Source organism: Paraglaciecola mesophila KMM 241, from assembly GCF_000315015.1.
Taxonomy (GTDB): domain Bacteria; phylum Pseudomonadota; class Gammaproteobacteria; order Enterobacterales; family Alteromonadaceae; genus Paraglaciecola; species Paraglaciecola mesophila.
The window spans coordinates 1-115,343 of the sequence record NZ_BAEP01000060.1; the positions used below are offsets into that span (position 1 = coordinate 1).

Below are 115,343 nucleotides of genomic sequence, written 5' to 3' on the forward strand. Positions count from 1 at the left end.
AAAAATCAACTGTAGCCACAATCACATTTCAAAGCTGGTTAACGTAGTAGACGGCTAGGTGTCATACTTCCCTGTAGCTGAGTCCAGCCCGACATCCATGTCGGTCGTTCAAACGGCTGGAGCGGTGCTCCAGAAAGCTCCGTTTTCACCCATCCATTGGGCTATCTCCAGTGCAGCATCCATGTCGGTCGTTCAAACGGCTGGAGCAGTACTCCAGAGAGCCCCGCTTTCACCCCCATGCGATAATTGGCATGCGAGAAGGCAGCGTTGCAATAACGGTGTGGCGCGTTAGTGGTTTAAAACTAAGCGTGTTTTTAGCAGATCGTAACTCAATGAAAATCTCTTGAGTGGATGGCTAGTTCGTCTATTAAGTGGCTTAGGTCTTCTAACCTTCCGGCGATGATATGGGTTACGCCGCCGTCTCCTCTTTCTAATATACCGCTGACCTTTAGTATTTGCGCTTTTAAGTAGGCTTGCTTTTGAGCGCGCGCCGTTGCTTGCCAAACGATCACGTTACTATTGCCTGTATCATCTTCAAGAGTGATAAAGGTAACGCCTGATGCAGTACCTGGACTCTGTCTTCCTTTTACTAAACCAACGACCTTAATCACGGATTTATGCGTAATAGTGTCTAGTTGTGCTGCAGGCGTATAATGACCTAACAAGTTAGCTTCGCTTAGTAAGCGTATTGGGTGTGAATGTAAGCTCATACCAGTGGTTCGATAGTCTTCTAATAATGCGCTGAATTCACTAGGTTGTTCAGGGTTAAAAGCATTGTCCATGGTCAGTTGTTTAAATAAGGGGAGATCGCTTTGAGAGTCCATGAGTGACCACTTGGCCGTGTAACGATTGTCACTAAGACTGCTAAAGGCATTAGCGCTGGCCAATGCTTCTAACGATGCCCTAGTTAGGCCTGTCTCTTTAAGTTGAGCCAATTCGCTATAGCCCTGGGGTGGCCGTGAATCAACAAATTCTTCAATTTCTCTGCGTGATAAGCCTTTAATTAATCGAAAGCCTAAACGAAGAGCAAGTTGGTTGTCTGCTGTTTCTATAATGTGATCATAATACGAGGCATTGATGCACACAGTCAAAACTTCAATGTGATGACGCTTAGCATCTTGAATCAGCTGATCAGGTGTATAAAAACCCATTGGCCAACTATTCAGCAGACCACAGTAAAAACTTTCTGGGTAATAATATTTTAGCCAAGAGGATACATAAGCAAGTACTGAAAAAGAGGCGGAATGTGATTCAGGGAATCCATATTCACCAAAGCCGCATATTTGCTTGTATAGCTGTTCAGCGAACTGAACTTTGTAACCTCTCGCCAGCATGCCTTTAATGAGCTTGTCTTTAAATTTAATTAACTCACCGGTTTTCTTCCAACTGGCCATTGCTCTGCGCAGTTGATCTGCTTCGCCCCCACTAAAGCCTGCTGCAACCATAGCAATCTTTATTACTTGTTCCTGAAATATGGGGACGCCCATAGTGCGAGACAGCACTGACTCTACTTCTTTAGAGGGGTACTCAACAGGCTCTAAGCCGTCGCGACGTTTTAGAAAAGGATGCACCATATCGCCTTGAATTGGTCCAGGTCTGACAATAGCTATCTGAATGACTAAATCGTAAAAGCATTTAGGGCGTAAGCGGGGCAGCATGGTCATTTGCGCGCGGGATTCAATCTGAAATACCCCAACGGTATCTGCTTTTTGTATCATGGCGTAAACATCAGGATCACTAGGCAGCCGGGTAATATCGGCAATTGAAATCGTTTTATTATGATGCTGCCTAATTAAATCAAAAGTTTTTCGTATGGCGGTTAACATACCCAGTGCCAGTACATCTACTTTAAGTAGTCCTAAGCTTTCTAAGTCATCTTTGTCCCACTGGATGACACTACGTTCAGCCATAGAGGCATTTTCAATAGGCACGAGTTGATAAAGTGGGTTGGCTGAGATCACAAAGCCCCCAACATGTTGGGATAAGTGACGGGGAAAGCCTTTAATTTCATTTACTAGGTGAATGAAATGCTTACCTTTGCCAGAGCTTGGGTCTAACCCGAGCTCTGAGATTTGTGCTTGCCAGTTAAGTGCTTTATCTCGCCGATTAATATTTTTTATAAAAAAGTCGAGTTGAGACTCATGAATACCTAGTGCTTTTCCTACATCGCGGATCGCACTTTTTTGACGATATGAGATCACTGTGGCTGCAATTGCGGTTCGCTCTCGGCCATACTTTTTGTAAATATATTGAATGACTTCTTCTCGTCTTTCGTGTTCGAAATCAACATCAATATCCGGTGGTTCATTTCGTTCCTTTGAGATAAAACGCTCGAATAAAACAGAGATTTGTCTTGGGTCGACGGCGGTAATTTCTAAACAATAACAGACCACAGAATTAGCTGCAGACCCTCTGCCTTGATACAAAATATGCTGAGCTTTAGCGTACTGAACAATGTCTGAAATGGTTAAAAAGAAAAATTCATATTTCAATGCTTCGATGAGTTTAAGCTCTTTTGCAATAATGCGTCTTATTGCAAAACTGACCCCTTCGGGGAATCGAATTGACATGCCTCTTTTAACCAAATCGCGCAGATGCGATGTGGGAGTTGCCCCCTTCGGGATAAGCTCAGCAGGATATTGATAACTCAGCTCACTTAAATCAAATGTGCATAAATTTGCAATGCTGGCGCTTTCAGCCAGCCACTTCGCTGGATACAGTCTTTTTAGCTTGCTAATAGGCCTTAGGCTACGCTCGGCGTTTTGTGGGATTTTTTCTACTGAATGTTCGATATTATTAACTTTGTGTATTGAATTTAATACACAAAGTAGTTCGTAGCGTTCGGGTGAATGCATGAGAACACCCCCACAAGCGGTAATTGGAATATTGAATTCCTCGCTAAGCGCTTCACAATGAGCCTGATATAGATGTTCGTCTGAAAGTAAATGGCGCTGGTAGCCAAGCCACAAACGAGTAGGGTAATTCTTGTTTAACCATTCAGCCCAGTGTTTATCAGACGCTAGATCTCCACTAGGAAGCCAAATGGCTAAGCAGTGTTTAGTGGTTTTTAGATCCCATAAATCAAGTTGGTATTTACCTTTTTCTGCGCGGCGCCGAGCGTTGGTTATAATTCGACAGAGCTCAGAATAAGCTCGGTGGTTTGGGCATAGTAAGACTAGGGTTAGTTCAGCATTAAAATGGAATAAGCTGCCCACAATTAGTTTTACCTTAAGATCTTTACTTTTTATTTCGGAGTAAGCGCGTACTATTCCTGCAACGCTACATTCGTCAGTGATAGCAAGTGCTTGATAACCCAAATAGTCAGCTTGATAAATAAGCTCACTTGGGTATGATGCTGCTTGTAAAAAACTAAAATTACTTTGACAAAACAGTTCAGCATATCGGGTGTTTCCAAATGGCATAGCTAGCTGAATATGCCCTGTAAAAACCATTTATTATCGGGTGTTTTAAATACCCAAAACCATTGTCCTTGCTCACTGGTTGCGATGAAATAATCTCGCACAACAGGGTGATGATCCCACCAACCTGTGCTGATACGTTCAGGGCCATGCACGATCGAAACATGCTGAGTAAGCAAGCTAGGCTCAGGTAGTAAGAAACTTGGCCGTAGTGGGGGGCGGTAAATAGGGTTTTGCTCGTTTACGGTTAATGCGCAACAATACTGAGATGCTCGTTCTGGTCGATAGTCGTTAACGGTCATGGGGCTAAAAAGCGCATCGTCACCTAACTTAGCTTGTAGTAACGAAATAAGCTGTAGTCGAGAAATTGCCCCTTGCTTACCCAAGAATAAATCATGCTTATCTGGGCTACGTACAAAGGTGTTTTTCACGTTTAATTGCAGGGCAACGATAGGGGCATTCAATATTAGGTTATCTAACTTTAAAGCGAGCAACCCTAACCAATCTTTAGCACGGTATTCACCCTGTTGGGCTCCCACTACAAATTCGATATTTTCTTTGTCTCGCTGATACAAGGTAATGCTTAATTCTTGAGTCAATTCATCTCTTAATAGTAAGAAATTTTCTAAATTTGAAAGTACCTTATGCATTGGCTGAAGTAATAAATCGCTGCGTTCAATCTCATACAAAAGCTCAATGTATTGTTCAAAGCGTTGTGCAGGATGAAAGAAGTCGACCGGATGTTTAAAGTCTCCTCTTAATTGCCCTAAGTAAGTGATGACCTGAGTATCGAAACGTTTATGTAAATCGCTAAAGGGAATAGCAAGTAATTGTTCAACCGTGCTCACGCCTACACTATTGAGTTTAGTAATGTCTTTTTGAGATAACTCGGTAAAGGTTAAATCGACTTGTTTGAGTGCCTGTTCCATTAATTTGGGATCGTCAGTAATGTGGTCCCATTTTTTAAGAGCAAGTAATTTAGCGGCTAATGGCGAACTTCCTGTGGCAAAATTAAACTCGACGTTTAAAGGCGCTAGCTGTGTTTGTATTATATTCCACAACTGCAGTAAGCCGCCGTATAAGCGCAGCATATTGTCTACTCGAAGCAGTAACCCTTGCTCACTGAAAAAACAAATATCACAAACCACCATGTATAAGCGATGTGCGATCATACTCAACTGCTGCTTTTCAATCTCTGGGTTGAATGGCACAACTTGTAACCCCCCATGTAAAGCAGCCGCTGTGCCTAAACTCATATAAGGCTTGATACCAGTAAATCTAGCAGCTTGATTAAGCTGAACGATGCCGTGTTGCATATCAAGGATGACCACAGGTGTCTCAACGCCATCTTGAGCTGGCTCTAACTGCTCGTTAGGGCGCGCTTTAGAGGGGCCTAGTGTGTGGTAAGAGTCGAGCTGCAAATTAGGAAAATGCAGATAAAGCCATAAAGGTTGCATGCAGTCTTATTAGCCTGTGAGGCTATGGATCCTAGGTAGAGGAACAATATTAGATGACTTTGGTTGCCGTGTTAGTGATGGCCAAGCTTGAGCCATATTCACAGTAAATGGCTGGCCGTGGCTTCCCCCTTTACGTTTGGTCACTGTGACCTGTATCCCTTCTGGACAAGGAGCTAATTCTAGGGCTAGTGCAACTGGAAGAGAAAACGATGTAGGTTGCTGCTGACGCATAACAACACTCAATGCTTCCCCAGTTTCAGCTGCAAACTGTAAACGTTTCGCTTGATGTACTTCTAACCCTTGATGCCACAAAAACACGCCCTCGCAACAACCACTTTTTAAGCACTGCTCTGTTGACCACAGCGCCTCTTTTGCATTTTTAGGTTCGATAATCAAAATACGCGATAGCTCAAAGCCCATTTTGACCAACATGGGCGCATTCAATCGTGCCGGAGCCCCAATAAAAACGAGTAATTTTTGACTATTTTGTTGGCGTAATACAAAACTAGGCAGCAATAGTCGCAATTCACCGATGCCAATTGGGCTACTGATATCTACGACGCCTTGTTCAGGTAAACCTCCTTCTAGATAAGCATCAAGACTATCAAAACCGCTAGACAAGGTTTTGTGAGCACCACTCACTTGGCTTGCTTGCCAAAGTAATCGCTTGTTTTTAAGTTGATCGATTGTTGAGTTCATACGCCACCTTTGCTGTATATAAATACAGTATATGAAACATGACAAGATATGCAAGGTTTTGCCGTGAAGCACAGCTACAAGATCGTAAACTCGATTGATTTTTAAAACGTTTATTTTTTGCGAAGGGGAAATACCAAGCAGCATTAACAAGTATTCACTTATTAACCTGAATTAGTATTATAGGCGTAATTGACTTGGGGTTGAGCCTGTCCAGCGTTTAACGGCGCGCCTGAAATTGGGCACATCAGAGAAGTCCATTAGGTGCGCTGTGTCTTCGTTATTCAGTTTTTTCACTTGTAGTAAATGAATAGCTTGCTGCATACCTAACTCATCTTGCAGTTGCTGGAAGCGTATCTTGTAAAGCTTTAGCTTACGTTTTAGCGTCGCTGGACTCATACCAAAGGCGTTAGCTGTATCTTGTAGGGTTTGCTGACGATGATGACGCAGATGGTTTCTGACGGCTTCGATAAAACCAAGTCGTGTTGACTGGTTCTGTTTTAATTGCTGAATAGCGTGCCACTTAAGGCTTTGACTTTGTTGTAAAAAAGGCGCATTTAGCCAAGGTAAATCAACGCGAATACGCAATAACGGTTGAGAGAAGTTAAGTCTATAACCTAGGTTCTCTTCATATTCCTGTATATGCCTTGGTCTGGCAAAGGGAAAGTCAAAATGAAAGGGCACTCTACGATCAAGCAAGAGGCGAGTGCCGGCCACCAGTGCGGTAAAATAACTTTCGGTAATAAATTGCCATTGAGCAGCACACCCTAAAGCATCGTTGAATACCAGGTGCAGCTGTTGATTATCCCGGTAGGTATAAGCGTGCATAAAGGGGCAAATCTGCAACCGAAAGACCTGCAATAAACGCAAAGCATCTTTTAAATCACGACTGTGTAGCAAGGCATTGGAAATATGCCCATAATTACTGGGGAATATTCGTCGGCCAAGCAAAAACGAACAATCATGGCTGTCTACCTGAGATTGAACGTTGGCCATTAACCCTAGTAATTGGGCTGGGCTTAGTAGAGCGCGTCCTGATTTAATATCTTGATAGAAAATTTTTGTGCCTCGTAACAAGCGTTCTTTATTCGCCCCTCGGCTGATTGCCAAGTCCATTAAACTTGCCGCAAGCTGATGGGCAGGTAAGCATTTGTCCTCTAGGCTGAGGTATCGTGGGCGACATGCTGTCACTTGCTGCGTCATTTACGCATGCTGCTTAGAGTCATCAAGGCGTCGATTAACCCGACTGATAATACTGTCAACCGCGTCCCCGGTTCGAGCTGCTTCAGTGGCAATCGTCATAGAGTGGAAAATCGGTGATGCTTGTTCATAAGGCTTAAAAGCAAGATGAGAGATAGCTTGGCGAATATCCTGTGCGAGCTCATTGGCAAGTGTTAAGTCGGTACCTGGCAACAATAAAATAAATCGATCACCAGCATAACGACATGCCAAGTCCGTAGTGCGTAGGTTCATTAAAATCAGCTCTGATATTTCACGCAATAACCTGTCACCTTCTTGAGGGCCAAATTGACGGTTAAAACGGTCAAAATTATCAATATCTAACATCATGATCGAAAAAGGGCTGTCGTCTTTAGTACGCAGTTGCATGTCTATTTGCCCGCGCATATAGTCGGCGCGGTACAGTTGGGTAATAAAATCAATTTGCCCATGCTCACGGGTATTCGCTTCACGGCGACATAGCTGACGGTTTAACGCAAGTTGTTCTTGATGCCAATGCCACAGTGCGTAGCTCATGATCAGCATGCCGATACCTGCGGGGATAGATTCAATCAAACTCAGCCCAGCGGCGGCTGCTTGGTAATGCACAAACTCATCAAATAAATCCAGCAAGGCAGAAAACATAAAGCAGCTTAAACCCAGTACTAAGCCTGTCGTCACACGCCCTGGTGGGCGGCTAATTAAAATAAAAAACAACCAGAACAGTGAGAGCAACGCGATACTGCCTTCGCCTAAAATATCTAGCCAGCTGATCTCTTGCCAGTCTTTCAATTGCCCCAAACCAAAGCTCAAGCTTACTGATAGCGAAAGGCATGCCGCAATGAGCGACACCAAATTCTGGTGACGACTTAATAAAGATATATTCATAGTGGGTTTCTCAAACAACAAAACCTGATCCTGACATAAAGCATTAATACTAAAGAGGTCATATTGGCTCAGCTAAGTGACAGTTGAATGAACTTTCACACATTATAATTACGTGAAAATAGCGCCTAGCAAGCGTATTTACGTGAACGGTGAGGGGTCAAATAGGCTCAATTACCAGCAAATTAACCTCGAATATGCGCCTAAGTCGCTGAAATGGCGGTAAGACAGCCAAGGTGTTCATGAAACTGTCATACGTCCTGACTAGTTTGACGGGCAATTAATCAGCTATATCACTGACACCATTAAATCGAGGAAACAGGATGCCAATCAAAAAGTCGACTCTCACTATAGCGTGCATGAGTGCGTTACTCAGTTTATCGGCCGTAGCCCAAGAAGCGGGGAAGCTACAAGGTTTGTTAACAGATAGCAGTCAAACAAGCTATTTCTCTGGCGCGCAAATCACAGTAAAAGAATTGGGTTTGAGCACGGTATCTAGGCGTGATGGCTCATTTCGTTTTACCAATCTACCTGAAGGGCAATATACCCTAGAGATAACATACTTAGGTGCTGATACGCTTGAGGTCCCTATTGAGATTAAGTCTGGTGAGATCTTAGCGAAAGACTTTGTACTAGTAGGGAAACGCGCAGATTTAGAAAATATTATCGTCTATGGCCAACGAGCGGGACAAGCAAGCGCACTAAATCAACAGCGCAGTGCTGATAGCATTAAATCGATAGTTTCTTCAGATGCCATTGGTCAATTTCCTGATCAAAACGCCGCAGAAGCCTTACAACGTTTACCTGGTTTGTCTATCGAACGTGACCAAGGCGAAGGGCGCTACGTGGGAATACGAGGTATTGACCCTAACTTAAATAATGTAACGATTAATGGTTTAAACGTACCTTCTCCGGATGGTGGCGCACGCTCGGTTGCGCTGGACGTTATACCATCTGAACTCATTCAAACCTTGGAAGTATCAAAGTCCGTCACCCCAGACATGGATGGAGATGCCATCGGCGGGTCCGTTGAAGTTAAAAGCCTAAGTGCGTTTGATAAAAAAGGCACAAGTGCCAGTGTCACCGCTCAGGTCAGTCACAACGATTTACGTGATGAGGTCAGCCCTAAGTTATCTGGCAGCGTGACAAATGTGTTTAATGACACATTTGGGGTGGCCGCCGCGCTATCTTATTACGATCGTGATTTTGGTTCTGACAACATAGAGTCCAATGGTGACGACGAGATAGAGCAGCGTTATTACAGTATCAACCGTGAAAGATTGGGCGCGGCAGTTAATTTTGATTACCGTCCTGATTTTAACAATCAATATTACTTGCGTACTTTATACAGCCGATTTGCTGATGATGAATATCGTTTAGCAAACACCTTTACCTTCGATGATGATGACTCTGAAGTAGAGCGTGGGAGTAAAGACAGATACGAAGAGCAAAGTATTTTGTCATTAACGGCAGGCGCCGAACATCAACTTAATGATTGGTTAATTGAATATCAACTAGGTTACTCGAAAGCAGATGAAGATGAGCCGAGCTCTTTGTACTACACCTTTGTAGGCGAAGAAATGGATATATCTTCAGATATGCAGGGAAAGATACCGACTATCGTGCAAGATGCCTCAGTGATGGAGCTATCAAACTATGAGCTTGATGAAATAGAGCTTAGCCAAAACGAAGCACAAGACACAGAAAGTAGTTTCAAGTTTGACGTCACTCGCTCTCTAGAAGTAAGCGGACACAGCGCCGAAATTAAATTCGGTGGAAAATACCGGGATAGAGAAAAGACCAATGATGCCATTGTTTCTCTTTATGATGGAGACTTTGACGGCGTTGACCCTAGCCAATTTGAAGCGGCAGCGCCAGATTGGGGGCTAGGGGACTTCGGGCCAGGTTTACATAAGGGCGCTATGCGCGACTACTTCAACCAAGAAGAAGATGCGCTTGAATTAGCAGAGTTAGATTCTGAGGTCGAATCAAACGGCGCTACCTATAGTAATGAAGAAGATATTCTAGCCGTCTATTTAATGGGTAAAATTGACATTAATGACCTGCGCATTGTGGCTGGTTTGCGCTACGAAGACACTGACTTTAGTACGTCAGGTATGCGAGTTGAACTCATTGAGAATGAAGAAACCGATGTTGAAGAAGTCGTAAATACTCTTTGGAAAAGTGCTCGAAGCTACAATCATCTACTGCCAAGTTTAAATGCGCGATACGAGTTTAGTGACAAATTAGTCGCACGCTTTGCGTATACCCAAACTATTTCTCGCCCGAAATTCGAAGATGTAGCTGCGTATCAAATTATTGAAACTAAAACAGAAGAAGACGATGGAGTCTTCGTGACTGAGCGCGAAGCTGAAGCGGGTAACCCAGAGTTACTGCCTTATGAGTCAGAGAACATTGACTTATCTATCGAGTATTACCCAGGCGACATAGGGGTGCTATCGGCAGGTTATTTCCACAAGAGTATTGATAATTTCATTATTATCGCAGACGTGGCAGGAACAGAAGGTTGGGAAGGGTACGAAGAAGTCACCCAAGCCATAAACGGCGATACCGCAACCGTAGATGGCATTGAACTATCTTGGGTCAAAGGCTTCAACAATGGCTTTTTAATCTCAGCTAATGGGACAATAACCGACTCTGAAGCAGAAACCTTGTTAGATGGTGAGCTTTATAAAACCTCTTTACCTAATCAATCAGACAGAATAGGCAACCTTACGTTGGGATATGAAAATAACCAAATGAGCTTGCGCTTAACCATGTCATACAAAAGCGAAAACCTTGAAGAGATTGATGGTGACTTGATTCGCATGGAAGACAGCCATCAGCAAATAGACTTTAGCGCTAAGTACTTTATCAATGAGAGTATGCACGTCTACTTTAACGCCATTAATATCAATGATGAGCCTTATTATAATTACTTTGATACCCCTAGTGTAAATGCGCAGTATGAAGAATATGGCCGTACCCTAGAGCTAGGTTTTAACTGGACTCTGTAAATAGTGTACCGAGCACTTAGCTAAGTAAGTGCTCAAACTCAATCTTCTAAATAACCGCCAAATAGGCGGTTTGGGAGTTAATTCATGTTCTTAAATAGATGTAATGCGATAGTGTGCGGCTTGCTGTGCGTATTGAGTTCATTGGCTTTAGCACAAGGCGGACCGCAGGTTTACGACGAAGCCCATTACCAACAGCATCACATTAGGCAATTGCAGGAAACCCCAGAAGGGCTTGATTTCTTGGTGCTAGGTGATTGGGGGCGAAATGGTCACTATCAGCAAAGGCAAGTCGCTATGTGGATGGATGTGGCCATGCAGCAACTTGATGGTGATTTTATTGTCACCACAGGCGATAACTTCTATTCAAACGGGGTTGCGTCGATTCATGACCCCTATTGGCAAAGCTCATTTGAACACATATACCAAGGGCCTCATTTATTTGAAGATTGGTACGCAATATTGGGAAATCATGATTACCGAGGTAATTGGCAAGCGCAAATTGACTACACGCATGTTAGTCGGCGCTGGCAAATGCCTGCACAATATTATGCCAAAAGCATTGCGCTAGAAGATGGTGCTTCCGTGCTGATGGTATTTCTGGATACCAACCCACTCAACCCTGAGTACCAGCACGAAGCTAAATATGCCGCTACTCAGCAACAAGATGCTAGCAAACAGCTGGCTTGGTTGAAGCATCAACTTGCTAACTCAAACGCCACCTGGAAGGTGGTTATCGGTCATCACCCATTGTACTCCAGTGGCAAGCGCTATGGGAAAACTAGCGGTATTCGAGGTGCGTTAGAGCCTATTCTTGAAGGTCATCAAGTTGATGCCTACTTTGCTGGACATGAGCATGATTTACAGCACAACCAACCAGAGGGCACCCGCGTTGCGCATTTTGTATCAGGTGCCGGGTCAGAAGTGCGCCCTGTTGCCCAGCGCGAATTTACCAAATTCGCCATTTCACAAGCAGGCTTTGCCACGGTGGGAATAGACAAAGCGCACATGAATGTGCGCTTCATTAGCGCCGACGGGAAGCTGCTTTATCAGTATCAAATTAAAAAGGACAATTCGTGAGAAACATTTTTTTATGGGCAAGTTTGCCCCTTGTGTTAAGTGCTTGCCAAATGGCACCTATTGACAGCGCAAAGACTCAAGAGCCTTCAGGCACCTCTTTTTACACCATGCAGGTAAGCCCGCAGTCTTTTAGTGAAAATGCCGCTGTATCTGGCAAAGTAGTGTTACCTATTACACACGACAAGCAACAATATTGGTTAATGACAAGCGAGCAGAAAGGCTTACTGTTAACCGATAAAAACGGAGTCACATTAGCTCAATACCCAGGTAATTTTGAGGCACTTGACCGGCGCGCTGATATTGTTATCGCAAATAAAAAGTGGGATATGCTAGCCACTGTCGACAATGAAAGCGGCGCTGCGTTACTCATAGGCTTAGATTGGCAAAATCAGGCATTTAAGCTGCTAACGACTATTACTCACAACTCAAGTATTGAGGCGTTATGCTTACAGACACTGCCTCATCAACCCGATTCAACGCCCAATGTCGCCGTCATAATTGCAGATGATCAGGGTAAGCTTACCCAACGCATAATGGTTGATGGTCAGTATAAAAGCCTAAGCAATGTTTTGTTGCGCGAGTTTGTCGGCGTACCACAAGTGAAAGACTGCGCAGTGGATGACGCAAGCCAATCTTTATACCTAGCGGAAGAAAACATCGGTATATGGCGTTACGCCGCTGAGCCTGAAGCCGAACTTGTGCGCGAGCTTGTGGCTGTTTCAGGTGTGCATGGTCAGTTAAAAGGTGAAGTGACCTCTGTTGACACCTTAACCGATGGACGCTTGCTGGTGGCCACCCCTGAGCAGCACGGAGTTTGGTATATCGACCCAAAGCAAGTTAATGAAGCACAATTGATCGCACTAAAAGGTACATTAGGGGTTGAAAGTGTTCATGGGTTAAGCACCAAGCAAGGCCTACTGGTAGGGCTATTTGATGATGGAACAGGTGTGTATCAACAGGCTGTTTTACCTATCACAGAAGCTATTCAAGGGCCCGTTAGCCCTCGCTTTAACGCCGTGTTGGCAACGGTGCAAACCGAAGCGGTAGCAACGTCAGGCGATGCCGCTGACGATCCAGCCATTTGGCACAATGCTCAAGCTCCTGAGCTGTCACGTATTCTTGGTACCAATAAAAAACGCGGCTTGAACGTTTACAGTTTAAAGGGGGAGTTGTTGCAAAGTTTGGCGGTAGGTCGTGTGAATAATGTAGATGTTCGTCATGGTTTTACGCTGGCTGGCAAAACATTCGACATTGCCGCTGCGAGCAACCGAAGCAAGCGCAGTATTAGTTTATTTGCTATCGAACCACACTCGGGTGAGGTGTCGTATCTACAAGATGTTGCCACTGATCTGAATGATGTGTATGGCTTATGTATGGCACAGGTAAATAACCAATATTATGTCTTTATTAACGATACAGATGGGCATTTTGAGCAGTACCAACTTGAGGGTAAAGGCAGCCAAATTAAAGGCAAGCTTGTACGGCAATTTAAGGTTGCCAGTCAACCAGAAGGGTGCGTGGTAGATGATGAGTATGCTCAGCTTTACTTCGGGGAAGAAGCCAAAGGAATTTGGCAAGTGGATGCAACAGTGAGCAAAGCGTTACCGAGACTGATCGCGCCCCTAAACGACGATTTTGTGGCAGATGTTGAGGGTATGGGGATTTATCACCTAGATCAAAAGCGCTATTTGGTTGCATCTAGTCAAGGAAACAATAGTTATGGGGTTTTTGCCTTAGATGATCGTAATCGTTATTTAGGTAGCTTTACTATCGACATGAATCTGCCCGCTAATATTGATGGCGTATCAGAAACTGACGGCCTTGAAATCAGCTCACTAAGCTTTGGTGATGCCTTTCCTAACGGTTTAATGGTGGCGCAAGATGGGCGCAACGTTATGCCAAGTCTTAATCAAAATTTTAAGCTGGTGGATGCAACGCAAATTGCTCAAATCATTCGTAATTGGTTGTAAAAGGCTGCTTGAAACTCGCCTATGCCACAGCTTGAAAATCTGTTGTGAAGGGGCATAATTGGCTCTTCATTCCTCATAAGTGAACCCAGATGCAATATTGGTTATTCAAGACAGAGCCCGATGCCTTTAGTATCGATGATTTAGCCGCAAGACCGAATCAAACCGAGCACTGGGATGGTATCCGTAATTATCAAGCGCGCAACTTTTTACGTGATCAAGTGAAGCAAGGCGATAAGGTCTTTATTTATCACTCTAGCTGCAAAGACGTTGGCATCGCAGGACTAGCTGAAGTGGTAAAAGAAGCTTACCCTGATCACACCCAATTCGATCCTGAAAGCCACTACTATGACCCTAAATCAAGCCCTGACAACCCTCGCTGGGTCATGGTAGATGTTAAGTTTGTCGAGAAATTCCCCGCTATTTTGCCGCTTAAAAAAATCAAAAGTATGCCCGAGATAAGCGAAGTCGGCTTAGTGAAAAAAGGCCATCGATTGTCTATCATGCCAGTGAATGAGCATGAGTTTTCAGCGTTATTAGCTGCTGCGAAAGCTTAGAGTTTCGCCTTAGATGTTGCTAACGCACAAATGACGCTCTTTTGGTCTTTGTTTGGCCAGGTACAATAGCGCAACAAAGGCTACGCTAGCGATTTTCCTCAATAAACGTATTAATATTCTGCTCTAAAATCGATAAGGGCACTGATCCGTAGGCGAGTACTGCATCGTGAAAGGCGCGTAAGTCGAATTTATCGCCTAATGCGTCTTCGGCTTTTTTACGTAGGCGTTTAATGGTTAATTCACCAATTTTGTATGACAAGGCTTGGGCTGGCCATGATATGTATCGGTCCACTTCTGTGGTGACGTTATGCCCTGACAAAGCAGTGTTTTCCAGCATGTAGTCAATGGCTTGTTGGCGAGACCAACCTTGCATATGCATACCTGTATCGACCACTAAACGACACGCGCGCCACATTTCGTAGCTTAAACGACCGAACTCTTCATAAGGAGTGGTGTAAATTCCCGCTTCTTTACCCAAATATTCAGAATACAAGCCCCAGCCCTCACCAAAAGCTGAAATATAGGTATAGCGCCGTACAGGGGGCAAGTCTTGCATTTCACTTGCCAGCGATATTTGCAAATGATGTCCAGGTACGGCTTCATGCAAAGTAAGCGCGGGCAGGGCATACAAGGGGCGCTTATCAAGTGCATAGGTGTTTACCCAGTAGTAACCAGGTTGATCGTCCCTTGTGGGGGCAATATAACGCCCAGTGGTGTATTTAGGGGCGATATTATCAGGCACAGGCGCCACACCGTAAGGCACGCGTGGCAAAGTGTAAAATAACTGGGGAAGCGCGGCATCAATACGTTTAGCTATATATGACGCGCGCATTAAAAGCTCATCTGCACTGTCGGCATAAAATTCGGGGGAGGTGCGCAAGTACTGAATAAACTGATTAATGTCACCGTTAAAATTAAGGGTGTCTAATACGCTCTGCATTTCACTGCGAATGCGCTTCACCTCTTGCAAACCGGTTTGATGAATATCGGCTACATCTAGGCTGGTACTGGTGTAGTAATCGCTACGGTTTTGATAAAACTCAGCTCCGTTTTGCCATGTTTTGGCGGCAATATCTTGTTTTGCATTGGGGATGTATTCATCCACTAAAAAGCTATAAAAGCTTTGATAGGCAGGTAATACACTTTGGTTAATGGCGGTTTCACCTTGCGTGAATAAGCTAGCCTGAACTGCTGAACTAAAACTTGATTCGGCAAGGCGTTTAAACGGGGCGAAAAATTGGCTGTCATGCAGGTCTTCGGTAATGAATTTTTTAATAGTGTCGTCAAACCCAACAAGCACAGATTTTGGCTGCACGCGGCCAGTTTCAATACCTTTTTTCATCCAAGCAATTTGTTGGGCGAAATAGCGAGGAAATTGGTTTAAGCGAGCTAGATAGTTTTGATAATCTTGCTCGGTTTTAAACGGAGCTGAGGCCGGTAAAAATGCCAACGAGCTGTAAAAACCTGACTCGGACGTAATAGGCATGTAATGGGCGTTGAAGCGATATAAATCGATGTCGTTTTGCAGCTCACGCATCTGCATCAATTTATTGATTTTTTGCTGGTGGTTTAAGCCGCTATCGTTCACAGCCTTTAAGCGAGCTAAAAACTGCTGGTTTCGCTGTTCTTGAGCCTGTAAAGCCTCGGGGGAGAGATCTTTTAGTTTGTCGTTATAGCGATTGTTCTGATAACGGGTGGCTTTTATTGGGTCAACCGACAACTGGTACTGCCAAATTTGCTCTAGCAAAGCGCTTAATTTACGTGACTGTGAAGGTTCGCTTGCTCCGAAGGCTTGAAAGCAAAAACTCAACATTACTGCCGCTAGCAACAAACTGCGCTTGTACATAGTGATCCCTCGTTGTCATTTGGGTTATTAGTCGCGTATAGGTCGCGAATAGAAGGTTATTTTTTCGGAGTATAAATTGGGCTTGGGAAAGCCGTTACCTTATCAGATAGCTCGCTGATTTTAGCCGTACCTTGTTTTTTTACCTCATCGATACGTAAAACATTATGCATCGGGATATACGTGGTGGTGACATCGGCAAACTCATCTTTGAGTTTTTCATGGCTTGGGTCAACGACAACGCTGGTGTGGCTGTCCCACACAAAATCACCAATTTCGATAAAACCAAATAAGCTGCCCTGACATAATTCGCGCACGTATAGTTCGTAGCGTACGCCATTGGCGATAAATTGAATTCTAAAGAGTGAAGTATTTTTCGACATAGTTTTGGTTATTACTGCGTAAAGTGTAGATAATTTAAAATGTGCTGCAGTCTACCCAGTCCTTGGCTTTTCGCCAAGTACTAGAAATTACACTGAAAGCCAATGTAACCAAGAAAAGCACAAGTGAGCTGATAAAACCCATCATTGGCCGTACTTGATTTTGTTTGCCATTGGCTTTGCCGTACAATTTAGCGAACAACAGAGTCTCAGCTATTTTAGCCACAAGTCTTGCGAACACCTGCTTTGCTCGTCAATCTGTTGATAAAATAATATAAACGCACCGATAGAAAGGAACAATAATGCGCCAAATCATGTATTTAGGCATGCTTTCAGCTGGGCTTATGCTTGCTGGTTGCCAATCAGCAAATCAAAATGCAATCCAAGATGCCCCCGTCAAACAAAGTGTCCATGCTGATGCAGAACGAATTAAATCTCACTTACGTTTTTTATCTGATGACTTATTAGAAGGCCGTGATACTGGCTCTCGTGGTCATGAAATTGCTTCTTTGTACATTGCCTCAGAATTAGAAGGCTATGGCCTTAAACCTGCTGGCGATGACGGCAGTTTTTTACAACGCGCCCCTTTTCGCCAAGCATCACTTGATCAATCTTCACCCTCACTCGTGCTTGAAACCGCTAAAGGTAAGCTAGATTTAGCTTATCCTAAACAATACATCACTAGCGCAAGCCCAGTCAGTGAATTGGCCAGTGTCAAAGGACAATTGGTCTTTGCTGGGTACGGTATAGTTGCCCCAGAGCTTGAACATGATGATTACGCTGACTTAGACGTAAAAGGCAAAGTTGTGGTGGTACTTTCTGGTAAACCGGCTTCTTTCCCCAGTGAAGAAGGTGCGCATTTTGGTTCAACCAATGAGAAGAAACGCCACGCTGCAGAGCACGGCGCCATTGGTTACGTGACTATTACCACACCTACTGCTGAGAAGGTGCGACCTTATCAAAACCTTCTTAATTATATTCACACGCCGACTGTACGCTGGTTAGACAAAAGCGGCCAGCCAGCCAATGTTTATCCTTCACTTAAAAACAGTGCTTATTTAAGTAAAGAAGCAGCTGAATTATTGTTTGCCAATGCAGATATGAATTTAGAGCAGATTTATCAGTTACTCGAGGAAGACGAGTCACCTAAAGGCTTCTCTTTGCCGGTAAGTATTGATTTCAGTAAGCGTAGCGCACACAAGACTATTAGTAGTCCTAATGTTGCGGCTATATTGGAAGGCTCAGATCCAACACTGAAGAATGAATATATTGTGTATTCAGCCCACTCAGATCACATCGGGATCGCCAAAACAGTTAAGAAAGACAAGATCAACAATGGCGCCATGGACAACGCAACAGGTACTTCTGTGTTACTTGAAACAGCCCGCTTGTTTAGCCAACTGCCTGAGCGCCCTAAGCGTTCAATTTTATTTGTTGCGGTCACAGCAGAAGAAAAGGGCTTACTTGGCTCGGATTACTTCGCACAAAACCCAACCGTGGCAAAGGACGCCATGGTGGCGAACGTTAATTTAGACATGCCCATTTTAACTTACGAGTTTAACGACGTCATTGCCTTTGGTGCGGATCATAGTGATTTGAAGGAGTCAGTGAGTCTGGCAGCACAAAAAATTGGTTTAACCCTAAGCCCAGATCCGTGGCCTGAGCAGGCATTGTTTACCCGTTCTGATCACTACAGCTTTGTTAAGCAAGGTGTACCTTCAGTGTTTTTAGTACCTGGACTGCAATCAGCCGACCCAGCAGTTGATGGCAGTAAGAAATTCGGTGAATTTTTAGCAACTAATTACCACAAGCCAGGGGATGACTTTAATCAACCCTTTAACTGGAAGGCGGCAACTAAATTCGCTGAAGTGAATTATCATATCGGCCTCACCTTGGCTAACCAAGCTAAGCGATCTAGTTGGAATGAAGGTGACTTCTTCGGTGATACGTTTTCTAAATAGCAGCGTATAAGGCGCAATTGCCTTATTCACCAAAAACCAATGAGTGCAAGATTACCTAACTTGCACTCATTTTATGTCGTCATAAATATGCCTACAAAAGGTAAGGAAACAACCTTACTCATTCAATTTATAATAAAAAAATCAGGGAGCTAACATGAGACTATCTATCATCGCCCTTTCGCTTGCCGCTGCATCTTTGAATTTTGCTGCATTGAACGTACAAGCCCGTCAGAATAATGAATCCACCACACATACAGTCGACACCGCGCAAACGGAATCACAACGATTAGCCGACTTTTTTGCTAATAACTTTAAACAGCGACTGCATCGCTCACCGCAGTTTCAGAGCTATTTAGGTTACAAGTGGGATTACGACAAGTGGAACAACATCAGTGAAACATTCATTGAACAAAGCAGCGAACTTGCCAAGAAGCAGCTAAACACGTTAAACAGTTTCGATGAAAGTCAGTTAAGCTCCGCAGAGAAAATCAGCTTAGCGCTAAATAAAGTGTCCTTAGAGCGCCAATTAGCTAATGATGAGTTTCGTCATCACACCTACATCATGGATCAGTTTAGTGCTTACCACACTATGGTCCCCAGCTTCTTGATTAATGTACACAGAGTGACCAATACGGAAGACGCTCTAGCTTACATTAGTCGTTTGCAAAGGGTAAAAACCCTGTTTTCGCAAGTCATTGACCAGCTACGTATTCGACAAAAAATGGGCGTATTTCCACCAAAATGGTCATACGATCAGATGCTACAAGCATCAAAAAATGTGATTACCGGAGCCCCATTTGATAGTAGCGACAGCGCATCAAGTATCTGGCAGGACTTTCAAGACAAAGCCAGCAAGTTAGAGATAACCGACAGCGAACGTAAGACCTTGCTTAATGATGCTAAAAACGCCCTTCTGACGTCCGTTAAGCCTGCGTATAAAGCACTCATTAGCGAGTTGGAAGTGCAGCGAGAGTTAACCCCTGAGGGTGATGGTGTATGGCGCTTGCCTAACGGCGACAAGTGGTACGAAAACCGCCTTGCATGGTTTACTACCACTGATTTAACCGCCGATGAAGTGCACAACATTGGCTTACAAAATGTTGAGCGTATTCATCAAGATATGCGCAGCATCATGAAAAAAGTAAAGTTTGACGGCAGTTTGAATGAATTTTTCGAATTTATGCGCAGCGATAAACAATTCTACTACGCCAATACGGACGAAGGTCGTGATGCTTATTTACTTGAAGCGAAAGCGCTTATCGACACCATGCGTGACAAACTACCTGAGTACTTTAGCTTAATTCCACAGGCTGAGATGGTCGTTAAACGTGTTGAGCCGTTTCGTGAAAAGTCAGCGGGCAAAGCGTTTTACCAAAGCCCTGCGAAAGATGGCTCTCGCCCAGGTATTTACTACGCAAACCTATATGACATGAATGACATGCCTACCTATCAAATGGAAGCCTTGGCCTACCATGAAGGTATACCTGGTCATCATATGCAGCGAGCGATCGCTCAAGAGCTTGAGGGTATTCCTGAGTTTCAAAAGTACAGTTCATTTACTGCCTATACCGAAGGGTGGGGCCTGTATACTGAGGAGCTAGCCAAAGATATGGGATTTTATCAAGATCCATACTCTGACTTTGGTCGCTTGGCGATGGAGCTATGGCGTGCTTGTCGATTAGTGGTTGATACCGGTATTCACAGTAAAAAGTGGAGCCGTGAGCAAGCAATTAACTATCTCATCGAAAATACACCAAACCCAAAAAATGACTCGGTTAAAGCGATTGAGCGTTACATTGCTATGCCGGGCCAAGCGACGGCATATATGATTGGTAAGTTGAAGATCATGGAATTGCGTGCTTGGTCGCAAGCAGAACTGGGTGAGCAATTTGATATCCGTGGCTTTCATGCCCAAGTGCTAAAAGACGGCCCTGTGCCACTAAATATTCTTGAACAGAAAGTCAAAGCTTGGGTAGCGGATGTACAGCAGTCTGCGAATAAAGCGGGTTAGGTACTAACTGGAGTTGGCGTAAATCATTGAAAGTATATGTAATAGTAAAAAGCCCGTTGAGTTGTTACTCAACGGGCTTTTTTATGTGCAAATTTTAACGTAGCTAGTTCAAAAAGAACTGGGTGCTAATTAGTTGCCATTGGTCGTTGAAGCCTTCTGTTGGGCGACGGGTAAATTTACTGCGAATAAATAGATTAATGCGCCCGTCTACATAACAAATAAGGAAATTCGCAATTATGGCCTCTTCAGCGGGCAGTGATTTACCTTCACGTAATTTTCTTTCTCTGAGAACTTGTTTTAACTGGGTTTCTAAACGTTCAAATAATTGGGCTATTCGTTCACGCAATCGGTCTTGCTCGCCCATTAAAGCGTCACCGTTTAAGATGCGCGTAATCCCCGGGTTTTTCTCCGCAAAGCCAAGTATGAGGCGCAGAATGAGTTGGCAGCGAGTCGTGGAGTCTTTTTCTTCATTAATAATTTTATTAATACGCGAAAAAAGTGTTTCTTCAATAAACTCTATTAAGCCCTCAAACATGCGGGCCTTGCTGGGAAAGTGACGGTACAGCGCGGCTTCTGACACGCCAACATGAGCAGCTAATTTAGCGGTAGTGATCCGCTGGCCTGGGTTGGTTTGCAGCATACTGGCAAGTGCTTGTAATATTTGCGCACGGCGATTTATCTTTTTTGCTATAGCCATTTTCTATCCTAAAGTGACCTCTGTGTGCGTTATTACCTAACGAGCTTTATCCCTAGTGTGGTTTATATTGTTTTTAATGCGTGACGCTGAGCAACTAAGGTCATTAGCGAAATTGCCAACTGACTCTTATCGGCAACGCCAAGGTTTTTTCCACCATTATTCCAATAAACATTGAGTGCGTTTTGCTCGCTATTGAAGCCTAAACCGGCTTGGGATACGTCGTTTGCGGCAATCATATCGAGCTTTTTGCGTTTCAGTTTGTCTTGTGCGTAATGAGCCACGTCTTGTGTTTCAGCGGCGAAGCCAACCGTGAAAGGAGGTTGAGCTAAATGGGCAACATCACTAAGGATATCAGGGTTTCTAGTAAAAGTAAGTGTTAACTCCGTATCGGACTTCTTAATTTTCTGCTCAATTTTTTGCTGTGGTTTGTAATCTGCTACGGCGGCGCAACCGATGAATATGTCGCAATTTAGCTGCATACTATCTGACTGCGTGCCACTAACCTTGGGGTTAATCACGGCTGTCATAACGGCTTTGTGCATTTGCTCTGCGCTGACCACATCAATTACATCAACACCTGCTGGGCGCGGTAAATTTACCGGCCCTGATACCAAGGTGACTCTAGCACCTAAAGCAACAGCCGCTTTCGCTAACGCGTAGCCCATTTTACCTGAGCTGTGATTGCTAATGAAGCGCACGGGATCAATTTCTTCCCGTGTTGGCCCTGCTGTAATCACAATATGCCTGTTGGCGAGCAAGGGCTCTATTGGACTTTGGGCTAACATGCTGGCGATATCGACCGGCTCTAACATTCGGCCCAAGCCAACATCGCCGCAAGCTTGCTCACCTGGAGCAGGACCTAGAATAGTGACACCTCTTTGTTGTAATACGCCTAGGTTTGCCTGTGTCGCTTTGGCATGCCACATCTGCTGATTCATTGCAGGTGCGATGTAAATGGGCGCGCTGGTGGCCAAGCACAAAGTCGATAATAAATCATCCGCCAAACCGTGAGCTAATTTGGCCATAAAGTTTGCTGTGGTTGGCGCAATGAGCACTTTATCAGCCCATTTCGCCAGCTCTATGTGGCCCATAGCGGCTTCCGCGTTGCGATCCAATAGGTCATCACCTACAGGGTTACCTGAGACCGCCTGTAAAGCCAGCGGGCTTACAAACTCTGCGGCCGATGCACTCAACACGCAGCGCACCTGTGCGCCAAGCGCAGTGAGCTTTCTGACTAAATCTGGGGCTTTATAGGCTGCTATACCGCCTGTTATACCAAGTAGGATCTTCTGTTGGGCTAATTGCATAGGGATCATTTTGCTATCTTACTCATTTTATACGGCCATTATTGGCTGGAATAGACCGCTTTTGCTAGGCTTAATTTCCACTTAATTTCTATTTCGTACCGGTAGTAGGCGCAAAAAAGAAACGTTTAATAAGACAGGGACGCATGAAAATAACCCAATGGCCTGCCCATGAAAGACCAAGAGAAAAGCTGCTCACCCGAGGGCCCGATGCCTTGTCTGATGCGGAGCTATTGGCAATATTTCTGCGAACGGGCATTAAGGGCTCAAGTGCCGTTGACTTGGCGCGCAACCTTCTTAATACCTTTGGCTCGTTGCGTGGTTTAATCAGTGCGAGTCAGCAAGATTTCTGTTTAGCCAAAGGGCTAGGTGAAGCGAAATTTGTGCAATTGCAAGCATCCATCGAGTTAAGTCAGCGTTTTTTTGCCGAGCAATTGCAACGTGAAACCGTGTTTAACAGTGCTCAACAAACCAAGCACTTTTTGATCGCCCAATTGCGTGACGAGCCCAATGAGGTGTTTGGCATGCTGCTGCTAGACAGTCAGCACCAATTGATCAAATTTCGCAAAATGTTCTTCGGCACCATCGATAGCGCATCGGTTTACCCTCGTGTGTTAGTGAAGCAGGCGCTAGAAGATAACGCTGCTGCAGTGATATTGACTCACAATCATCCTTCAGGCATAGCTGAGCCAAGCCAAGCCGATGAGCACATCACCGCGAGGATTATCAGCGCTATGAGCTTATTAGACATTAAAGTGCTTGATCACCTTGTGGTTGGGGACGGTGTTGCAGTTTCATTCGCTGAGCGAGGTTTGATTTAACCGTAGCTTGACGACTCGGCCTTGAGGCTCGCTAACTACCACAAAAGTGTCACGTGTTGGTCATGTCATTGTCAAATAAACGAGATTAGATAACGGCATTACTCCTAATGTCTAAATCGGTCTCATTATGAAAATATCTGTTATTTTTACCACCTACAATTCTCCCGTTTGGCTTGAAAAGGTATTGTGGGGCTTTCATTATCAAACGGATAAAAATTTTGAGCTGATCATCGCAGATGATGGTTCAACGTCGGATACGAAAGCCTGTATCGAGCGCTTCGCCCACACCTCAGACATGGACATTAAACATGTTTGGCAAAAAGACGAAGGCTTTCAAAAGTCGCGCATAATGAATAAAGCGCTGGTTGCTAGCACGTGTGATTATGTGCTGTTTACCGATGGCGATTGTATTCCTAGGCGAGATTTTGTTGCTGTGCACAAGGCCCATGCCCGACCAGGTAAATTTCTTTCGGGAGGTTATTTTAAACTTCCCATGCCCACTAGTGATTTAATTAATCAGCAACATATTGCCTCAGGCCAGGCGTTTGAGCGAAGTTGGCTGGTGGAAAATGGCGTTAAACGTAACCGCAAATTGGGGAAATTAACCACCTTGCAATGGAAGCGCAGGGTGCTAAATTCGGTCACACCGGCTAAACCAACCTGGAATGGGCACAATGCTTCTGGCTGGCGCGATGATATTTTTGCGGTAAACGGTTTTGATGAGAGAATGCAGTACGGTGGGCAAGACAGGGAGTTAGGCGAGCGCTTGTTTAATCGTGGCGTGAGAGGCATTCAAATTCGCTATTCTGCAGCCTGCCTGCATTTAGAGCATGATCATAGCTATGTTACACCTAACATGATTGCTAGAAATAAAGCTATTCGAGCGACCACAAAATCAAATAAATTAACCCGTACCGCTTATGGCATTATAAAAGACTAGGGTTTTTATCAGTTAATCGTTGAATTAAATAGCTGTTTGCTGTATAAAATGCGCCCTCTTGTTGATAGCTAAAGCTGGCACGCGTATTTGCATGCTTGTCAGAGCTAAATATTTTTAGAATTGTTTGGAGACAAATACGATGTCCAAAGTATGTATAGTGACAGGCAAGCGTCCAGCGGTAGGTAACAACCGTTCACACGCTAAAAACTCGACTCGTCGTCGTTTTTTGCCAAATCTACAAACCCACCGTTTTTGGGTTGAAAGCGAAAACCGTTTCGTTAAATTGCGTTTATCTGCTAAAGGTATGCGTATTATTGATAAGAAAGGTATTGATTCAGTATTAACTGATATCCGTGCCAATGGCGTAAAAATTTAAGGAACACAGATTATGCGTGATAAAATCAAGTTAGTGTCTTCTGCTGGTACCGGTTTTTACTACACCACAGATAAAAACAAACGTAACATGCCTGGCAAAATGGAGATCAAAAAGTTTGATCCTAAAGTACGTCAGCACGTTTTGTTTAAAGAAGCCAAAATTAAGTAATTAATACTTGTTTTGTCTCCCGAAAGACCCGGCGTATGTCGGGTTTTTTGCGTTTTACTTTCTCTCGTAAACCTACCAAATAGACTGTTTTCTGTTGTGCATTACATGACATAATCAGTCAATGCATTCGTTACTTTACTCTATCTCACGATGATCCGATTGACGTCCCGCGCATGGAATAATGTATTGATTATTTCGATGTTGCTGCTGATTTTGATGTTTAACCTCACTGGAAATCTGTTTTCCGGCAGTGGCGTTAAAGATGAACCTATTGATAAGCTTGTCCCCACTGACGCAATGCTCACGAGCATTGTCACCCATGCCTATACCCTCGAGCGAGTAGGCAGAGGATGGCGCTTTTTGCGGGCTCTCAAAGACGGCAATAATGACGACCTTGCAGACAACGATGATGGGGGCGAGCGTACAGCGAACAAGAACACCGAAACTAGCGACAATGAAATAGACAATCAGGAACTCACAGACAACGTCTTTGCATGGCAAGAAGCCTTGCTTGAGCCTATAGGTGAGGCGACGCTAGCGGGCGCGACTCAGGTCAATGTTTGGTTAGCGGGAGAAAGCGCCCCCCGTCACTATCTGTTTTTTCAAGTCGGTGCTGACATGCTGGTGCAATACCCAGCACAAGGCGCTCAACTTTATAAAGTAACCAACAAAACATGGTCTGAGCTTTTTTTTGAGGAAAGCTTTTAACAAGTGTTTTTTTAACCAATACCTTTTAACGGACACACCCCATGCCTGAATTACCCGAAGTTGAAGTGAGCCGTTTAGGCATTAGCCCGCACTTAATTGGTCAGCATATTGAGCAGATCATTGTGCGCCATAAACAATTACGTTGGTTGGTGCCTGATGACGTGCATTTAGCTGAGGGGCACAAGGTGAATCACGTGCGTCGCCGTGCCAAGTACCTATTTATTGATACCGATGTAGGTAGCATTATTTTGCATTTGGGTATGTCGGGTAAATTACGGATTGTGAACAGTGAAACACCGGTTATTAAACATGATCATGTCGATATCGTATTGACCAACGGCGTGTGCTTACGTTTTAACGACGCTCGCCGCTTTGGTGCTTGCCTTTGGCAAAGCGTCAATGACCCCGAAATCGGTATGATAGCTGCTCTTGGGCCTGAGCCATTGACATCTGACTTTGATGGGCAACGCTTATATGATCTTTCTCGCACCAAGAGCGTGCCAGTAAAAAACTTTATCATGGACAACAAAGTCGTGGTGGGTGTGGGGAATATCTACGCCAACGAGTCTTTATTTATTGCTGGTATCGACCCACGCAAAGCAGCTAAAAAAGTCAGTAAAAAAAGTTACTTAGAGTTAGGTGACATCATTAAGCAGGTACTCGCAAAAGCGATAGAGCAGGGCGGTACAACCTTAAAAGACTTTACCCAAGCGGATGGTAACCCAGGTTATTTTGCACAGCACTTGCGCGTGTATGGACGTAAAGGTCAAGCGTGCGAAGTCTGCGACAGCGAAATTCAGTCGGTGACCCTAGGGCAGCGCAATACCTTCTTTTGTGAGCAGTGCCAAAAATAGCCACACGATTTTGAATAAAAACCAAGAGCACCAAAAGGCTTAAAGCATGCTCGCCCGTCTCTAGTGCTTGCGGGCGTCACGCGCCTTTACCACTTCCAGTAACTTAGCTTCTTACGCATTTTGATGCTTCGTATTAGATTGAACGGCTTATTTTTCAACTTAGGCGGGTTATCAAGCATGTCTTGTGTGGCATCTAATATGCGAGCACTTGACTGACCATCCGTGTAAGGGTGAGTTTGGGCTGCATAGTCGTCCAGTTTATCCATCAACTCAGGCGGCCTAGTTAACGCGTATTCTATGCTTTGTTCAATTTTTTCAGCATCGGTCACATTAATAAAGTGCGGCTTAGGATGCTCGTTTTTCATGGTCACCACAGGTTTGTTCAGCATTAAAAACTCAACCAACATAGATGAATTATCCCCAAGCATTAAGTCGGCCTCGAGCATTAATGGCATGGCATTATCGGTTTCGATAAAGGTTAAATTCTCATGTTGAGCAGCTTTATAGGCATCCACCGTACTTTGCGCCATTTTAGGATGGAAGGTCACTAACCAACGCCATTTAGTATCTTGAGATAAGCGCTTAATGGTTGGCAGAAGTGCTTCTGCTTGAGACATTCGAGGGGAAAACGTGGATGAAAATAACACCACGGGGCGCTCGTCCTTTTGAGCTGTTGTGCTAGTTGCAGCGCCTTTATCAGTAACCATTGAATGATCAAAAAACGGGTCCATTTTACAAAACCCTGTTTCGACTACTTTGAAGAACTGATGCTTTTGCTCGAGTAACTTGAACGTGTCGGTCATTGACGGCCCATGCGTACAATACAAATCAAAACAATCTCGAATAATAAACGAATAGTTCAAGCCGTCTTTTTTACGAGTTTTAAAACCAATAAAGCCATGACGAACACAGACTTTCAAGCCAGGGATAAATGACGGGATCATATTACCAGGAACAAATACGGCGATAGGGTGAAAATCAATTACGGCCTGAACATCAGGTAATTGCGTTTCTTGGGTCTGAAAATAAGCTCTGTTGACGTTGTTACCTTCTACAAACCAAGCGACGGTATCGCCTCTTCGTTGAATTTCGTCCTGCAAGGGGCGCAGTATTTGAAATGCATAGTTTTCGGAGATGTAAAAAAGGAAATGTTTTGCCATGGTCTCTCAACTGCATTGTTAGTGACGCGCTTAGAGGGTAAGCGCGCAATGGTATATTACTTTGTTGTACTCGCTTTGTTTGATGCAACAAAAGCGAGTATAGGTTATTGCTGAAGTTTTTCTTTTAGTGCCGCTTGAACCGCTGGGTGGCAGAATTGATCGACTTTGCCACGGTGCAGCGCGACCTCTTTGACCAACGTTGATGATATAAAAGAGTTCTCTTCGGCAGGGGTTAAGAAAATACTTTCCAAATTAGGGTTTAATCGACGGTTCATGTTAGCTAACTGAAATTCATACTCGAAGTCTGATACTGCACGTAAACCGCGGATCAATACCGTAGCCCCTTGGCTATCAGCAAAATCTGCGAGCAAACCTTCAAAGCCGATGACCTCAACGTTGGGAAGGTGCTCTGTCACTTCTTTAATCAGGTCAACACGCTCCTGTAAGCTAAACAAAGGTTTTTTGCTAGGGTTTGCGGCAATGCCGACAATGACATGTGCAAACATGTTGGCTGCGCGCTCAATTAAATCTGCATGGCCATTTGTGATGGGATCAAATGTGCCCGGATAGACAGCTTTTGTGTGCATGTAGTTATACCTTATCAATGTGGCCGCGTATGCCGCCTTGTTAAATGCTTACCAGCGGTAAAATGCACTTACTCGTTTAAATTGTTCGCCAAAACGATCTTCACCTACATCAAAATCAATACCCCAGAAACCGTATTGTGTCGCGTAACTATAACGCACAGTTAATTCCTTGAATGCTTGTTCCGTGTTTGAGTTCATGTCGCTATCTGCACTTCTGAATGTAATATCAACAACCTGATCAGACGCAAATTTCCAATTCATATTAATGGAATGCGTTGTCTTTTGAACCAGTTCTTGGGGAGCAAAAATATCGCCCGCCCAATGACCAAGTGATAAGCCTTCATTGGTGTAACCTGCGGTGTAAAAACCGGATTGGTAGAAAAGCTCGTCTAAGCGAGTGAATTCATATCGCAAAGACAGGTTGTTAGTTACCATAGGGAAATAGACCCCAAAAGCAAGGGCTTTGTCATCTGCTTCTTGGCCGTCGGCTTCAGGAGCGTGGTCAAAGGCAATCTCGCCATAAAGGGATACAGGAAAGGCGAAGGGTAAATTAATCTTACTGGAAATTGCCGTTTTCTGATCGCTTGCTAATGCTTGAGGATAAAGCTCAGGTGTTTTGTCTTCACCTGAAGGGCTAAATAAATCTTGGAAAGCATCACCGACACTCAAGTTGTTATTCGCTCCAGCATATTTCAGGGTGCGGCTATAGCCTATGGTCCATGCTTCAACAGGGGATATACTCAAGTGAAAGCCCAATAAATTGGGTTCACCACTGAACAATTCACCTTGTTGGCTAACACCTAACGTATCTTCAAGCTTCGAATAAAACAGCTCATATCGGATACCCCAATCTGTGATGGGGGTGGCGTTACTAACAGTAACAGACAGGCTTGGCTCGGCGTTGGTACTACTTAATAACGCTGAATCTTGCATTGGTGATAACCAGTGTTCCCGGTAACCCGCCTCGATTTGTGCATACTCGTAACCAAAGGCGACATGGGTGTTGTACAACATGGCATCTTCGCCATCAGCATATAAGGCACCGCCTGCTACATAGGCATAAGGTGAGATAAAAGCCACGCCAGAAGCAGAGACTTGGTAGCTGGAGTCGCGTCTGATGCCTCTTTGATTCGGCAAAGGGCTGTTTTCATCATCACCAGCAGATATAGATGCGCTCACATGGGTTAACGCTAACGTATCTTTAAATCGCGCCAAATAAGCGTCAACCGAGCGATATAGTTCAGGAAAGCGTGTGGTTATCAGTTTGTTGCGGCGCATAACATCAACCGCTTTGTATGGCTTAGTGAGTGGTGCGCCAGGCGTCAGTGCCATAACTTTTTCTATCTGAGATTCTATTTCAGGTGAAATTTGTAGCGGAAGGTAGGGGGAAAGCCCTTTTGCCCATGCTTGTGACGCGACGAGCAAACAGCCGATTAACCAATAACGTGACATTGTATTATTTCATTCCAAAACGGCAGTTGACAAAAAATCGAGTGTAACAATTCAAGATTAAATTGTATTGTGCTTTGTAATGAGTATTCACCAGATCAATCAGTGATCTCGGCACTGGTTGCCTCCATTAGGCTGGCTCACCATAGGCGGACAGTAAAGTTTGCCAATTTTGCTCACTAAAATGGAAGGTTTTTTGTTTGGCTTGCTCTTTATGCAATGAGCGCAAGAGTCGGTCTAAGTTGGCTTTTTTCCAATTATTGCTAGCATGTATGGCACATTTATCAAAATCGATAAGCCAAATTTTACCAGCACCATCGAGCATAACATTGTGAATGTTTAAGTCGTGATGATATACATTGTTATCATGAAATTGGCGAATGCAGCTGCCAATGGCTTGCCAAGTGGCTTGTGGTTGCGGCGCCTCACATAAATGGCTAAACATATCTTGGCTATTGGGTATGCGCTTGATAATGATGTCGCCTCGGTACATCACATTGTGCCGTGTTACTTGTGCTGCGACAGGCTCAGGGACGGGCAAACCAAGATTGTGCATCTGTGCTAGAAGAGTAAACTCGCGCCATGCTCTGGTGCGTGACAGACCTCTAAAAAGATAGCTGTCTTCAATCAACTTGCCGATTAAGCCACCGCGTCGATAATGGCGCAAAACATATTCGTTATTTTTATGTCTAAAAAAGTACGTTGTGCCGCGACCGGCAGCACTGCCGGTTAATTGCTGTTTCAATTGCCAGTAGTGACCATCAAATATATGCAAATCAGGGGCTGCGAATATTTCAGCATCAAATATAATGGTGCTGCGATCTTTAGATGTTTGCTGAATGTTTGGCATTTAACACGAGGTGGTTGCAAAATTTGGCTTAGTGTATACCCGTATCGCTGATGAATGCGAGCCTCTACGCCCATGGCTCGCGCTAAATGTGTAACGATTGATTCTGAATAAATGCATAACAATTAATTTTAAATAAGTGAGTACCCATTAACTATGGAACATGATGTGACGAAAACCATTAAACAAGATGAAGTTGAGTTGATTCTGGGAAATTCGAATTCAAATTTTTCGGGTGTGACTTCAACCATGTTGCAGGTCATGTCTTATCAGCAAAAGTTGATTAACTTGCGTGTAATGGGTAAGCATTTTTTACCTGATCAGAGCCAAGCTATGACATTCTGGCAAGTGGTGAAGATGTGTCGTAAACCGCTGAGCAATGGTAAGTACCGGGTTTTTCATGCTCGCCGTGTAGATGAAATGATCCAAGCTGTGCTTTTGAAATATGTATTCGGTGCCAAAATAAAAATGGTCTTCAGTTCAGCTGCTCAGCGCTTTCGTTCAGGCTCTACCTTATGGTTAACCCGCAAAATGGACGCTGTGGTGGCCATCAGTCAATCATCAGCAAAGTATTTGGCCGAGCCACCCGATGCGATTATTCCTCATGGTATTCAAATTGAAAACTTCGCCCCAGCCCCCAACAAAGAGCAAGCCTGGAAGGATTTAGGCTATGGTGGAAAATACGGTATCGGCATTTTAGGCCGTGTGCGCAAACAAAAAGGTGTTCATCTGTTCGTCAATGCGTGCATTGACGTGCTGCCTAAATATCCAGATTATACAGCGGTTGTGGTGGGCGCTATCTCATCTAGTCATCAAGAGTTTGTTGATGAATTAAAAGCGAAAATCGATAAAGCAGGTTTGAGCGAGCGTATTATCTTTACTGGTGAGCTACCGTTTGAGCGTATTCCTCCAATTTTCAGTGCCTTGTCTATGGTATCTGCGTTGAGCGACAATGAAGGCTTTGGTTTAACCGTACTTGAAGCTATGAGTTGCAGCGCTGCAGTGTTAGCAACGCAAGCAGGCGCGTGGGAAGAGATCATTCGCGAAGACATAGATGGCCACGTAGTGCCTGTGAATGATTTACCCGCGGTAACAGCAAAAATGGATTCACTATTATCAGATCCAGAAGAATTAAAACAAAAAGGCTTGGCTGGCCGTGAACGGGTGTTAGCTCATTATACGGTAGAGCGCGAAGCGAAAGCCTTGGTCGATTTATTTAGAGGGTTGCAATAGCACTCATTAGTGATTGCCCTGAGCAAACCCTAACGCGTGCAATGTGGCGCTAACAGCGCCACTGTTTTCCTGTAAAACCTGTTTTCCTGCTTTCCCAGCACGCTTACGTAATGGCCCATCCTCTAACCATTGCGTGACTTTTTGGCTTATTTGTTCTGGGGTATTGGCTTCAAATAACGCGCCAGTGTCACTAAGGACTTGGCATATCGCTGGATTGTTATACCGGTGCTCTCCCATCAATATGGGGACTTCAAAGGCTGCAGGCTCAAGGGCGTTATGCCCGCCTCTATCTGCAATACTACCCCCTACAAAGGCAATTGTTGCAAGAGCATATAGGGCTTGCAGTTTACCCATTTCATCGACTAACAAGACTTGGGTGTCTGTATCACAAGGCTTTTCATCAGTGGTTCGCAGACTGCGTAAGCTACTTGATTTGCATATTTGATAGACGTCGTCAAAACGTTGGGGATGGCGAGGGACAATAATAAGCAGTGCGTCAGAAATTTGTTGTAATACTATTTTGTGAGCCTTAAGCAGTATGTCTTCTTCTGGTGCGTGAGAGCTACCCGCGACAATAATCGGCCGACTTGCAATATTGAACGTCTGAGAAAATTCCTTTGCCTGCTGGTAGGCTTCAGGACGAGCGGGCTGTTCAAACTTAATATTATTTGTCAGTACCAATGTTTGCTCAGGAGCATGGAGTTGCTGGTAGTTGTGGTAGTCGCGCTCACCTTGGGCACAAACTTTATGTAATTTATGCAGCATGGGGCTAAAAAGAGGCGATATTTTGGTATATGTGCGCATAGAGCTGTCAGTCATACGTGCATTAATCACCGAGACGGGAATATTCAGGCGCCAGCATTGGTCGATCATATTCGGCCAAAGCTCCACCTCTGTGATGATGACGTGAGTGGGCGCTGCTTGCTTAAGTATACGGCGCATCATCCATGGAATATCGACAGGCAAATAGCAATGAGTGATGGAGTCGTTAAATAAGTCGGTGGCTTGCTTTGCGCCAGTTGCCGTAGTGGTAGTGATAGTGACAGATATCTCAGGTTGAAATTGGCGAATTCTTTTAATGACATTGGCAGCGGCAACCACCTCACCTACTGACACACAATGAAAGAGTAACCCGCCTGCTTTTGCCGTGCGTATATTTACACCAAAGCGTTGGATCCGAGCCCAAGGCGCGGTAGGTTTTTTCATCAGGTATTGATAACAAAAATGTAGAAACACAAAGGGTAACAAAATATACAGCAGCAAGGTGTATCCCCACAGGCTGTAATTTTCTTTTGCTTTAGGAGTGAAAGTGGACTTCATCATATCGCCATCAAATAGATTCAGCAGGTATTTTAACAGTATTTCGTTGATTTTCGACTAAGCTTGAGACCATTAGAGCCCTCGCAATACATTGAATCGGATAAAAAATTTCCTGTAATAAAATGCGATAACAAGTAATACTTAAGCCATACAGTATCAAGAAGACAAGGAGTTGTGCTCCCAATTGTTTTTCGTCGCACAAAAAATGGTATTTAATTAGGAGTGTTTTTTGCTAAATATCCACCGCATAGGTTTTCGCCTTATGCTCGCTCTAGTGATGCTATTTGGCGTAAATTACGCCTACGCTGAGCAATCCCAATTGCGTGTTATCGTAAATGATAACGTCAAGGTGAATTCCTTGAGCGAGAGCAGTGTGCGTTGGATTTTTTCGATGCGCCAAACCACTTGGGAAGACGGAAGCGCGATTAAAGTCTATGTTCTTCATCAGCAAGACCCAGCCCACCAAAATTTTTGTAAAGATGTCCTCAGCATGTTTCCTTATCAACTTGAACGAACGTGGAATAAGTTGGCTTATTCAGGTTTAGGAGAAAAACCCACTTTGGTCAGAGATAGCCAAGAGATGATTGATATGGTGAGTCAAGAGCCCGGCGCAATCGGATACGTACTTTCAACATCGCTGCCGCCCAACCTGCATGTATTGCAAATTAGCAAGGAGGGCTAATATGACCAAATTTCTCGTAGTGTATCTTCTTTGTACTTTTAGCTTTTTCCTAGCGAACTTAAGTCACGCAGGGGAATTCGTTTGGCACGGGTTCGGTGCCCAAGGTGTCATTCAATCCAGCGATAGTAACTATATAAATGAAAGCGGTGACGTGTCGTTTAGTCTAACTGAGGTGGGTCTTAATACGTCGTATCGGATCAATCAAAAACTACGGGTCTCGGCGCAGGGTATTTATATTAATGATGGCAATCGCTTTAACGAAGGGCTGCGATTAGATTACTTATTTTTGGATTATCAATTACTCAGCACGCCAAGTTGGAATGTTAATGCTCATTTAGGACGATATAAGAACTATCACTGGTTATATTCTGCCACGCGTGATGTACCCCATACCATGCCAACTATTGTATTGCCTCAGTCCTCGTATTTTGATGCATTTCGTGACGCATCACTAGGCAGTGATGGTATTTCACTTATCGCTCAACATCACAACGAACTGGGTGAGTTGGACATGCGTTGGAGTTACGGCAATACGTCAGTAAACCAAGAGCAAACTGAAAATTTAATGTCCGAATTTGCCACCGGTGAGTTAGAGCATGATTTTGACACGCAATTCAGCCTCTCTTTTAGTCCGCTTAGCTCGGGCGTAGCAATGGGGGTCAGCATGCTAAGAACAGATTTTAGCTACGACGCTGGTAACAATGATGTATTCATTGATGGTAAAGCGAAGTTGTTTCGGCTGATGCTAAATTTAACCTATAGTGCTGAATTTTGGGATATTAACGCCGAAGCGATGCGGGAACGAACAGATTTTATAGGGCTTTTATCTAACGGCGGCATCAAAGATACTGTCGCTGAAGGGGGATATGTTCAAGGGCGGCTATTTCTTACCCCTCAAGTCACTCTATTGGCAAGAATTGATATGTTTGATGCGGATAAGGACGATCGCCATGGTCGGCTATTACAGCAGAATTCAGGGGGAGCGGTACCAGATTACTTCGCTTATCGAGATCAAATTACATTTGGCGCTTCATGGGATTTCCATGCGAACTGGCGAGTACGCGCTGAATTTCACAAAGTAAAAGGTCGTGCACGCTTAGCGCCTGTTTTTATTCCCGATACGGTGACAAATGATTCTGAATATTGGGACATTTGGGCGCTGCAAGTTATTTACTGGTTTTAAGCATGCGAATTTTTGTCAGTTTGCCGTGGAAAATCATGTGTCTATTGATTGGTTTTTTACTCATTGCTAGCGTGTTGTTGACCTTTATCTGGATTGATAAAAACAATCAGGATTATCTAAGTCAGCATCAGGCGTTACATGATGAAGATCTAAGTCAAATGCATCTGATCCGCGATATGTTGAGTAACCGTCTCGAGTTATGGTTTGAGTCGTTTATTCACCTGCATGAAGACATAACTGATAATCCGCAAGCGACTGCCAATTTTATTAACGAAGAATTTGATTACTTGCAGTTGAATTGGCAAGTTAAGGATCTTTGGTTGCTCGACAGCGAGCATAAAATCATATTCGCCAACCATCAACATGTGCCCGAATACGTAACGGCGAGTGCACAGCAAACACTGCAAAATCAATCTTCTACTTCCAATATTTTATGTGCTCAGTCATGTTTTCAACTTATAAGTATGCCAATTTTGGCCGCTAATGGTGAGCTTTTGGTATTGACAGCCAGCACCTCACTGTTGGAAATGATGGCGGCCTTGAATCGTTCAACGCACGCTGAGCTTGCCTTAATAGCAAATATACATTCCCTCGAGCTATCTTCTCTTCGTGACGCACAGATACAGCCTCCCATCTCAAATATTCGGCGCCAAGAACTCAGCGCATTACTCAAGTTAATTCCTGGGGGGATTACGTTTGATATGGTGCTAGATAAAGGATACCGATTGGTAGTCAATGAGCAGGCATATTTGATAAATTTACTACCTGTTGATGAAAAGGTGACTGACCCCGCATATCTGCTCGCAGTGCACGATATCAGCGACGAGTGGGCAAGGCATGGTAGTTATCAATTCGGTGTCATGATCATCTCAGCTATCACAGTGGCGCTGTGCATTCTGACGTTCTTTTTAATGGCTGAGCGCTTGCGGAGACGCTTACTTATAGTTGCAAAGCGTTTACCGCTTTTAGCGCAGAAAAAATACGATGAATTTAATGCCATGCAATTTCCGCACAGCAGACTGTTTTTAGATGAAATCGACGAGGTACAACGCTCTTCGAATTTATTGGGTGAACAGCTTGAGTCTATGGATGTCAAGATAGAGCAAAACACCCGAGAGCTTGAAAATATAGCCATGTACGATCGGCTTACGGGGCTACCAAATCGAAACATGCTGAATTTTGTGCTGCGCAAAAAGATTGCGTCTTTAGCACGTAACCCTGAGCCTTTGGTCGTTATTTTATTGGACTTCGATAATTTTAGGAAAATTAATGACAGCTATGGTCACGGCATTGGTGATGAGTTCTTAATTATCGTCGCCCAGCGATTGCGCAGCAATCTACGCGAATCAGACGTGATCAGCCGTTTCGGTGGTGACGAATTTGTCATTGTTTTGCAAGAGGTTGATGAGGTCAGTAATGCCATGACCCTAGCCGAAAAGCTGGTGACTAAGTTTAGAGAGCCTATCGAGATTGGCGCTCAACGTTTTTATACTTCTGTGAGTTTGGGGATCACCTCTTGCGACGAACAGAACCTTACAGTGGATGATTTAGTGCGCCAAGCGGATATCGCTATGTATGCTTCTAAAGATGCTGGCGGAGACCGCTTTACACTTTTCAATGAAGGCATGAGCACGAGGGTAATGCGCCATATTGAAATTGAGCATGATATTCGAGACGCACTGCAGCAAGAACAGTTCAAATTCGCGCTACAAGCACAAATTGATATAGATTCCGGCAAGCTGGTGGGGTTCGAGGCACTGATCCGGTGGCTGCATCCGAAAAATGGTTACATCATGCCTGATGAATTTATTCCTATTATGGAGAATTCTGAAAGCATGATCACCTTGGGTTACTGGGGCATAAAGCGCGCGTTTGCTATTCTGGCGCATCTTGAAAGTATGGGACTCAGTGGGCTAAGAGTCGCGGTAAACTTATCTGCGAGTCAGTTTTTAGACCCTAATTTAATTAATTTTATGCGCGAACAATTAGCAAAAAGCGAGCAAGGGGCAGAGCAAATTGAATTGGAATTGACTGAGCGTACCGTGGTTGCTGACATAAGTCATACATTACGGATCATGCATCAGCTCAAGGAATTAGGTTTTAGTTTTTCCATTGATGATTTTGGCACAGGGTATTCGTCTCTCGCATACTTATCTCAGCTACCGGTAGATGTTATTAAAATCGACCGCAGCTTTATATCCGGAATGAGTGCAAACAGCGCAGACAAGCAGATCGTGAAATCGACCATCGCTATGGTCAGAAAACTAGGTATGAAGGTTGTCGCTGAAGGAGTAGAGACAGCGGAGCAATTGCATACATTAGGCGATATGCATTGCGATATTGCCCAAGGGTATTATATTTCAAAACCCCTTTTAGAGGATGATCTGTACCAAAAGCTCCCTTCAAAAATAAAGGAAGGTGTTTGGAAGAACTTCGATTTGTCATTTTAACGCTTATCTGCGTTTATGCGGTATTAATGTAAAAAAACGATGACGTTCCTGGTAATCCTAAGTCGTAGGATTTGTCTCGATTATTCGCGTCAACGCTAGATTATCCTTTATCATTCGTGCATCTTACTATTCTTTGAGGACAACTCATGAAACAAGCTTTCTACGATCGCTTAGCACAGCAAATTAGTGACACTAAAGCACAAGGCCTTTATAAAACTGAACGGGTAATTCAGTCGCAGCAAAGTGCAGATATTCAGGTTGGCGATAACCAGCAAGTGCTAAATTTTTGTGCCAATAATTACCTTGGCTTAGCGAACAATGCCGAACTAATTGATGCTGCTAAAGAAGGGTTGGATAGTCATGGGTTTGGTATGGCATCGGTGCGTTTTATCTGTGGTACCCAAGATATACATAAAGCGTTGGAAGAGAAAATTAGCGCTTTTTTAGGCATGCAAGATACCATTTTGTATCCTTCATGTTTTGATGCTAATGGTGGCCTTTTTGAAACCATTTTGGGGCCAGAGGATGCCATTATCTCTGATGCACTTAATCATGCCAGTATCATCGATGGCGTGCGCCTGTGTAAGGCTAAGCGTTACCGGTACGCTAACAACGACATGCAAGCCCTGTCGGTGCAACTTGAAAAAGCGAAAAATGATGGTGCGCAAACCATAGTGATCGCGACTGACGGTGTGTTTTCAATGGATGGCGTAATTGCTGATCTGGCTGGCATTTGTGATCTAGCGGATCAATACGGCGCGCTAGTCATGGTTGACGATTGTCACGCGACAGGTTTTGTCGGTGAGAACGGTCGAGGCAGCCACGAATACTGTGAGGTGATGGGACGAGTCGATATTATCACCGGCACATTGGGTAAAGCGTTAGGCGGAGCGTCCGGCGGTTATACGTCAGGCAAAAAAGAAGTAGTTGAATGGCTACGCCAACGCTCTCGCCCTTATCTTTTCTCTAATTCAGTTGCCCCGCCGATCGTTTCTGCTTCCCTAAAAGTATTCGATATGTTGGCGGATGGGCATGCGTTGCGTGCGCAATTAAAACGCAATAGCGCTCACTTTCGAAGTCGCATGGAGCAAGCCGGTTTCACCATGTCAGGCAAAGACCATGCGATTATTCCAGTGATGCTTGGGGATGCTAAATTAGCCAGTGAAATGGCAGATAAAATGCTTCAAAAAGGTATTTACGTCGTCGGATTTTCTTTCCCTGTAGTGCCAAAAGGCCAAGCGAGAATTCGCACGCAAATGTCAGCTGCTCACAGTATTGAACAAATTGATCGCGCCGTTGATGCTTTCATTGAAGTGGGTAAAGAGTTAGGAGTGATTAAATGAAGTCACTCGCTAAGCTCAAGTCAGAAAAAGGCATTTGGTTACATGACAGCGAAATGCCGGTTGTTGGTCATAACGACATACTGATCAAAATTCGTAAAACCGCTATTTGTGGCACTGATATGCACATCTATAACTGGGACGAGTGGTCACAAAACACCATACCCGTGCCTATGGTAGTGGGACACGAGTACGTGGGCGAAGTGGTCGAAATAGGTGAGGAAGTGCGCGGTTTTGCTATTGGCGATCGCGTTTCTGGTGAAGGGCACATTACCTGCGGGCATTGCCGTAACTGCCGTGCTGGACGTCGTCATCTGTGCCGCAATACCTCCGGTGTTGGCGTTAACAGAGCTGGTGCTTTTGCGGAGTATTTGTCTATTCCTGCCTTCAACGCATTTAAGATCCCAGACAATATTTCTGATGATCTCGCTGCTATTTTCGACCCCTTTGGCAATGCTGTACACACAGCATTGTCGTTTGACTTGGTCGGTGAAGATGTACTCATTACTGGGGCTGGCCCCATTGGCATTATGGCTGCTGCTGTGGCGCAACATGTAGGAGCACGTCACGTCGTCATTACGGATGTAAATGAATACCGCCTAGATTTGGCTCGCAAAATGGGCGCTTCACGCGCGGTGAACGTGGCCAACGAGAGCCTGAAAGACGTCATGAATGATTTAGGCATGACTGAAGGCTTCGACGTTGGACTTGAAATGTCAGGCGTGCCTGCAGCGTTTCGCGACATGCTCGACAAAATGAATCACGGTGGCAAAGTTGCCATGCTAGGCATTCCTTCCGGTGATGTAGCTATTGATTGGAACAAAGTTATTTTTAAAGGGTTAGTGATCAAAGGCATTTATGGACGAGAGATGTTCGAAACTTGGTACAAAATGGCGAGCCTTATTCAAGGTGGTTTAAATTTGACGCCAATTATTACTCATCAATTTAATATCGATGAGTTTCAGCAAGGATTTGATACCATGGGCTCAGGCCAATCAGGCAAAGTCATATTAAACTGGTAATCAGAAGGTAGGGTAATGGAGCAATTCGCACATATTTCAGTGCTGGAAACACAACAGAAACTTGCAGCAAAAGAAGCTCGTTTAGTGGATATTCGCGATGAACAATCTTTTGTGGCGGGCCATATTGAAGGGGCGGTTCATTTAACCAATGGGACCTTGGTGAATTTCACCCAAGACACAGACTTGGATACACCTGTGATCGTGTGTTGCTACCATGGGGTCAGCAGTCAACAGGCTGCTCAGTTCTTACTTCATCAAGGGTTTGAGGAAGTGTACAGCATGGATGGCGGCTTTGAAGCATGGCGCCAGAGTCTGCCTTTTGTTAGTGGTGAGTAAACTATGTCAGCGCCTTTTTTACTGGTTAGCTTTAATCAAGAACGTGCCGCTCGATTACTCATAAACTATTTGAATAGCCAAGGGATAGCCGCTCAGTATTACGTCGATAAAAATGACGAAAATAATGCTGAACATGGTGTACAACTGCTCAGTGAAGCCGACAAAGACGTTGCTAGCCATATTGCCAGCGAATTTGTTCAGTCTCCCCAAGACAAAAAATACCAGCAAGCCGCTTGGGATAGCGGCGAGACGGTTAGGCTTAGTGATAAAAATTCGGGTATTTCAGCTAGCGGTATTTGGCAACAACTGCATGATATTCCTTTTACAACCAGTGTGCTACTCACCTGTATGATTGTGTATCTGTTAGCCATGGTAGGCTTTTTTTGGCCGTACAAGGTATTGGCGATCGAGCCACTTACCCAGCTAATGGAAAATCATCAATGGTGGCGGTTAATTGGACCCGCGCTAATTCATTTCTCGGTGCTGCATATTGTGTTTAATCTGTTGTGGTGGTGGACACTCGGCGGACAAATCGAGAGGCTTTTAGGGAAAACTACGCTCATCATCTTGTTCTTATCCTCAGCGTTACTATCCAATGTTGGCCAGCTACTGGTTAGTGGCGAGCATTTTGGAGGCCTGTCAGGTGTGGTTTATGCTTTGGTTGGTTGTGTGTGGTGGTTAGGTTGGCTACGCCCATCTTGGGGGCTTATGATGCCTAAACCTTTAATCGGTTTCTTATTAGTATGGTTGGTGGTGGGTTATGCCGATATATTGTGGGTTAGCATGGCAAATACTGCGCATACTGTCGGCTTAATCAGTGGTTGTGCCTTTGCTTTCATACTCAGCCGAATCGTAGGTAAAAAATCAAGTATCAGCAGCTAATTGCAGTGAAAGGACTTAACCGTAGTAGATATATTTTGTGAAAATAACATCTTTTATCATGTTTGTGCCGGTTTCTTTTTTCATTAATTTACGCATAGTATCAAGAAAGGTGCGACGAATATCTTCTCGGCCCGTAAGCGATTTGACCCGCTCTTCGGGCTGGCGACCTAAGATCTCAATGGCTGTCGCGCGCAGTAACGGTGAGTGATGATCTGCTTTTTCTAGAGCGTCTACATCTTCAAGCATCAATTCAACAGTAATCCGCACATAACCAAGTTTACGATTACTGGTTCCAAGGTAGTTTGTTACTATGTCGGGCTCTAAGCCAAAATAGGCGAATTGCTTGCTTGGGGCTTCTTGAGCAAAAGAGGGGCTGAGCAGCGTACTAAGCAATACTAGGCAAGTACAAATTAATCTGACAATGCTCATTTCTACCTCTTTGGCTGGCGATACATTAATTTCCTCTGTGTCAATAGCTTATCAAGTTTTCATGGAATCGTTAAAACTATTTATTCACTCTTTAGTCTAGCTACTTCAGTTGATATTATGATGAGCTATGCAAAAGACTATCTCACATGCTTTCCCTTTATGCGACGTTACTTGGTGTAACCAAGGACAGTTGTCGATCCCTAATGCTCATTTAGAAAGTTGGTTATTGAATACCGGCTCCTTAACGCAGCGCCTGCAAACGCAATGTGAACACTTCAAAGTGCAGGTTGTTAGTCAACGTCAGGAGTTAGCGACACCTGCTGAGTACCTTGAGCTCGGCGTGTCTAACACGTCTCAACAAAAGGAGGGGTGGCAGGTCCGAGAGGTTATTTTACACGGTGATCATCAACCTTGGGTACTTGCCCGCTCGATTATTCCTCAAGCTTTGTGCGAGGCTGATTTTTTAGATTTAGGCGATAAACCCTTGGGGCATTTAATTTTTAATGATGATCGCTTTAAGCGTCAGCCTTTTCAAATAATGTGCATACAACCGGACGAAGTATTTTTGCGCGAATACGGTTTGCCGCCACTAACAGATATTTGGGGGCGGCGATCAGTGTTCCGCTACCAACAACACGCGATGATGGTCGCTGAATTGTTTTTACCTAAGGCACCGGCATATAGAGATTCAAATTTTGACCGATAAACTATTGAGTCGTTCCAAATTACAAGGCTTCTGGCTATTAATGCGAGCGGATAAACCGGTAGGGAGTTACCTGCTACTGTGGCCGACGCTGTGGGCGTTAATGATTGCGGCACAGGGATTACCACCTTGGCACATCACAGGCATTTTTATTGCAGGGGTTTTTGTTATGCGCTCGGCTGGGTGCGTCATCAATGATTACGCAGATCGTAATGTCGATGGCAAAGTTGACCGAACCAACGCTCGGCCACTAGTCAGTGGTGCTGTCAGTGAGAAACAAGCTTTAGGGCTGTTTGCGACTTTAGTCGGGGTGGCTTTTTTACTCGTACTGGCCTTAAATTGGCAGACCATTGCTTTGTCTTTAGGGGCGCTCGCGTTAGCCAGTGTTTATCCCTTTATGAAACGCTATACCCATTTCCCTCAGGTGGTGTTAGGTGCAGCGTTTGGTTGGGCAATTCCTATGGCTTTTATGGCGGTAACCGAGTCGGTACCTCCTATTGCTTGGTGGTTGTTTGTCATTAATGTTTTGTGGACGGTGGCTTATGATACCCAGTATGCCATGGTCGATAGAAATGACGATTTGCAAATTGGGGTGAAATCAACTGCGGTATTGTTCGGTCAATACGATAGGTTGATCATTGGCTTGCTGCAACTAAGCGTTGTCGTGATGTTGTTGGGAATGGGCCAATACTTGGGTTTTACGCTGTCCTTTTACGTCGGAGTGTTGCTGTCCTCAGTGCTGTTTATCCATCAACAAAGCTTGATTAGTGGGCGTGCAAGGCAAGCCTGTTTTAACGCGTTTCTAAACAATAATTATGTGGGCATGGCTATCGCCCTTGGCATAGCTGGACATTATTTTATGTAACTTCTTAATTGACATCACACGTACTGGAGATAGTGATATGAGTAACTTAGTGGTCACTATTTGCCATCCGGCCAAAACGTTAATGTCGCAATTCCGTTATTCAGTCAAATTTACCATTATCAGTTTTATTTTTCTGGTTCCACTGATTTTAAGCTTAGCGTTGCTGCAATATGAGTATGGCGATGATATTCGTTTTATGAGCAAAGAACGCCAAGGCGTAGCGCTTGTCAGTGCATTGCAAGATGAACAACATGCATTGGCGGCGAGCCTCATTGATACCAATTCCTCTTTCACCACCTCCTTAAGTCAGCACCAGGCAGCTCTCAGCGCCTTGGCATCCAAGCGCGTGAATAGTGCTGCTGAACATTATCAACAAGCATTGGAAAATGCAGATTTGCAAGAGGCGATTAAATCTCTTGCTGGTTTATCTCAAGCGCTTGCCGATGCCACTAATTTGGAGTTAGATTTGGCGTTGGATACCAGCTATTTGATTACTACCATGGTGCGCAGCTTACCGTTAATGCAAGACCAATTGGCCATGACCGCCGCTTTAGCGTTGAAAGTGACTCAAGCCGGAAGCTTTACGCCTGATACCTACATTGGCTTGTCTAACGCAAATCAAAAACTACCCGTTATGCTAAAAGGGCTTGAGCAAAGTATTCAAGTGAGTTTGCAAGCTAATCAAGAGATTGAAAAAACGGCAGGGGAGCAATGGATATCACTTCAGCGCAATTTAGTCGCATATCAGCGCACTATTCAGCAGCAAATTCTTGATCCAGATAATATCAATATCGATACCAATACATTGCTCTTGTCGAGCACATCACTCAATCAACAGCTAAGTGACTTTGCCAGTTCACTCGTGCCGATCCTTGATGGTTTGCTGGAACACAGAATTGAGCAAGCTCAGTTTAAAAACAATGTGATTTTGAGCGTGTCAGTGATTGCGGTATTGCTAGCCGGGTATTTATTTATCGGCATGTATTTGTCCGTTACTGAAAATATTAAAAACGTAGTGCATGCGGTGCACAGTGTCGCTGATGGGGATTTAAGTTCAAGAGTCAGCGTGTTAGGCAAAGATGAAATGCGCGATATCGCCAGTGATATGAATCACATGACTGAGAACTTGCAAACATTGGTCGCTCGTATCAGTGATGCGATAGATGCCTTAAGCCAATCTGCTCTAAATTTAAAAGGGATCACGGCAAAAACTAAAGTCGATGTAACGGAGCAAAAATCCGGCACCGAACTTATTTCGCACTCCATGACACAATTGACCGAAGTGGCACAAGCCGTGGATAAAAACTCAGGTACTGCCACAGAATCAGCCGAGGTTGCCCACAATGAGGCGCAGCAAGGCAAGCAACTCGTTGGGCGCTTACAATCTGTGATGCGTGATATGCAAACCGAGTCTAGCCGCTCACAAGAAGCGTTAAATAGATTGGTGGAAGACAGCAAAAATATAGGGCAGGTCTCCAGTGCAATTAATGGTATTGCCGAGCAAACTAATTTATTGGCATTAAACGCCGCAATCGAAGCTGCACGAGCGGGGGAGCATGGTAGAGGCTTTGCAGTCGTCGCAGATGAAGTGAGAACGTTGGCTCAACGCACGCAAGACCAAACGAATCAAATTCATGACATCATCAGCAAGCTACAACAAGCAACAAAAGACACCGAGTTAAGTATGGAGCAAAGCCGTGTGCAAATGGATGTCAGCGTTGAAGAAAGCGCCGTGGTTGAAGCATCCTTGCAGCGCATCACTGAGGTAATAAGCACTATTAATGATATGAGCGGCGAAATTTCAGACTTGGCCACACAGCAATCTGACGTAACGTGTTCTGTTGCATCGCAAGTGGCCGAGATAACGGCGATTTCTGAGTCCACTATGCGTGGCGCTCAGGACACTGAACACTCAGCAGAAGATTTACTCGTAGTAGTCAACAGTCTTAAAAACGAGTTAAGCCAATTACAAAAGGGCCGTTAATCGGCCTATTTTTGTTGTAAACTTTTTTCTAGCGCCTCGAGCTTAGCTTCTAATACAGCAAGCTTTTCTCTGGTGCGGATAAGCACATTGCTTTGTATTTCAAACTCTTCACGGCTTACAAAATCCAATTTGTTCAGTTGGCTTTGTAAAACCTGCTTTACCTTTGACTCTGCACCTTCAGCCATGGTTTTTACACCAGGAGGAATAGCTTCAGTAATTTGTTTGGCAATATCCTCTAATTTTTTTGGGTCAAGCATCGGTGGCTCCATGATAATGATGATGCTTTATTGTAGCGAATACCAAAGCGCTTAGCAGCATAAAAACGATACGCTCAGTTAATCAACTATCAATCTTCATGCAAAGAGATTTTGTTGCGGATTATTCGCCTTCGTAGGGGGTTTAATATTACAATTCGCTGCCCAATACAAAAGTGAATTGCATGAAACTCAACCCCGGCCAAAACGACGCGGTAAATTACATCTCTGGCCCTTGCTTAGTGCTGGCGGGCGCTGGTAGTGGTAAAACCCGTGTTATCACCAATAAGATTGCATACCTAGTGCGCGAATGCGATATTCCTGCGCGCTATATCGCCGCCGTTACTTTTACCAATAAAGCCTCGCGAGAAATGAAAGAGCGTGTGGCGCAAACGCTTGGGCGAAAAGAAGCTCGGGGGTTAAAGGTCTCTACCTTCCATACTTTGGGCCTGAGGATTATCAAAGCTGAAGTAAAAACCCTAGGCTTAAAAGCAGGGTTTTCCTTATTTGATGATAAAGACAGCATGACACTGCTCAAGGACTTGACCGATGTTGAGCTGGGGGGGGACAAAGAACAACTGCAATTATTGCAAAGCTGCATTTCTAATTGGAAAAATGATTTGTTGCTGCCTGAGCAATTACTCAAGCGCACGTCCTCAGCAGGGGAAGCGGAGTTTGCTGAGTTTTACCAGCGTTATCAAAATCACTTACGGGCATACAATGCATTAGATTTTGATGATTTGATCCTGTTGCCGACCTTGTTGCTCAAGCACAATGAAACAGTGCGCCAAAAATGGCAAAGCCGAATTCGTTATTTGCTGGTGGATGAATACCAGGATACCAACACCAGTCAATATGAGTTAGTGCGCTTGTTGGTGGGCCAACGTGCGCGCTTTACCGTGGTTGGGGACGATGATCAGTCCATTTATTCCTGGCGTGGGGCTAGGCCACAGAACTTGGTGTTATTGAGCAAAGATTTCCCAGACTTAAGGGTGATTAAGCTTGAGCAAAACTATCGTTCATCAGGGCGAATTTTGCATTGCGCCAATATTCTGATCCAAAACAACCCGCATGTGTTCGAGAAGAAGTTATTCTCTGAATTAGGCTATGGCAGTGAGCTTCGCATCATCACTGCTAAAAATGAAGAACATGAGGCCGAGAGGGTGGTCGCTGAACTTATTGCTCATAAGTTTATGCAAGGTACAAGTTTTAAAGATTACGCCATTTTATATCGAGGAAACTTCCAATCTCGCTTATTTGAAAAAGTCCTTATGGCCAACCGTATCCCTTATAAAATAAATGGTGGCACTTCGTTTTTTGGGCGGACTGAGGTGAAAGACATCATGGCGTATTTACGCTTATTGGTGAATCAAGACGATGATAATGCTTTGCTGCGCATCATCAACACACCCACCCGCGGCATAGGACGCGTCACGTTAGAAAAACTTGGAAATTACGCCAACGAAAATCATATTAGTATGTTTGAAGCGGCGTGTTCGCCGATGTTAAGCACTGTGATATCCGGTAAGTCTCTTGAGTCGGTTGAGCGGTTCGCCCGCTGGATAGTGGAGTTGTCTGATGAAATAAAGCGAAGTGACAGTATTGCTGCCATCCGCCAAATGATTAAAGACATGGGTTACGAAGAGTGGCTCTATGAAAGTAGTACTAGCCCCAAAGCCGCCGAAATGGGCATGGGCAACATCAGTACTTTATTTGGGTGGGTCAGCGATATGCTTGAGGGGGGAGAACTAGACCCACCTATGAGCTTACAAGAGGTGGTCAACAGACTCATTCTGCGTGACATGATGGAGCGCGGAGAAGACACAGAAGAAACGGATCAGGTGCAACTTATGACGTTGCACTCGTCTAAAGGGTTAGAGTTTCCTTACGTATTTATGGTCGGCATGGAAGAGGGGTTGTTACCCCATCAAAGTAGTATCGATGAGGACAATATCGAGGAGGAGCGTCGTTTGGCCTACGTGGGGATCACGCGGGCTCAGAAGGAGTTGTTTTTCACCTTAGCCAAAGAGCGTCGCCAATATGGTGAAGTGATTCAACCTGAGCCTAGTCGCTTTTTACACGAACTACCCGCTGATGATATTCACTGGGAAGTGAAGAAACTTAAAGTTAGCGCCGAGGCCCGCCAGCAAAAGGGCCAAACAGGCATTGCTCACTTGCGGGATATGATGAACAAAAAGTAAGTTCTATATCGGCAGTGTTACTTGAGATGGGGCTTCTAAATAGGGCCCTTGACCCAATTGACAGCCAACTGAGCGCAGTAGGTCTACCTGCTCTTTGTCACTGATCCCTGAGACGATTAACCTAAAGCTGAGTTGTTCTGACATGGCGTACACGGATTGTATGAGTTTTAAATTTCGCTCTGATCTTGGGATAGTCTTCACAAAGCGATGATCGACTTTGACAAAATCAAACGGATAAGAATACAAGTAACTTAGCGATGCCAAGCCACTGCCAAAATTGTCCAGCACCAACTTAATGCCTGATCGTTTTAAATGCTTAATCGCTGGCAGACTGAACTGTGAGCGTCGATTTAAATCATTTTCGTCAAACTCAAAAATTAGCCGTTTAGGATCAATTCCCCTGTCCCTTATATCTTGAATAAGCTGCACAGCAGCTTCGCTATGGGTCAAATAATGGATTGATAGATTAATGGCAACTTTATAATGATCGCTAGCAGCATAAGACGTCAGTGGTTGACTCAACATAGCGTATGCGGCTTTGAGCATGTAGTTGTCCAGCTCAACCACCAGACCACTATGTTCGGCAATTTGCCAAAAGCTGTCACGATCCATAATACCCAGTTTAGGATGTACCCAACGTACTCTGCATTCGTCGTACAGATGTGAATTATCTGTCATGTCAAAGACGGGGTGTGAGTAAACATCAAAGGCTTCACTTTTGAGTGCTTTACGAAACTCAGTTTCAATCTCTAACTCTTCAAGCAGCTTCTTACGCATGGTCAAATCAAACACTACGTACTGACCGCGGCCTTGAGATTTTGCTTGGTACATAGCGGCATCTGCATCTCGTACTATTTCACTAGCAGAGCGGTAACCACTCTCAAGGTATGCAATACCGATACTGGCGCCAGAGAAGATTTCTCGTCCGTCTAAAACAAATGGTGTGGCAATTGAGTTGATAATACGCGTAGAGATAATCTCAACGTCTTCTGGGGAATCGAAATTATCCAGCAAAATCACAAATTCATCGCCCCCTAAACGAGCAAGCAAGTCGTGGCCCCGAATGCACTGATTGATTCGACTGGCGACCTCTATCAAGAATGAATCACCCGCGTGATGGCCTATGGTGTCGTTGATTTGTTTGAAACGGTCTAAATCAATAAATACTACCGCAAAATTATTATGTTGATAGCGCTTCTTATTAGCCAAAGCCTGGCTCAATCGAGCATTAAACATGGTGCGGTTAGGTAAATCTGTTAAGGCATCGTGATGAGCATCGTGAACTAGCTTCTGCTGAATGGCTTTACGCTCTTCGATTTGTTTCTGCAGGTATTGGTTGGCTTTATTAAGCTCTTCAGTGCGCTCTTTAACTTTCTCAGTAAGTTGCTGGTTATACGCCTGGATCGCGTCTGACGAGCGTTTACGCTCTAAAGCAACGGCGATATGGTGAGAAACAAATCGTAATAGTTCAAGGTCTCGCAACGAGTAATGCTCGGTCTGGCTATAGCTTTGGATCGCGATAACACCCGATATTTCACCATCTACCACAAGTGGCGAGCCCAGCCACGAATTGTTTTGCTCGATCATATTCTTGGCGGTAATGGCATCTATTTCATTATTTGCCGTTAGCTCTTTCACCTTAGACGGGTTAATAAGCTCAGCACTACCAGAGCGAAGCACGAATTCAGTGAGACCAAAACCGATTTCTCTTGATTCTATGACGGTGTTGATTTCATCAGAATAATAAGGAAATTCAAGGCGGGTATTATCCGAACTAATAGTGGCAATATAACAGTTGGGTGCGCTGATAAGCCGAGCAATAATTTCATGCAACGAAGCGTAAAAATCCGCCATGTTGCCATCTACCGAGGCAGACAACTCTGATATCTCGAACAGAGCATTTTGCAGCGATTCAACTTTTTGTCGCTCGTTAATTTCTTCTTGTAATTCTTCGTTGATATTCTGAAGTTGCTTGGTACGCTCACGAATGGTTTGCTCATTCATTTCGCGGCTTTTCACCCTGTCGACGGTATTAACGATATGCTGCGAAACAAACAGTAGTATGTCTAAATCTTCTTGGTTATAGCGAATAGATTTGTCGTAACTTTGCACCACCATGGCGCCAATCACTTGGTTACCACGTTTTAATGGTACGCCAATCCAATCAACAGGGCCGGAACCTATCTGTTTTACGTTGATTTGATTGAGCTGAGTCTCGCGGGTTTCTTCAGTTAAAAATAAATAATCACCGGTGCGTAACACATAGCCTGTAAAACCTTCCATCAATTCACTTGCGGGGATTTGACGCAAAGCGACTTCGTCAAACTGGTCTACAAAATATACAAAATATACGAAATCGACGACTTCATCGACTTGATCGTAGAACGCCACATAAAAGTTCTGGGCATTCATAAAGCGACCAATAATGTCGTGGATGGCGGGGTATAGACGTGACAACTCTCCTACTGAGCTAGCTAATTCAGAGATATCAAAAAGGGATTTTTGAATTGCTTCTGAATGCTTGTATTTTTCAGTAAGTTGTTGTAATTGAGGAACTAATTCACGTAACTCTTCGATGGATAAGTTATCTGGGATATTGTTCATTTGAATATGGGTTGAGAACGCGTGCACAAACAGTCTATTTATAATTATTTTTATAAGGCCAAAATAAACTATTCGTTACAAAAAGGCCACCCTTAAGGTGGCCTTTTTATGAACAAATTTTTACGAAAACAACTAATTACAGACCTTCTGTCATGTGTTCGATAGCTGCTTTTATCTCGTCATCTGAACAATCTGCGCACGTTCCACGAGGAGGCATCGCATTAATACCGTTAATGGCATTTTGCCATACGGTATCGAAGCCTTTTTCTAGGCGAGGTGCCCAATCAGCAGCATTTTGGAATTTTGGTGCACCCAAAACACCAGAGCTATGACACGCCACACACGCTGCTCCGTAAACGTCAGCGCCAGAACGTGGTCCGCCAGCAGACGCCGTTTCAGCTTTAGCGCCGGCAACATGTACTTTGCCAACGGGGGCAATACGTGATTTTATTTCATCATCAGAGTTAACCGCTGCATTAGCTGTGAAAATCGATGCTAAGCCTAAAAACATGCACAATAAAAATTTACGTTTCACTATTTTCTCCACGTCAGGGATCACCCTGCTTATCGTTGCTGCTAAATAATCTGCTGAGATTATAACGACTAATTAAGTGTGAACAACCATTTATGTAATTCGTAAGATTTTAATAGCTTGGTTTTTGGCGAATATAACTGGCGAATTTGGGGATCCCGTTAATGGTCAAATCGTAATATTTGAAAGTGATCACTGCCCCAATGGGTGGTGGTGACAAGCGTTCTTGATCAGAAAAGCCACTGCCAATTTTAAAGACTTTACCATTGCTCATCTGCACGCGAATAGAGCCCATCATTCCTTGGTACTTGCCACTACCTGGTAAATGCGCCAAAACTATGGCTTCAGCATCTTTGTGCTTCTTAAGCTTTAACACGTTGTCACTTCGTGAGGGCGTATAAAGAGCGTCTTCGTGGTGCAGCATTAATCCTTCACCCCCATCTTCAATTACTTGCTCAAGCAACTGCATAAGTGCTGATTTACTATGGAGCTTTTGTTGAGGGATGACTTGCAAGTGAGGTAGCTTCGCTTTTTGCACTAATACTTCCAGCATTCGCAAACGTTCACTAAATGCGCCTGTAAACTCGGGTAAATCAAACAACATAAATTTTACCTCTCGCCAGCCGGCACCCGGCTCGTGGGTTAACACCACTGAAGCTGTTTTCTCAAAGCGTTGCCTGGCAATCCATAATTCACCATCAAAAATATGTTTGGGTATGTCCTTGGTAAACCATTGCGGGGCAAAAATGGGATTACCCGTGCGCGTGAGCAATCTACTACCATCCCAACGAGCCCGAATACCATCTAGCTTTTCACTCACGAGATAGTCAGAGACGTTAACAGCATCATTAAAACGATTGGCTAACTCGATTTTTGGCTTGTTTTGAGCAAATACCGTAGAGCAGTAAATGCTTATTAAGCAAATCAAAATAGTGGGCGTGAACACTGACATAATTAGAACGTCTTCTAACAAAAATTATATTACAGCTTAGTTCATAAGCTTGAGCCGTGATTGGTTGTCATGAAGGGACTCAAAAGTAGCGCTATTCAAGGAGCACAAGCTTGAGAGGCTACGGGATGATGTAGCGCCGAAATAGGTAAATTTGTGACGGGTTCAAATAGATTGTCGCCGATAGGCCTACCGACTTTCATTGCGGTTTTCGCTCCGAGCCTTCACTCGGAGCTAGTTATTATGGTGTTGTAAATAAGCTATTGGTGATTGCCATTCTTTTGCAAAAAATCACCGATCAGTTTTGTGACCTTCTCCGGTTGCTCGTCGATAGACCAATGGCCAGCGTTCACCAACCATACTAGGGATGCATTGGGAATGGCCTGTTCTAATTGAGGAGCATATTCAGGCTTTTGAAAATTATCGTGATCGCCCCACAGTATTAGCGTTTCATGGGGAAGGTGTTTGAGCTCGCCTGCAATAGCCTGAGTATACTCTTTGTTAAGCCTTCTTAAGTTGCGAAACATAGCGGCTTTTCCTTGATCACTACTCCATTGGCCCACATACAAGCGAACGAGATCTTCGGTCATCACACTTTGGTCAAAGACGCCTTTAGGCAAAAAATCTTTTAGAATATTAACTAGTTCGTCAGAAGTGGTTTTTTCCTCTACGCCGGGCTCTAAAAGAGGGGCAAATTCGGGGATGGGCCAAGAATCGAAACACACACTGTCAATTAGCACGATTGCATTGACCTTCTCCGGATGTTTGACGGCCATTAGCTGGGCCACACCACCGCCGATGTCGTGGCCGGCTATATTGGCACGAGAGATCCCGAGCGCCCCCATAAACTTACTCATAATCCGGCTCTGAGCATTGATAGATACATCAGTGTCTTGTGGCATGTCTGACTCGCCGTAATTGAGCAAATCGGGTGCTATTACTCGATAGTGGGAGGAAAGTTGTGGCATAACGTTTCGCCACAGCGTCCTGTTCGTCGGTATACCATGAAATAACAACAAAGGAGTACCTTCTCCCATTTCTTCATATGCTATCTGATGTCCTTCAACGGTAACGTATTTTGTCGTGCTCATATTAGCTTCTCCTTTTAGTCGAAATTCGAGATGACATTTCCTCTTTCTAAACCTTCATTCCTTTTCAACCAACCGAGCTAACTAACGCAACGATATTCCACATAAAGCCAGCTTAGAATGAAGTACTTAAAACTTATCAAAACAGACAAAGCAAATTCCATCCCAATAAGCTTGAATAAATGTTTGCCTGTTGCAGGTCACCGCTTTTAATTAATGTTAAACCAAGGGAGGGCTTGCGTTAGCAAGGTGGGAGTGGCACTCAAAAGAACGTTATTATTTTACTCAATAGTGCAAAGGTTGCGCGTGGGAAAGGTGAGCGGTGAAGACGATCGAGAAATTAAGAGCATCGAAGGGAAATAATTACATTGCTCTACATCATTTCGCTGCTCCCTCTGATAGATCAGCTTTCTGGAATAGGGGAGGTCGATAGTGCTCCGTCTTAGGGCGATCCAAAAACAAAAGAGCCCCAACGGACAACGTTTAGGTTATCAAAACATCGTGCAGTGAGTTTTTTAGCTGAGCTGAGCAAAAGGGCGGAAATGCAAAACGAGCAAGAAAAGATGTAAAAGTATCAAAGCGTGCGAGTGCAGAGGAGTGTAGAGGTGTGGATGTAACATCCCATCCATGGTGTTTGTTACCAGCCGTACCATCCATGGGAGGTCGTTCAGCCAGATGCTGCTACGCAGCTAAAGAGACTGGCCTCACCCCAGTCGCGGTACCCACGTCTTGGGACAATCCAAAAACAAAAAAGCCCCAACGGACAACGTTGAGGTTATCAAAACACAGAGTCGTGAATTTTTTAGCTGGGCTGAGCAAAAGGGCGGAAATGCAAAACGAGCAAGAAGAGATGTAAAAGTATTAAAGCGTGCGAGTGCAGAGGGGTGTAGAGGTGTGGATGTAACATCCCATCCATGGTGTTTGTTACCAGCCCTACCATCCATGGCAGGACGTTCAGCCAGATGCTGCTACGCAGCTAAAGAGACTAGCCTCACCCCAGTCGCGGTACCCACGTCTTGGGACAATCCAAAAACAAAAAAGCCCCAACGGACAACGTTGAGGCTTTTTTGTTTTCAATAATGGTGCCCAGACGCGGAATCGAACCACGGACACGAGGATTTTCAATCCTCTGCTCTACCAACTGAGCTATCTGGGCAAATCTGGTAACGTTGCTGGCTTGTGCCTGCTTCGTTGTGGGTGCGTATTAAACGGATTCTCGGCATTCAAGTCAACTACTTTATGCGATTTATTTTCGCTTTATTGACTGTTTGCTTGAAAAATGTGCGCCACTGGTTGAGTTGTGCACAATTTTATCGAAAATTCACATATTTGGTTATGAATTAGGCGGAACGTAACCTTCAATATCAGGCTCTTTCCCTTCGAACAAATACGCCTGCATTTGTGTTTCGAGGAAATTACGTGCAGTGGGCTCCATCATATTTAACTTTTTTTCGTTAATTAGCATGGTTTGTTTCTTTTGCCACTCAGCCCATGCTTCTTTAGAAATATTATCGAATATCTTTTTACCGAGTTCACCTGGGTAAAGTTGAAAGTCTAAACCGTCAGCTTCTTTGTTTAAGTGCTGGCAAAATACCGTTCTGCTCATGCTAATCCTCACATTGTTTATGAAAGGCCAGCAAATACCGGCCTTGTTTCGCGCATTCTAGCAAATTCAACGCTGCGTGCTAAGCAATGTATCACGTCGAATAGCATGCTCTTTAAAGCTGTGTCTCACATATCGTGAGTAATTTTTTGGTGGGCGCAGCTAAGCCAATATTCGGTTGGTTGAGTAAGTCATACCAGATCTGTTGCTTTTCATTAACCTGTAATGATGTAGGTTGTTTGAGTTGCAAAATAACCGGCTGAATATCTAGATGAAAGTGGCTGAATGTATGGCGAAAAGGCTCAAGGGTAACTCGCGTGTAATCGCTTAATCCTAGTTGCTGAGCTGCTTCGTCCAGTGTTTCTAAAGTGTCCGCTTCATAAAATCCCCACAAACCACCCCACAAGCCTGCGGGTGGCCTTTGATAAATCAAAATCTGAGACTGCCACATAGGTATGAGCATGACAGTGGTGCGAACTGGAGTGTCTTTTTTAGGCTTTCTACCGGGTAATTCACTTTGGCGACCTTGAGCGAAAGCCAAGCAGCCTTGTTGTAAAGGACAGCTATCGCATTTTGGTTTGCTGCGAGTGCAAATAGTGGCACCCATGTCCATCATAGCTTGTGTGTAATCGCCGGTACGTGAGCTCGGAGTAAGCGAATCGGCGTATTGCCATAGCGCTTGTTCAACGTCTTTTTTACCCGGCCAACCATCAACTGCAAAATAGCGAGCTAACACTCGCTTCACGTTGCCATCTAATATGCTGTGATCTTGCCCGCAGGCCAATGACAGTACTGCACCAGCAGTAGAGCGGCCAATACCTGGCAAAGCCACTACATCGTTTATATCTTGGGGGAATGCCCCATTATATTCATCACGAATAACTTGTGCTGCTTTTTGTAAATTTCTAGCGCGAGCGTAGTAGCCTAAACCCGTCCAGTGGTGCAGCACTTCATCTTGCGGGGCACTGGCTAGGCTTAAAATGTCAGGGAAGCGCAGCATAAATTTTTGATAATAGGGAATAACCGTTTTGACTTGGGTTTGTTGAAGCATAATTTCTGACACCCAAACAGAGTAAGGGGTTTTCCCTTGCTGCCAGGGTAAGTCTTTGCGACCATGGCTATCAAACCAAGTCAATATTCGGTTTGCAAAAGATGATGTTAGCTGAGACTGAGATTGCACGGGTTGGTATACTGCTTATGCACTTATAAGTTATGCCTCGATCATACCTCAATTACAGATAAATGGTTCATTTGAAATGACAACAACTCCTCCCCCAGCAGCATCCTCGGTTACTCTTGAACAACCGGTGATTTTTTATCCCGGTACTTTATGCGATGAGCGAGTATTTATGCCTTGCTGGCGCGCCATTGACATTCCTAAACGCGCATTTGTACCGCTGCAATGGGCCGAATCTTTAAAGCAAATGTTGGCGCTGAGTCACGACCGTTTAGATTATTTTGATGAGCCCGTACATTTGGTTGGTTTCTCCATGGGCGGTTACGTCGCCGCATTAACGGCCTTAGAGCAACCTAACAGAGTCGCCTCACTGACATTGATTGGTAGTTACCCAGGCCAATTTGATCAACAGGAACGCCAAGCACGCAACAATATTATTCAGGCAATAAAGAATAAAAAGTATCAGGGCATGAGTGGCAACCGCTTGAAGCAATTCGTATTATCGGTAGATAACAGCCAAGTTATAGACATCATTAAAGCGATGGAAAGCGATTTAGGACCTGCTGTTTTGGCCGCACAAATGGCGGCGTTGAGTGAGCGTGAAGATTTAACAGCACGCCTAGCAAATGCCAATTTTACGCTACATTTGCTAGTGGGTGAGCAAGATAAAATAGCGCCACCTAGCAAGATAACAGCTCTGGGCGCGGGTTTAAGCAAAAGTCGCTTGCATATTTTTGACGCCGCTGCACATATGTTGCCTTTAGAGCAGCCCGCAGCGCTGGCTCAGTATTTTGCTGAAAATTTCAGCTAAATTACCCTTATAGCCTTGCAATACCTGTAGTGGGCGGCATAATGCGCGGCTGCTAAGTACAGCGAGATACGAGAAGAATCATGAGCCAATTTAAATCCAAAGAAGAAGCAGCCGAATCCGGCGTTTATATCCGTAAAATCCAGAGCTTTGTTAAGCGCGAAGGTCGTTTAACTAAGGGCCAAGAAAAGGCAATCGAAAGCAATTGGGAAACCATGGGCTTAGAGCATAAATCTGGTTTGCTCGATATGAACGAAGTGTTTGGTCGCACGGCACCAGTGGTGTTAGAAATTGGTTTTGGTATGGGCAAATCATTAGTCACTATGGCAAAAAATGAGCCTGACAAGGATTTTATCGGTATTGAAGTGCATCGCCCTGGTATTGGTGCATGTCTCGCTGACGCCCAAGAGCAAGGTGTAACCAATTTACGTGTTTATGAACATGATGCTGTTGAAGTCTTGGCCGATTGTATTGCTGATGGCAGCTTGAGCCGCATGCAGTTGTTCTTTCCAGATCCTTGGCACAAGAAGCGTCACCACAAACGCCGTATTGTTCAGCCTGAGTTTGTTGAAAAATTACGTAGCAAATTAGCGATTGGCGGTGTTTTTCACATGGCGACAGACTGGGAAAACTACGCAGAGCATATGCTAGAAATAATGGCCGTAGCGCCGGGTTATAAGAACTTGTCATCTACCAGTGATTATGTACCACGCCCAGAGCAACGGCCGTTGACTAAGTTTGAGCAGCGCGGCCATCGTTTAGGCCACGGTGTGTGGGATTTGATGTTCGAGAGAGTAGCATGATGTTAAGTGCAGCAAGCCAAGTATTATTGCGTAGCGAAGAGCTACTCGAGCAAGGAAAATGGTTGCTCGTAAACCCCACCGATGGCCACGTTTTTTCAGAGCTTTCGAATCCAGAAGTTTATGGTTTTCATCAGTTTTTTGATATTTATGAGCAAAGTATTGCAGCGGCGAAAGCTCAAGGGCGCGACACTCAGCACCAATTTGTAGCTGCATATGATACCGATGTCTCGTTTGACGGTGCAGTCTTGTATTTACCTAAAGCGAAAGCCCATGGGCAAATGTTGCTCGCGAATATCGTGGCATGTTTGAAACCTGGCGCTACTTTGTTGGTGGTAGGTGAGAATAAAGGCGGTATCAAAAGTGCGGCTAAGCTTTTAACCCCTTACTCAGATAATGTGAATAAAATTGACTCTGCTCGTCACTGCGCCATGTTTGCAGCTGTGGTTGATAAACCTGTGGCGCCATTTGATATCACAAAATGGCAAGATGTATCAGAGCAGCAAGTTGCTGATATTAGCTTTAAAGTGTGCTCATTGCCGGGGGTATTCAGTCATGGTGAGTTGGATAAAGGTACGCAACTATTGCTTGATAACATCGACAGGGTGGTGTCAGGTCGTATTTTAGATTTTGCTTGCGGTGCGGGTATTATCGGTTGCTTCGCGGGCCTTAAAAACCCACAAGCTCAGGTCGTGATGAGTGATGTGAGTGCATTGGCTATATATTGCTCGCAGAAAAGTGCTGAGTTAAATAGTGTAAAAGCACAGGTAATTCCCTCAAATGGCTTACGGGCGTTGACGGGGAAATTTGCCCAAGTGTTTACCAATCCACCGTTTCACACGGGGATTAAAACAGATTACTCGGTTACGGAAGGTTTTATGCAGCAGCTTAAAAACCATTTACAAGACCGAGGCAGCCTGATTTTGGTGGCCAATAAGTTTTTGCGCTACGCGGATGAACTCGACAAACAGTTCAAATCCGTTCAGACGTTAACAGAAACGACTAAGTTTAGTGTTTATTGTTGTCGTCGTTGATTGCAGTTATATTAATGCGTTAATAGAGCAAGCATATGTCTTTGAGTCCATGTTAATCAGTATCGCTATGATTTTCCGATAGGGCAGTGAATCGAGAAACCAATGGGGTATAGTGTTGATGAAAGTATTATTCGTTGTATCTGAGGTTGAAGATCTGGTTAAAACTGGCGGGCTAGCAGATGTAGCTAAAGCGCTCCCCATTGCATTAAGCGAAATGGGCCACGAAGTGTGTATTGTTATGCCTTACTACAAAATGTTGGCAGAGCAACATCCGGGTGAAGATTGCGCTGAGCCTCAGGCACTTTTTGCCAGCCGCAAACCCTACGATTTTACGATTAAACGCTTACAGATTGGCAATGTGCCCGTTTACGCAATAGATTACCCAGCTTACTTTGCACGTGATGGATTATATTCTGATAGCTATCACGCTTATCCTGACAACGCTGAGCGTTTTGCCTTTTTTGCCCAAGGGGCGTTGCAAGTCGCAAAAGCGTTAGATTTCCAGCCAGATATTGTGCATTGCAACGATTGGCATACGGCGCTAACGCCTTATTTTATGAGCATTGATGACAGCGGCTTCTTTGATCGAAGCCGCAGTATCTTTACTATTCATAATGGCGCATATCAGGGCACACATCGTTTTTCAGATATTCCTTTTTTGCAGCCGCATTATTTACTTCATTCGCAATTAGACGGTGATGCATTGAATTTTGTACGCATGGGTATTCGCTATGCGCATAAAATTAATGCGGTGAGTCCAAATTACGCCCAAGAATTGTTAACTCCTTTGGGCTCGCATCATTTGTACCATGAGTTTCAGCAGCGCCGGAATGATTTAAGCGGTATTCTAAATGGTTGTGATTACACCCAGTGGGATCCCATCAATGACCCGCACATTATTCAAACCTATACCGCTGATGATATGAGCGGTAAAGAGAAGTGCAAAATTGATTTACAGCGAGAAGCACAAATACCGCAAGATTTAGGCATACCGCTGGTGGGCATGGTCTGTCGATTAACTGAACAAAAAGGCTTTGGCTACATATTGCCTATGCTTGAGCAACTCATGCAGCATAATGTTCAGTTGGTGATTATTGGTACAGGCGACCCGCAGATAAGCCATACATTGCGTAGTGTTGCACAGCGACATCCACAAAAGCTCGCGTTTATCGAAGCATTCAGTGTACAAAAAGCCCATATGCTCGAAGCGGGCAGTGACTTTTTCTTAATGCCTTCTTTATTCGAGCCTTGCGGCCTAAATCAAATGTATAGTCTTGCCTTTGGTACCTTGCCCATCGTACGTGGTGTTGGGGGCTTGAAGGATACGGTTACTGACCTTGCAGATGACCCAGAGCAAGCAACCGGCTTTGTGTTCGAGCATCCAGACAGCGACGCCTTGCTAGCCTGTATTCAACGGGCGCTATTGTTCTACCGTGAATATCCAGAGCGTTTTAAAGCTACGCAAATGCGTGCTATGCACAGCCGATTTACTTGGCAGCAAGCTGCCCAGCAGTATTTAGCCTTATACCATGAAGCAATTGGTGATTAGTGCTGAGTGAGGTTCACGAGAAGCATGCTCTTTAGAGTAATTTTGGGCCTGATTGTAGGTATGCTATTTGCCATTAAACTACAGGCAATGCCAGAACAACGTTTGCAATCTAGTGGGCGGGAAGAGGCTTGCCCGCACCTGATCTATAAGAAATCTCCTGTCGATATAAAAAAGCTAAGTGTGAAATCCGGTGACATGATTTGTTTATGTTTATCAGACTTGCCTGATATGCGAGGTGCATCCGAAAAAGACCTACGCAGTCCAGAATTTCAAGTAACCCTAAGTCGATTTGCAGGTGATTGGGGTTTATCTGAACCAGAATTGTTACTTCTGATACGAAAATAGAAACGCAGTGGGAGTAATAAAGTCCCCTCAGATAAGATTAACTGTTTCATTTTCCACTGGTTTAGCTCAATATGTTGGATAGACTCTGCTAAGGTTTCATTTTTAAAATATGCATGCTAAAAGTAATTTTTTGTCTATTAAAAGCCTAATTATTTGGGTTGTAATGGCGATTACCTCGTTAGCATTGCTTTTGGCAACCTGCATTAATTTATATGGTCAAATCAGTAGTTACCGTCTTCAACTAATTGACAACGTCAATATCTTTTCTGAGCTCATCAGTCGCAATGCGGTTGCCACAATTGAAGATGAGCTTAATTTCAATGAAGAGCGCAATCTCAGCACACTCAGTGCATCGGATATATTAGAAAATGTGCATATTTATCGCTTTGTAGAAGGTGGTAAATTAGAATTTTTCGCCAGTTACAACAAAGACGGTGTCGCACCTGTAAATGCCAAATTCGATCGTATTGAATCACTATCTCAAGCGGCCATTGATGGCAGCACAGTTGAGGTGATACGCGAAATTAACCGCGATGATGGGCAGTTATTGGGTTACACCTATGTGCGCGCTTCAGCTGATGGGCTTGAGCGGTTAATCTCTCGCTCAGTAGGAATAGCTGTGGGCGTGCTGCTTTTGTCATTACTACTGTGCTTCTTGCTTACCTTAAAGTTACAGAACACAATCACCGCGCCGATCCGCAATTTAGCACACTTGGTGCAACGCATTTCTCGTCACAAAGATTATTCAGGGCGAGCTCAGCCGAGCAACATCAAAGAGCTAGATATACTCAGTGATGCATTTAATGCCATGATGCAGCGCACACAAGAACATCTGCAGCGGCAAAATGAGGCCGAAGAAGAGCACAGACGACTCAACAGTAGCCTCGAAGAAAAGGTCACTCAGCGCACGCTTGCTTTAAAAGAAGCAAACAACGAACTCATTCAAACCTTAGAGAAACTGCATCAATTTCAGCGTCAAATGGTGCAAAACGAGAAAATGGCTTCCCTTGGCGATATGGTGGCTGGGGTTGCTCACGAGGTAAACACACCTATTGGTCTTGGTGTAACGGCGTCAACCATGATGCTTGACCGTTTAGCTAGCATGCAGAAAGACTTTGAAAATAAAACGCTAAAGGCCAGCTCGTTATCCAAGTTTATTTCAGAGGGCCAAGAAAACCTCAATATTATCTATCGCAACTTAAACCGAGCGGCGGAGTTGATATCTAGCTTTAAGCAAGTTGCGGTAGATCAATCATCAGAGGTAGACCGTGTTTTCTCATTTTCAAAATTGATGGATGAAATTTTGTTGTCCATGCGCCCGAAACTGAAAAGCATGACGCACATCATCAATGTGGAATGTCCTGAAAATTTGTATATTGAGTCTAAAGCGGGCCCAATTAACCAAATTATGATCAACTTAATTATGAATTCCATCATTCACGGCTTTGAGAACAAAGACCAAGGTGCAATTAACATCAAAATCAGTTTGATTGCCGATAAAAAAATCAGCGTGGTATTTTCAGATGACGGCGCGGGTATCCCTGAGTATTTACGTAAGCGTATTTTTGATCCGTTTGTCACCACCAAGCGTGGGCAAGGCGGGAGTGGCCTAGGTATGCATCTGGTATACAACTTAGTCACTCAAGCGTTAAATGGTTCGATAGCACTGACCAGTGAAGAAGGGCAGGGCGTCGAGTTCACCATTTTGTTTCCGGTCAAAAAAGCAACCCAAACATCGGCGCACAAAAACTAATCAGTTATTTTGTGTTTGCAATTTACATTTATATCCCCACATACTTTGCGTAGTGGAAAATATCTTCAATACAACGGATGTAGTCATTTTTCGGCATATTATTTGTCGGGTTTGGCGGGTTGTTTGCATTAGCTAAAATTTAATCTAGATAAAACCCTGATTTTTAGATATTTTCTGATAAACTTTTATCCATATTTTTAACATGGTGTGAAAACGATGCTGACGCCCAATATTTTGATTGTAGAAGATGAAGTTGTTACTAGAACAACCCTCAAGAGCCTGTTTGAAGCAGAAGGCTATAATGTGTTCGAAGCCGAGAACGGTAGTGAAATGCATGAGTTTTTTGAAAATCACGCAATAAATTTAGTGATCATGGACATTAACTTACCAGGTAAAAATGGTTTGATTTTGGCTCGTGAAGTGCGAGATCGTAAAAATATCGGTCTAATCTTTTTGACTGGTCGCGACAACGATGTTGATCGTATATTGGGTCTTGAGATCGGCGCTGACGATTATTTAACTAAGCCGTTTAACCCACGTGAATTGACCATCAGAGCTAGAAACTTGCTGACTCGTACATTGAATAACGCGGAAGACGATGACTTACCAAGTCGAGTTAGCTTTAATGGTTGGACATTAGATGGCGATAGCCGTAGTTTGATTTCTCCTAGTAAGAAAGAATTCAGACTACCACGCAGTGAATTCCGCGCGTTGCATTTATTCCTAAGCAATCCTGGCAAAATTTTGACTCGTGAACAGTTGATTATGGAAATGACAGGTCGTGAATTACGCCCGAATGACCGTACTGTTGATGTAACTATTCGTCGTATACGTAAGCACTTTGAATCAGAAGTGAACGCTGACGAACTGATCGTGACTATCCACGGTGAAGGTTACCGTTTCTGCGGTACCGTTGACGTATAAGTTACATTAGCTCAGACAAAAAAAGCGGCTTAAGCCGCTTTTTTTTCTCTGTAGCATGAATATCTAGTCCGGTTTGTTAAGCCTTTCTGACTCAGGTTTAATTTCATCTTTGCGCTCATATTCGCCTTCAATGATATCGTCGTTCGATGATTGCTGTCTGCCGAAGCCTTGTCTCGACTGCCCACCAAAACCTCCTTGTGCCTGATTAACCACCTGTACGGATAATTTTGCCAGTAGACCTTTAGCAATTAAGGGCCGGGTCATAGGTAGGCAGAATAAAAAACCCAACGCATCAGTGACAAAACCAGGTGTAACAAGCATAACACCTGCAATGACGAGTAATAAACCTTCGGCGACTTCTTGGCCCGGGATCGTACCCTGCTGCATTTTTTGTTGCGCATGAATTAATGTACTGACGCCCTGTTGGCGCACCAAATACGAGCCTATCATAGCCGTAGCGACTACAATTGCGACTGTGTTCCAGCCACCAATTTGCTCACCTACACTTATCAAGAGTGAGATCTCAACGATAGGCAGCAAAACAAACAATAAGAATAATTTACCCAAAACTGTCTCTTTAATTACTTTATGAATGAATATAATGGCGTCGAACGGCCGATAACCAAGGGTAACAGTGTTACAAAGTATGGCAACTGCTCTTTGTTGAGGTACTTAATGGTAAGCTTTAGAAGATGATGACATTTTTGAAAGACATCTATCTTAATTTGGGTTTATATTGGCCTACCGGAGGGGCACTTAATATTGTATTAAGTATGTTACCTTATTTTATTTTTTAACTGTTGAACTGCAAAAAAGAAGTTGTTTTAAATGAAGTTAATAGCATCGTTTTCCATTTTTATGCTCATGTCCATTTGGTCATTAGCCAGCTTAGGCCAAAGCAATTCCTTCGATTCTTTGTTTAGCGATGAACCTGAATTTTTAAAGGTGGATCAGGCTTTCGTATTTGATTATGTACAAAATGGTGATCAACTTGTGGTCACTTGGGACATTGCCGACAACTACTACCTTTATCAGCAACAGTTTAAAGCCGTTTCGAAAAATGCCTCGTTAGGTGAGCCTATTTTTCCTGCAGGAAAAATGAAAGAGGATGAATTCTTCGATGAGCCTCAAGAAGTTTATTACCATAAGGTCTCAGTAACCTATCCTATCTTACAATCACAAGATGATTCTGCGGTTAAAATTCGCTATCAGGGCTGCGCGGAAGCGGGTCTGTGTTACCCCCCAACAACGCAAGTCGTTTATCTAAATACAGTTAATGCCAGTGATGAGCAACTTAATATTGATGGAGCTAGCGTTGAAAATAGCGGCTCTATTTCACAACAGTTTGAGCTAGCAGATTTACTCACGGGCGAGCAGAGCCTGATGTGGGTTTTATTGATTTTTCTAGCGTTAGGCGTGGGCTTAGCTTTTACGCCGTGTGTCTTCCCTATGTATCCGATCTTATCTGGAATAGTCATAGGGCAAGGGAAGGGCATAAGTACATCCCGAGCGTTCGTTTTATCATTCGTCTACGTGCAAGGTATGGCGTTGACGTATTCTTTACTGGGGTTAGTTGTAGCGTCAGCGGGGGTGCAGTTTCAAGCAGCGCTGCAGCATCCTATTATTTTGGGCGTATTGATCGTCGTATTTGTACTGTTGGCATTGGTAATGTTCGGTGCTTGGGAATTCCAATTACCCTCAAGCTGGCAAGAAAAGCTCAATGGCGTGAGTAACCAACAGAAAAGTGGAAGTTACTTAGGCGTACTTTTGATGGGGGCCATTTCAGGGCTGGTTGCATCCCCGTGTACCACCGCGCCGTTAACCGGAATATTACTGTACATAGCGCAAACGGGTGATTTATTGCTGGGCTTCAGTGCACTGTATGCACTAAGTTTAGGCATGGGAATACCATTGATATTGTTTGGTATAACAGGCGGTAAATTATTGCCTAAAGCAGGTGCATGGATGAACATCATTAAAGTCACTTTTGGCTTTATGATGCTTGCAGTCGCGTTAATGTTTGTAGAGCGATTAGTCAGCCATGTGGTAACAGATATTTTGTGGTCGTTGTTAGGGTTGGTGACTTTCAGCTATTTTTATGTAATGAATCAAGCCAGTTCAGTGACCTTCGGGAAGGGCGTTCGCGCGCTAGTTATTTTTATCGGTTTGTTTGCTTCTGCCATGTATGGCTATCAGACCATTTGGGGCCAAACATCTTCTGTTACCGGACATATAGATCAAAGCCATCCTCGCTTTGAAGTGGTTAAAAACCTTGATGATTTTGAGCAAAAATTAGCTGCAGCCAACGCGCAAGGTAAAAGCGTAATGGTCGATTTATACGCGGACTGGTGTGTTGCCTGTAAAGAGTTCGAAAAATATACCTTCCCTGATACGCAAGTGGTTGACGCGCTTAGTAACACAGTGTGGATGCAAATAGATTTAACCGATAACACGGCGACTAACATTGAATTTCAAGAGCATTTTTCGATTCTAGGCTTGCCGACTATCTTGTTCTTTGACTCGCAAGGTAATGAGATTAGCGGGTCTCGGGTTACCGGATTTATGCAAGCGCCAGCGTTTGCCGCCCATGCAAAAAATATCTTATAACTTAGGTAGCGCCTACCAAATTTAATGTATTAGAAGGATGAAACACATGTTAGCCCGCCGTTTTAGTTGTTATATCGTTAGTATGTTGTTGTCCTTCATATGTTTCGCTTCGAATGCTGCTACTGTCGTGTCAGAGCGCGTTATTACTTTAGAAAACAATATGCAAGCTACCCATACTCAGGCACAAGGTGAAGCAATAGCGAGTGTACTGTTGATTCACGGCTGGGCAGGCAACATGAATGAAGTGGGCGATATGTATAAGCGTTTAGCTGCGCAGTTAGCGAAACAGCATATTGCCTCCCTTAGAATTAACATACGCGGCGAAAGTGAACGCGAAAAAAGCGGATATCGACTCACCAGTACTTTTTCATCTCGGGTTACTGATGCCGAAACGGGACTGGCCTTTTTACGACAGCAATACAGTGCTACTCCCACCGGTGTGGTCGGTTTTAGTCTTGGGGGGGCAACGACCATAAGGCTTATGGGATTGCGCCCAACAGATATTAACAGTGTTGTGCTTTGGTCAAGCGCGGGAGACCCAGCACTGGTAGGCCAAAGCATTCTATCTCCGGCTCAAATGCGTGAAGTGCTCGATAAAGGTGAAGTAAAAGTGCCTACATGGGAAACGCTAACAGTCACCAAAGTGCATGTTTTAGGTATGATGGGCCACGACATTTATCAAAATATTAACGCTTATAATGGGCCCCTGTTATCCATTCGAGGCAGCGAAGACTACGTTGAACCTATCGAGAAAATCTTGCTCCCACTAACTTCATCAACACTTGCTGAGGCCCGTGTTATTCAAGGCGCTGATCATATATTCGATTCGTTCAACCCTGAAAGCCAATACGACGAACGGGTGATAAAGCAGACGCTGGACTGGCTAGTCGATACGCTCTAAGGCGTTATTTCAGGCGGCAATGGCTAAGCACCATGTGCGCAATGCAATAACGCATTGGGGAAAGGAGGCTATGTAAGGTAGCGCTTATCGTGTACCGAATATTTTGTCTCCGGCATCACCTAAGCCCGGTAAAATGTAACCGTGCTCGTTAAGTTTTTCATCCACGGCTGCGGTGTAAATGTCTACATCTGGGTGTTTGCTCACAACCGCTTCTATGCCCTCTGGTGCCGCGACTAAGAATAAGCCCATTATGTGTTGGCAACCTTTTTCCTTCAGTAAATCGATGGTCGCGATTAACGTACCGCCGGTGGCGAGCATAGGGTCAACTATTAGCGCAGTGCGCTCTTCCACATCTTTTACTACTTTGTCGAAATAAGCCACTGGCTGCAGCGTTTCTTCATCACGATACAAGCCTACCACGCTGACCTTTGCATTTGGAATGAGCTGCATAACACCGTCTAACATGCCAAGACCCGCACGCAAAATAGGGACTATGGTGATTTTCTTGCCTTTAATCTTTTTGACTTTAATCGGTTCATCGTTCCAGCCGTTGATCTCAACTGTCTCAGTTTCTAACTCTCGGGTCGCTTCGTAGGTCAGCAGATTACCTACTTCACTGGCAAGCTCTCTAAAATTTTTACTGCTGATGCCAGCCTCGCGCATTAAACCTAATTTATGTTGCACTAAGGGGTGATTGATTTCTTTAACTGACACAGGGTACCTCGAACGTAGAATAGATTTATTTGATAAGTTTACTGACAAATAGCTCACTGTGCCTAAGTAAATCAGGATAAAAATGTAAAAAAGACTGTCTTAATTCACTGTCATTTTCGTTAATGTAGCCCATGGCTTGTTGAGCAAACTGGGTTGGACGGCTGAAGCGTTTTTCAATGGTTTGCATCGCGCGCAAACAGGCGCTGAGATTTTCATAGTCTGCTAACCATTGATGACTGATAAGCCCAGCCCTGACTCGAGTGAAATGAGGGCTAACCTCATAGTTGAGCTGCTCTAAGTCTCGATAAAATTGCTTAAACAAGGTATGCATAGGTAATTCAGGCGCTGAAAACTGTTGCCAATGTTGGAGCAATAAGTGGTCAAAATACACATCAATCGCAATGCCTGCATAGCGTCGTATCGGTTTAGGGAAATCTTGTTTTAAAGCCACTACCCGGGGATGTGAGTCAGTGAAAGTATCAATTTGGCGATGCAAGCGCACGCCAAGTTGTATATTTAAGGGGAAGTCAGCAAAGGCGCTGCCTTTTACAAAATCCCCTAGAAAATTACCAATCAAACTGGTTTGAGTGTGTTTAGCAAGGTGTAAATGTGCAATATAGTTCATGCTTGTATTTGAACGCGATACCGGCTTGGGGTCAAATAGCTTATTAATATACCTGGTACTAAGATTAAATACGCAAACTTGGCGGCAATCTTCGCTGATAAGACCAGTATTTTGCTGCTAATTTGTAAGTTAGCTCTATAATGACCTCAATTGAGTGCAATGAGTTGAAATTTTAAGCGAAATTAGTCGCTAATCAGATACTTATTTGCTAATAATGAAAGATAATTATCATTTTAACGAAGATAGCGGCGTATTCTTGAAAGTTTTATTAATTAATGGACCCAACCTCAATATGTTGGGCAAACGTGAACCCGAAGTTTATGGCTCACGTAGCCTACAAGATATTGTTGACACTTTAAACGTGCAAGCAAAAGGCATGGGGATCGCATTAAATCATGTGCAATCAAATGCTGAGCACGAGTTAATCGATGCTATTCACAGCGCCTATCAAAAAGTCGACTTTATAATTATCAATCCTGGCGCCTTTACGCATACAAGCGTTGCCCTGCGCGATGCTTTACTTAGCGTATCGACTCCTTTCATTGAAGTGCATTTATCCAATGTTCATGCTCGCGAACCTTTTCGCCATCACTCGTACTTATCAGACGTAGCGGTGGGGGTGATATGTGGTTTGGGTGAACAGGGTTATGCGTTTGCACTCAATGCAGCTCAACAACATGTGAATAACCAAACGAATTAGTTGCCGTGGTCGGTGTGCTACCGGTCGCTTATGTATACAAATCAAAAAGAGATAACATCATGGATATACGCAAAATCAAGAAACTCATCGAGTTAGTAGAAGAATCAGGTATTTCTGAGCTAGAAATTACTGAAGGCGAAGAATCTGTACGAATCCATCGTAGCGGCCAACCGGCAGCGCAAGTACAGTACTCTGCCCCTATTCAACAAGCTGCGCCCTTGGCAGCGGCTCCAGTCGTTGAATCAGCACCAGCAGCCGTTGCTGAAACCAGTGGTCACCGTGTTAAATCTCCAATGGTCGGCACTTTCTACCGTTCATCTTCTCCAGGTTCAAAACCATTTGCTGAAGTAGGACAAAGCGTCAAAGTAGGCGACACTTTATGTATCATCGAAGCTATGAAAATGATGAATCAAATTGAGTCGGACAAAGCTGGCGTTATCAAAGAAATCCTAATCGACAACCAAGAGCCGGTTGAATTCGATCAGCCCCTATTCATCATTGAATAAGCAGGTTACTGAAAATGCTTGATAAAGTACTGATTGCCAATCGCGGTGAAATTGCGCTTCGCATCTTGCGTGCCTGTAAAGAGTTGGGCATCAAGACAGTCGCTGTGCACTCCACCGCAGATGAAAGTTTAAAGCACGTGCTTTTGGCTGACGAAACCATTTGTATCGGTAAGCCATCTGCAACCGAAAGTTACCTAAACATTCCGCGTATTATTGCAGCGGCAGAAATCACTAACTCAGTGGCTATTCACCCTGGTTACGGCTTTCTAGCAGAGAATGCTGATTTTGCTGAAGCGGTTGAACGTAGCGGGTTTATCTTCATTGGACCAAAAGCTGAAACGATAAATTTGATGGGCGACAAAGTGTCTGCAATCAAATCGATGAAGGCTGCCGGTGTACCTTGTGTACCAGGTTCTGATGGGCCATTAAATGATGATGAAGCGCGCAACAAAAAGTTAGCTCAAGGTATCGGTTATCCAATCATCGTCAAAGCCGCTGGTGGCGGTGGTGGTCGTGGTATGCGCGTTGTTCGCAGTGAAGAAGAACTAATCGGTGCTATCGCAGCAACGAAAGGCGAAGCCGCTGCTGCGTTCAACAATGATGTGGTTTACATGGAGAAATTCCTTGAAAACCCTCGCCACGTTGAAATTCAAATTTTGGCTGATGGTCAGGGTAGCGCAATTCACTTAGGTGAGCGTGACTGCTCTATGCAGCGTCGTCACCAAAAAGTGGTTGAAGAAGCGCCTGCGCCTGGTATTACCGAAGAAATGCGTGCCAAAATTGGTGCGCGTTGTTGCCAAGCATGTATCGATATCGGATACCGCGGAGCTGGTACGTTTGAATTTTTGTTCGAAAACGGCGAGTTTTATTTCATTGAAATGAACACCCGAATTCAGGTTGAGCACCCTGTATCTGAAATGATCACAGGTGTCGATTTGATCAAAGAGCAATTGCGTATCGCGGATGGCCAAAAGCTAACGATTTCCCAAGAGCAGATCCAAGTGCGTGGGCATGCAATTGAGTGTCGTATTAACGCCGAAGATCCAGATACCTTCATTCCAAGCCCAGGTAAAATTAATATGTTTCACCCACCAGGTGGTTTAGGTGTACGTTGGGACTCGCATATTTATGCGGGTTATTCTGTACCGCCTAACTATGACTCAATGATTGGTAAGTTGATCACTTACGGTGAAACCCGTGAAGTGGCGATTGCTAGAATGCGTCATGCATTAGGTGAGCTGGTTATTGAAGGTATCAAGACCAATATTCCATTACAACAGCGTATTATGGCAGATGAAGCCTTTGCCGCTGGTGGTGCGAATATTCACTACCTTGAGAAAAAATTAGGCCTAGGCGGGCATTAATTTTTCACAATATGAATGATAAAAAAGAGTGCTTCGGCACTCTTTTTTGTTTCTACTCCTGTAGTTCTTTGGCTTGAATATGGTTTAGCCACCAAAGTGAATACCAACCGATTGCAACCCCAGATACAACATTAGCGACGGCGATACCAAAAAACGCATAATCGATTTGCGCAAAGGTGGCGCCAAGCCAAGATAAAGGGACATAAAATAAAGCAGAACGAACCACGTAAAATCCCAGCCCCACTTTAGCTTTGCCAATAGAATTAAACGCAGCAGCGGCCACAATTACGATACCGTAACCCCAAACACTCAAGGGAATGATGCGCAGATAACTCAACGCCTGAGCTGCTACTTCGCCGTCATCTGTAAACGCACCGACAATAAATGGCCCGGTAAACCATAAAAACGCACTCAACACCAAAGCCCATACCATACACACCCAATAGCTAATCTTGAGTCCATCAATAATGCGCTGAACTTTGTAAGCGCCCCAATTTTGCCCCGCCAATGGGCCAATGGCAGAAGACAATGCAAGCATAGGTATTACAGCAAAAAACTCGATTCGTGTTGCCACGCCGAATGCAGCAACTGATTTCTCACCAAACCACGCCACAATGGCGGTGACAATGGCAATCGATAAAGGATTGACCATATTACCCGCGGCGGCAGGCACAGCGATAGAGAGCAAGTAACGCCACGAAGCCACTAGTTGCTCATTGGAGGCCAGTTGAAAACTTAGTAATTTTTCACGCATAACCAGTATGGCTAGTGATGCGAACAGGGTTAATACTTGGGCCAGTAAGGTGCCGTAAGCTGCCCCTTCAATATCGAAGGCTGGAATAACGCCCCAACCAAAAATTAAGATAGGTGTGGCCACAATATTGACCAGCGCAGACCCAATCATCATTAGGCTTGGCCAGAATGCATCCCCTACTGAACGGATCAAGGCGTTTGCAATCATGGGGACAACCAAGAAAGGCACAGATATAAACCAGATACGCATATAGCGCGCGCCTAACTCTAGCACCTGCCCAGTCGCGCCCAATAAACCCAGCAACGGTTTCACGTATGCATAACCTAGAACAGCGACAAACATAACCACGAATATACCGAGCAATAAACTATCGGTAGACAAACGCTTTGCCTGTTCTTTGTCATTTGAGCCCACTGCACGCGAGACCGCTGATGCAGCGCCAACCCCCAAGCCGATGGCTAAACTCGATATACTCATAGTGACGGGAAAGCTGAATGACAAAGCGGCAAGGTGCTCGGTGCCTAGTTGGCTAACAAAATAGGTATCGATTAACGACACAGACAGCACCGCGATAATGCCAAAAACCATGGGTAAGGTGAGTTTCGCTAATACCTGATGAACAGGCGGGACAGTTAAGTCGCGAGATGTAGGCAATATAGCTCCCAAAAAATAAACAGAGACAATAACAAGAACGGATTTATTCACGCAAAAGTTCAACGCGATCGGTGAACGCGTTAGTTTACGCTAATTAACTAATGTTATACTGGCTTCTTTGCCATTAGATAAGACCTGCCATGCCTTGGATCCAACTCATCATCGACACAAAAGCCAAATACGCTGAGCAAGTAGGTGACATGCTAAGCGCTAACGGTGCCCAAGCAGTCACCTTTGTTGACGCCAAAGACACCCCAATGTACGAGCCCAAGCCTGGAGAGGTGATGTTATGGCCTGAAACGCAAGTGGTTGGCTTATACGAAGCTGATTATGATATGGACGGCGTCGTCGCAAGAATGAGTAAATCAAAGGTGCTAGGGTCAGATTTTCCTCACAAACTTGACCAACTAGAAGACAAAGATTGGGAGCGAGAATGGATGGACAACTTTCACCCCATGCGGTTCGGTCAGCGCCTTTGGATTTGCCCCAGCTGGCGCGACGTGCCCGACCCAACCGCGGTGAATGTTATGCTCGACCCAGGGCTTGCATTTGGTACTGGAACGCACCCAACAACCGCCTTGTGTTTACGTTGGTTAGATGCTCTAGAGTTAAGCGATAAGTTAGTGGTCGATTTTGGCTGTGGCTCCGGAATATTAGGAATAGCGGCAATAAAATTAGGGGCCAAGCGGGTGGTTGGTATTGATATTGACCCACAAGCTTTACTATCAAGCCAAACCAATGCCGATCGTAATCATATAGGTGACAAAATTGAGCTTTATTTGCCCGAGCATCAACCCGAATTAAAGGCTGATGTCGTGCTGGCAAATATACTCGCAGGGCCGCTTCGGGATTTACGTGAGGTGATCACCGCGTATTGTAAATCTGGTGGTAAATTGGTGTTGTCAGGTATATTGGCTGAGCAAGCTCAAGGGATTAATGATTTATACAGTCAAGACTTTCACATGGAACCGATTGAAATAGATGGTGAATGGGCGAGGGTATCAGGTAAGCGCAAATAGCCGCACCTTTGGCTAAAAAGTTATCACGATTTACCGGCATAGATTTCAAGTTTGATGCCGGTCTCTTCACCTCTTTCCACTTTATTCACAATACCAGGACCCAAGGTCGCTGATGTATTATGCACACTCATACTTTCCCCGCATTGCGAGCACGCCACGAGTGGTGTACCGGCTTTGCCGCAAGGTGTATGGAAATAATCAACGGGAGAACCATCTGCGTCTTCTTCCCATTTGTCTCCCCATTGGACAATAGCTAAAAGTATAGGGTAAAGATCAAGTCCTTTCTCGGTGAGCTTGTATTCAAAATGCTGCCTATTTTCATCGTACAACTCTTTATGCAAAACCCCAGAATCGATTAAACGGTTCAGGCGGTCAGATAGGCGATGCTTGGTTATTCCTAATGACTTCTGTAATTCGGAAAACTTAGTGACTTTCCAAAATATGTCTCTGAGGATAAGCAGTGTCCAGCGATCGCCGAATATCGCAGCTGAACGGGCAATAGAGCAAGATTGCTCGCTTATTTGGTTCCACTTCATAGGCTAAAGCCTTTTTTCTTATTTTATTGACTGTGTTAATACACAACATAGGTTGAAACGTTTGGCAAAAAAGGTGTTTGCACAACAGGATTATTTGTCATTACGGGTAAAAAGCGGGCTGCAATTATTCCGCGTGAGTGTCGGTACCCCATGGACTAATTGACCGGAAAACACAAAAAAATCATTCTTTTTAAATCCACTAAGTTAACAGATTAACAGTAATTTCACTGACTAAAATGAAAATCGTAGGAAATTGCCTCACTAAAGTTTATCTAATTTAGACCCATATAAATATAATCACTTTTTTGTTGGTAATTATTTTCAACGTCTTGTCGTGTCTACGCTGGGTGTCTTTTTTACCTCAATGTAATCGCTCAAATACACATACTGAATTTGCATAATGAATTTAAAAATATATTCATGAAAGCGCTTTCATAAATATATCTGTTTTGCTACTGTAAATACATTGTTTCTTAGTTGTTAAATATTTACTTGGGGATTAGCTACTCAAATATCGTTTTGACACAGGTGTAAATGAAAGCGCTTTCATTTCAGTTTGTGCCACACAAAAGCTGATTTATCTTTGCTTACATAACGCAGAAATAAAGCGCAGAAATATAAAGAAGAAACAATAAGCAGTGCTAAGAGAATTACGGGTTTGGGTTTTGTTGTGTGTTATCTGAGTTCGCTACCAGGCGTTCCTAGAGTTCGACCGACCTAATAGAAGTACAGTCCATAACAACGCCTTTTAAGGCTAAAACACAAGACACGTCTAGGAGAAACACATGAACAAAACCGTTAAACACATCGTATTGGCGAGCAGCATCCTGCTAGCCACCCCGCAAGCAATGGGCAGCATGCTAACGGGAGGAGATTTCGCTAACAATTGCAGTATTGCTGACTGGGATCAGTTTGGGAATGTAGGAGTTAGCGGAGCGCCAGGCAATTGTGCAGCGACTTTGAGCGTTGATGATGTCATCGATTTTGAGACTGAATTGTCCCAAGGCCTATCCTTAAGCAGTGGAATAGACTACACGCTAAATGTTGATTTTAGTGTGGATACAACAATGAGCGACCCAATCTTGGATGATTGGTTCTCCATCAGCTTGCTTAATCAAGATTTTGAATTCATTGAGCTTTTCTACACAGATATCTTATCGGCGCAAAGCTTCAGTGAATCCTTAACCATTGCCGCTTCTGATCTTGCCAGTTATGCAAATCAAGACTGGTCATTATCGTTTTATATGTTTGATGGTTTTGAAGCGGACAGCAATCAATCCACAGCATTCATTACATTTGCGTCATTAGATTCCGTAGTAACGGACGTGCCTGCGCCAGCAGGCTTTGTATTATTGCTTTTGGGCTTTGCAGGCCTGTTCACGCGTAAAGCACTTGCTCGTTCCAACGGACGGCCTAGCCAAAAAGCGGCCGTGTCTTGGACTAACCTGAACGGTGGAATAAACCAATGAAAATTAGAAACGATATGGGCGGGGCACTGGGTGCCCTTTTGCTCTTTGCTTCTTGTACGGCATCCGCCCAGTGGAGCTCATTAGACAATACCATCAGTGTGTCTCAATCCAGCGCACGTTATATGCGCGCTGAAGGCGCATACGTAGTGCAGGTCAAAGCAACGAACAGTAGTGCACAAACTATTAATGGTCCTTTTAGGGTACTCATTGAAAACGCCAGCTTGAACGTAAAAGACGCTGACGGACAAACAGAGAATGGTGTGCCTTATTTCAATTTTCTATTAGACGAAATAGCACCCGGTGCGACGGTATCGGTAAATGTAAGATTCGGATATGCGCGGCGCACAAGGCTAACATTTGATTTATCTATTCAAAGCAATGCCACGTTAGATGCTGATGGTGACGGCGTCAACGATGACAGTGACATATGCCCAACCACGCCTGAGGGGATAGCAGTTGATGAGACAGGCTGCCCATTAATCGACAGTAACTCGGGTTGGACACTAGTTTGGCGAGATGAATTTAGTGGCAACGTGATTGATGACTCCAAGTGGACTCACGAAGTGAATTGCGATGGTGGGGGTAACAACGAGAAGCAGTGTTACACAGACAGCAGCGATAATGCCTATCTTGAAAATGGTGTACTGAAAATCGTTGCTAAACCTGAATCAGGTCAAACACTACCGTACAGCTCAGCGCGACTGATCAGCAAAGAAAAAGGCGACTGGACATACGGCCGTTTTGAAATACGGGCCAAAGCGCCATCAGGGCAAGGCGCATGGCCAGCGATTTGGATGTTACCTACCGACAACGTCTATGGCGGTTGGCCACATTCAGGTGAAATTGACATCTTTGAAGCGGTTAATCTGGGAGTGTCTCTTGACGACGGCCAAGGTTCAGTAGAAAAAAATGTGCATGGCACACTGCATTATGGCAAAAGTTGGCCGAATAATTCTTATACAGGGCAAAGCTATACCCTGCCGGATGGGGAAAACCCAGCGGATGATTTCCATGTGTACGCGGTTGAATGGCAAGAAGGCGAAATACGTTGGTATGTCGATGGCGTATTGTACCAAACTCAATTGAAATCAGAGGTCAGCTATAACACTGACGGTCAAGCAGATGGCTTAACGCATAAAGGCTGGTTTACCGAACAAAACGGTGAAATCCAATTAAACAACGCTCCGTTTGATGAGCGCTTTCATTTGTTGCTTAACTTTGCGGTTGGCGGAAGCTGGCCTGAAGCAGTGAATCAAGGGGGCATAGATGCCAGTGCTTTTGATGGGCAAAACAGCTTCGATGTGGATTACGTGCGTGTGTTTGAATGTTCGGTTTCACCTAGTACGGGGGAAGGTTGTGCAACGGTATCAGACAACTACTTAGCGCCTAAATCTGAAGGGGGCACATTGATCAATGGTGCAGCCCCTGCGCCGACGGTGCCATCTGACGGCGTGGCAAGAGACCTAGTGATTTTCGAGGATGAAATGATCGCTGCTTGGCCTGCGTGGGACTGTTGTGGTGGGACTAACCCAAATGTTGTATTCGATGATGATAGTCAATCACAGGTTATTGAATTTACCGTGGGCGGCGCGCCAACAGTGTTGGGGTTTAATACCAATGAAGCGAGCAATTCGAGCCCATTTGATGCCTCACCTCTGTACGAGGCTGGCGTACTTGAGTTTGATTTAAAGCTTGTCACACCGCCAAACAATAGTGCTGCTGGCTGGAATGTGAAGGTAGAGCAGGGCAGTGCCGCGAGTGCAGCGCAAGTGAGTATCGCCACTCCAACTGAAATTTGGCAACATTATTCAATCCCGCTAAAGACCCTAAGTGACGCGGGTTTAAATTTAAACGGTATTGATATAGTGATGCTGTTTCCTGATTGGGGCCAAGGTGAAGGAGCAGTCTTCCGCGTTGATAATATCAGTATTTTGCAAACACCAAGTGATGACGCGAACAACGGTGGAGTGGAAAGTGACTTACCTGCATTTGATTTCGAACCAAATGGCTTAGGCGCCGCGCTGAACTGGAATGTGTTTGAAAACAGCGATAACCCACCACTGGAATTTGTACCTAACCCAGATACGTCAGGCATAAATAACTCGTCAACCGTGGCTAAAATTACCGCGCGCGTTGCTGGTGCGCCTTGGGTAGGTACCGAAATTCAGCATGGCCAAATTAGCCCGTTCACCTTAGATAAAAGCAACAGCATCGTTAAAATGATGGTGTACAAGAGTGTTGTCAGCGACGTAGGCGTGAAGTTCGCAATTGCTAGTGGCGGCGCCCAAGGCGAAATTAAGGTGGCTAATACTAAGGTCAATGAATGGGAAGAACTCACCTTTGATTTCAGCGCTTATATTGGCTTAGTAGAAACCATCGATATCGATCAGGTGATCGTTTTCCCTGACTTTGATTTTTCTACTCGTGCACAAGACAACACAGTCTACTTCGACAACATCCGTTTCTTTGGTAGCGCGGGCGACGACGGAAGTGATGGCGACAACGGCAGTGGTGGCGGAGATGGTGGACAAAACCCTACGCCCGATGGTGACTTGGTCGCTAATGGTGGCTTCACTAGTGGCACTGACGGCTGGATAGGCGCAGTGAATGTTATCTCTGACAATGGCAATAATGTGTTTATGGCTGATGTTGCGGTTGCAGGTAACCCTTGGGACGTAAATCTCAGTCAAGTAATGACTTTGTTACCAGATGAAATTTACGAGCTAACTTTCAAAGCGAAAGCATCAGTGGAGCGTAACATTATCGCTGGTTTAGGGCTAAATCACGATCCTTGGACGAATACCGTGCAAACCGCAGCTTTAACGACCACTTGGCAAACGTTTACCTACACCTTAACCACCACGGGGTTTGGTGATGACAATAGTCGGGTGTTTTTCGACTTAGGCGCCCAAATAGGTGCTGTTTACATCGATGATGTCAGTGTGGTGCTACAAAATGAAAGTGGTGGGGGTGATAATGGCGGTGGTTCGAGCAACCTTGCAACATTCGATTTTGAATCAACAGGATTTGGCGCTGGTTTAAGCTGGAACGTATTCGAGAATGACGATAATGCCCCCCTTGAGTTCGTTGCTAACCCTGATACCTCTGGTATTAACGATTCGAGTATCGTGGCTAAAATCACCGCAAAAGTTGCAGGTGCGCCATGGGTAGGTACTGAAATACAGCACGGGCAAATGACCCCATTCACTTTGGATGCAAGCAACAGCATCGTTAAAATGATGGTGTACAAGAGTGTTGTCAGTGATGTGGGTGTTAAGTTCGCGATTGCTAATGGCGGCGCCCAAGGCGAGATAAAAGTCGCCAATACGAAAATAAACCAATGGGAAGAGCTCACCTTTGATTTCACTGGTTATATAGGATTATTTGAAACCATAGATATCGACCAAATCATTATCTTCCCTGATTTTGATTTCGATACCCGTGCCCAAAACAACATTGTGTATTTCGATAATATTCGCTTCACCAATGGTGACGATGAAAGTGCGCCTGAAGGCTGGAATTTAGTCTGGAGTGACGAGTTCAGTGGCACATCGATAGATCAAAGTAAGTGGACCCACGAAGTGAATTGCGATGGTGGCGGCAACAATGAGAAGCAATGCTATACCGCAAACAGCGACAACTCTTTTGTAGAAAATGGCTTGCTAAACATAGTGGCCAAGGCCGAGTCTAACCAAGCATTGCCATACAGTTCAGCTCGTTTGATCTCTAAAAACCAAGGTGACTGGACATACGGCCGCTTTGAAATTCGCGCTAAGGCTCCATCTGGCCAGGGGGCATGGCCTGCTATTTGGATGCTACCTACCGACAATATTTACGGTGGTTGGCCGCACTCGGGTGAAATCGATATTTTTGAGGCGGTTAATTTAGGCGTACCGTTAAATGACGGTACAGATAACGTTGAATCGAATGTTCACGGTACGCTTCACTATGGTCAAAGTTGGCCAAATAACGATAACTCAGGCCAGAGCTACTTGTTGCCAGATGGCGCAAACCCAGCGGATGATTTCCATATTTATGCCTTAGAATGGGAAGAGGGCGAAATGCGTTGGTACGTGGATGGCGTGCTGTACGAAACACAGCGTAAATCAACACTTAGCTATAACAGCAACGGTGATGCGAATGGTTTAGCTCATCGAGGTTGGTACACCGAGCAAAGTGGCGAAACCTTATGGAATAACGCCCCTTTTGACGAGCGTTTTCATTTATTGCTCAACTTTGCAGTCGGCGGTGCTTGGCCAGAAGTGGTCAACCAAGGTGGAGTAGATGCCTCAGCATTTGATGGTACCAATCGCTTCGTTGTTGATTATGTGCGGGTTTACGAATGTGCTAATTCGCCTAGTAACGGCCTAGGTTGCGCCACTGTGAATGATGGTTACGCTGAGTCAGTTGAAAATGGCGGAACATTAATAACCGGCGCTGCGCCGATTCCTGTACCTGAGTCTGACGGTATCGCGCGGGACTTGATCATCTTCGCTGATGCTATTAACCCTCAGTGGCCAGCATGGGACTGTTGTGGCGGTTCAACCCCGAGTGTTGTTTTTGATGATGCAGCCCAATCACAAGTGATTGAATTTACGGTGGGTGCGACGCCAACAGTGCTTGGTTTTAACACAAACTTTGCTGATGCCCCTAGCCCATTTGATGCATCGCCCATTAAAGCAAATGGCATCTTGGAGTTTGACCTCAAATTAGTCACTCCAAGTGCTAATACATCTGTCTCTTGGAACCTAAAAGTAGAGCAGGGCGGCGCGACCACGGAAGCAGTTGTGACCCTAGCAACACCCACAACTCAGTGGCAACACTACTCTATTGACATTGCAACGCTAAAACAGGCTGGCCTTGGCCTGAACGGAATCGATGTAGTGATGATATTCCCTGATTGGGGACAAGGAGAAGGAGCAGTCTTCCGTGTCGACAACATGCAATTCTTGCAAGGCGAAGACGATGGTACAGGCGGAGGTGACGGTGGCGATAACGGCAACGGCGGCGGCACTGACCCAATCGTGGGTGATGAGATCGTCGCAAACGGCTCTTTTGAAAACGGCAGCGAAGGCTGGATTGGTGATGTAAGCGTAGTGGAAGATACGACTTCTGCTGATGGCAATCATGTGTTTCAAGCCGATATTGCGATGGCTGGTAACCCATGGGATGTCAACCTAAGTCAAGTAATGTCCTTGACTCCAGGCGCTACTTACACGGTGACTTTCAAAGCCAAAGCGTCAAAAGTGCGCGATATGTTGGTCGGACTTGGTTTAAACCACGATCCGTGGACCAATGTCACTGAAACCGTTGGGCTGACCACTGATTGGCAGAGCTACACCTACACGTTAACCACCAATGGTTTCGGTGATGACAATAGCAGAGTGTTCTTCGACCTTGGTGCTGACACTGGCGTAGTGCAAATCGATGACGTCAGTGTGGTGCAAGTCGAGCCAGCAGGTGGTGGCGACGGCGAACCAGTTACTGAGCAAGCGTTCGTGTTGATTTCGTCGACTCAAGCAACCGATATCGACTTTGTGCCAAGCACAGTCGGTGAGTGGAGCACAGGTACCACGATTCAGAGCGACGTGATGTTTGATGGCTTGCTTGGCTGGGAATTAACCTCTAGCTCAAATTCACCAGAGCAAGGCAACTGGGGCACAGTGCTCGCCTTTCAAAACGGTATTAACGGCGACTTTAGCTTGTTCAATCAAATTGAGTTGAAGTTAGCTACCACAGGCAATTTTGCAGGTGGCTATAAGGTTGCTATATCGGCCAATGGCGTGAGTAAAGAAATCGCGCTCCCGGTCAATGAATCAATAAGTACCTGGCAGAGTTTGGCCCTTAATACTGCTGACATTCCACTGAATATGACGAAGGTCGATTGGATTGCCGTATATGGCATTGGCGGTCAAGCGGGCGTATCACAAATTTATGTGACTGACTTTTCGTTGATAAAAAATGCAGCGCTTGAGTTTGATACGAGTACTGAGAACGACTTCGTGTTCATCTCATCGGATGCAGCTGTGAGCAGCAACTTGGTTGTCGATAACGATAATTTTAGCGACGTAGGTAATGTCATATTCGGTGAGTGGAGCACAGGCACCGCGATATCAAATACCCAGTATGCTGGTCTAAATGGACTTCGTTTGGCTGCTGGTGGGTCTTGGGGCGCGGTATTGGCTTTGCAAGGTGATATATCTGATGGCGTGAATATCGATAACTATGACGTTGATTTTAGTCAATACACTAACCTGCGCTTTAAAGCAGCGTCACAAGGTGCGTTTGAGCGATATGCCGTGTCTATCGTGTCTAAAATCGGTAATGGTGAGTCAGTCCAAGAAGTAGGGTTTGCGCTATCAAGCCAAGCTGATTGGAACGATATCGATATTGACCTTGACATGTATGGAGTGGATTTGGCTAATATTAGTCAAATTGCGGTATTCGGTGTGTATCAAGGAGGCTCAGCGAGCCAAAGCTTGTACATTACCGACCTTGTGATGTACGACACAGGTAAAGTCGCTGCCAATAGCAAAGACAGCTCGGATGACAAGTTTGTATTCTTCTCATCAACGGGCGAAACCAGCGATATGGTGTTTGACGGTGACGACTCTGCTCATAATGGCAATATGACCATAGGCGAGTGGTCAACGGGCACTACCTTTAACTCTGAAGTGACGTACAACGGGCTAAATGCATTTCAATTAGTGCGCGGCTCGAGCAGTTGGGGCGCGGTACTGGCCTTAATGGGGGATATTTATGGGGATGTGCAGGAATACAGCATCGACGTTGCTCAGTATCAGACTCTTAATTTTAAAATTGCTGCCCAAGGTGGATTCTCTGAATACACCTTAGACTTTATCGTGGATGGGGCTGAACATAAAATCCCACTTACGGTGAACGGTAACTGGAATGATGTGACCATTAACTTAGCGGATGTTCCACTAAACCTGTCTAAGCTTACCCAAATTGCCATTTTTGGGGTTGGCGGAGGTCAAGGTAATAGCATTTACATTACTGACATGAACCTTAGCAAGTAGCAAAAGCAACTGAACCACAGGTTAAATGTGCTTAACCTGTGGTTTGGCTAGCACCGTAAAAACCTAAACCATGCAATACGAAGTGGTTTAGGTTTTTTATGGGCAGCTTGTAACGAAACGAGTTGTGTTACACAGGGATTAACGAATGGTGCAAGGGCGATTCAATGGTGCATTAAAACGTACTGATTGGATTTTATACAATACGTAACACATTGAATTTAAAGGTTTGTTTATAAAGAGAAATGTGGTGTTGTTTTTGCTATATTTGCGCTCCTTTTATAATTTGTTATTGGTATTGAGATGTTTCAAGGTTTTTCCCGCTTATCTAATGCGTCACTGGTGATGGCTTTTTCTATTTTTTGTGTGTCAGCATCCGCTGAAAAAGTCATTTATGACACCGACATGGGGATCGACGATTGGTCGGCCATGTTGGTGGTAGCGAATCACCCAGAAATTGAATTGCTTGGAGTGACATCAAATGGCGTAGGGGAAGGTCACTGCGCTGATAATATGTTGAATATTCCAGGCTTGCTGGCGCTGTCAAATTCGCCTGATGTGCCTTTTGCGTGTGGTGACGATTTCCCAATGGATGGTTACTACGCCTTTCCGGCTCCTTGGCGTCAACAGGCGGATACATTGTCAGGGGTGCCGGTGCCCAAAACCAACCGTAAGCCTACAGAGATTGATTCTGTTGAGCTGATTCATCAGCTACTTAGCCAGCAAAATGAGAAAGTAGTCTTGCTCAGTGCCGGTAGCTTAACGAACATCGCTCAGTGGCTGCAAAAATACCCGCAAGATATACCCAAAGTTTCGCGCTTAGTGATGATGGGCGGTGGTTTCGATGCCCCGGGCAATATTATCGTGCCTGGCTTTACGGGGGATCACCCAAACAAAAAGGCTGAGTGGAACATTTACGTAGATGCTGTAGCGGCAGATATTGTATTTGCATCTGATTTAGCGGTAGAAGTAGTAGGGCTCGATTTAACCAATCAGGTCATGGTGACCCCAGAATACGCCAAACAGTTTAAGTCGCAGGTTAAAACGCAAGCAGCAGAGTTTTGGGATAAAGTTTTAGACGACAATGACTGGTTTATCGAATCAGAAGAGTATTACTTTTGGGACGTGCTCGCGGCACTCGTGGTGGTTGAACCTGAGTTATGCCAAGGCGAAATGCAGTCGGTATGGGTTGAACATACTAAGGTACCAGCTGGGGATAAATGGGTAGATACCAGCATGCCAGACGTCACTGAAGCCGGTCTACCTCGCTCCCATTACGACCCTGCTACATTTGGTATTACCCGCATTGGCGGTGACAATCCAAAAGTGAAAATATGCCGTCAAACCCAGCCACAAAGAGCGTTCGATGCGTTGATTGAAATACTTAATATTGAAAAGCAATCAGGCAACAACGCCATCTGATGCGCTAGCACGTTCAAAGCCGTTAGCTGTTTCGCTCACGCTAACGGCCTAAGCTTGCCTGACTCGCCTATCTAATCGATTAATGACTGAATCAGCCTGACTTCGTTAAGCAAAGTCAGGAATATCCTTCGCGAGCTTCTGTGCTAATGGCAGGGATATAGATACCGAACTTAAGGTATTTGTGCGGCTTAAATCCAGCGGTTGAGCGTTCGCTTGTTTTTTGAAAAAGCCTTTGTCTCTGAGTTTAAATACCCGAGTGACAGTAGGCAGTAAGCTATTTTCAGCTAACCACAGTAAACCCGCTGTCACAGGGCCGCCTGCCACTAAACCAAGGCCTAAAAAGCCAATACTCAAGGCCACTTTCTTAATACCGCCGTCTTGCTCGTCGCTTTCGAAATGCTCAGACAAGGCTCTTGAATATTTTATTGAAACCTCTTCAACCAGTTTGGCATTGGCTTGGCCAGCAAAAAACTGCTCCATGACATCCTGATACTCCTTTTGAACACTCGCGACTTCACTAAATGGGTCGACCAACTCTTTCCATAGTTGAGGGCGGTCAAAGCGCAGTTTCTGTGGTATTTGAATCGAAGGAATATCTATCAGTTCAGACTCAGTTGGTTGACCGAGTTGAATGAGATCGGCAAATGCGCGGCTATAGCGGGTCTCGACCAAAATTTTACGCTCACTAAACTGAGAGCTTAAGCACACCGCAAAGTTGTAATGGTAAGCCTCGGTGGCCAACCCCATTAACTCATTTATTTTTGCTTTGGCGTCAGGCGCATCACCCAAAATACTTAAACACGCTTGCTCCCAGCGGGTGCGCGTCGCTTCTTTATCGGTTTTGTTTTTCGCAGTATATAAATCGAATACTCGCTGAAAGTCATCGTTGGACACAGCGGTCATGCCGAGGTTTTCTACCTGCAAATGACGGCTACGCCCGAGCATATTGTCAAAGCCGTGGCTAATGTGCTTCTTAGGCCAAGGAATGAAGTTTTCGATGCGTTGTAACCCTGGCTCCCACTGCTTTAACATAGACTGTAACGCAGGCCACTCAGAACTTTTTTGCAGGGCTTGAAAACTCTCAACACCTTGGGCTGACATTTTCTCAGCCACGTCTAACAATGAGCCACTACGTGACATGATTTGTACAAAGTTTGCCTCTATTAAGGCTTTGAGGGGGGAGGAGGTTGGGTTGAGCAAAGCCTGGCGCGCAAAAGGATGATTAAGCAAGTAACCATCGTTAATAATGACTTTTTCACCTAATAGGGCTTTACGGATCAGCATCTGATTAAACTGCTGCTGACCCATTTCTATATTCCAAGGGTAACGTTGCACCACATCATCAAGGGTGCCCAAATAAGTTAATGCCTGTTGCAAACCGAACCTGCCAAATCAAAGACTAAAGATGTACTGAGTGTACCTCTTTAGTCTCTGATTTATATAATAATTATTGTTTTATAAATTCGCGTTCGTTAACTGGTAAAAGCCACATAACTGACACCAATATAGACCACATAAGCGAGAAACAAGATGCCGCCTTCAGTGCGGCTAAGCCGCCGGCCAGTATATAAAAATAACAACAATACTAGAGCGACCGCCAGCATCACCCATTGATCAAATTCGGCCACTCGACCTGTGACTTGAATAGGTTTGATCAGTGATGATACCCCTAGTATGCCGAGTAAATTGAATATATTACTCCCCAGTATATTGCCCACCGCTACATCGGCATGTTTACGCAAAGCGGCGATAATGGATATAGTGAGTTCAGGTAATGAGGTACCGAAGGCGACAAGTGTTAATCCAATAACTGCCTCGGAAACACCTAAACCGTGCGCAATACCCACAGCACCTTTGAGTAAAATCTGCGAGCCAGCTATTAATAATCCTAATCCAACGACCAATTGCACTACAGACCAAAACATACTTTGCGGCACATTTTCTATTTCTTGACCCTCGGCAGCGTGGAGTTCCGCCGCAGGGGCGGATTGGCCCTTCTCACTAAGATACGTCCAGGTTAAATAGGCAGCCAATGCACCCAGTAATAATAGCCCTTCCGCAAAACTGATCACACCTTTGCTACTTAGCGCTATGCATAGCACACTAGCTGCAATTACCATTAGTGCATCGCGGCGCAAGGATATAGGAGCAACTGTAAGTGGCATAATCATCGCGCACAGCCCCAAGATAAGCAGTACATTGGCAATGTTGCTGCCGATAACATTGCCAATGGCGATATCTGGCTGATTGTTTAAAGCAGCGTTTACCGAGACGAATAGTTCCGGCATTGACGTACCAAAGCCAACAATCACTAGACCACAAAAAAGAGCTGACAACCCCCACTTTTTAGCTAACCCTAGAGCACCCCGAATAAACCCCTCGCCACCGGCCGTAAGCAACGCCACACCAACAAGTAAATATAAAATATTGAGCATATAGAGATGTTTCCAGAGGTGTCGACCACAGTGGTCAACACGCGAAGTGAGAAAGGCGCATCATCGTATGAATTTTTAGAATATCAAAGCAATTATTTACGACTAAATGTAAGAGAAGATATCCAATATAAAGTACGTTAGTTGCCAGTAATTCGCTAGGTAAGAGAGCTTTACTTACATATCCGAAAAGGTATGTTATTTATTCACAACCAAATCAAGCAAGTCCATTAGCTGTTTACCCTGTGAGGGGGTGATTGACGTAAACTGACATAACACCTTATTCGGGATATCCGTGGCTTCAAGCTTCAAAGCTTGGCCTGAGTCACTAAGCTTTATTACCCGTTTGCGCTTATCTTCCTCATCTTTGATGATGGCAAGTAGGCTTTTATCTGCCATCTTTTTCAAAATTTGCGTCATCGCGCCACCATCGATAGCGGTTTGTTCGATGAGCTGGGCGATGGTGATCCCGTCCTTTTCCCATAACGCCATCATCACTACATATTGCGGATAGGTCAGATTCAGTGCCTGTAAAGGCTCGCGATAGGTACGGGCGATATTATTTGATGCCATATATAAGCGATGACATAGCTGATTTTTTAACTGTAAGTTTTCAAACGACATAATTCACCTCGAAGTGTATTTTAATTTGCATACAAATTATTTGCAAAGAGTAAATATTCGATCTAATATTTTGCATGCAAAATAAATTTCATCGCTGTATTTTAATATAGCGCTAACACCGGAGAGTCTTATGAACGTATTACAAAATGTCGCATACACAGCAAAAGCCACTGCAACAGGGGGCCGAGCAGGTTCAGCAAAATCTGATGATGGCCGTTTAGATGTAACGCTATCGACGCCTAAAGGGTTAGGTGGTGATGACGGGCAGGGCACTAACCCGGAGCAATTATTTGCTGCGGGTTATGCCGCGTGTTTTATCGGCGCATTAAAAGCGGTGGCCGGCCAAGCCAAAATTGTCTTGCCTAGTGATGTGTACATTAATTCAGAAGTATCCATTGGGGCGATTGAAAATGGTTTTGGTATTGCCGCAAAGCTGGCTGTATCACTAGGGGACATGGACAAAAGCCAAGCCCAAGCTTTGGTCGATAAAGCGCATCAAGTGTGCCCTTATTCAAATGCCACCCGTGGCAATATCGAAGTAGAAATTTCAATTATCTAGCACTGAAGCGTAGCAATAATAAGCCAGCTCAAGTGAGCTGGGTTCAAAATATACGCTATTCCAATCCGTCTTTATGATCATTTGGAGTGGCGTTGTGTTTTAGTCTCGAAGCTATCCAAATACTGCCAAGCACAAACATCGCCACAGGCATTAAAAACCACAGTTCGTCCATAAAGTTATCCCCTCTTATCTATTAACAACGCAGCGCATTTCTTATTCAGATTAATGAAATTAAGCGGATTTACAACGCTTGTTTCATACTTACGTTTTGCCCAACTATTAAACTAATTGATTGCGCATCAACAGCCATAACGATTTGCATTTGCCCAAGCCTTACACAAATAATGCCCATCAATTCTCCTAAGGCGCCGGTTACTCGTGATCATTAAACACCAAGAAAAAATCGCTTCCCCAGAGGTGATTCAACGTCAGTTCGAGGCTCTAGGCTACATTTGCAGCCCCTCTGTGGCGACGGCCATTTACCTAGCGTGTCACTTACAAAAGCCTATTTTGATTGAAGGGCCGCCAGGTGTGGGTAAAACCGAACTCGCGAAAATAACCGCGGCGTATCTGAATGCACCACTTATTCGCATGCAGTGCTACGAAGGGCTCGATGAGTCAAAAGCCTTGTATGAATGGAAGTACGGCAAGCAATTATTATATACCCAGGTGTTAAAAGAGCAGTTAGGGGATGTGCTCAGGGGCGCGCGGGGTTTGGATGAGTCCATCGCCCGATTACATAATTTTGGTGATATTTTCTATTCGCAGGATTTCCTGGAACCTAGGCCTTTATTACAAGCATTGCAAAGCGAAGAAGGCGCTGTGTTGCTGGTGGATGAAATTGATAAAGCAGATCAAGAGTTTGAGGCTTTCTTGCTTGAGTTATTGTCAGATTATCAGGTGTCTATACCCGAAATCGGCACGGTAAAAGCCCGTTCAACACCCATCGTGATGCTGACTAGCAACAACACTCGTGAGCTAGGTGATGCGTTGAAACGCCGTTGTTTACACTTGTATATTCCTTTCCCCGACACTGAGCTGGAAAGTCGTATTTTGGCTGCTCAAGTGGATAATTTAGATGCTCAGTTACGAGAGCAAATTGTAGCGCTGATCGCCAAGCTACGCGACATGCCTTTGAAGAAATCCCCAGCGGTTAGCGAAACGATTGATTGGGCGAGGGCGCTACTACTTTTAAACGTAGAAGAGCTAGACCCGCACTGGGTTAAAGAAACACTTAACCTACTATTGAAATTTCAGGACGACATCGAGTTAGTCGAGCCAGAGATCACTAACTTGCTCAAAGGTTTGGCTTAAGTGCGTTTTATCGCTGATTTTATTGGTGCGCTGCGTGAAGCGGGTTTGCCAATATCCCCGGCCGAATCGTTAGATGCAATAAAGGCGATTGAGCTGTTGGGGCTTGAGTCGCGAGCAACAGCCAAATCCGTATTGGCGCTCACGCTAGTGAAGCGCCAGCAAGACCAAGCTACGTACCACGAATTGTTTGAGTTGTATTTTGCGAATATCGAAAATGCGAAAGACAGCGACGACGACGATACGCTTGAGTCGCCAGCAGCGACGGACAAGCAGCAAAGCCAAAGACAAGACCAAGAAAACGCTGAGGCAAAAGGCGGGTCGACAGCTACTGCTAGCTCAGTATTAGGGCAGTCGCTCGCACAACAAGAAGATATGGCGTTAGCAATTGCACAAGCTGCGAAAGCCGAAGATCTATCTTCTATTGTTTTCTTTACTCAAAAAAATCACTTCGCCTACAAAATAATGCAACGTCTTGGGGGGGATGAATTAAGCGCTGAACTTCGCGCAAAACCGGGTAGTCCAGAACAAAAAAGACTGCAAGACCAACTGGCGCAAGCCCGTGCGCGTTTGCTTGAGCAAGTGAAAGATTACGTGGAGCAGCAGTACCTTATTTTTGCTCGGCACAAGGGCGTTAAGTTTCGCGAAGATCACCTACAGCAAGCAAAATTAAGCCAGCTTGAGCATACCGATTACGCCCTAATGCAGCGCCTAGTGCAAAAGGCGGCGCGCAAACTTGCCACCCAACACAGTCGGAGGCGCCTCACCCGTAAGCGCGGGCAATTAGATGTTCGTAAAACCCTTGCGGCAAATGCAGCGTTTGATGGTGCCTTGTTTCACACTCGCTGGAAGGCAACGCGCGTAGAGCGACCCAAAATCATGGTGATCTGTGATGTCAGTGGTTCAGTGAGCCGCGTGGCGCGCTTCTTGTTATTGTTCTTATATTCTCTGCAAGACGTCATCCCCAAAGTGCGCTCGTTCGTATTTGCCTCAGATATGATTGAAGTAACCTCGCTATTACAACAAGAAGACATAGAATCCGCACTGGAAAAAATTATGCAACGCTGGGGCGGCCTGTCGACCGATTATGGCAAGGCGCTGGCAGGTTTTCAGGAGCAAGCCCTAACCAGTATCGATAAAAAAACCACGGTTATTTTGCTCGGAGATGCACGCAATAACGAAGGGGATGGGCGCACCGACATTTGGCAAAAAGTGTATCGCCAAAGCAAACGGGTATTATGGCTAAACCCAGAGCAACGCAACAGCTGGGATACGGGCGATTCAATCATGTCTGAGTATTCGCCTTGGTGTAGTAGCGTTGAGCCTTGCCGTAACCTGAAAGATATTGAAGGTATATTTAGCCGGATTTTAAAGTATTCGTAATAGGCTAAATCTGCGTTTTAGTGTCCGTTGGGCGCAAACGTTGGCGATATTCCCTAGGGGTAACATCTGTCAAAGACTTAAACACTTTCGAAAATGAGCTAATATCCCGATAACCCACACCCATTCCAATGGTTTTAATGCTGTCTTGGGTATTGCCCAAGCGGTGCTTAGCTGCTTCTATGCGCAGTCGTTGTAAATAGCGAGAGGGTAACTCACCGGTTGCTTTTTGAAAGCGGCGAATAAAGGTGCGTCTGCTCATGCCAATTTGATTGGCCAACGCTTGTAGCTCAACACTTTGGGTAAAATGCTCGTCTAGCCAGTCTTGTGCCCGGTGAATACCCACGTCTCGATGCTGACGAAAGCCGGCGATATTGATCAAATTCAAATCATAAGTACGACGACTATCAAAGCTGATGTCCCGGGCTAAGCCAGCAGCAATGGATGCGCCGCAAAACTTCTCAACCAAGTGTAAGCTTAAATCCATCGACGCATTCTGCCCGTTTGAGCTATAAATTCTGGCATGCTCAACACTGGCTTGGTTAGCTTGCCACTGAACCTTTGGGTATCGCAGTTCGAACTCGCGCAAATGTCGCCAATAGGTAGTGGCACGTCCACCATCTAACAGCCCTGCTTCTGCCGCCCAAAAAATACCGCTGTTAACCCCTGCTATGCGTGCTCCCTTTGCATGCTGTTTAGCCAGCCACGGGGGAATGCTTGGGTATTGCTCGGTTAGATACTGAAAATCCCCCCAGTAATGGGCCAGCATGATCAGGTCATATGGCTCATCACCAATAACAGCATCACCTTGAATTGATTGCCCGCCATACAGTTGCACTGGCTGGCTATCAGCACTTACCAAATCACAATGAAACTGCTGATCCTTAGGGCGTCGCAAGTTAACGCTGTGAAATAGCTCCATTGAGCCATACACAGTTGATGCCCAAGCGCCGTTAAAAATCAGCAAGGCTACCCGCCATTTTGCATCTGCCACTGTATTCACTCCGCTTTGTTATGTATTCGCCATTTGCTGCGAACACCATTTTTGCATACGCGTCATTTGGCACATATGCCAGATTAAGTGGCATTTTACCCTAAGTACAAAAAGAAGGAAGGGGCGTACAGTAGTGGCATGCAGTATTAAAATGCGGTGGCTATTCATTAGCTATAAATGATCAATTGAACGAGGATGCAGCAAGTGGATATTACCTTTTCGGCTGAGGAATTAGCCTTTCGCGACCAAGTGCGCGAATTTTTAGCAGAGAATTGGACCGAAGATTTAGCACGCAGAATCCGTGGTGAAGACGAAGAGTTCAAAGCGGCGCAAATCGAGTGGCAGAACAAACTAAACGACAAAGGCTGGTTAGCACCAGGCTGGCCGGTGGAACATGGCGGTGTTGCTTGGTCAGTGACTGAGAACTTCATTTTTGAGACCGAACGTTCACTCGCTGGGGCCCCTGATGTGGTGCCTTTTGGCCTAAAAATGGTTGCACCGGTTATTTATGGCTTTGGTAACGACGAACAGAAGAAACGCTTTTTACCACGCATTCTAAAAAGCCAAGATTGGTGGTGCCAAGGTTACTCAGAGCCAGGTGCAGGCTCTGATTTAGCCGCACTAAAAACCAAAGCAGAATTAGACGGTGATGATTACATCGTTAACGGCGCCAAGGTGTGGACTACCTATGCGCAATACGCCGATTGGATTTTCTGCCTAGTGCGCACCGACTCATCAGGTAAGCGTCAAGACGGTATCAGCTTCTTACTGATTGATATGAAAAGCCCTGGCATAACCGTGAATAAAATCTCCTCTATTGACGATCATCACAGCTTGAATGAAGTGGTGTTCGACAACGTACGCGTGCCTGTGGCTAATCGCATCGGCGAGCAAGACAAAGGTTGGACCTACGCCAAAGCTTTGTTAGCCCATGAGCGTACTTCAATTGCCGCTGTGGCTGATTCAAAGCGCCGTTTGCGTGACTTGCGCAAGTTACTCAGCGAAGAAATCAGCGGCGGTCGCCCACTGCTCGAAGATGTGCAATTCCAAAATCGCCTGTCGAACACAGAAATCGAATTGATGGCATTGGAATACACCGAGCTTCGCGTTCTGGCATCAACAGCAGATGGCAAAGGGCCGGGTGTGGAATCATCGTTGCTAAAAATTAAGGGCACCGAAATTCAACAAGCTATCCAACAGATGTACATGGATTTGGCGGGTTATTACAGCGGTGTGCTGCACGGCGATGAAACCGCTGAAAGTATTGGTCACGCCTTTGGTCACGACGCAAGAAAAGCATATATGTACGGACGAGCCGCCACTATCTACGGTGGGTCAAACGAAGTGCAGAAAAACATTACCGCTAAATACGTACTGGGTCTTTAATCATGAATTTTAATTTATCTGAAGAACAAAACATGCTCAAAGACAGCGTTGCGCGCTTTGTGCAAGACGAATATGACTTTGAAACACGCCGCAGCAATGCTGCCAATGCATTAGGGTTTAATCCTGACAATTGGCAAACGTTTGCTGAATTGGGCTGGTTGTCTATTCCATTTGAAGAAGCTTACGGTGGTTTCGGTGGTGGTCCCACTGACGTCATGGCCGTTATGGAAGAAATGGGCAAAGGCCTAGTGGTTGAGCCATTTGTGGCAACCGTACTTATGTTCGGTGGCTTGCTGAGCAAGAGCGACAACGCCGCACTAAAAGATGCGCATATTGAAAAGATCATTGATGGCTCATTGCAAGGTGCATTTGCTTATGTTGAGCGTCAAAGTCGTTTTGAACTAGCGGATGTAAAAACCCAAGCCAAACGTGACGGCGATGACTTTGTACTTAACGGTGAAAAAACCGTTGTGTTCAATGGTGCTGCCGCCAACAAGGTGATTGTGTCAGCCAGAACCTCAGGCAAACAATGTGACGAAGCGGGTATCACACTGTTTTTGATTGATGCAGACGCACCGGGCGTACAGCGCACTTCTTATCGTTTAATGGACGGCCAGTTAGTCGCTAACATCAAACTCACTGATGTGCGCGTAGCCGCAAACCAAGTCGTTGGTGAAGTCGACGATGGTTACAAGCTGATAGATGCTGTGGTAAGCGACGTGACGATTGCCCTGTGCGCTGAAGCCATGGGTATCATGCAAAAGCTCAATACCACCACCATTGAATACACCAAAACTCGTCAACAGTTCGGCGTGGCAATCAGTAGCTTTCAAGCGTTACAACATCGCATGGTGGATATGTTTATGGCGGGCGAACAAGCCAAGTCTATTTTATATCGCGCGGTGTGTGCGGCAGAAAGCGGAGCCGATGATTTAGCTAAAAATATCGCTGCATTGAAAGTGATGATAGGGCGCAACGGTAAATTGATTGGTGATGAAGCCATACAACTACATGGCGGTATGGGTTTGACGGACGAGCTAGATGTTGGCCATTACGTTAAGCGCCTGATGATGATCAACACCACCTTCGGTGATGCAGATTACCAGCAACAGAAGTTTAACCGTTTAGCTTATGCAGAGTAAGCGGCAAGTTGTGATGTAAATATACAGGCCAGCTTATAAAGCTGGCTTTTTTGTATGCATTTATGATCTGCGCTCACTAGAGCATGCGCTTTGCTTATTTATGGCCTTCGGCCACAGAGCATACACTTCGCTTATTTATGGCCTTAGGCCACAGAGCATACACTTCGTGCACTTATGAGCTGAGCTCACTAGAGCATACGCTGCGCGTACGGCATCCATGCTTACTTTCAAACCCCGTCTCGGGGCTCGAGTAACTCTTTCTTCAACAGCTAAGAAGGAGTCACCAGAAAGAAGCCGCCTCCGGCCTATTTTTCGCTCCCATATTTGACCCCGACTTCAGTGCCAGAACGGCGAAAGGTAACATCCATGTAAATCACTTCGCCTTGCCCAGACATCCCTGTCAGGGCATCTGGCAAGCCGACTTCAAATATGGAAAATTGGGGTCGGTAGTAAGTCAAAAGCAGCGACTGCGTCGCCTAAATATGTACTTTGTACATTTGTGAACTGTGTTCACCAAATCATGCGCTTAGCTTACCAGCATCCATGCTGGGTATGACAGACCATCCATGGTCAGCCAGTCACTTTTTCAAAAGACGACAAAGTAACCAAAAAGTCTCTTGCTCCAACAAACTTTCTGATCCGCTAACAGCTGCGCCTTTTTTGTCATACCGGCGTGAGGAAACATCCCTGTGAAGCGCACGCCTTGTCCAGACATCCCTGTCTGGCCATCTGACAAGTCGCTGCTTTTATCGGGAAAGTTTGAGTCGCCAACTGATTCGCTGCGCTTACCAGCACCCATGCTGGATATGGCAAACCATCCGTGGTCAGCCAGTCACTTATTCCCTGCGCGTCTCGTCTAACACAGGACTTGAAAACGCGCTCCCGACGCGGCTTTCACTTGAATTGCATCCATGCAATTAATCCAGCATTAGCCTTCGATGCTCGTGGTGACTTGAATCGGAAATAAAACATGCGCTACGCTTATTTATGGCCTGGTGCCACTGGCGCACGCACTTCGTGCACAGAGTAAGATCTTGGAATTACACTGTATTCCCATAAGTGAAAAGCAAAAAACTGGAAAAATTCAACCTGTACAGTAAGTTACCGGTTATGCAAAAAACATGTAGTTAATAGGGGGAGTTTAATGAATGATCATTTAGGTTCTTGTCTTTGTGAAACTGTCAGCTTTGCGATAAAAGGAGAGTTTGACAGTTTTTATTTATGTCGTTGTCACCGCTGCCAAAAGGACTCAGGTTCGGCTCATGCGGCAAACCTATTCTCACAGTCCGCAGAATTGGTCTGGCTGTCGGGTTTATATGCAGTGACCTCATTTACGCTCCCTAATACTCGTCACAGTAAAAGTTTTTGTAAGCTCTGTGGTTCAGCACTGCCAAATACCCATATCGCAGGCTTGCTCATTGTACCAGCAGGGTGCCTAGACACTGAAATCTCTATGTTACCGACTGCAAAAATTTTTTCAGCCAGCAAAGCTTATTGGGATGCTGAGTTAGAGGGAATAATAGTGTACGAGGGGTTACCGGAGTGAGCAGCCATAACATGACCTAATTATTTATCAGTTTATCCGTCATTTTACGAAAAGCTTCGAGCAAAGATTGGATTACTCGATTCTACTTTTTATATTCAATCGAGGTGACGTACCAGTCTTTGTAGCCGGTGGGGGTTTTGACACTGGCAACATCGTCTACTTCTTTTTTGATTAAGGCTCTGGCCATGGGGGAGTCGATAGAAATATAGCCTTTGGCATCACCGTAGATTTCTTCTGGGCCAACGATGCGAAATTGCTTTGTTTCGCCTTCATCGTTTTCAATCTCTACCCAGGCGCCGAAGAATACCTTTCCCGCCTGTTGAGGGGAGTAGTTAACGATTTGTAATTCAGGCAGCAGCTTACGCAAGTAGCGAACGCGTCTGTCGATTTCTCGCAGCTTTCGCTTGTTGTATTGGTAATCCGCATTTTCACTTCGGTCACCCAAACTCGCCGCCCATGTGACGATTTTGGTGATCTCTGGGCGCTGTTTTAGCCACAGTTCATCATGCTCGTCGTTGAGTTTTTTGTAGCCTTCAGGGGTAATGAGTTTCGTTTTCAATGCTTGTCCTTTTAAAACAGATACTTGAATGTAGATGTGCGAGAAATTGCGAAATGGTATGCGATTTTCTTAAAGCCAGTAGGAATAAAAACCATTTTGTTAGCGCAATTTATTACAAAAATATGACCTTTGCCAACTTCTGTTTTTATCGACTTTAGTCTAATCTTAAGTCATCAAATGGTTAACACGCAGTCGCGATAGTTAGCTGTCTGATTAGATCAAATTTACCCTTATTTTTTGGTGCTAAGGTAGGGCATCTGCAGAGATACAGCATACCAAATTCAATAAATTACCCGGATATTCTGGGCCAAATAACCCTTTCGAAGGGTCTAAAACCGAGGGAATAAGGTTCAGCAAGGACAGAGGCTGATGAGTAAAGAAAAAACCGAACATCAATGATGTTCGGTTTTTTTTATGTCTGTGAATTTATTACCTATAAGGCACTAAACGCGGGTGCTTATTCAGCAGCGCCTTCAGCAGAAGCAACGTCTAATAGCTCAACTTCAAATACCAATGTTGAGTTAGGCGTAATTTTTCCAGTCGCACGCTCGCCGTAAGCTAGCTCAGATGGGATGAAGAATTTGAACTTAGAGCCCACTTTCATCAACTGCACACCTTCGGTCCAGCCAGGAATGACGCGCGAAAGAGGGAAGGTTGCTGGCTCGCCGCGGCTATAAGATGAATCAAATTCAGTGCCATCTAGTAATGTGCCTTTGTAATGCACAGTTACAGTGTCTTCAGCAGTAGGAGATGCTCCTTCGCCCTCGCTCATGACTTCGTACTGTAAACCTGAATCGGTCACTGTTACGCCTTCACGCTCTGCGTTTTCAGCAAGGAATTTCTCGCCATCAGCAATGTTTGTTTCTGCTTTTGCATCAGAAATAGCTTTTTGCTTTTCACGTGAAGCCGCTTCCATAGCTAATGTAAGCGTTTGAATTTCTTTCATATCAAGCTGAGACTGACCTTGTAGCGCCGCTACAAATCCTTTAACCACTAAGTCTTTATCGAGGTTAACGTCTAGTGCTTCTTGTTCATTCATTTTTTGCTCGATGAACTGTCCCACGCTCGCGCCCATTGCATAAGCTTGCTGCTGTGCTTCTGTTTCAAGCTTTTGCTCTTCAACTTTTAGTAAATCCGTGTCTTGTTGACCACAGGCTGTAAGGCCAATGGCTGAGGTAATAAGAATCGCGATAGCGGTTTTTTTCATTTACTTCTCCCCTGAGATAATATGTGTCGAATACGTGACTTGTGAAGTGTTTCAACTTGATAAAGCGCTTATACTAAACGCCCTGAGTGAAAAGAGAAACCCAATTAGGAACAATCCATTGACCGTCTTGTTACGATTAAGTTTAATTTTATTATTACTAACTGGCTGTAGCGGTCCATCGTCAACACCAGTAACCTCATGGCGACATGCTGATGATGGCGCCTATGCGGCTGATATATCAGCGGATGCGTCGCTAGCTGTGGTGTCGAGTGTTACGGGGGGCATAGCGGTTTGGGACCTGCAAAAAAATGAAAAACGTTACACTTGGCAGCACCAAGGCGAGGGAAATAATTTAGTCGCTAATGTACACATTGCTTTTGATAATAGTTATGTGGTGACATCTGACCGTGACGCCTTTGCTCTTTGGAATGTGGTCAGTGGCGAGCCAGAAGGCTTCTGGCGTATTGATGAGTCCAGTATTCGTGATGTGGCTGTATCAAACCAAGGACGGGGGATATTGGTTGGCCGAGGCAATGGAAAGGTTATGTTTTTTGAGCCTAAAACCGGTCGGCGTTTAGAGTTTTTGGGGCACCAAGAAAAAGTGAATAGTGTGGATTTGTCTCCCAATGGTTTTTACGCCCTTACCGGCGGCAATGATTACACTGCTTATCTGTGGGATACCCGAACTGGTCAGGTTATTCATAGTTTTACCCATTCAAGTCGCGTGACCAAAGTGGCGTTAGACGATGAAGGACGTTACGGCTTTACTGCCGATAGTAAGCGTGACGCTAGGGTGTGGGACTTAGCCACAGGTGAAGAAGTAAGTAATCTGCATTACCTCGCCCGGCAAAAAATATTCAGTACTGCCGCGTTTTCACAAGACGGCCAGTACTTGTTAACGGGCTCACCCGCTAAACGATTAAATTTGTGGCGCGTGACCGATGGAAAGAAAATACAAGAATGGCAGGTGTCACCCAGAGAAGGCAGCCGCCCGCAGACGGCAGTGGTATACGGGGTGGGGTTCGCTAAAGACAATCAAATAGTGTCAGAAAGCAGCAGTGGATTAGCTGAATTTTGGCAGATAAACCAGTAATTAGAGTAGGTTATGCAACACATAGAAGCAGATATAGAACAGCTACAAATGAAGGTGGCCTTTCAAGAGGACACTATAGAAGAGCTAAACAAAGCCTTGATTAAGCAACAGAAGCAACTCGAGCTGTTAGAGTTTCAGTTGTCTCATGTTATTAACAAGGTCAAAGAAATTGATGTGCCCAGCGGCGATTCACAAGAAGTTGAACCGCCCCCGCCGCATTACTAGGTTGCTGAGCCGCAGCTACTAGCCAGCTAGGTAAACGAGGTTATTCTGGTTTGAATACGCCAATCACGTTTTCGCTTTGGCGTGAGGCTTGCGTCACTTCTTTATCGGTTTGGGTTTGTTGATAATGGCACTGTACACATTCCATTTTTTCAACATTGTTCTCGAAATAAAGCATCAGTGTATCCATGCTTTTACATTGAGGGCAGGTGGCCCCAGCGATAAAACGCTTTTTAATTTTCGTCGTCATAATCAAGAGGATTTCTTCGGTCAGTCATCTTGCTATCATACCGCAATCGACCGACTATGTTATCCGTCAATAGGCATTCATGATCCAAATTTCTGATTTATCCCTTATGCGTGGCAACAAAATCTTGCTACATGAAACCAATGCAGTGCTGTACCCAGGGCATAAAGCAGGTCTAATCGGTGCCAATGGCTGTGGTAAATCCAGCTTGTTTGCACTTATTCGAGGGGAATTACACCCTGAGCAAGGCGAGTGCAATATCCCTAAAGATTGGCAAGTGGTATCGGTTGCCCAAGAAACCCCAGCAGTTGAGCGTTCAGCCCTTGATTATGTGATTGACGGCGACAAGCTGTATCGGCGCTTACAGGCAGAATTGAGTGCTGCTGAAGACGCCCATGATGGTGTTAAGATCGCCGCGTTACACGGCCAGTTAGATCATGCCGGTGTTTACGATATTGAATCTCGCGCGGCCACAATACTAGCGGGCTTAGGTTTTGCGAACGACGCTATTGCCCGTCCGGTCACCGCCTTTTCAGGTGGTTGGCGTATGCGTTTGAACTTGGCCCAGGCACTTTTATGCCATTCAGATTTATTGTTACTTGATGAGCCCACTAACCACTTGGATTTAGATGCGGTCATTTGGCTTGAAAAATGGCTACAGCGTTATGCAGGCACACTATTACTGATATCTCACGATAAGTCGTTTTTGGATAGCACAGTTAACGAAATTATCAGTGTTGAGCAACAGCAACTGGTTAGCTACACGGGTAACTATGATGCCTTTGAGCGCCAACGTTCTGAGCGCTTACGCTTACAGAACCTGCAGTTTCAAAAGCAACAAGACAAAATTGCCCATTTAGAGTCGTTTATCAATCGCTTTGGCGCTAAGGCCAGTAAGGCCAAACAGGCCCAGAGCCGCGTAAAACAACTGGAGAAAATGGAAACCTTATTGCCAGCACTTGCCGCTTCGCAGTTTAGTTTCGAATTTTTTATGCCGCCCAAATTACCTAACCCTCTGGTAAAAATGGAGCAAGTACAACTGGGGTACGACGACACTATTATCTTAGAGAAACTGCACCTCAATTTAGTGCCGGGTAGCCGCATTGGACTACTTGGTCGAAATGGTGCGGGTAAATCAACATTGATCAAACTACTGGCTGGCGAAAAAGAGCCCATGCAGGGTATTTACGAAACCTCAGCGGGTTTACGTATTGGTTATTTTGCTCAGCATCAATTGGAATATTTGCGCGCTGACGACTCGGCCCTCGCCCATATACAGCGTCTTGATCCAAAAGCCACCGAACAAAGCTTGCGGGATTATTTAGGCGGCTTTGGTTTTAGAGGTGACGATGCTCTTGGGCGTGTGGCGCCTATGTCGGGTGGTGAAAAAGCGCGCTTAGTGTTAGCGTTAACTGTGTATCAAAAGCCTAATTTATTGCTACTCGATGAGCCAACCAACCATTTGGATTTAGACATGCGCCAAGCACTAAACATGGCGCTGCAAGGCTTTGAAGGGGCAATGGTGTTGGTGTCTCACGATCGATATTTACTTACATCGGTTTGTGATGACTTTTATTTGGTGGATAACCAGCAAGTCACTATGTTCGATGGGGATTTAGATGACTATCGTGATTGGCTGTTAAAATCAGACCGAGAAAAGCAATCTGCAGATAAGCTGGCAACTGGCAAAGGCGGTGCTGACGAAGAAGGCGCTGAGGCCAAAGAGCCAAAGTTAGATCGTAAGATTATTAAGCGCTTAGAAGCTGAGTTTAGGCAGGCGACGCAGTCCCTTCGCAAAACGGTACAAACCCAAGAGAAAAAAATGGCCGAGCTTGAAGCCAAACTTGAGGGCATAGAGCAAAAAATGGCCGACCCTGATATTTACAATGCCGATAAAAAAGCCGAGTTAAAAGTACTATTGGCGGACCAAGCGAGTTGTAAAGTTGCCCAAGAAGAAGCTGAAATGCTGTGGCTAGATGCTCAAGAGCAAATTGAAGCCAAACAGGCAGAGTTTGATGCACAGGTGACTGGTTAAGCTAGCGATTAAAAATCGCTAAATACAGAAGGAGAAAGGATGTCTCACCAACTTGAAACTGACAGGCTCATATTGCGCAACTGGTTAGCAAGCGACTATGAGCCATTCTACGCGTTAAATTCTGACCCTGAGGCCATGCGTTATTTCCCTTCACCCTATACTCGGGCGCAAAGCGCTCTCTTAGCGGACAAATGCCAATCTTTGATTCAGCAGCGAGGCTGGGGTTTGTGGGCGGTGAGTAAGAAAGAGGATGAGGCATTTATTGGCTTTGTGGGTTTGCATACGCCAAATGCAAATATGCCTTGCTCTCCTTGTGTTGAGATAGGCTGGCGTCTGCTGCCTCAATATTGGGGTAATGGTTTCGCCACTGAAGGGGCGAAAAAGGCGCTAGAGTATGCGTTTAATGAGCTGGCACTGCCAGAGGTGGTCTCGTTTACTTCAAAAACAAATCAGCCTTCGCAGGCCGTTATGGCGCGAGTTGGATTGCAAGATTCACTCAATAACTTTATTCACCCAGATATTGCTCCTGACCACCCATTAGCGGAACATGTTTTATATCGCATCACCCGAAATGCCTGGCTTGATCAAACAAGACAAAGCGTCAAATGAGCGGTTGGTTAACCTCTTGGTACAAGATCTGTGCAAAGGCATTTGCTGCTGGTGACAATGGCCGATCACGGTATTTCAGCTGATATAAAGGCCGAGATAATAGGCTACTTTCTTTAGTGGAAATCACCTTAATTTTTTTCAGTTCAAGTAAATCTGCGGTGACAACTTGGGGCAATAACGCCACTCCCATTCCTTGGGCAACGCCACGAGCAATCGCTTCATTACTACCTAGTTGCATACTGTTATTCACTGTTATGCCTTGTTCGGCCAATAGCGAAAATGACATTTGCCGGGTGCCCGAGCCAGGCTCTCGCAGCAACCAGCGTTGCTTGCTTAGCCACTTTTCTTTGTCGTCTGAAGGCGTGAATGCGGTTGAACACACGATACTCATAGGATCGTCTTGCCAATGTTGACTACTTATGTGTGGGTCTCGCGCGTCCCCTTCCACCAGAGCTAAGTCTATGGTGCAGGCTAGTAATGTCTGCTCTATTTGAGCTGTATTGGCCACTTGTACTTCTACTTTGATTTGCGGGTACTGTTGGTTAAAACACGCTAAATATGGTGCTAACCAATACCCTGCTATGGTGGTGCTGGCGCCTACCACTAAAGTACCTTGTTTTAATCCTGTGCGCGCTCTTACGTCTTCAAGCGCAGCTTGTTCTATAGCAAATATACTTCTTGCATGATTAAACAAGCTTTGTCCTCCATCCGTTAAGGCTAGCTTCTTGCCTCTGGCTGCCCGCTCAATGAGTTGCATACCCAATTGATGCTCAAGCTCTTTCAATGCTTTAGATACAGCCGGTTGGCTAATACAAAGCGCTTCAGCCGCTTGGGAAAAGCTCCGTAAATGGGCGACGCTATGAAATACCCGAAGCGCATGTAAATTCATATTAATTAACCTGTCGTTATCAATGCATGATTTTAATGTATTGGAGTTATATTTTGACGCTGCCTATCATCAAGTCAACTTTTAATAGACATAGCAAACCCAGCGATAGGAGCAGCTTTATGTACAGTGCAGTTAAGCGTTTTTTCATTACGGGCCCGCAAGGAAAATCCCAGCAAAGCGGACATTTTAATGACTCTCGCTGGTGGCTAGGTTTAGTGCTGGTTACGGCTATCGCGTTCGCTGCCACCTACCTGAGTCATGTTTCATTTATCCAACATCTTGGCTTGAGCGCGTTAACCATAGGAATTGTATTGGGAATTATCGTTGGCAACACGCTATTTTCGCGTATGGCCACGCACACTGATGTAGGCGTAGATTACGCTAAAAGTGTCTTGTTAAAAGCCGGTGTAGTGTTGTTTGGTTTTCGTATCACTTTCACCCAAGTGGCGGGCGTGGGCTGGCAAGGGCTAATCACTGACATCGCCATGTTGAGCTTAACCTTTTGGTTAGCTGTACAACTTGGTAAACGGGCATTTAAGTTAGACGAGCAAACCACCATTTTGATTGGTGCTGGTAGCGCTATTTGTGGCGCAGCAGCGGTGATGGCCACAGAGCCTGTGGTAAAAGCTCAAGCGCACAAGGTTTCAGTCGCAGTTGCTACCGTGGTGGTGTTTGGCACACTTAGCATGTTTGTTTATCCCATTGCCCAAGGTTACCTAGGCCTTAGTGAGCATGCATACGGTATTTTCGCTGGCTCAACCATTCACGAAGTGGCACAAGTGGTGGCGGCAGGCAGTGCAGTTAGCCCTGAAGCGGCTAACGTGGCCGTAATTGAAAAAATGCTCAGGGTGATGATGCTCGCCCCGTTTTTAGTCTTGCTATCACTGTGGCAAAACAGAAAACAAGCCAAAGCAATGAACGGAAAGGCTACAGCTGAGCAAGCTAATAACGACAAAAGCAACATCACGATCCCTTGGTTTGCCCTACTGTTTATCGTTGCCAGTGGGATTAATTCTAGCCAGTTAGTTTCACCTGATATTACCGAGCAAATTGTACATTTGGACGGCGTGTTACTTACCATTGCCATGGTGGCGTTAGGGCTGCGAACGCATATAGGCGCAATCCGCCAAGCTGGCGTCAAACCCTTACTACTCGCAGGCTGTTTGTTTTTGTTCTTAACCATAGGCGGGTATGGGCTGAATTTAGCGATAGCTCATTGTTTATAGTGAGCTAACCACCCGCAATATCAAGAATGGAAGTTTTGCTCAAGGAGTCAGCATTTTATGTCATCAATAAAACGCTGACTCACATTGCAATTACTGCGCTTTTAAGCGCAGCTTCGCACCTTGAGTGAGTTGTTGATGGCTAACAAACGCTTTGCTTAAGGGGGCACCATTAAGAGATAGCTGTTTTTGTCCTTGGCTCAAAGGAGTTATGGTCAGGGTTTTGCCTGAATAATATTTTGAGTCGAGATGAATGGTTACCTGGTCAAATGCTGTGCTCGTTAGGGCATAGTCCATGTCCCCAGGTGATACAGGGTAAATGCCTAACATGCTAAAGACTAACCATGCTGACATGGTGCCAGCATCATCATTGCCGGGTAACCCAGCCGGTTGGTTGGTGAAGTACTTCGCTATCAGTCTTTTTACGTGCTGCGCAGTATTGTGCTCTTGACCTTGCACGTAGTTAAACAGGTAAGGGTAGGTAATATCCGGTTCGTTACCCATATCGAAGTTATTGGTATCAAAGGTTGCGTTTAACGCTGCTATAAAAGCACTGTCACCGCCATTTAAAGCAATTAAGCCTGGCATATCGAAAGGCACATAAAAGCGGTAATTCCATGCATTGCCTTCAATGTAACCCGGTGCGGGTTCAAAGTTACGGCCTAACTCAGGATCGTAAGGGGTTAACCAATCACCACTGCGCTTTTTCGGGCGCAGCATGCCAGTACTTTTATCGAATAAGGTCTTATAGTTCTGTGCTTGATCGAGGTATTTTTGCGCATCTTGGTCGCGACCTAAACGTTTTGCAAGCTGACCTAGAGCGAAGTCCGCCACGTAATATTCAAGACTAGTCGACACGCTACCATCGAACGGCTCTTCGTCATCAACGGGTACATACCCTAAATTCAGGTAGTCAGGGTTTTCAGGGCGAATAGGGTTGTTTTCTACTGTTTCTGCGGATTTTTGCATCGCTTGGTAAGCCAGTTCTACATCAAAGGTTTGCACGCCGCGTAAATAGGTGTCAGCAATCATGGCGGTAGCTGGGTCACCGACCATGGTTTGGGTTTCCATGCTAAGTAACTCCCACTTGGGCAACCAACCACTTTCTTGATACATACTTAGGGCAGAATCAACCATTTGTGATTGGATCTCAGGGTAGACCAAACTCAGCAAAGGGTGCAGGTTACGACTGGTGTCCCACAGTGAATATACGGAATAGCGGTTCTTACCATGGGCATTGCCTACTTTCGCCGTATGTTGCTGGCTCATTATTGGGTAGTCGCCGTTCACATCTTGAATGATACTGGGGTGAATTAAACTGTGATACAGGCCAGTATAAAGCAACGTTTTGTTATGCTCGCTACCTTGTACTTCAATGCGCGAGAGTAAACTATTCCAAGCGTCCTGGGCGTTTTTGCGCGTGCGTTCAAAGGCAAAGTTGGGCTGTTCAGCGTTTAGGTTCTGCCGCGCGTTTTCGATGCTGACATAAGAAATACCTACCTTGACCTCAACTTGCTCGTTAGCCTGTGTATCGAAACGCATGTAGGCACCGATATTGTCACCGCTCATGACGTGCTGATAATTCGGGTACGGCTTGATGCTGTTATTGTGCTGCATCCATTCGCCTTCTACCCCTGTGAATTCAGGCATTTTCTTGAACGTGCCCAAGGTTTTGGCGGGTTTACTAAAACGTGCTACGAAATACACAGGGCGCACGTCTTGGGGGTTATAGCAAAACGTGCCTACCGTGCGAGAGCCTTCAATTTCCTGCTTAGACACAACCTTGATAGAGCCACCGGTTTCGTTGGTTAAGCCTAGGCCTAAATTTACAATGATATTACTTTGGCCGGCGGGGAAGGTGTAGCGGCTTAAGCCCGTGCGCAATGTGCTGGTGGCTTCTGCTTTGATGCCATATTTGTCGAGTGTGGTTTGGTAGTAACCTGGGCTTGCTTGCTCGTTCGAATAGGTTGAGCCGTATCGTTGGGCGTCCAATTCTAAGTTGCCTGCGGTAGGCATAATGTTGATTACCCCTAACTCTGGGCAGCCAACTCCGCTTAAATTCACATGGGTAAAACCAGTCAAAAACTTATTTTCATGGATATATACGCGGGAATTCCACGCGGCATCTTTTTCAAACTCATTGAGTTTTTTGTGTTCGAATGCAACGTTAAAAGGCGCAACAGATGTGAGTGCATGAGGATACTGCGCACCCGGATGGGTCGCCCCAAAATTAGAGGTACCAATAAACGGATTAACGTATTCAGCTGGAGTTTTTTGCGATGTTTCCCCTGCAGCTTCGCCAGACGTGTTAGCAAGTGAACAACCGACACAGCCTAAAGTAAGGGCAGCAAATGCCGTACTGATTAAGATTTTCATTTTGGCTGGGCTCCCATCTCAAATACTAAACTTCCGCCGGCTAATATATCACTGTGACGGATGAAAAATTGCTGCAAAGGTTGGCCGTTTAGGCTCACGCTTTGGACGTACACATTTTCTTTCGATTGATTGAGCGCTTGCACGCTAAAGGTTTTGCCGTTTTCTAAATGTATCTTGGCAGAAGAAACTTCTGGGCTACCTAACACGTATTCCCCCGATACCGGGTTAACGGGATAAAAGCCTAATGCGCTGAATAGGTACCACGCCGACATTTGGCCTGCATCTTCATTGCCCGACAAGCCGCCAGGGGCGGTATGGTAAAGCTTGTCCATTACTTGGCGTACGTATTTTTGTGTTTTGTAACCCTTGCCAACGTACTGGTAAAGGTAAGGCACATGGTGGCTTGGCTCATTGCCGTGCACATATTGGCCTATGTAGCCTGAAATCCACTCTGGGAACTCCCCTACGGTTTGCTCGGCTTCGAACATGGCATCCAGTTGAGCTTCAAACGGCGCTGCACCGCCCATAATATCAATTAACCCAGTAACATCTTGTGGCACAAAGAAGCTGTATTGCCACGCATTCGCCTCGCAGTAGTCCTCTGGATGATAGGCATTCGGGTCAAAATCCCTGCGAAACTCACCGTTTACGCCCTTAGCGCGCATAAACTCGCTTTGTGGGTCGAACAGGTTGCGATAGTTTTGCCCCCGTGATTGATATGTTTGATACACCTCATTTTCACCTAAGGATCTAGCTAGCTGAGCAATCGCCCAATCGTCAAAGGCGTATTCCAAGGTTAGCGAGACATTCCAACTACGCTCTTCAAAGGGCACATAACCCAATGCTTGATAACTCTTTAAACCGAACTCGTTTTGGGTGGCACTTTGTATAGCAGCTGCGAGTATTTCTTCTCCACTGGCGTCAAGTAAGCCTTTGAAATAGGCATCGATAAGCACAGGTACACTGTGGTAACCCATCATCATGTCTGTTTCATTGCCTTGAAAGTTCCAAACGGGAAGGCGACCTGCTACATCGTAATGCGCCATGATTGAGGCCATGAGCTCTCGAGTGCGAGTGGGTTCAACTATGGTTTTCCACGGGTGTAAGGCGCGAAATGTATCCCACAACGAGAAGAACTCGTACCTAGGGTAGCGCTCGCTTTTATGAACTTGGCCGTCAGGGCCTTTGTATTCGCCGTTGCTATCAGAAAATACCCGAGGTGCTAACGCCGTGTGATACATGGCCGTATAAAACTGGATCATGTTCTCTTTATCGGCGTTTATCTCCACTGTGCTAAGTTGCTCTCGCCACGCTTGCTGGGCAAGGGTTTTTACTTGTTCGAAGGTTTTGTTTGGCGCACCGGCGAGCAAATTTTGTTTGGCGTTCTCTATGCTGACCGAGCTGATCGCGGTGCGTACGGACACAAGTTTTTTGCTGTTTGACTCAGTGAAATTAAAATCGAATTCCGCAGCTACATTTTCACCAGAGACGGATTGTTCTTGGCTTGTCACTCCGTTGGTGCTCAAGGTGTAGCGATCAATCGGCTGTGAAAACTGACTGTAAAAGAACACACGTTGATCGCTGGCCCAGCCAGTAGATTTGCGATAACCAGCGATGGTTTTATTATTGATAATTTGAATGTGGGTATCTAGGGTTTTATCCCAATTTCGGCTGTAGCCTAAGTCTACGCGTACCACGCCTTGGGTTGCATCATCTGCATATTGGTATTTCTGAAAGCCGGTGCGAAGCCCTGCAGTTAGCTCTACGTTCACCCCGTAATCATCTAAAAATACCTGATAATATCCAGGTGATGCTTGCTCATTCTGATGGCTAAAACGAGAGACAATCGTGCCATCTTCAGGGCCACCTTCGGTTTTTTCCCGGTGAAAGGGGCGGGTTAATGGCATGAAGGATATGTCATACAAATCACCGGCGCCTGTGCCAGATAAATGGGTATGGCTAAAACCAGCAATGATGTTGTCTGGATAAAAATAACCTGAAATCCAATCCCAGCCCGTGCGTCCATTATCTGGGCTTAATTGCACCATACCGTAAGGCACAGTCGCACCAGGATAGGTTTTGCCTTTGCCGTCAGTGCCGATAAACGGATCCACATACTCTAGAGGATCAACAGCTTGAGGCGTGTCTTCGGTGGCGATTGGAGTCGGCTGTGTACATGCGCATAACGCCAACACTGTGCCGGTAATGAATATCTGTTTAATCATGCTGGTATCCGTTTACTTTAAGCGGGTATTGCCTATTGTGCGCAATACTTCGAAGCACGCGCCCAAGGTGTGGTAGTCGCACTTAGCGCCTGCAGCACTTTTCTGCTCACTGTATTTACTGTTATCTCGATGAAGTACTCTGAACCAAGCGCCATATTGATGATCGATCATATGCTCCCAGCTGTAGTCCCAGAGCGAATTGTATTGGGTGAGATATTGCTCATCTTGGGTCACTGAAAATAACATAGCGGCTGCGGCAAAGCTTTCTGCCTGTACCCAGAAATATTTGTCATCGTCACACCAAGTACCATCCGGTGCGAAACCGTAAATCAAGCCGCCGTGAGTGGCGTCCCAGCATTTTTCGTAGGCGCGATCAAATAAGCTTTTTGCCCGCTCAACCAGTTTTTGATTAGGTGCATGGCGATGTAAAATTAGCAGTAACTTGGTCCATTCTGTCTGGTGCCCAGGCTGAAAACCCCAAGGACGATACAGATTCTTCGGGTCTTCTTTGTTGTATTCCCAATCCGGCTGAAAATCAGTGGTGTAGTGTTCCCAAATCAGGCCGTCAGTTAAGTCAGCTTGGCGAAAGGCAATGTTTTGTGCAAGGGTTTGTGCCCGTGTCAGAAACACTTGCTCGTTGCTGGCTTCATAAGCCGCCAACATGGCTTCGCATAAATGCATATTGGAGTTTTGACCGCGATATGAGCTGAGTTCACCCTCTGGGCTTATCTCATCTGCGTATAAGCCAAAGTCAGCTTGCCAAAAACGACTTTCAAGTTGTTGGTAGGTTTTTAGCAGCATGTCATTGCTGGTCACGATTCCTGCTTTGCGCGCAGCAGCGTAAGCAAGCAAAACAAATGCATAGCCGTAGGCTTGTTGGGTCATGTCTTGAGGTTGGTTGTCTTGCAGAGTCCAAGCGTAACCGTCAGCATCTGGTTGCCAATGAACTTGCTCGACAAAGTCTAAGCCGTGACGAGCCATTTTTAGATAATCATCACGCTCAAACAACATACCTGCTGTGGCGTAATTCACCACAATACGTGTACTGCTAACCAGTTGCTTAAAGCCTGAATCAAACAGATCGCCGTTATCCATGTAATTCTGAAAGTAACCGCCTTGGGAGTCTTTTACCCTAGGGTCATAGAATTTCAAGATATCTTGGCAGTGGGTCATTAAAAATGCGGGGCTGTGATAGTTCATCAATAATTACTCGCTCATTAGGTTTGCAACCTGTCGCCTGAATAGGCGACAGGGCTTATCTCATTAAGTGGGTTTAAAACTAGTTGGCTGCTGGAGCTGGCGCGGCGGAATTTGCGCTTTTCACTTTAGAGCCAAACAAGGCATACCATGCAATATAAACATAGGCAGCAACTGGCACGATAAAGCTAAACTGGACACTCGTAACGTCGGCTACATAGCCTTGCATCAAGGGTAATATCGCGCCGCCAACAATAGCTTGGCACAGTAAGCCTGAGCCACGACCTGTCAATGGCCCTAAGCCGCGAATAGCTAAGGTAAATATGGTGGGGAACATAATTGAATTGAAAAAACCGATTGAAATCACACTCCACATCGCCAAGTCGCCTTGGGTATTCATGGTGGTAAACAACAAAATAATGGCAATGGCTGAATTAAACGCCAGTACGTAAATAGGCGCAATAATGCGGGTAAGCGCGGCGCCCACAAACCGCCCAATCATAGCCGCGCCCCAGTAGTAAGACACCATTTGGCTAGCTTGGCGTTCGTTTAGCCCAGCAATTTCAGGTTGCGAGAAGTAGTTTACCAAGAAACTACCGATGCTTACCTCAGCGCCCACGTAAAAGAAGATGGCCACGGTGCCAAAAATCAATGCTTTGTGAGACCAAATAGAGTCTGTACTTTTCACGTCTTGTTCGGTTTCATCAGCTTTGATAGTGGGTAATTTTAAAAATTTGAAACCAATGGCTGTGGCAATCATTACGCCTGCGAGTAACAAGTAGGGTAATTGTACTGCTTTGGCGTCGATGTCTGCGTCTTCAGATGCAACTCCGACAGCGGCAAAAATCAATGCCGCACCAAACATAGGTCCAAGAGTATGGCCTACAGAATTGATGGCTTGGGCCAAACTTAAGCGGCTGGTGGCTGTTTTCTCTGGACCTAACACGGCGACATAAGGGTTGGCAGAGACTTGTAATATGGTTACCCCGCTGGCAAGAATAAACAAACCTAGCAAAAACACTGCATACACTTCAACTTCGGCTGCCGGATAAAAAAGGCCACAGCCTATGGCGATGGTCACCAAGCCGGTAATGATGCCCCGAATATAACCTATCTTTTCAATTAACTTACCGGCAAAGGGCGAGATAATGAAGTAGGCTCCAAAGAAACAAAACTGAACCAGCATAGCTTGGGTATAGTTTAAATCAAACGCCGCTTTTAAATGTGGAATAAGAATATCGTTAAGTGCGGTGATAAACCCCCAAATGAAAAACAAGGTAGTCATTGCTGCGAAGGCAAAGTGACTGTTCTTCACGGGCTCACTTAAGGTAACGGATGATTGGGAAATCGGTCCTGCCATAATTTTTTACTCGTTAAAGGTGCCAACCGAAATTGGCACGTTGATTAATGGGTGGTTAGTCAGCGGTTGACATTGAATAGGGCACGGCTTCTTTGTTGGTGGCCCATGACTTGTTTGGCTGGCTCGACATATCAAAAGAAATTTCACCGCCTCGCTGAATTTGCTGATGAGACAAGAAGGTCTTTTCGAAAGTCTTGCCGTTTAGCTTAGCGCTATTCACATAGATGTTGTCTTTGCTGTTGCTATTGCCCGTGACGGTGAAACGCTCGCCATTTTGTAAATGTAACGTGGCTTTGTCGAAAAGTGGGCTACCTAACACGTACTCATCGCTGCCGGGCGCAACAGGGTAGAAACCAAGGGCGCTGAAAACGTACCAAGCGGATGTTTGGCCGTTGTCTTCATCACCGCAGTAACCATCAGGTGTGGCTGAGTAAAGTTTATCCATGATGTTGCGCACGTGATATTGAGTTTTCCATGGCTGGCCAGCGTAGTTGTACAAATAACTCATATGCTGAATAGGCTGGTTACCGTGGGCATAGTTGCCCATGTTCACGATCTGCATTTCGCGAATTTCGTGAATGGTAAAGCCATAATAAGAATCGTCGAAGGTCGGTGGCATGCTAAACACACTATCAAGTTTATTAACGAAGGCTTGATCGCCCCCCATCATGTCTTTCAAACCTGAGATATCGTGAAATACCGACCAAGTGTAATGCAGGCTATTGCCTTCTGTGAAAGCATCACCCCACTTCAACGGGTTAAACGGGGTTTGAAAACTACCGTCTTCGTTTTTACCGCGCATCCAGCCACTTTGTTTATCAAACAAATGTTTGTAATTCATCGCTCTTTGCTTGTACTTCGTTGCGTCGTCGGTTTTACCTAAGCGTTCAGCGAGGCGATAAATATTGAAATCGGCAAAGGCGTATTCAAGGGTGCGAGCTGCGTTTTCGTGAATGCCAACGTCGTAAGGCACATAACCTAACTCGTTATAATAATCGACGCCTTCTCTACCGACTGAGCTAACCGGGCGACCTTCATCCACTTGGGCATTCTTGACTATGGCTTCGTAAAGCGTATCGATGTCGATATCGGTTATACCTTTTAGGTAGGCATCAGCAATATTCACTGCAGAGTTAGAGCCAATCATTACACCGCGATGACCTGGGCTAGCCCATTCAGGCAACCAACCAGATTCTTTGTATGTGTTGGCTAAGCCTTCCATGATTTGTGCATCGAGTTCTGGGTACATCAGGGTAAAGAAAGGGAATACCGCGCGGAAGGTGTCCCAGAATCCATTGTCGGTGAACATATAACCGGGCAACACTTCACCGTTGTAAGGGCTGTAATGCACTACTTCACCGGCTTGGTTGTACTCGTAAAACTTTCGCGGGAATAATAAAACGCGGTACAGCGCAGAGTAAAACGTACGAAGATTGTCTTTGTTGTCATCGACTATCTCAATGCGTGACAGCTCATCTTGCCAATACTTATGAGCTTTTTCACGAGTGGTATCGAAGGTGTCTTGGCCGATTTCTCGGTCTAAATTGAGCTGTGCTTGTTCAGGGCTAATAAAAGACGAGGCAATTTTCACGGATACCGTTTCACCGCGTTTGGTTTTAAAACCGATAACTGCACCCACGTGCTCGCCTTTGCTTTGAATGGCATCTGCGTTTAATTGGTATTCGTCAGTCCAAGTACGGCTGATTTCAAAGTCTTTATCAAATTCTGCCACAAAATAATTATGGAAGTTGTCCGGCACGCCACCGTGATTATTGCGTGCATAGCCAATTATTTTGCGCTCTTCTGGGATGATTTTCACCATAGAGCCTTTATCAAATGCATCTAAGATAATGTAGGCATCGTCTGTATCTGGAAATGTAAAGCGAAACTGCGCGGCGCGCTCGGTAGGTGTTACCTCAGCAGTGACATCGTAAGAGGCTAAATACACACTGTAGTAATCAGGACTGGCTTGTTCCGCCTTATGGGAGTACCAAGACGCACGATCATCTTGGTTAAATTTCATTTCGCCAGTTACCGCCATTAAAGAAAACGCACCATAGTCGTTTAACCAAGGGCTGGGTTGGTGTGTTTGCTTAATACCACGAATCTGATCGTCATTGTATTTATACGTCCAGCCATCGCCGATGGGGGCCGTCATCGGTGTCCAGAAATTCATTGCCCATGGTGTGGCAATAGCTGGGTAAGTATTGCCATTTGATAAGCTGAACTTGGAATCCGTACCCATAAGCGGATTAACATAATTAACCAAATCAACCGAAGGTGCGGTTGCAGCAACTTGCTTGGTATCTGTTGTCGTGCCACATGAGGTCAATAACAGTAATGCAGGAATGGTAAAAATAAGCTTATAATTCATTTGTTTACACCTACGTGAGTCAGTTCTCTATGGCAGCTTTCTGCCACCGTTTCACTTTATAATGATAGTTTTTTTAAGCTAAATACTTAAGTCAAACGTTAACGCTTTGTAAAATTGTAATCGATTACAATTTAATGGTCTAGTGTTATGTCCAATAAAAAGCCAAAACAAGCGTTTACTAACCCAAAATGGTCGTTTTATAGTTGTTTTGTTATCGATTACAGTAATTACTTTTGTCACATGATTGATATTATTTACATATTCAGGTATTTACTTTAACTAAGCTATTGCTCTAATGGTGCAATTAAATAACCACGGCCATAATGGGGCCTGACTTTCGGAAGTCGTAAATGACGAATATTAAAAAAGTAAGTGAGCTTGCAGGCGTATCAACCGCAACAGTATCGCGCACACTTAAAATGCCAGATATGGTCACCGCCCGAACCAAAGAAAAGGTGATGAAAGCCGTTCGTGAGGCGGGTTATAGGCCAAGTTGGTTGGCGACCAGTGTTAAAACTGGGCGCACAAATACCATCGTTGTTTTAGTTCCTAATCTGATAAATCCTTTCTTTATGCGCATCATCGGCGGCATTGAGCAGGCCGCCCAAGAGCGTGGTTTTACAGTATTGCTGTGCGATACTCAGGGGGAGAGTAAACGCGAAAGTGATTATGCTTCCATGGTTTTGACTAATAGAGCCGATGGCTTAATTCAACTCGATCATTCGTTTCCTTTTAATGAAGATGACGCCAAATTGGCTGAAACTATTCCTATGGTCAGTGTTTGTGAGCGAATTCACTCTGATAAAAGATACCCAGTAGTTGCGCTTGATAACTATGCCGCTAGCCGAGCCTTGGCTCATCATTTAGTAAGTTATGGGCACACTAAGTTCGCTGTTATTGTGGGCCAAGTAGTCAGCCAAATACATAAAGATCGCCTTTCTGGGCTACGTAGCGTCTTGGCTGAAGAGAATATTGAATTCGATGAAGACATGATAGTTGGGCAAAGCTATAGCATTGAAAATGGCATAGAGGGCATGCGCCAATTGTTAGAAAAACCCAATCGACCCAGTGCGGTTATCTGCTTTAATGATGATATAGCGATTGGTGCCATGCACGAAATTCATCGCCAAGGACTACGTGTACCGGAAGACATTTCAGTGGTCGGGTTCGACAATGTAAAAGTCTCTGCTTTTATGAACCCGCCTTTAACAACTATAGACCAACCTGCCTACGAAATGGGCCGCAGGGGAATGGAGATCCTCAGCGATGTGATCAATGGTGTTCCTTTGACTCGTAGTAGCGAAATGCTGCCTTTTCAATTGCTTGAACGCGAAAGTAGCGGCCCCGCTTCCATCTAAAAGCGATTATTCTTGTTTGGGTTTGTTAAATTTTTGTATATTTATTAGCTTAAGTTGTTGACATGTTATAAGAGTGGATCTATATTTTTCCGGTAAATTGTAATCGATTACATTTTATTGGTGAGAAAAATTCCAATTTAATGTTCTGTAATAAGCATAAAACAAAGAAGAAATAAGCGGTTACTAAAGTGAGCTGTGAAGCATGTTCACGGTTACATTTGGTTAAACGGAAATATCCGATGGCGATTAGGAAACACATATGAACAACACCAGTGACAAAATATTTGGTAAATCAATGCTGAATTTTGCAGTTGTGTGTGCAATGGGTCTTGTACCTTCGTACGCGTTAGCACAGCAGACAGACCAAGAACCCAGTGGCAGCGGTGCAGAAACTGAAGTGATTCAAATACGTGGTATACGTGCTTCGGCAGCTGAAAATCTAGCAATCAAGCGTTTATCGAACGCGGTGGTGGATGCCATCACGGCAGAAGATATCGGTAAGTTCCCGGATAAAAACGTTGCGGATTCTTTGCAGCGTGTACCTGGTGTTGTTATTCAACGCAACGGCGGAGAAGGCTCAAGTGTGAGCATACGTGGTTTATCTCCTAGCCTGACGTTTACCCAATTAAACGGTAACTTTATTGCGGCGTCTTCTGGTAATCCATCTCGCTCGTTCTCTTACGAGCTTCTGCCTTCAAATCTAGTCGGTAAGGTCGAGTTATTTAAATCATCTGAAGCGCGCCTCGATGAAGGTGGCATTGGTGGTACGGTCATAGTGCATAGCCGTAAACCGCTAGACATGGATAAAAACTCGGGTGTTGTTAGCCTAGAATACACTTATGCAGATATTACAGATTCCTACGAGCCTCAGCTAAGTGGCATTTATTCTTGGAAGACTGACGAAGAAGACTTTGGTTTCTTGGTGGGCTTTACGCAGCAAGACAGAACCAACCGCACTCAGACTTCTCGAGTCAATATCATCAATCAAAACTTTTTGTATACCGAGCGTCGCAATGGTCAAGAAATTGAAGGCGGCGCCCAAGGGTATGCGCGCCAAAGTTTAGTTCAAGAAGTCTTAGAAGAAGATCGCGAGCGCACTGGTGTGCAGTTTACTGCGCAGTGGCGCCCCACTGACAATTTAGAAGTTGGCTTCAACTACTTTCAATTCAAACTCGGCTTAGACTCGATTTTACACCAACTTGAATACCCTGAGTGGCATGATACCAACCAATTCTGGACTGACGTTTACGTTGATGCAGAAGCGCAGTATGTCACAGGTATCGACTACGCCAGAGGTGTCTCAGGAGAAGCGCTAGATACGCAAATTCCCCGTATGAACGGCGAATATGTGGTTGAAGAGTCTACGTCTGACACCTTCGATTTTTTCATGGAATACGAAGGCAGCGATTTCAATGTGAAATTTGTTGCTGGACACACTGAAGCTGAAGGTGGACCAACTGAAAAGTATCGTGCCGCGTATTATTCTGGTAGCACGGCAGATTATTGGGGCTGGCGTTTTGAAAACGAAAACCTAGTCACCAATATTGATCCTGAAATGTTCAATCGTTTAAAAGCTGGTGAAGGCGGTGAAGCAGATATAGGTGCAACAGATTCAAGCTTTGTGGGCGGGACTCAAGAAGAAGATTACGCCCAGATTGACACGGATTGGTTTGTTGACTGGGGCATAGTTGAAACTTTGCGTTTCGGTGTGAAGTATCGTAAAGGCTCTATTCATCGTGATACACGTAATACCTACTATCTAGACAAAGATTTTGATATCGCAGCTGGGGAAGCACGTCCTGGCGGGATCACTCTGGATGATGATTACTCACGTAATGGCGGTATTCCGCTGCTTACCACTGTTATTGCTGATCAGCCTTTAGGAAACTTAGGTGGGTCAATCAATACGAATTTGTTCCCAGTTGTTAATTGGAACAAATATCAAAACGAGTTGCAGAGCAACTTCCAACGTTATACCCGTTTTGAACCCGACTTTGTTTATGATGTAGAAGAAGAAGTAAAAGTCGCATACGTGCAAGCCGATTATCGTTGGGAAAACTTCCGCGGTAACTTTGGCGTACGCTTTGTCGACACAGTTAACACCAACACCGCCAGTGATCGTTTGGAATTTCGCTTAGACCGCGTCAATCTTGACGGAGACGATGTTGCTCAAGTTAACGGTATTGTGCGCGATGTGATTGTTAACCCTAAAGAAAATTCGTACAGCCACGTATTACC

Annotated in this window: 94 protein-coding genes and 1 tRNA gene (1 of these 95 running past the window's edge); 53 read left to right on the plus strand and 42 right to left on the minus strand. The window is 44.9% G+C overall.

Going from position 1 to position 115,343, the window contains the following annotated elements; translation table 11 throughout:
* Window positions 1-329 precede the first annotated feature (329 nt).
* From GMES_RS14295 to GMES_RS14315, 5 genes are all read right to left on the minus strand, one after another.
* Window positions 330-3,422 (minus strand): error-prone DNA polymerase, encoded by a 3,093-nt coding sequence (locus GMES_RS14295; protein ID WP_006993437.1) that lies wholly within the window; start codon window positions 3,420-3,422, stop codon window positions 330-332.
* Between the two features lie 2 nt (window positions 3,423-3,424).
* Window positions 3,425-4,876, minus strand: coding sequence for a Y-family DNA polymerase (locus tag GMES_RS14300; RefSeq protein WP_006993438.1), 1,452 nt, complete (start codon window positions 4,874-4,876; stop codon window positions 3,425-3,427).
* Window positions 4,877-4,885: 9 nt separating this feature from the next.
* Window positions 4,886-5,575, minus strand: coding sequence for a translesion DNA synthesis-associated protein ImuA (imuA, locus tag GMES_RS14305; RefSeq protein ID WP_006993439.1), 690 nt, complete (start codon window positions 5,573-5,575; stop codon window positions 4,886-4,888).
* A 177-nt stretch (window positions 5,576-5,752) separates the two neighbouring features.
* Window positions 5,753-6,775, minus strand: coding sequence for an AraC family transcriptional regulator ligand-binding domain-containing protein (locus GMES_RS14310; protein WP_006993440.1), 1,023 nt, complete (start codon window positions 6,773-6,775; stop codon window positions 5,753-5,755).
* Window positions 6,776-7,678, minus strand: coding sequence for a GGDEF domain-containing protein (locus GMES_RS14315; RefSeq protein WP_226990309.1), 903 nt, complete (start codon window positions 7,676-7,678; stop codon window positions 6,776-6,778).
* Window positions 7,679-7,998: 320 nt separating this feature from the next.
* Here GMES_RS14315 and GMES_RS14320 point away from each other — a divergent pair, with 320 nt between their 5' ends.
* The 4 genes from GMES_RS14320 (at window position 7,999) to GMES_RS14335 (ending at window position 14,293) form a co-directional block, all read left to right on the plus strand.
* Window positions 7,999-10,692 carry a TonB-dependent receptor gene (locus GMES_RS14320; protein ID WP_006993442.1) on the plus strand — a complete coding sequence of 898 codons (2,694 nt, stop codon included), beginning with the start codon at window positions 7,999-8,001 and terminating at the stop codon, window positions 10,690-10,692.
* A gap of 84 nt (window positions 10,693-10,776) precedes the next feature.
* Complete coding sequence (locus GMES_RS14325) at window positions 10,777-11,769, plus strand: purple acid phosphatase family protein (RefSeq protein ID WP_006993443.1); 993 nt, start codon at window positions 10,777-10,779, stop codon at window positions 11,767-11,769.
* The gene (locus tag GMES_RS14330; protein ID WP_006993444.1) at window positions 11,766-13,739 is read left to right on the plus strand and encodes a phytase; all 1,974 of its coding nucleotides are present in this window, start codon (window positions 11,766-11,768) and stop codon (window positions 13,737-13,739) included. The genes GMES_RS14325 and GMES_RS14330 overlap by 4 nt, the downstream gene beginning before the upstream one ends.
* A gap of 89 nt (window positions 13,740-13,828) precedes the next feature.
* Window positions 13,829-14,293: an EVE domain-containing protein gene (locus tag GMES_RS14335; protein WP_006993445.1), complete on the plus strand. Its 465-nt coding sequence runs from the start codon at window positions 13,829-13,831 to the stop codon at window positions 14,291-14,293.
* Between the two features lie 85 nt (window positions 14,294-14,378).
* Here GMES_RS14335 and GMES_RS14340 read toward each other — a convergent pair whose 3' ends face one another.
* Together GMES_RS14340 and GMES_RS14345 are read right to left on the minus strand one after the other, a co-directional pair.
* The gene (locus GMES_RS14340) at window positions 14,379-16,139 is read right to left on the minus strand and encodes a DUF885 domain-containing protein (RefSeq protein ID WP_006993446.1); all 1,761 of its coding nucleotides are present in this window, start codon (window positions 16,137-16,139) and stop codon (window positions 14,379-14,381) included.
* Between the two features lie 56 nt (window positions 16,140-16,195).
* Entirely contained in the window at window positions 16,196-16,519 is a 324-nt protein-coding gene (locus tag GMES_RS14345; RefSeq protein ID WP_006993447.1) for a DUF1820 family protein, read from the minus strand.
* A 299-nt stretch (window positions 16,520-16,818) separates the two neighbouring features.
* Here GMES_RS14345 and GMES_RS14355 point away from each other — a divergent pair, with 299 nt between their 5' ends.
* Window positions 16,819-18,477: a M28 family metallopeptidase gene (locus GMES_RS14355; protein ID WP_006993449.1), complete on the plus strand. Its 1,659-nt coding sequence runs from the start codon at window positions 16,819-16,821 to the stop codon at window positions 18,475-18,477.
* Between the two features lie 154 nt (window positions 18,478-18,631).
* On the plus strand, window positions 18,632-20,488 hold the full coding sequence (locus tag GMES_RS14360; RefSeq protein ID WP_006993450.1) for a DUF885 domain-containing protein: 1,857 nt from the start codon (window positions 18,632-18,634) through the stop codon (window positions 20,486-20,488).
* 103 nt (window positions 20,489-20,591) lie between these two features.
* Here the strand turns inward: GMES_RS14360 and slmA are convergent, their stop codons facing one another.
* Entirely contained in the window at window positions 20,592-21,185 is a 594-nt protein-coding gene (gene slmA, locus GMES_RS14365) for a nucleoid occlusion factor SlmA (protein ID WP_006993451.1), read from the minus strand.
* Window positions 21,186-21,247: 62 nt separating this feature from the next.
* Window positions 21,248-22,492 (minus strand): bifunctional phosphopantothenoylcysteine decarboxylase/phosphopantothenate--cysteine ligase CoaBC, encoded by a 1,245-nt coding sequence (gene coaBC / locus GMES_RS14370; protein WP_039987544.1) that lies wholly within the window; start codon window positions 22,490-22,492, stop codon window positions 21,248-21,250.
* Between the two features lie 143 nt (window positions 22,493-22,635).
* Between coaBC and radC the strand changes: the two genes are divergently transcribed.
* The 6 genes from radC to mutM all read left to right on the plus strand — a co-directional run bounded on the left by radC (window position 22,636) and on the right by mutM (window position 26,356).
* Window positions 22,636-23,310 (plus strand): RadC family protein, encoded by a 675-nt coding sequence (radC, locus tag GMES_RS14375; protein ID WP_006993453.1) that lies wholly within the window; start codon window positions 22,636-22,638, stop codon window positions 23,308-23,310.
* A 127-nt stretch (window positions 23,311-23,437) separates the two neighbouring features.
* Window positions 23,438-24,250 carry a glycosyltransferase family 2 protein gene (locus GMES_RS14380; RefSeq protein WP_006993454.1) on the plus strand — a complete coding sequence of 271 codons (813 nt, stop codon included), beginning with the start codon at window positions 23,438-23,440 and terminating at the stop codon, window positions 24,248-24,250.
* A 139-nt stretch (window positions 24,251-24,389) separates the two neighbouring features.
* The gene (gene rpmB / locus GMES_RS14385; RefSeq protein ID WP_006993455.1) at window positions 24,390-24,626 is read left to right on the plus strand and encodes a 50S ribosomal protein L28; all 237 of its coding nucleotides are present in this window, start codon (window positions 24,390-24,392) and stop codon (window positions 24,624-24,626) included.
* A gap of 12 nt (window positions 24,627-24,638) precedes the next feature.
* A complete protein-coding gene (gene rpmG, locus GMES_RS14390; RefSeq protein WP_006993456.1) occupies window positions 24,639-24,794 on the plus strand; it encodes a 50S ribosomal protein L33 in 156 nt (51 codons plus the stop codon).
* A gap of 150 nt (window positions 24,795-24,944) precedes the next feature.
* The gene (locus tag GMES_RS14395) at window positions 24,945-25,502 is read left to right on the plus strand and encodes a hypothetical protein (RefSeq protein ID WP_039987510.1); all 558 of its coding nucleotides are present in this window, start codon (window positions 24,945-24,947) and stop codon (window positions 25,500-25,502) included.
* A 41-nt stretch (window positions 25,503-25,543) separates the two neighbouring features.
* Window positions 25,544-26,356: a bifunctional DNA-formamidopyrimidine glycosylase/DNA-(apurinic or apyrimidinic site) lyase gene (mutM, locus tag GMES_RS14400; RefSeq protein WP_006993458.1), complete on the plus strand. Its 813-nt coding sequence runs from the start codon at window positions 25,544-25,546 to the stop codon at window positions 26,354-26,356.
* Window positions 26,357-26,442: 86 nt separating this feature from the next.
* Here mutM and GMES_RS14405 read toward each other — a convergent pair whose 3' ends face one another.
* From GMES_RS14405 to GMES_RS14420, 4 genes are all read right to left on the minus strand, one after another.
* On the minus strand, window positions 26,443-27,516 hold the full coding sequence (locus tag GMES_RS14405; protein ID WP_006993459.1) for a CDP-glycerol--poly(glycerophosphate) glycerophosphotransferase: 1,074 nt from the start codon (window positions 27,514-27,516) through the stop codon (window positions 26,443-26,445).
* A gap of 104 nt (window positions 27,517-27,620) precedes the next feature.
* Window positions 27,621-28,103, minus strand: coding sequence for a pantetheine-phosphate adenylyltransferase (gene coaD, locus GMES_RS14410; protein WP_006993460.1), 483 nt, complete (start codon window positions 28,101-28,103; stop codon window positions 27,621-27,623).
* Window positions 28,104-28,151: 48 nt separating this feature from the next.
* Window positions 28,152-29,555, minus strand: coding sequence for a capsule assembly Wzi family protein (locus tag GMES_RS14415; protein ID WP_006993461.1), 1,404 nt, complete (start codon window positions 29,553-29,555; stop codon window positions 28,152-28,154).
* A 127-nt stretch (window positions 29,556-29,682) separates the two neighbouring features.
* On the minus strand, window positions 29,683-30,402 hold the full coding sequence (locus tag GMES_RS14420; protein WP_006993462.1) for a 3-deoxy-D-manno-octulosonic acid kinase: 720 nt from the start codon (window positions 30,400-30,402) through the stop codon (window positions 29,683-29,685).
* Between the two features lie 153 nt (window positions 30,403-30,555).
* Here GMES_RS14420 and GMES_RS14425 point away from each other — a divergent pair, with 153 nt between their 5' ends.
* Entirely contained in the window at window positions 30,556-31,632 is a 1,077-nt protein-coding gene (locus GMES_RS14425) for a glycosyltransferase family 4 protein (protein ID WP_006993463.1), read from the plus strand.
* A 6-nt stretch (window positions 31,633-31,638) separates the two neighbouring features.
* Here the strand turns inward: GMES_RS14425 and GMES_RS14430 are convergent, their stop codons facing one another.
* A complete protein-coding gene (locus tag GMES_RS14430) occupies window positions 31,639-32,952 on the minus strand; it encodes a 3-deoxy-D-manno-octulosonic acid transferase (RefSeq protein WP_006993464.1) in 1,314 nt (437 codons plus the stop codon).
* 229 nt (window positions 32,953-33,181) lie between these two features.
* Between GMES_RS14430 and GMES_RS14435 the strand changes: the two genes are divergently transcribed.
* From GMES_RS14435 to glpG, 7 genes are all read left to right on the plus strand, one after another.
* Entirely contained in the window at window positions 33,182-33,634 is a 453-nt protein-coding gene (locus GMES_RS14435) for a hypothetical protein (RefSeq protein ID WP_226990310.1), read from the plus strand.
* A 1-nt stretch (window position 33,635) separates the two neighbouring features.
* Window positions 33,636-34,817 (plus strand): hypothetical protein, encoded by a 1,182-nt coding sequence (locus GMES_RS14440; protein WP_006993466.1) that lies wholly within the window; start codon window positions 33,636-33,638, stop codon window positions 34,815-34,817.
* A 35-nt stretch (window positions 34,818-34,852) separates the two neighbouring features.
* On the plus strand, window positions 34,853-37,267 hold the full coding sequence (locus GMES_RS14445; protein ID WP_006993467.1) for a putative bifunctional diguanylate cyclase/phosphodiesterase: 2,415 nt from the start codon (window positions 34,853-34,855) through the stop codon (window positions 37,265-37,267).
* A 146-nt stretch (window positions 37,268-37,413) separates the two neighbouring features.
* Window positions 37,414-38,610 carry a glycine C-acetyltransferase gene (locus GMES_RS14450; protein ID WP_006993468.1) on the plus strand — a complete coding sequence of 399 codons (1,197 nt, stop codon included), beginning with the start codon at window positions 37,414-37,416 and terminating at the stop codon, window positions 38,608-38,610.
* Window positions 38,607-39,629, plus strand: coding sequence for an L-threonine 3-dehydrogenase, zinc-binding type (tdh, locus tag GMES_RS14455; RefSeq protein ID WP_006993469.1), 1,023 nt, complete (start codon window positions 38,607-38,609; stop codon window positions 39,627-39,629). Before GMES_RS14450 ends, tdh begins: the two co-directional genes overlap by 4 nt.
* A 15-nt stretch (window positions 39,630-39,644) precedes the next feature.
* Window positions 39,645-39,965, plus strand: coding sequence for a thiosulfate sulfurtransferase GlpE (gene glpE, locus GMES_RS14460; protein ID WP_006993470.1), 321 nt, complete (start codon window positions 39,645-39,647; stop codon window positions 39,963-39,965).
* A gap of 3 nt (window positions 39,966-39,968) precedes the next feature.
* Complete coding sequence (gene glpG / locus GMES_RS14465) at window positions 39,969-40,847, plus strand: rhomboid family intramembrane serine protease GlpG (RefSeq protein ID WP_006993471.1); 879 nt, start codon at window positions 39,969-39,971, stop codon at window positions 40,845-40,847.
* Between the two features lie 15 nt (window positions 40,848-40,862).
* Here the strand turns inward: glpG and GMES_RS14470 are convergent, their stop codons facing one another.
* Window positions 40,863-41,276 carry a flagellar basal body-associated protein FliL gene (locus GMES_RS14470; protein WP_006993472.1) on the minus strand — a complete coding sequence of 138 codons (414 nt, stop codon included), beginning with the start codon at window positions 41,274-41,276 and terminating at the stop codon, window positions 40,863-40,865.
* A gap of 127 nt (window positions 41,277-41,403) precedes the next feature.
* On the opposite strand from GMES_RS14470, the gene GMES_RS14475 reads away from it, so the two are divergent.
* The 3 genes from GMES_RS14475 to GMES_RS14485 are packed head-to-tail and all read left to right on the plus strand — an operon-like array spanning window position 41,404 to window position 44,828.
* A complete protein-coding gene (locus GMES_RS14475) occupies window positions 41,404-41,982 on the plus strand; it encodes a chorismate--pyruvate lyase family protein (protein ID WP_039987515.1) in 579 nt (192 codons plus the stop codon).
* Window positions 41,983-42,022: 40 nt separating this feature from the next.
* Entirely contained in the window at window positions 42,023-42,844 is an 822-nt protein-coding gene (gene ubiA, locus GMES_RS14480; RefSeq protein ID WP_006993474.1) for a 4-hydroxybenzoate octaprenyltransferase, read from the plus strand.
* A 37-nt stretch (window positions 42,845-42,881) separates the two neighbouring features.
* Entirely contained in the window at window positions 42,882-44,828 is a 1,947-nt protein-coding gene (locus GMES_RS14485; protein WP_006993475.1) for a methyl-accepting chemotaxis protein, read from the plus strand.
* 5 nt (window positions 44,829-44,833) lie between these two features.
* Here GMES_RS14485 and ubiK read toward each other — a convergent pair whose 3' ends face one another.
* Entirely contained in the window at window positions 44,834-45,085 is a 252-nt protein-coding gene (gene ubiK / locus GMES_RS14490) for a ubiquinone biosynthesis accessory factor UbiK (RefSeq protein WP_006993476.1), read from the minus strand.
* A 182-nt stretch (window positions 45,086-45,267) separates the two neighbouring features.
* Here ubiK and rep point away from each other — a divergent pair, with 182 nt between their 5' ends.
* Window positions 45,268-47,283, plus strand: coding sequence for a DNA helicase Rep (rep, locus tag GMES_RS14495; RefSeq protein ID WP_006993477.1), 2,016 nt, complete (start codon window positions 45,268-45,270; stop codon window positions 47,281-47,283).
* Between the two features lie 3 nt (window positions 47,284-47,286).
* On the opposite strand, the gene GMES_RS14500 is transcribed toward rep, so the two are convergent.
* The 7 genes from GMES_RS14500 to mutY form a co-directional block, all read right to left on the minus strand.
* The gene (locus tag GMES_RS14500; RefSeq protein WP_006993478.1) at window positions 47,287-49,887 is read right to left on the minus strand and encodes a sensor domain-containing diguanylate cyclase; all 2,601 of its coding nucleotides are present in this window, start codon (window positions 49,885-49,887) and stop codon (window positions 47,287-47,289) included.
* A 136-nt stretch (window positions 49,888-50,023) separates the two neighbouring features.
* A complete protein-coding gene (locus GMES_RS14505) occupies window positions 50,024-50,422 on the minus strand; it encodes a c-type cytochrome (RefSeq protein ID WP_033185088.1) in 399 nt (132 codons plus the stop codon).
* A 109-nt stretch (window positions 50,423-50,531) separates the two neighbouring features.
* Window positions 50,532-51,371, minus strand: a complete 840-nt coding sequence (locus tag GMES_RS14510; RefSeq protein WP_006993480.1) for a DNA ligase — start codon at window positions 51,369-51,371, stop codon at window positions 50,532-50,534.
* 257 nt (window positions 51,372-51,628) lie between these two features.
* Complete coding sequence (locus GMES_RS14515) at window positions 51,629-52,459, minus strand: alpha/beta fold hydrolase (RefSeq protein ID WP_006993481.1); 831 nt, start codon at window positions 52,457-52,459, stop codon at window positions 51,629-51,631.
* A 1,077-nt stretch (window positions 52,460-53,536) separates the two neighbouring features.
* A tRNA-Phe gene (locus GMES_RS14520) sits at window positions 53,537-53,612 on the minus strand.
* A gap of 177 nt (window positions 53,613-53,789) precedes the next feature.
* On the minus strand, window positions 53,790-54,062 hold the full coding sequence (locus GMES_RS14525; RefSeq protein ID WP_006993482.1) for an oxidative damage protection protein: 273 nt from the start codon (window positions 54,060-54,062) through the stop codon (window positions 53,790-53,792).
* Window positions 54,063-54,174: 112 nt separating this feature from the next.
* On the minus strand, window positions 54,175-55,239 hold the full coding sequence (gene mutY, locus GMES_RS14530) for an A/G-specific adenine glycosylase (RefSeq protein ID WP_039987519.1): 1,065 nt from the start codon (window positions 55,237-55,239) through the stop codon (window positions 54,175-54,177).
* A gap of 76 nt (window positions 55,240-55,315) precedes the next feature.
* On the opposite strand from mutY, the gene GMES_RS14535 reads away from it, so the two are divergent.
* From GMES_RS14535 to arcA, 7 genes are all read left to right on the plus strand, one after another.
* Window positions 55,316-56,047 (plus strand): alpha/beta fold hydrolase, encoded by a 732-nt coding sequence (locus GMES_RS14535; protein ID WP_039987521.1) that lies wholly within the window; start codon window positions 55,316-55,318, stop codon window positions 56,045-56,047.
* Window positions 56,048-56,127: 80 nt separating this feature from the next.
* Complete coding sequence (trmB, locus tag GMES_RS14540; RefSeq protein ID WP_006993485.1) at window positions 56,128-56,847, plus strand: tRNA (guanosine(46)-N7)-methyltransferase TrmB; 720 nt, start codon at window positions 56,128-56,130, stop codon at window positions 56,845-56,847.
* Complete coding sequence (locus GMES_RS14545) at window positions 56,847-57,878, plus strand: methyltransferase (protein WP_039987522.1); 1,032 nt, start codon at window positions 56,847-56,849, stop codon at window positions 57,876-57,878. Before trmB ends, GMES_RS14545 begins: the two co-directional genes overlap by 1 nt.
* A 118-nt stretch (window positions 57,879-57,996) precedes the next feature.
* Window positions 57,997-59,427, plus strand: coding sequence for a glycogen synthase GlgA (gene glgA, locus GMES_RS14550; RefSeq protein ID WP_006993487.1), 1,431 nt, complete (start codon window positions 57,997-57,999; stop codon window positions 59,425-59,427).
* A gap of 24 nt (window positions 59,428-59,451) precedes the next feature.
* On the plus strand, window positions 59,452-59,772 hold the full coding sequence (locus GMES_RS14555; protein WP_039987524.1) for a hypothetical protein: 321 nt from the start codon (window positions 59,452-59,454) through the stop codon (window positions 59,770-59,772).
* 109 nt (window positions 59,773-59,881) lie between these two features.
* Window positions 59,882-61,525 (plus strand): sensor histidine kinase, encoded by a 1,644-nt coding sequence (locus GMES_RS14560; RefSeq protein ID WP_006993489.1) that lies wholly within the window; start codon window positions 59,882-59,884, stop codon window positions 61,523-61,525.
* 216 nt (window positions 61,526-61,741) lie between these two features.
* On the plus strand, window positions 61,742-62,449 hold the full coding sequence (gene arcA, locus GMES_RS14565) for a two-component system response regulator ArcA (protein ID WP_006993490.1): 708 nt from the start codon (window positions 61,742-61,744) through the stop codon (window positions 62,447-62,449).
* A 63-nt stretch (window positions 62,450-62,512) separates the two neighbouring features.
* Here arcA and GMES_RS14570 read toward each other — a convergent pair whose 3' ends face one another.
* A complete protein-coding gene (locus tag GMES_RS14570) occupies window positions 62,513-63,016 on the minus strand; it encodes an FxsA family protein (RefSeq protein ID WP_006993491.1) in 504 nt (167 codons plus the stop codon).
* 261 nt (window positions 63,017-63,277) lie between these two features.
* Here GMES_RS14570 and GMES_RS14575 point away from each other — a divergent pair, with 261 nt between their 5' ends.
* Complete coding sequence (locus GMES_RS14575; RefSeq protein WP_006993492.1) at window positions 63,278-65,056, plus strand: protein-disulfide reductase DsbD; 1,779 nt, start codon at window positions 63,278-63,280, stop codon at window positions 65,054-65,056.
* Between the two features lie 46 nt (window positions 65,057-65,102).
* Window positions 65,103-65,957 carry an alpha/beta hydrolase gene (locus tag GMES_RS14580; RefSeq protein WP_006993493.1) on the plus strand — a complete coding sequence of 285 codons (855 nt, stop codon included), beginning with the start codon at window positions 65,103-65,105 and terminating at the stop codon, window positions 65,955-65,957.
* Between the two features lie 84 nt (window positions 65,958-66,041).
* Here the strand turns inward: GMES_RS14580 and upp are convergent, their stop codons facing one another.
* Entirely contained in the window at window positions 66,042-66,671 is a 630-nt protein-coding gene (gene upp / locus GMES_RS14585; protein ID WP_006993494.1) for a uracil phosphoribosyltransferase, read from the minus strand.
* A 25-nt stretch (window positions 66,672-66,696) separates the two neighbouring features.
* Complete coding sequence (locus tag GMES_RS14590) at window positions 66,697-67,296, minus strand: acyl carrier protein phosphodiesterase (RefSeq protein WP_006993495.1); 600 nt, start codon at window positions 67,294-67,296, stop codon at window positions 66,697-66,699.
* A 214-nt stretch (window positions 67,297-67,510) separates the two neighbouring features.
* Here GMES_RS14590 and aroQ point away from each other — a divergent pair, with 214 nt between their 5' ends.
* The 3 genes from aroQ to accC are packed head-to-tail and all read left to right on the plus strand — an operon-like array spanning window position 67,511 to window position 69,866.
* The gene (gene aroQ, locus GMES_RS14595) at window positions 67,511-67,996 is read left to right on the plus strand and encodes a type II 3-dehydroquinate dehydratase (RefSeq protein WP_006993496.1); all 486 of its coding nucleotides are present in this window, start codon (window positions 67,511-67,513) and stop codon (window positions 67,994-67,996) included.
* Between the two features lie 59 nt (window positions 67,997-68,055).
* Window positions 68,056-68,502 (plus strand): acetyl-CoA carboxylase biotin carboxyl carrier protein, encoded by a 447-nt coding sequence (gene accB / locus GMES_RS14600; protein ID WP_006993497.1) that lies wholly within the window; start codon window positions 68,056-68,058, stop codon window positions 68,500-68,502.
* A 14-nt stretch (window positions 68,503-68,516) separates the two neighbouring features.
* Window positions 68,517-69,866: an acetyl-CoA carboxylase biotin carboxylase subunit gene (gene accC / locus GMES_RS14605; protein WP_006993498.1), complete on the plus strand. Its 1,350-nt coding sequence runs from the start codon at window positions 68,517-68,519 to the stop codon at window positions 69,864-69,866.
* A 52-nt stretch (window positions 69,867-69,918) separates the two neighbouring features.
* Here the strand turns inward: accC and GMES_RS14610 are convergent, their stop codons facing one another.
* Window positions 69,919-71,274: an MATE family efflux transporter gene (locus GMES_RS14610; RefSeq protein WP_006993499.1), complete on the minus strand. Its 1,356-nt coding sequence runs from the start codon at window positions 71,272-71,274 to the stop codon at window positions 69,919-69,921.
* A gap of 140 nt (window positions 71,275-71,414) precedes the next feature.
* Here GMES_RS14610 and prmA point away from each other — a divergent pair, with 140 nt between their 5' ends.
* Complete coding sequence (gene prmA, locus GMES_RS14615; protein WP_006993500.1) at window positions 71,415-72,293, plus strand: 50S ribosomal protein L11 methyltransferase; 879 nt, start codon at window positions 71,415-71,417, stop codon at window positions 72,291-72,293.
* Window positions 72,294-72,316: 23 nt separating this feature from the next.
* Here prmA and GMES_RS14620 read toward each other — a convergent pair whose 3' ends face one another.
* A complete protein-coding gene (locus GMES_RS14620) occupies window positions 72,317-72,829 on the minus strand; it encodes a winged helix-turn-helix transcriptional regulator (protein ID WP_006993501.1) in 513 nt (170 codons plus the stop codon).
* A 785-nt stretch (window positions 72,830-73,614) separates the two neighbouring features.
* Between GMES_RS14620 and GMES_RS14625 the strand changes: the two genes are divergently transcribed.
* The 3 genes from GMES_RS14625 to GMES_RS14635 all read left to right on the plus strand — a co-directional run bounded on the left by GMES_RS14625 (window position 73,615) and on the right by GMES_RS14635 (window position 82,757).
* Window positions 73,615-74,298 carry a hypothetical protein gene (locus tag GMES_RS14625; RefSeq protein WP_006993502.1) on the plus strand — a complete coding sequence of 228 codons (684 nt, stop codon included), beginning with the start codon at window positions 73,615-73,617 and terminating at the stop codon, window positions 74,296-74,298.
* The gene (locus GMES_RS14630) at window positions 74,295-81,338 is read left to right on the plus strand and encodes a family 16 glycosylhydrolase (protein WP_006993503.1); all 7,044 of its coding nucleotides are present in this window, start codon (window positions 74,295-74,297) and stop codon (window positions 81,336-81,338) included. Before GMES_RS14625 ends, GMES_RS14630 begins: the two co-directional genes overlap by 4 nt.
* Before the next feature lie 300 nt (window positions 81,339-81,638).
* On the plus strand, window positions 81,639-82,757 hold the full coding sequence (locus tag GMES_RS14635; RefSeq protein WP_039987527.1) for a nucleoside hydrolase: 1,119 nt from the start codon (window positions 81,639-81,641) through the stop codon (window positions 82,755-82,757).
* Window positions 82,758-82,862: 105 nt separating this feature from the next.
* Here GMES_RS14635 and GMES_RS14640 read toward each other — a convergent pair whose 3' ends face one another.
* The 3 genes from GMES_RS14640 to GMES_RS14650 form a co-directional block, all read right to left on the minus strand.
* Complete coding sequence (locus GMES_RS14640) at window positions 82,863-84,134, minus strand: hypothetical protein (protein ID WP_006993505.1); 1,272 nt, start codon at window positions 84,132-84,134, stop codon at window positions 82,863-82,865.
* Between the two features lie 95 nt (window positions 84,135-84,229).
* Complete coding sequence (locus GMES_RS14645; RefSeq protein WP_006993506.1) at window positions 84,230-85,192, minus strand: calcium/sodium antiporter; 963 nt, start codon at window positions 85,190-85,192, stop codon at window positions 84,230-84,232.
* Between the two features lie 195 nt (window positions 85,193-85,387).
* Window positions 85,388-85,813, minus strand: a complete 426-nt coding sequence (locus tag GMES_RS14650; protein ID WP_006993508.1) for a MarR family winged helix-turn-helix transcriptional regulator — start codon at window positions 85,811-85,813, stop codon at window positions 85,388-85,390.
* Between the two features lie 130 nt (window positions 85,814-85,943).
* On the opposite strand from GMES_RS14650, the gene GMES_RS14655 reads away from it, so the two are divergent.
* From GMES_RS14655 to GMES_RS14670, 3 genes are all read left to right on the plus strand, one after another.
* Window positions 85,944-86,372, plus strand: a complete 429-nt coding sequence (locus GMES_RS14655; protein WP_006993509.1) for an organic hydroperoxide resistance protein — start codon at window positions 85,944-85,946, stop codon at window positions 86,370-86,372.
* 378 nt (window positions 86,373-86,750) lie between these two features.
* Entirely contained in the window at window positions 86,751-87,686 is a 936-nt protein-coding gene (locus GMES_RS14665) for an AAA family ATPase (protein WP_006993512.1), read from the plus strand.
* A complete protein-coding gene (locus GMES_RS14670; RefSeq protein ID WP_006993513.1) occupies window positions 87,687-89,066 on the plus strand; it encodes a vWA domain-containing protein in 1,380 nt (459 codons plus the stop codon).
* Between the two features lie 4 nt (window positions 89,067-89,070).
* On the opposite strand, the gene GMES_RS14675 is transcribed toward GMES_RS14670, so the two are convergent.
* Entirely contained in the window at window positions 89,071-90,057 is a 987-nt protein-coding gene (locus GMES_RS14675) for a GlxA family transcriptional regulator (protein ID WP_006993514.1), read from the minus strand.
* A 204-nt stretch (window positions 90,058-90,261) separates the two neighbouring features.
* Here GMES_RS14675 and GMES_RS14680 point away from each other — a divergent pair, with 204 nt between their 5' ends.
* Window positions 90,262-91,443 (plus strand): acyl-CoA dehydrogenase family protein, encoded by a 1,182-nt coding sequence (locus GMES_RS14680; protein ID WP_039987549.1) that lies wholly within the window; start codon window positions 90,262-90,264, stop codon window positions 91,441-91,443.
* Between the two features lie 2 nt (window positions 91,444-91,445).
* Window positions 91,446-92,585 (plus strand): acyl-CoA dehydrogenase family protein, encoded by a 1,140-nt coding sequence (locus GMES_RS14685; protein WP_006993516.1) that lies wholly within the window; start codon window positions 91,446-91,448, stop codon window positions 92,583-92,585.
* 305 nt (window positions 92,586-92,890) lie between these two features.
* On the opposite strand, the gene GMES_RS22630 is transcribed toward GMES_RS14685, so the two are convergent.
* The gene (locus GMES_RS22630; protein WP_006993517.1) at window positions 92,891-93,043 is read right to left on the minus strand and encodes a hypothetical protein; all 153 of its coding nucleotides are present in this window, start codon (window positions 93,041-93,043) and stop codon (window positions 92,891-92,893) included.
* A gap of 686 nt (window positions 93,044-93,729) precedes the next feature.
* Between GMES_RS22630 and GMES_RS14695 the strand changes: the two genes are divergently transcribed.
* Complete coding sequence (locus GMES_RS14695; protein WP_006993519.1) at window positions 93,730-94,131, plus strand: GFA family protein; 402 nt, start codon at window positions 93,730-93,732, stop codon at window positions 94,129-94,131.
* A gap of 82 nt (window positions 94,132-94,213) precedes the next feature.
* Here GMES_RS14695 and greB read toward each other — a convergent pair whose 3' ends face one another.
* Both greB and fkpA read right to left on the minus strand, forming a co-directional pair.
* Window positions 94,214-94,690 (minus strand): transcription elongation factor GreB, encoded by a 477-nt coding sequence (gene greB / locus GMES_RS14700; protein ID WP_006993520.1) that lies wholly within the window; start codon window positions 94,688-94,690, stop codon window positions 94,214-94,216.
* A 457-nt stretch (window positions 94,691-95,147) separates the two neighbouring features.
* Window positions 95,148-95,897 carry an FKBP-type peptidyl-prolyl cis-trans isomerase gene (fkpA, locus tag GMES_RS14705; protein ID WP_006993522.1) on the minus strand — a complete coding sequence of 250 codons (750 nt, stop codon included), beginning with the start codon at window positions 95,895-95,897 and terminating at the stop codon, window positions 95,148-95,150.
* Window positions 95,898-96,015: 118 nt separating this feature from the next.
* Between fkpA and GMES_RS14710 the strand changes: the two genes are divergently transcribed.
* Both GMES_RS14710 and GMES_RS14715 read left to right on the plus strand, forming a co-directional pair.
* Entirely contained in the window at window positions 96,016-96,990 is a 975-nt protein-coding gene (locus tag GMES_RS14710; protein WP_006993523.1) for a WD40 repeat domain-containing protein, read from the plus strand.
* A 12-nt stretch (window positions 96,991-97,002) separates the two neighbouring features.
* Window positions 97,003-97,215 (plus strand): SlyX family protein, encoded by a 213-nt coding sequence (locus GMES_RS14715; protein ID WP_006993524.1) that lies wholly within the window; start codon window positions 97,003-97,005, stop codon window positions 97,213-97,215.
* Between the two features lie 40 nt (window positions 97,216-97,255).
* Here GMES_RS14715 and GMES_RS14720 read toward each other — a convergent pair whose 3' ends face one another.
* On the minus strand, window positions 97,256-97,462 hold the full coding sequence (locus GMES_RS14720) for a YheV family putative zinc ribbon protein (RefSeq protein WP_006993525.1): 207 nt from the start codon (window positions 97,460-97,462) through the stop codon (window positions 97,256-97,258).
* A 79-nt stretch (window positions 97,463-97,541) separates the two neighbouring features.
* Between GMES_RS14720 and GMES_RS14725 the strand changes: the two genes are divergently transcribed.
* Both GMES_RS14725 and GMES_RS14730 read left to right on the plus strand, forming a co-directional pair.
* Window positions 97,542-99,494 (plus strand): ATP-binding cassette domain-containing protein, encoded by a 1,953-nt coding sequence (locus GMES_RS14725; RefSeq protein WP_006993526.1) that lies wholly within the window; start codon window positions 97,542-97,544, stop codon window positions 99,492-99,494.
* 39 nt (window positions 99,495-99,533) lie between these two features.
* Window positions 99,534-100,103: a GNAT family N-acetyltransferase gene (locus tag GMES_RS14730; RefSeq protein WP_006993527.1), complete on the plus strand. Its 570-nt coding sequence runs from the start codon at window positions 99,534-99,536 to the stop codon at window positions 100,101-100,103.
* Here GMES_RS14730 and GMES_RS14735 read toward each other — a convergent pair.
* A complete protein-coding gene (locus GMES_RS14735; protein WP_006993528.1) occupies window positions 100,096-100,992 on the minus strand; it encodes a LysR family transcriptional regulator in 897 nt (298 codons plus the stop codon). The two genes, GMES_RS14730 and GMES_RS14735, sit on opposite strands and share 8 nt — an antisense overlap.
* Window positions 100,993-101,111: 119 nt before the next feature.
* On the opposite strand from GMES_RS14735, the gene GMES_RS14740 reads away from it, so the two are divergent.
* Window positions 101,112-102,218 carry a YeiH family protein gene (locus tag GMES_RS14740; RefSeq protein WP_006993529.1) on the plus strand — a complete coding sequence of 369 codons (1,107 nt, stop codon included), beginning with the start codon at window positions 101,112-101,114 and terminating at the stop codon, window positions 102,216-102,218.
* Between the two features lie 90 nt (window positions 102,219-102,308).
* Here GMES_RS14740 and GMES_RS14745 read toward each other — a convergent pair whose 3' ends face one another.
* From GMES_RS14745 to GMES_RS14765, 5 genes are all read right to left on the minus strand, one after another.
* Window positions 102,309-104,591: a GH92 family glycosyl hydrolase gene (locus tag GMES_RS14745; RefSeq protein ID WP_006993530.1), complete on the minus strand. Its 2,283-nt coding sequence runs from the start codon at window positions 104,589-104,591 to the stop codon at window positions 102,309-102,311.
* The gene (locus GMES_RS14750) at window positions 104,588-106,816 is read right to left on the minus strand and encodes a GH92 family glycosyl hydrolase (protein WP_006993531.1); all 2,229 of its coding nucleotides are present in this window, start codon (window positions 106,814-106,816) and stop codon (window positions 104,588-104,590) included. Before GMES_RS14750 ends, GMES_RS14745 begins: the two co-directional genes overlap by 4 nt.
* Before the next feature lie 12 nt (window positions 106,817-106,828).
* Window positions 106,829-108,016 (minus strand): AGE family epimerase/isomerase, encoded by a 1,188-nt coding sequence (locus tag GMES_RS14755; protein WP_006993532.1) that lies wholly within the window; start codon window positions 108,014-108,016, stop codon window positions 106,829-106,831.
* A 79-nt stretch (window positions 108,017-108,095) separates the two neighbouring features.
* A complete protein-coding gene (locus tag GMES_RS14760) occupies window positions 108,096-109,373 on the minus strand; it encodes a sugar MFS transporter (RefSeq protein ID WP_006993533.1) in 1,278 nt (425 codons plus the stop codon).
* A 55-nt stretch (window positions 109,374-109,428) separates the two neighbouring features.
* Window positions 109,429-111,747, minus strand: coding sequence for a GH92 family glycosyl hydrolase (locus tag GMES_RS14765; protein WP_006993534.1), 2,319 nt, complete (start codon window positions 111,745-111,747; stop codon window positions 109,429-109,431).
* A gap of 350 nt (window positions 111,748-112,097) precedes the next feature.
* On the opposite strand from GMES_RS14765, the gene GMES_RS14770 reads away from it, so the two are divergent.
* The gene (locus tag GMES_RS14770) at window positions 112,098-113,105 is read left to right on the plus strand and encodes a LacI family DNA-binding transcriptional regulator (RefSeq protein ID WP_006993536.1); all 1,008 of its coding nucleotides are present in this window, start codon (window positions 112,098-112,100) and stop codon (window positions 113,103-113,105) included.
* A 259-nt stretch (window positions 113,106-113,364) separates the two neighbouring features.
* A protein-coding gene (locus tag GMES_RS14775; protein ID WP_006993537.1) for a TonB-dependent receptor crosses the window boundary here: on the plus strand, window positions 113,365-115,343 show its 5' portion. Its footprint extends 916 nt past the window's final position; the window shows 1,979 of its 2,895 coding nt (coding positions 1-1,979); the start codon lies at window positions 113,365-113,367; its stop codon lies beyond the right edge, outside the window.

Coding starts and splice junctions, on each gene's coding strand:
- GMES_RS14295 (WP_006993437.1), bottom strand. CDS start 3,422: ATGCCATTTGGAAACACCCGATATGCTGAACTGTTTTGTCAAAGTAAT.
- GMES_RS14300 (WP_006993438.1), bottom strand. CDS start 4,876: ATGCAACCTTTATGGCTTTATCTGCATTTTCCTAATTTGCAGCTCGAC.
- imuA (WP_006993439.1), bottom strand. CDS start 5,575: ATGAACTCAACAATCGATCAACTTAAAAACAAGCGATTACTTTGGCAA.
- GMES_RS14310 (WP_006993440.1), bottom strand. CDS start 6,775: ATGACGCAGCAAGTGACAGCATGTCGCCCACGATACCTCAGCCTAGAG.
- GMES_RS14315 (WP_226990309.1), bottom strand. CDS start 7,678: ATGAATATATCTTTATTAAGTCGTCACCAGAATTTGGTGTCGCTCATT.
- GMES_RS14320 (WP_006993442.1), top strand. CDS start 7,999: ATGCCAATCAAAAAGTCGACTCTCACTATAGCGTGCATGAGTGCGTTA.
- GMES_RS14325 (WP_006993443.1), top strand. CDS start 10,777: ATGTTCTTAAATAGATGTAATGCGATAGTGTGCGGCTTGCTGTGCGTA.
- GMES_RS14335 (WP_006993445.1), top strand. CDS start 13,829: ATGCAATATTGGTTATTCAAGACAGAGCCCGATGCCTTTAGTATCGAT.
- GMES_RS14340 (WP_006993446.1), bottom strand. CDS start 16,139: ATGTACAAGCGCAGTTTGTTGCTAGCGGCAGTAATGTTGAGTTTTTGC.
- GMES_RS14345 (WP_006993447.1), bottom strand. CDS start 16,519: ATGTCGAAAAATACTTCACTCTTTAGAATTCAATTTATCGCCAATGGC.
- GMES_RS14355 (WP_006993449.1), top strand. CDS start 16,819: ATGCGCCAAATCATGTATTTAGGCATGCTTTCAGCTGGGCTTATGCTT.
- GMES_RS14360 (WP_006993450.1), top strand. CDS start 18,632: ATGAGACTATCTATCATCGCCCTTTCGCTTGCCGCTGCATCTTTGAAT.
- slmA (WP_006993451.1), bottom strand. CDS start 21,185: ATGGCTATAGCAAAAAAGATAAATCGCCGTGCGCAAATATTACAAGCA.
- coaBC (WP_039987544.1), bottom strand. CDS start 22,492: ATGCAATTAGCCCAACAGAAGATCCTACTTGGTATAACAGGCGGTATA.
- radC (WP_006993453.1), top strand. CDS start 22,636: ATGAAAATAACCCAATGGCCTGCCCATGAAAGACCAAGAGAAAAGCTG.
- GMES_RS14380 (WP_006993454.1), top strand. CDS start 23,438: ATGAAAATATCTGTTATTTTTACCACCTACAATTCTCCCGTTTGGCTT.
- rpmB (WP_006993455.1), top strand. CDS start 24,390: ATGTCCAAAGTATGTATAGTGACAGGCAAGCGTCCAGCGGTAGGTAAC.
- rpmG (WP_006993456.1), top strand. CDS start 24,639: ATGCGTGATAAAATCAAGTTAGTGTCTTCTGCTGGTACCGGTTTTTAC.
- GMES_RS14395 (WP_039987510.1), top strand. CDS start 24,945: ATGATCCGATTGACGTCCCGCGCATGGAATAATGTATTGATTATTTCG.
- mutM (WP_006993458.1), top strand. CDS start 25,544: ATGCCTGAATTACCCGAAGTTGAAGTGAGCCGTTTAGGCATTAGCCCG.
- GMES_RS14405 (WP_006993459.1), bottom strand. CDS start 27,516: ATGGCAAAACATTTCCTTTTTTACATCTCCGAAAACTATGCATTTCAA.
- coaD (WP_006993460.1), bottom strand. CDS start 28,103: ATGCACACAAAAGCTGTCTATCCGGGCACATTTGATCCCATCACAAAT.
- GMES_RS14415 (WP_006993461.1), bottom strand. CDS start 29,555: ATGTCACGTTATTGGTTAATCGGCTGTTTGCTCGTCGCGTCACAAGCA.
- GMES_RS14420 (WP_006993462.1), bottom strand. CDS start 30,402: ATGCCAAACATTCAGCAAACATCTAAAGATCGCAGCACCATTATATTT.
- GMES_RS14425 (WP_006993463.1), top strand. CDS start 30,556: ATGGAACATGATGTGACGAAAACCATTAAACAAGATGAAGTTGAGTTG.
- GMES_RS14430 (WP_006993464.1), bottom strand. CDS start 32,952: ATGAAGTCCACTTTCACTCCTAAAGCAAAAGAAAATTACAGCCTGTGG.
- GMES_RS14440 (WP_006993466.1), top strand. CDS start 33,636: ATGACCAAATTTCTCGTAGTGTATCTTCTTTGTACTTTTAGCTTTTTC.
- GMES_RS14445 (WP_006993467.1), top strand. CDS start 34,853: ATGTGTCTATTGATTGGTTTTTTACTCATTGCTAGCGTGTTGTTGACC.
- GMES_RS14450 (WP_006993468.1), top strand. CDS start 37,414: ATGAAACAAGCTTTCTACGATCGCTTAGCACAGCAAATTAGTGACACT.
- tdh (WP_006993469.1), top strand. CDS start 38,607: ATGAAGTCACTCGCTAAGCTCAAGTCAGAAAAAGGCATTTGGTTACAT.
- glpE (WP_006993470.1), top strand. CDS start 39,645: ATGGAGCAATTCGCACATATTTCAGTGCTGGAAACACAACAGAAACTT.
- glpG (WP_006993471.1), top strand. CDS start 39,969: ATGTCAGCGCCTTTTTTACTGGTTAGCTTTAATCAAGAACGTGCCGCT.
- GMES_RS14470 (WP_006993472.1), bottom strand. CDS start 41,276: ATGAGCATTGTCAGATTAATTTGTACTTGCCTAGTATTGCTTAGTACG.
- GMES_RS14475 (WP_039987515.1), top strand. CDS start 41,404: ATGCAAAAGACTATCTCACATGCTTTCCCTTTATGCGACGTTACTTGG.
- ubiA (WP_006993474.1), top strand. CDS start 42,023: ATGCGAGCGGATAAACCGGTAGGGAGTTACCTGCTACTGTGGCCGACG.
- GMES_RS14485 (WP_006993475.1), top strand. CDS start 42,882: ATGAGTAACTTAGTGGTCACTATTTGCCATCCGGCCAAAACGTTAATG.
- ubiK (WP_006993476.1), bottom strand. CDS start 45,085: ATGCTTGACCCAAAAAAATTAGAGGATATTGCCAAACAAATTACTGAA.
- rep (WP_006993477.1), top strand. CDS start 45,268: ATGAAACTCAACCCCGGCCAAAACGACGCGGTAAATTACATCTCTGGC.
- GMES_RS14500 (WP_006993478.1), bottom strand. CDS start 49,887: ATGAACAATATCCCAGATAACTTATCCATCGAAGAGTTACGTGAATTA.
- GMES_RS14510 (WP_006993480.1), bottom strand. CDS start 51,371: ATGTCAGTGTTCACGCCCACTATTTTGATTTGCTTAATAAGCATTTAC.
- GMES_RS14515 (WP_006993481.1), bottom strand. CDS start 52,459: ATGAGCACGACAAAATACGTTACCGTTGAAGGACATCAGATAGCATAT.
- GMES_RS14525 (WP_006993482.1), bottom strand. CDS start 54,062: ATGAGCAGAACGGTATTTTGCCAGCACTTAAACAAAGAAGCTGACGGT.
- GMES_RS14535 (WP_039987521.1), top strand. CDS start 55,316: ATGACAACAACTCCTCCCCCAGCAGCATCCTCGGTTACTCTTGAACAA.
- trmB (WP_006993485.1), top strand. CDS start 56,128: ATGAGCCAATTTAAATCCAAAGAAGAAGCAGCCGAATCCGGCGTTTAT.
- GMES_RS14545 (WP_039987522.1), top strand. CDS start 56,847: ATGTTAAGTGCAGCAAGCCAAGTATTATTGCGTAGCGAAGAGCTACTC.
- glgA (WP_006993487.1), top strand. CDS start 57,997: ATGAAAGTATTATTCGTTGTATCTGAGGTTGAAGATCTGGTTAAAACT.
- GMES_RS14555 (WP_039987524.1), top strand. CDS start 59,452: ATGCTCTTTAGAGTAATTTTGGGCCTGATTGTAGGTATGCTATTTGCC.
- GMES_RS14560 (WP_006993489.1), top strand. CDS start 59,882: ATGCATGCTAAAAGTAATTTTTTGTCTATTAAAAGCCTAATTATTTGG.
- arcA (WP_006993490.1), top strand. CDS start 61,742: ATGCTGACGCCCAATATTTTGATTGTAGAAGATGAAGTTGTTACTAGA.
- GMES_RS14575 (WP_006993492.1), top strand. CDS start 63,278: ATGAAGTTAATAGCATCGTTTTCCATTTTTATGCTCATGTCCATTTGG.
- GMES_RS14580 (WP_006993493.1), top strand. CDS start 65,103: ATGTTAGCCCGCCGTTTTAGTTGTTATATCGTTAGTATGTTGTTGTCC.
- GMES_RS14590 (WP_006993495.1), bottom strand. CDS start 67,296: ATGAACTATATTGCACATTTACACCTTGCTAAACACACTCAAACCAGT.
- aroQ (WP_006993496.1), top strand. CDS start 67,511: ATGAAAGATAATTATCATTTTAACGAAGATAGCGGCGTATTCTTGAAA.
- accB (WP_006993497.1), top strand. CDS start 68,056: ATGGATATACGCAAAATCAAGAAACTCATCGAGTTAGTAGAAGAATCA.
- accC (WP_006993498.1), top strand. CDS start 68,517: ATGCTTGATAAAGTACTGATTGCCAATCGCGGTGAAATTGCGCTTCGC.
- prmA (WP_006993500.1), top strand. CDS start 71,415: ATGCCTTGGATCCAACTCATCATCGACACAAAAGCCAAATACGCTGAG.
- GMES_RS14620 (WP_006993501.1), bottom strand. CDS start 72,829: ATGAAGTGGAACCAAATAAGCGAGCAATCTTGCTCTATTGCCCGTTCA.
- GMES_RS14625 (WP_006993502.1), top strand. CDS start 73,615: ATGAACAAAACCGTTAAACACATCGTATTGGCGAGCAGCATCCTGCTA.
- GMES_RS14630 (WP_006993503.1), top strand. CDS start 74,295: ATGAAAATTAGAAACGATATGGGCGGGGCACTGGGTGCCCTTTTGCTC.
- GMES_RS14635 (WP_039987527.1), top strand. CDS start 81,639: ATGTTTCAAGGTTTTTCCCGCTTATCTAATGCGTCACTGGTGATGGCT.
- GMES_RS14645 (WP_006993506.1), bottom strand. CDS start 85,192: ATGCTCAATATTTTATATTTACTTGTTGGTGTGGCGTTGCTTACGGCC.
- GMES_RS14650 (WP_006993508.1), bottom strand. CDS start 85,813: ATGTCGTTTGAAAACTTACAGTTAAAAAATCAGCTATGTCATCGCTTA.
- GMES_RS14655 (WP_006993509.1), top strand. CDS start 85,944: ATGAACGTATTACAAAATGTCGCATACACAGCAAAAGCCACTGCAACA.
- GMES_RS14685 (WP_006993516.1), top strand. CDS start 91,446: ATGAATTTTAATTTATCTGAAGAACAAAACATGCTCAAAGACAGCGTT.
- GMES_RS14695 (WP_006993519.1), top strand. CDS start 93,730: ATGAATGATCATTTAGGTTCTTGTCTTTGTGAAACTGTCAGCTTTGCG.
- fkpA (WP_006993522.1), bottom strand. CDS start 95,897: ATGAAAAAAACCGCTATCGCGATTCTTATTACCTCAGCCATTGGCCTT.
- GMES_RS14715 (WP_006993524.1), top strand. CDS start 97,003: ATGCAACACATAGAAGCAGATATAGAACAGCTACAAATGAAGGTGGCC.
- GMES_RS14720 (WP_006993525.1), bottom strand. CDS start 97,462: ATGACGACGAAAATTAAAAAGCGTTTTATCGCTGGGGCCACCTGCCCT.
- GMES_RS14725 (WP_006993526.1), top strand. CDS start 97,542: ATGATCCAAATTTCTGATTTATCCCTTATGCGTGGCAACAAAATCTTG.
- GMES_RS14730 (WP_006993527.1), top strand. CDS start 99,534: ATGTCTCACCAACTTGAAACTGACAGGCTCATATTGCGCAACTGGTTA.
- GMES_RS14735 (WP_006993528.1), bottom strand. CDS start 100,992: ATGAATTTACATGCGCTTCGGGTATTTCATAGCGTCGCCCATTTACGG.
- GMES_RS14740 (WP_006993529.1), top strand. CDS start 101,112: ATGTACAGTGCAGTTAAGCGTTTTTTCATTACGGGCCCGCAAGGAAAA.
- GMES_RS14745 (WP_006993530.1), bottom strand. CDS start 104,591: ATGAAAATCTTAATCAGTACGGCATTTGCTGCCCTTACTTTAGGCTGT.
- GMES_RS14750 (WP_006993531.1), bottom strand. CDS start 106,816: ATGATTAAACAGATATTCATTACCGGCACAGTGTTGGCGTTATGCGCA.
- GMES_RS14755 (WP_006993532.1), bottom strand. CDS start 108,016: ATGAACTATCACAGCCCCGCATTTTTAATGACCCACTGCCAAGATATC.
- GMES_RS14760 (WP_006993533.1), bottom strand. CDS start 109,373: ATGGCAGGACCGATTTCCCAATCATCCGTTACCTTAAGTGAGCCCGTG.
- GMES_RS14765 (WP_006993534.1), bottom strand. CDS start 111,747: ATGAATTATAAGCTTATTTTTACCATTCCTGCATTACTGTTATTGACC.
- GMES_RS14770 (WP_006993536.1), top strand. CDS start 112,098: ATGACGAATATTAAAAAAGTAAGTGAGCTTGCAGGCGTATCAACCGCA.